Consider the following 115,343-nt stretch of genomic DNA (forward strand, 5'->3'; position numbering starts at 1 on the left):
GTGCCTTATACGCTAAAAGAAAATGATTTCTACGTCACGGCAAGTATTGGGGTCGCGATGTTCCCTGAACATGGAGAAGATCGTGAAGAACTCATCAAAAACGCCGATTCTGCGATGTATGAAGTCAAACGTGGCGGCAAAAACGGATATCGCTTCTATTCACCGGATTTGGACGAAGAATTGTTGTTCAAGATCGAGATTGAAGGCGATCTGCGTAAAGCGATTGAACGTGAAGAATTAACGGTGCATTATCAGCCGCAATACCGGATGCCGGATCGCGAACTGATCGGAATGGAAGCGTTACTGCGCTGGAATCATCCTGTACGCGGAATGATTCCGCCAAGCCGATTTATTCCGATCGCTGAAGAAACCGGGCTGATTACACAGATCGGAAGCTGGGTGTTGCAAGAAGCTTGCAAACAAACGAAGCAGTGGCATGACGAAGGCAAAACGAAAGTGCCGATTTCAGTGAACTTATCGACGCAACAATTCCACCAACCCGATCTGGAATTTGAAGTTGAACGGATTCTGGTCGAAACGGGTCTGGAACCGAAATATTTAGAACTTGAAATCACGGAAAGTATGATGATGGAACCGGCGATTTCGATCGAAATTATGAATCGACTCAAACGATTGGGTATCCGTCTAAGCCTGGATGATTTCGGAACCGGCTATAGTTCGCTGAGTTATTTGAGCGTTCTTCCGATCAGTCGTCTCAAGATCGACCGATCGTTCGTTATGCGTATCGAAGAAAGCGACAACGAACGCGCGATTGTCAATACGATTATTGCGATGGCATACAGTCTTGGAATGGACGTTATCGCCGAAGGAATCGAAACGAAAGGTCAGTTAGAAATTTTGACCGACCAACGTTGTTTGGAATTTCAAGGCTATTATTTCAGCCGTCCTGTACCTGCTGTTGATCTGTTTGTTGATGAATCTCCTCGAAATAGTATTGCCTAATTGGACGCATAGCCTTCGGGCTGTGCGTTTTTGGGTTGTGCTTTTTGGTTTTATAGTAGAAGAAGAGATAATCAGCGATAACGAGATGAATAGGAAGGTGGATGTACAGAAATGAATCCTTATTCAGCGGAAGAAATCAAAAAAGGATTACAAAACAAAACCGTACAACTTGTAGACGGTACGACACTTCCTGCAATCGGGCAAGGCACTTGGTATATGGGAGAAGTCGCCAGCGAAGCGGAACGCGAAGCCGATGCGCTTCGGCTTGGTTTGGATTTAGGCATGAGTGTGATCGATACGGCAGAAATGTATGCCAATGGAGGCGCGGAAGAAGTTGTCGCCCGTGCGATCAAAGGCAGAAGAGACGATGCCTTTTTGGTAAGTAAAGCACTGCCTAATCATGCCGGACGTCAGTCGATTGTCAAAGCGTGCGAAGATAGTTTGCGTCGTTTGAATACGGATGTATTGGATTTATATCTGCTACACTGGCGAGGGCGTATCCCGCTTTCTGAGACGGCAGAAGCGATGGAAAAGCTCAAACAAGACGGGAAAATCAAACGTTGGGGCGTTTCGAATTTGGATCGAGGCGATATGGAAGAATTGTTATCCAAACCTATTGGTCGCGGATGCGAAAGTAATCAAGTGCTGTACCATCTCGGTTCGCGAGGAATCGAATACGACCTGTTGCCGTGGCAGCATCAAGCACGAATGCCGATTATGGCATACTGCCCGCTAGCACAAGGCGGATCGTTAAGACGGGAATTGATGGATCATCCCGAAGTTCGGGGAGTCGCGGAACGGTTGTCGGCTACGCCCGCGCAAGTGTTACTCGCTTGGGTGATTCGGAGCGGGGAAGTGATGGCGATTCCCAAAGCTTCCAGCCCTGATCACGTAACCGAAAATGCGGCAGCAGCTTTGCTGGATTTAAGCCAAGACGATCTACAACGTCTAAACGAAGCTTTCCCGGCACCTTCGCGTAAAGTTCCGTTAGAAATGGTATAACAGAAATATTAAAATTTTGACATACAAAAAGACCCGGCTTCCAAACGTTGTTTGGAGGTCAGGTCTTTTTTTCTTGCGGACTGGACGGCGTATTGTTCATAGGCTCATTACCCTTTGATACCGTCTTTATAGAATTTGCTCCAGTGCTTGTCTCCGCTGTGCAGCGAATCTTGAACGGTTTTTTCTAAAGTTTGCAGCAGTTCGGCTTTGATTTGCGATACAGTGTCGAAATAAACGCGCTCTTCGTTACCATTGATTCTTTCGCCGTAAATAGCAAGGGCTGCATTTTCACAACGGTGTTTTTCAACGAGTTGATCGATCGATTGAAGTGCATGTTCAACGTAGGCCGAAATACCCTTTTGGTCTTGTGGAAGCAGTTCTCTGAGTTCTTGTACGCGGTTTTGCATTGGCATAATAAGTCACCTCTTTATTGAATGTAAATTTACAATATCACACTTTCACAAAAAGTTCATTAATTTTTCCTTAAATCTATATTTACATATGAAATTTAATTGAAAAATCAATGAAAACAAGGATATCGGGACTTTTTTGGAAGAGAATAAGCGACGGAGAGGTTGGTTTTGTGTTTTAAGAAAGTGTCTAACTTGTGTCTAATAAATATTTCGGTTCTTCGTTTTCATTTTTTTATAGCATTTTGAGTGATTTTGAAAATAAATTTTCAAGGACTATAGAACCATGTGGAAGATCAATAGATTGAGTTTGAATATTCGAATAATTTGTAACTTTTTTTAACCGAAGTGTAAAGACATCCGCAAGGCATACTCTCTATACTTGGACACAGAAGTTAGAGGAGGTCGTCTTATGAAAAAATTGAATTTGCAAGGTAAAGGGAAACAAATCGGTAAAAAAAGCGCGGCATTCGCATTAACGGTCGTTTTGTTAAGCGCGATCTTGCCTCAAACGATCCATGCTTCTGGTGTTCGTGAATTTTCGCTTGGGTACAATGATGAATTAACGACGATCAAAGCTCAGATGAGCGATGGGGCTTTATATGTTCCGCTTCGAGAAGTATCGAAGCAATTGCATCTTCAAGTCAGTGGAACAAAAGATAAAGTGGTATTGACCGGCAGCAAACATAACGTCGTGATTATCCCGTCCAAACAAACCGCGCTCAGCGGGAAAAAGTCGATGCCGATCAAAACCTATATCAGTGCAGGACGCCTGATGATTCCAGCTTCGCTGCTGAAAGGTACTTTTAACTTCGGAGTTGCTTACGACGGCAATGTATCACTCGCTCGAATTACAAGCGGTAAGCAAAAGCTGAGCTTTTCTAATTTTGTCCAGCAGTCCAAGCCAGCTTTGAACCCGGCTCCGTCTCAACCAGTCACTCCGGCAAAGCCGCAAAATCCGGTTCATACCAAGCCAATCTATCTGACTTTCGATGATGGGCCAACCGCTCATACGAAGGAACTACTTGATATATTAGATCAATACAACGCCAAAGCGACCTTTTTCATGTTAGGGCCAAATATCAATTCGTATCCGAAAGTCGTCGAACGTTTAGTGAAATCAGGGAATACTGCGGGTCTGCACGGAATTACGCATGTAAAAAGTAAATTTTATGCGTCTCCGGCATCCGCATTAGCTGAAATGAACCAAGACAATGAAGATTTATATCGCGCTTCCGGCGTGAAAACGACACTCATTCGTACGCCTTATGGAAGCAAACCTTATTTTAAAGACAATTACCGGAATCAAGTATTAGCAGACGGGTTTCATTTATGGGATTGGAATGTCGATTCGGAAGATTGGAAATACAAAAAGGATCATGAAAAAGTGATTCAAAGCGTGTTACAACAGATCGCCACCGTCGAAAAGCAAGGGCATGTTCCTGTGGTATTGATGCACGACCAGCCCGCTACCCTACATGTATTACCCGAGGTATTAAAAACGCTCAGCAAAGAAGGATTTACGTTCGAAGCAATTGATCCGAGCATGAAACCCGTGAACTTTTGGCACGACGAACGTTGATTTTTGAACAAACATGCTCTTTTACTAAAAAGGGCATGTTTTCTTTTGATAAAGGGGTTCAAACTACCTTATTAATGTGGGATAATCGACTCAGGTTATGTCAAAATATGTGGTCTTTAACAGATGACAGGGGAGAGCGTCCATGAAACTGAATTTGGCAACGAAAATGGTAGCGGGGTTTGTGTTGATTTCGGGGGTTACGTATGCAACAAGTGCTTTTTGTATCTTCTTCTTGAAAAATTACGTAGCAAATTCGATGGCTGATGGGTTGTATACGACGATGATTTTGCTGATGGGGGTCTTTTGGAGCGGCGTTCTGGGTTGGCTGGTATCCAAACTTTTAACGAAGCCAATCGTACAGCTTTCTGAGAACGCGCGAGAAGTCGCAGCAGGTAATCTGACCGTAAACGTGCCAGAGCGTAACGGGCAAGACGAAATCGCTGTGCTTCATGATTCGTTTCGTCAAATGGTCGCAAACTTACGTGATATGGTTGAAGATATTGCTTCCGGCGCAGGTACGACTTCTGAAAATGTACGCTTGATGAGTACCGCCGTATCGGATGCTGCTGAACAGATCGAGGGGATCTCAGGCGGCGTAGATCGCATCTATGAAGGCGTCGAACGTCAACAAGAATCAACAGAGAATTCCAGACGCAATGCAGACGAAATGTTGGATGCTTTCCACGGTATGAAAAGCAGTTCGGAGCAAATGATTCAATTGTCTGGCGGAATGGAGAACTCGGTACAGACCACTCGCGATATTTTCGTGGCATTGCGTGAAGGGATGGGCGAATTGTCCGAATCCAGTGAAAAATCGCAAGAGATGGTGGGACGTCTGGAGCGCGAAGCCGCAGACATTGAAGTGATTAACCGTTCGATTCGAGATATTGCCGAGCAGACGCATCTACTTGCGCTTAATGCTTCTATAGAAGCGGCACGTGCAGGGGAACACGGATCGGGATTCGCAGTCGTGGCACATGAAATTCGTAAACTGTCCGAACAAAGTTCGAATTCAGTCGGTCAGATCGGAGATTTGATCCAGCGGATTCAAGACCAAGTACGCGATACGGTATCGCTGATCGAGCAACAAAGCGAACGCGTGACCCGCGAAGAACAACATACGATCGCGGTTGAAGAAAAGCTGGAGCACTTAGGTTCAGCAGTGAACGGTATGGTAGATTCGGTACGCAGTATCGAAACGATGATCTCGGAGCAGACCGGTCGGGTTGATCTTGCGCATAGTTATGCAGGTGAAATTAGTGAACGTGCGGTATTATTTGCCGAAGAAGCAAAACGTATCGCAAGTTCGGTTCACGAAGAATCAGAGATCATGCAAGAACTTTCGCATTCTTCCGAAGAATTAAATCGGATGACCGGGCGTTTGCTCGATAAAACGACAGCTTTTCGCATGTAACGAAAACGACTTCGGTTTTCCTGTACCTACAGGAGAATCGAAGTCGTTTTGGTTTCATAGCTTTTTACATATGACTGGCAATCGTAATCAGGATGGTCACCGTCACAATATTCAATATCGTAGATACAAGCACCGTTTGCGCAGCGAAATCCGGTTCATTGCGATATTCTTCAGCGAGGATGGCAGAGTTGACCCCGGTTGGCATGCCGGAAGCGATCAACAAAGCTTGTGCAGGTATTCCTTTTAAGCCAAGTAGCAAAATCAGCAAGTATCCGATAACCGGCGCAATAAGCAGACGCAAGATCATACTAAAGTAGATCGCAGGGCGTCCGAGGCGTAGCGGGTATTTGACAATCTGCGCACCTAACGTGAGCAACGCAATCGCGACCATCGAATGTTGGATATAACTTAGCGGCTGTGTCACAAAATTCGGCAAAGGTACGGCAAAGATATGAAATAAAAATCCAAGAACGAGCGCATACGGTACAGGAAGCTTGAGAAACCCGATAATAACGCTTCGATAATTGCCACTAAGCCTTGCGCCTTGAATCGAGATAACCCCGTAAGTAAACGTAAGCAGACTTTGAAAAGACATCAATAGCGCTTGGATCGAAGCGGCAAGCGGCGCACTAGCAAACACCAATTGATTGATCGGAAGCCCGTAGTTACCGGAGTTGTCGAGCAATACGCTATTGGTGAATGCGGCTTTCATACTGCTTGGATATTTGAGCGAACGAGTAATCCCGAAACAAAACACATACAATATTCCGACATATAGACTGTAAAAAAGAGCGACGCTACCGAGCAGCTCAAACGAAATGTTCGATTGATACAAACTCATAAAAACAACGGCAGGGGTTATGTAATAAAAATTAATTTTGGACAACGTATATAAATCCAACTGGAACAAACGCTGCATTAACGAACCGGCGACAATCAATACGAAAACAGGCAACACCACATCAAAAAGGATCTGAACGATCATAAAGGTTTCAGCTTCTTTCGGTCAGCTTTTCGTCAACATTAACGAATTGTGTTTTATTATACCATTGATCTGATACTTCTTACCTGCAATAAAGTTCGATATTTCACGAAAGAGGGTTTTTTTTGAGTCTCAGGCAGGAGTTCTTTCAATTAAGGCTAAATCTTTCTCCATATGGGGTAAGTAAATATTCGAAGCGATCTAAGATTTACATAAATTCTCATTGATGATTGATATAAAAGGAGGTACGGATATGGAACTATTTGAACGATCTGGAGAAGAGCGGATTCGCCGAGAGCGCCAAATACGGCCTGCTGCAGCGGGTCAGACTTTACTTGGATTCGTGCTGTTACGCGAAAAAGAATGCGATTTTCCTCGCTTTATCCGAAATTTAAAAAACGACTGGGATCTTGAAGCGAATGGATTGCCGGAAAACGGAGAATTATCGTTCGATATCGACGAGCTGCACGTGACATGTTCGCTTGTACGCGCTCCGCTTTCCGATCAAGTGGTCGAAGAATACTGCGGGGTTAATCCTTTGTGGCCGGAAGCGGGAGAATCGATCGAAGGGTATCAAGCCCATGTTAAAGTCGCCGTGTCGGGTGCTGCGGATCTGCTAGGCGAGCATATTTTGTTTACTCAAGTGGTATGCAGTATGTTGAAGCAAGATCAAGCACTGGCACTCTATATGTCTCCAATGATCATGTCTGCCGAAGCTTATGTACAAAATGCAATGTTACTTAAAGAAGGCGAGTTGCCGGTTCAACTCTGGGTGTTCGTTGGATTATATGAGGAGCAACAAGGCATTTCCTCGTATACATTAGGGCTTCGAAGGTTTGGGCACGACGAAATCGAAGTGCTGCGTTCGCATCAAGATTTAGTGGATGTATTTGAACTTACATTCAATATCGCAGGGTATATCGTGGATTGCGGCGCTAAGCTCCAAGATGGAGAAACGATCGGCTTTTCGGCAGAGCAGCAGCTTTCTCTTCAATTGTCCGACGGGATCGCGGTCGAAGGGCAATCGATTAAGATTGGATATTAACATCAATTGAAAAAGCCCGGTGTTTTCTAAAAAGAAAACACCGGGCTTTTTATTGTGTTTTTTAGTCGCATAAATATGACTCAACAGCGTGAAGTCGAAGATGGATTCAATGTCGGTCGAAAACTCCAAGCGACGGCTACGATCCATGCAAAAACCCAAAAAATGATCGCATAACCGATCATTTCGATAAGTTGCCCGGCAAGCCATGTTCCTAAAGTCTGACCCACACCAAGTGCGAGAAAGGCAAGGGCAATTTGCATCGCAGAAGCATGGGATATTCGGTTGCCCCACAAAATAAACAATCCGGTTATCATGATATAAGCAGCTCCGAATAAAAGCGCAGATGCAAAATTCGTTAGAGGCAAAGCAAATGGAACGATAGCAATCGAAAGGGTGATAGCGCCTATACTCAGCCGATAAGCGAGGCGAAGCCCGATCTGTTCAACGATACGTCCGCTAAACCCGCCTGCAATACCGCCTACTCCGATTACGATCCAATACCAGACCGCATTGGAGGATGGAATTCCTTGGTTTTGCTGAAGTTCGCTCATGAAGTAAGTCCAATATACGGCACTGCCGATTCCAACAAGCATAGCCGAAGCCAGCAAAGATCTGCCTTTGCGTATTTCTTGTAGCCTATTAGATGGAGGGGGAATCAATTTTGGGTTGGAATCTGGATGATGCTTATTTCCTTGATATAAAAATAGTACGACGCACAATCCGAATAATACAAAAAGGATATAAGCGCTTCTCCAATGCTCTGCAAGTAATACAGCCGACAAGCCCGATAGCGCAAGACCTATGCTCGTTCCGCTATTGATCCAAGTATTCGTCGTGTCTTGCTTGGTCGACTTCACCGTTTCGCTGACTTTTTGCACAAGAGCCGGAGATACACATCCTGTGCTAATGCCGCAACATAGTAACCCAAACGTTAAAATATACGGATTCCATGCGCAAGCAACGATCGCCAGACCTGCAATTGCCAGCCAAGCTGTACTTAACAACGTTCGCTGCGTACCGATTTTGTGCAAAATTTTCGAAGCCAAAAGAAGCCCCAGCGCATAAGCAGCGTAACTGACAGCTTGAATTAAACCGGATACGGAGTGCTCGAGTTCAAAGGTCTGCATGATATTGGGCAAAAACAAACCAAAAGCAAAACGAGAAAAAGAGTAACAAAGCGCAATTAAAGCGATCCCTGGAAAAAGAAGAGTTTTCAAAAGGTTTCCTCTTTTCAGTTTTTGATTTTAAAATAGATAGAACGTTCATTATATTTTTTGTCAAAAAAGCTTTGCGGTGTTTAGCCAAACAACCGCTCCGCCATTTTTATCGTTTGTTGCACAACCGTATCCGTATTTTCGCTTTCCGATAAAGCAGTAGCTCCTTCTAATAATAAGCATAACGAAATCACTTCTTCAGGAGAACGCGAGGTGTCGGAAGATTGAATAAATTGTTTGAGCCGGTATTTATGCTCGTTTACTTTAACGACAATCGGATGATCGGAGGTAGCTCCGTATTCTTCTTTGGCACGTAAAAAAAGACAGCCTTTCGACGCGTAATCGTTCAACCAACGGCAATGGGCAACTGCTATTCGCACGAAAGCTGAATGGGAAGTACCTTCATCAAGCAAATTCGTAAAAAAGTTCAAGTGATCCATATAACGGTCTTCTCTTCGCTGCAATACATTCATAATCAATTCTTCTTTGGAAGCGAAATGATTATATAAAGTCATCATCGCAATGCCGGATTCGGTCACGATCTTTTTTAATCCAATCGAATGAAATCCATGATCGTAAAATAAAATTTCTGACGTATGCAGTAGATCTTCTTTTTTTTTACTCAATTGCACCTCTCCTTTAGATAGAACGATCATTATAATTACACATCGATTTTAAAGATGAAACGTAGAAGCTGCCAAGCGATACCCGGCAGCTTCTAGCATTCATGTTTATTTTTTGATCGGATTACCGAAACTTTGGTCAAGTTGACCGCTGAACCAGCGACCATTCAATACTTTGGAAATCAGCTCTGATTTGTCGGCTTCGGAGATTGTATGGTCTGCACGCATCGCAGCAATGACTTGCTCTGTGGTGAACGCTGGCGAAGACGTATAAGCGAGAGCTTTACGGCGGTTAGCGTCCAGAACGAGCATCGATTCGCCATCTAGTGAAGACTGTGGTGTCCAAGTGTTCCATTCGGTCAGACCTGCGCCGTTTGGATCGCCATTATGAACGAAGTTCGAGATATAGCTTCGGAACATTTTGCCCAGATCGACGGCTCCTGGCAGATCGTAAGCGCTGCCGACGACCGCATCGTAATTCGTATTGTCTGGTGAGAGAAGAGGTACAAATACACCGTGGAACGCTCCAATCGGGCTCATTGCATTGCCAGCGACATAAGCGTCAGCGCCAAAGTCGATCTGCATCCCGTAAATATCTGAGCTGTAATGGCTGAACATTTTTTTTGCCGATTCTTGAACGTTGAACAAGCTGTACAGCTCGCCGCCGTATTTATTAATGAAGTTATATTTGGCGATGACATTCGGGTCGGTATTAATGGTATTGTCCGCGATATTTTTCGCAAAGTACAAATCGAAACGTCCGAACAACGAGAATTCATCAGCGCCTGTCAACATCAGCAACGGTACGTCATTATATTTTTTTGTAGCAAAGCCTTCTTTTGGAAGAACCGTTCCGTCCGTATAGAGATGTGGGAATACGCTCATCCGAATACCGGCATTTCCCATTAATTTCGCGAGTTTTTCGGCAGGAATCGAATATAGATAATCGCGTACATCCGAACCTGTCGTGAGCAACCAATCGTAAGCTTCTTTTTCCGTTGCTTTTTTGCCGTCGGCTACAGCAAGCGGTGCGATGGCTTTTGCGAATGTTGCGGCGCTTGTATCTTCATCGGCTACGGTCATACCGCCGCTCAAAGAGATCGCTTTATCGAATTTGCCTTCGAACAGCGGAGAGATCAGCATCGCCATCACATCGCGACCGCCGGCTGAAAACCCTGCCACAGTCACATTGTCAGCATCGCCGCCAAATTGTTCGATATTATTTTTGACCCAGTCCAGTGACTTGGCGATATCCAGTAAGGTATAGTTGCCGGAATTTTCTTCATCCGTTCCTGTTTTCAGAGCAGGCAAAGGGTTAAATCCGAGCGGTCCCAGACGGTAATTGACAGACACGAAGATCGCATGGGTATCGTTCACCATCGAATTTCCTGTGATTTCAGTTGATTTGCCCGTCTGGTTGTTGCCTCCGTGAATAAAGACGATAACCGGCAGTTTTTCTTTGGCGTTGTCTGGACGATAAATATCCAAATTCAGCGCATCTTCCGTACCGATCGTATTGGCACCGGAAGCTTGGATGGCTACGTTACCGGGCTTTGTCGTATCGAGTACGCCTGTCCACGGTTTGGGATCGGAAGGAGCTTTCCAGCGCTGAGCGCCCAATGTAGGAGCAGCATACGGAATCCCTTGCCAAACCAATGCTTTGTTGACGGTATCATGAGAACCTTGAACTTGACCGAATTGGGTTTGTTGCAGCGTTTGCGGAGTGAAAGCACCGGATTGTACAGTGTTTTGCGTAGTCGTATTCCGATTTGCTGCAAAAGTCACGTTTGGAGCAACATATGTAGTTAGCAGTGTTGCAGCAAGCGTAGAAGCCAGTAACAAAGAACCCCATTTTTTCGATTTCGTAACGTTCATAAAGAACCCTCCCCAAGATTGATTTGTGTATAGCAGATGGAGCGAAAAGAGCGTTAGGGCATAAAAAAAACCTAAACCGATGGATAGCCCATCAGCTTAGGTTACGCCCGAAAAAAGGTCACGTTCCTGTTCGCAGTCGTAGTCTAACACACAAATGTAAGCGTTTCAATTCCTTTTTTGCGAAATCAAGATTTGTAATATTTGCGGTATACGGCTGGCGTGATTTCTTCGTACTTTTTGAACGTTTTGATAAAGTATCCGGGTTCATTAAATCCCAATTCGCTACTGATTAACGAAATTGGCATATCTGTATTTTCAAGCAATGTTTTTGCCCACTCGATTTTGAGTCGTGCGGTGTATCCTGAATAACTTTCTCCAACTTCTTTGGCAAATAATCGACTGAAATAACTAGGGCTAATATGACAAAGATCCGCCATTTTTTTCAAAGGTACCGATTCGCTTTTATGTGTAAATAAATAGTCGAACGCAGGTTTGAGTACCGGATGAGTCAAGCGTTCGTTCTCGTTTTGGATCGAATCGGTATGGGAGTGTGTCAAAATATGTGTCATTTCTTTGCGGACATTTTCTAGATTTTGCAATGTATAGCCTGGCAGAATATCGGATAAAGAAGGCGTAGTTCCTTGAGCCGATGTTTTTTCGAACATTTCGACGATCAGGTTTTTGTTCAACGCTTCTTCGACAATATAACTGCATAGCAGCGATAGCATATCCGAAATCTTCACGATTTCTTGATACGACATCACCGGAAGATCGGCATAGTAGTCTTTGAGATCTTCCCATTTATCGCTGTATAACTTTTTGTTTTTGGAAGTCAAAATTTGTTCCAGATCAGCAGCGCCGGAAGGGTCGGACAGACGCACTTGACCCGCCATTACAGCACCGACATATTTGTCGTCGATAATGACAGGAACCGCAATATCGATAATGTTGTAATGACAAAGGTAAATATAAGGTTTATTCGAGCGGACAGCTTCCAAGCCTCCGCGAGAGTCGCATTTTTGACAATAAGGCAGTAAGTCTTCGTCTTGGCGCACCGCTTGGCAAAACGATTGACAACCGCTATGGCTGGTGACGGCGTTTCCTTTATAATCGACGGTCAAAATAGCAAGCTTGGTGACAGACGCCAATGAATCTTGAAGCCGCTCCCATTTTTGCAAATCGAAGATTTTTTGGATACTGAGATGTTCGCCGATCATCGTCATTCCTTCTTTCGGAAATGGGATTTTGGTCGTAAGTAATGACACAAAGGTACTATTTGATCAACAGAGTGCATAAAATTACGATTGCAAATTATAATATATTGCTTAAAAAGTCCAATGTAAACTTTAAATTTGTAGATTATGATAGAAGAAAGCGTATCCAACCCTAATTCTTTTATATAAACGGAGGTTTTTGAAAATGAGAAAAGCTTTTATTAGCCCGTCGAAATATGTGCAAGGCGAAAACGAATTGTTGAATCTTGGTTACTTCGTTAGCTCTTTTGGTACATCGGCTTTGCTGATTGCTCATCCTGACGATGCAGCACGCGTTAAAGACAAGCTGGATGCAACTTCGGAAAAGTTCGGAGTGAAGTTCGTTGAGAGCGGTTTCATGGGCGAATGTTCGCGCCAAGAAGTAGCACGTCTGGAGCAAATTGCAGCAGACAACAACTGTGACTGTATCGTAGGTCTTGGCGGCGGTAAAGCGATTGACGCGGCTAAATGCGTAGCTAAAGGCGAATCGTTGATCATCTGCCCAACGATTGCAGCAACAGACGCACCAACCAGTCACTCCGCTGTATTGTACACACCAGAAGGCGCATTCGATGATTACGCGTACTTCAAACAAAGCCCAAGCGTTGTATTGGTCGATACGACAGTAATCGCAAATGCGCCAACACGTTTCCTCGTATCCGGTATGGGCGATGCGCTTTCGACTTATTTTGAAGCACGTGCAACTTCCCGTTCTTACTCCCGCGTTAACGCAGGATTGCCAAGCGGTGTCCGTGAAGGCAAAACGTCTCCTGCTGTAGGAACAAACGCAGCAATGGCTCTTGCAACGCTCTGCTACGAAATGCTGCTTCGCGACGGCGTGAAAGCGAAAGCCGCTTCCGATGCAAACGTAGTTACGCAAGCGCTGGAAAATATCGTAGAAACCAATATCTTGCTGTCGGGTCTGGGCTTTGAAAGCGGCGGTCTTGCCGGAGCACACGCGATCCACGACGGATTGACGATTCTGGAAGGCGCTCACCACTACTTCCACGGCGAAAAAGTCGCATTCGGCACGATCGCTCAACTGGTTCTCGAAAATGCACCGACCGAAGAATTGAATCAAGTGATGGATTTCTGTCTGGCTGTAGGCTTGCCGGTCTGCTTGGCGGATATCGGCGTAGAATCGATCACTGCTGAAGAACTGCTTGAAGTTGCAGAAAAAGCTTGTATCCCGGAAGAATCGATTCACGCGATGCCTTTCCCGGTTACGGTACAAGAAGTGGCAGCAGCCGTTAAAGCCGCCGATCGTATCGGTAGCGCCTATAAAGCATCCAAAGGGCTGTAAAAGCTAACAAGAATCAAGGAGGGATTTTGTTTTGAAAAAAGTAATGAACAAACCGGAAGATCTAGTGATGGAAATGTGCAGCGGGCTCGCGCTGGCACACCCGGAACTGGAATTCATGCAAAAGTATAAAGTCGTGAAAAAGAAAGAATTGAATCCTAACAAAGTCACGTTAATCAGTGGCGGCGGTAGCGGTCACGAACCGGCGCACGCCGGATTTATCGGCAAAGGGATGTTGGATGCAGCGGTATGCGGCGACGTATTCGCTTCGCCGTCGCAGATCCAAATCTATCAAGCGATCACTTCGACCGCTAGCGAAAAAGGTACGCTGCTGATTATCAAAAACTACAGCGGCGATATGATGAACTTCAAAAACGCGGCGCATCTGGCAAGCGAAGACGGCATCGAAGTCGACTATGTTCGCGTTGACGACGATATCGCGGTTGAAGACAGTCTGTACACAGTAGGTCGCCGCGGCGTAGCGGGAACCGTATTGGTGCACAAGATTGCCGGCGCAGCAGCTGAAGAAGGCCGTAGCCTTGCCGAAGTGAAAGCCGCAGCAGAGAAAGCCGCTGCGAATGTTCGCAGTATCGGCTTCGCTCTGACTTCTTGCACCGTACCGGCAAAAGGTACGCCTACTTTCAAACTCGGCGAAGACGAGATTGAATACGGCGTGGGAATCCACGGCGAACCCGGTATTCGCCGCGAGAAGATGGTTAGCGCGGACGAATTAGCCGCGCATACCGTTAGCGACTTGATCCGCGATATGAAGCTGCAAGGCGGCGAAGAAGTCGCGCTTCTGATCAATGGCTTCGGCGCAACGCCGCTGCAAGAGCTGTATCTGTTCAATCACGCGGTAACTCGCGAAATGACAGAAAAAAATATCGTGATCAACCGTACATTCGTCGGCAACTATATGACGAGTATCGATATGGCAGGGATTTCGGTAACGTTCATGAAGCTTGATGACGAGCTGAAAACGCTGCTGTCGAGCGAAAGCGACACGCCGGCATTCAAAGTATCCGGCCCTGTGGTTCAACCGGCTTACGAAGAACTGCGCAGCGCCGATCAAGAAGAAGTTCCGGCTTCGTTCACGGTGGAAACGCCTGCGGAATACGCAACGGTGAGCGCGGATAAAATTACGCGTGACAATGTCGTGTATCTGATCGATAAAATGAGCGAAGTCATTATCGAAAACGAAGTTCCGTTCTGCGATCTGGATTCGCATGCAGGCGACGGCGATTTCGGGATGAGCGTAGCGAAAGGCTTCAAACAGCTGAAGCGCGAATGGAAAGAGATCTTATCGCACGACGATCAATCGATCGGCGGATTCTTGAACGAGTGCTCGCTCGTGATCATGGAATATTGCGGCGGGGCTTCGGGCCCGATCTGGGGCTCGGCATTCCGCGCAGCGGGACGTTCGGCAGGCGATAAAACAGAGCTTGACGTGAACGGGTTCGCGGAGTTGCTGCAAGCAGCCGTAGCGGGTATTCAATCGACTGGCGAGCGTTCCTTCGGACGCGGGGCAGTCGTGGGCGACAAGACGTTGATCGATGCGCTCGTACCGTGCGCAGATGCTTGGACGGCTAGCGCAGCAGCCGGAGACGACGTGAAAACGGCGTTTGCCAAAGGCGCGGAAGCGGCTGTGGCAGGAGCCAAAACAACGGCGGACATCGTTGCGCGCATGGGACGCGCAGGTACGGTGGGCGAACGCAGCATCGGGTATCCGGATGCGGGCGCTCATGCGCTCGGCGTAATCTTCACGGCTTTGTCGGATAGTCTGAAGTAAGATCATTTTTAAAAAATAGTTACGGAAGTCGGGTGGCGACTTCCGTAACTATAAAGATTTGTGCAAAGCAAACGGCAGTCCAAGATTTCGGCTTGTCGCTTCTTTGCCTGCGTAAAATCATCTAGAATTTACTCATTTTGATGCGACAGAAGTCGCGGGGAGACGCAAGCGTGAAAAACTTATCCAATTTGTTCAAAAAACCAGCTGGTTTGTTGGCATTGTCGCTAGTCTTGATCATTGTCGGCAGTTGGCTTGCCGGCATGTTCAATACTTCTTTTTACAAAGTCAGCGTCAAAGAAATTTCGTTCAAAGCCGATCACGGTACGCTGAATGGTCTGCTCTATATGCCGAAAGGCGCTGGCCCTGACGACCCGCGCCCGGTCATCGTGACCACACACGGTTATTTGAACACCAAAGAAATGCAAGATGCTCCTGCAATCGAAATGTCCAGACGCGGATATATCGTATTGGCACTTGATATGTACGATCATGGCGATTCGCGTTGGGACGGCGATATCAAAGTCGGCGAGCAATTCTCGACGTTCTGGATCTACTCGCAATTCGACGCGGCGAAATACATGTACGAACAGCCTTATACGAAAAAAGATGCGGACGGCAACGCGTATCTAGCTGTCGGCGGTCACTCGATGGGCGGCTTCTCGACGCTGCTCGCGATGTATATGGATGAAATGAATTCGCTTCAAGCGGGTCATCGCATGATCTATACAGGTATTTCGGTTGGCGCCGATTACTCATATGCGGCAGCGGTTGCTCCGCAAGATCAGCTGACGGCTGCTTACGGAAATCGCACAGTCGGCATGATTGCCGGGCACTACGACGAATTTTTCTTCAACAAATCGGATGAAGAAAAAACAGCCGAAGAAAAAGCAATCGTCGGAACGGTTATGCACAAAGACTTCGTGAAAACAGCATCGGGACGCGCGTTCCTCGGTCTTGGCGCCGACAATACGCAAGAGGCGGTGCAAGGTCAATATTACAAAGTCGATGCGGGAGATCTGAAAGTCGAAGATCAAGTCGTACGTCCGTCGCAAAACGGCGAACGCATCATCTACACGCCGAATCAGACGCATCCGTGGAATCACTTCTCCCCGGAAACAACAGGGTATCTGATCGACTTCTACACGCATGCTTTCCAAGGCGTAACAGCACCAAGCCAAGTGGATGCGAATCTTTCTTCCGGCAACCAAATCTGGTGGCTGAAAGAAGCCTTTAACTTTGTAGCGATGATCGGCTTCTTCTTGTTGATCGTACCTGTAGCGACATTGCTGCTGCGCGTACCGTTCTTGAAACAAGCGGTTACGACTGTAACAGCACCTCTTGCCAAACCTCTCGGTGGCGGGCAAAAAGCGGCATATTGGATCGCGGTTGTATTTAGCGCTCTGATTCCGGCTATCTTGTTCCCGACTCTGATGGACAAACAAGCTGGAGGTCTGCACGCGCTGACTATTATTGCGATTGTAGTATTGGCATTGTCGGTTGTCGTCGCTGTAATTGGCTTTGCTAAATCCGGTAATTCGCCAGCAATGCGCCATGTCGGAATCGGCGGAATCATTTTGGCAGTCGTTTCGGCTGTACTGTGGATTCTGTTCGCCAAAGCTGACGGTATCGTGCCGCTTAGCCCATTCTTCAACGAGCCGACAACGAACCAGATCGTTTACTGGGCATTAGTGTCCGCTTCGATCACAGCGTTGATTACATTTGGCTTCTACTACTTCAACAAAAAACGTACCGGTGCGCGTTTTGCCGACTATGGCATTAGCCTGAATCCGGTTACGATTATTGCAAGTCTGTGTACAGCGATTGTAGCTGTAGCAATCGGATACCTGCTGTTGTTCGGGGTTCAAGCGATCTTCGGTACAGACTTCCGAATTTGGACGTTTGCGGTACGTACGTTCACCTTCGAACACTTCATTACAGGTCTGCGTTATATGCCGTTCTTCTTGATCTACTACTTCGTGAGTGCAGTAGCATTGAATGCAGATACGCGTTCGCGCAAAGGCGGATATTGGCTGGCAATCTTCTTGAACGTCGGCGGTCTGATCTTGTGGCTGATCGCGCAATACGGATTCGATTTCGCACGCGGAGTCGCGCTGTATCCGGCTCAAGCTTTGAATGGCATCTTGCTGTTCGCTCTCGTTCCGGTACTTGTGATCGCAGCAATCTATGCACGTAAATTGTTCGAAAAAACAAACAATGTATGGTTGCCAGCGTTCGTCAATACGATTTTGTTCACTTTGGTTACGGTGGCAAATACGGTTATGTTCTGGAACCTCGTTTAATTAACTGCTTCTCTGTAAGCCGTCGGAATAAATATTCCGGCGGCTTTTTGCTGTCTGTATCCGCATTTGTATCATTCGATTATATTTTGCATAATTTAATACTAAAAGCTCTAACAAAAAAGTCGAAAATAACAGATAATAATAAAAGACTTATCAAAGACCTATAGATGAAAAGCCGTTATTGAAAAGGATATCTAGCGTATATTGAAAGCGCTATGCACCTGCCGATTCAGAAAGGCGTAAGGAGAACTTGGAATGAAACAGATCGTGAAAGACCTTTTTCAACGCAAAAAATTCGTAGGTTCCGGGCTAGTCAAAGCAAGTCTCAGTTTTATGATTGCTTTCATGTTGATTGTCGGGCTTGGATTTGGTTATATTTTACATTCGATTTTTGCTAACTACGAAGGAATTCGTCAAATCGCCGATTTGAATACGCAATTGGAATTGTTGGAAAGCTCGTTAATCAATCAAGAAACCGGTCAGCGTGGATATTTACTTAGCCGGCGTTCCGAGTTTTTAAGCCCTTTTGATCGAGGCGCGCTCAATTACAAAGACGCTTCCGAGACGCTATTTGAACAAATTTCAAAAATCGATATGGACTTGGCACTGGAGAATTCGATTGTCGATTTAGTTAAAATCGGCGATACGTGGAAAACCAAATTCGGCGATGTACAGATTGAAAAAACACAAGCTGGAGCAATAGTCAGTGAAAAAGAACTGGCTGATGCTAAGCGTCAATTAGATCTTTTTCGTTCTCAAAAAGATATTTTGACGCAAAAAGTCGAAGTGTTGAGAGCGGAACGCCGAACTGAAATGCTCAATCACTTATACATACTTTTTGCCACTATGGGTACGTTATTCGTTGTCGTTCAAGTGCTGATGTTAAATTATTTACAAAAAGGATTACTTCGGATCACACGTCCGATCATTCAATTAGACCGAGCCGTCGTTTCGTATGAAGACGGCAATATGCAAGAACGTTTGCCTGATTACCATGAAGATAACGAAATCGGACGCCTGGTAGATAGCTTCAGGCAGATGAACGAAGAAATGCAAAAAGAAAAGCAAGCGCTCGAAAATACGTACCGGATGATTAATACCTTGCATCAATCGCGTGATCTGGAAGAAGCTTATCGCAATGTGCTTCGATCTATCGAAATGTTGATGTCTTGCGATCGCATGTCGATTATTACGCAAAATCCTGACGGGAATTTTTCGATCAAAGCGGTTTGTTTTGATGGCATGGTCTCATTAGAAGAACAGCCTTTGACCGAAGAAGCGACCGATTTGGAGCAACTGGTTCAAGGCGGCGTATCCACGATTTACGAAGACTGGTCGGTTCATCGCGCAGAAGGAACGATTACGGAGTGGTTGTACGAAAAATTTAAAATTCGTTCGTCAATGCACATTTTGCTACGCAAAGACAATCGGATCATCGGGGTGTTAAGTCTGATGTCGCAAGAAGCGGGCTTTTTTAATACTCAGAAAAAAGACCGTCTGGAAGTATTGTCTCCGATGATTACGACAGCGATCGAAAATGCCAACGAAACGTACCGAATCCAAGATATGGCGATGCGAGACGGATTGACCGGCTTATGGAATCGTCGATATTTCGAACATGTTTTCGATACGCAATTCCATCAGGACAAATGGAATACCGAGTTTGAGTTGGGAAAAGATTCGCTCAGTATGATTTTGCTAGACATCGATCATTTCAAAAATTTCAACGATACTTGGGGTCATCCGGAAGGGGACTTGGTGCTCAAACACGTTGCCCAGATTCTTCAGCAGGAAAGACGGAAAGCCGATATTCCGGTACGTTTTGGCGGAGAAGAATTTACGATTTTACTGCCGAAAACATCGCTTGAAGAAGCCGCGCAAGTGGCAGAGCAGCTCCGAACAAGGTTGGAATCGCAGTCGCCTTCGCGCAAATACAAAATCACGGCAAGTTTCGGTGTAGCTTCGAGTTCGGGCGAACGAAGCAAAGCCGAGTTGATTGAAGCTGCCGACCGTGCGCTATACCGTGCCAAATACGAAGGACGTAATCGGGTATGCGTCGATCAAGATGCTGAGGTCGAATTATAAAATCGAAGATCCGAAAATGCTTAGAACTTTTCAGTTCTAGGCATTTTTTGTATCTATGTTTGATGGATATAGAAAACGTTTACGAAAGAGCAGGGATATACGTTTAAGGCGCGAATTTGTTTGGGAGAACAACGAATGAAATAAGATCGAAAAGTTGATTCAGAAAGGGGCATATAGATGACTAAAAGTGACTATACAAGTCTACGTATGGGTGTCGATTATTATCCGGAACATTGGGACAGATCGTTATGGGAACAAGATGCCCTTTTGATGAAACAGTCTGGCGTTGCTCTCGTTCGGATCGGTGAATTTGCATGGAGCCGGCTGGAACCGCGCGAAGGCGAATACGATTTTGCATGGATGGATGAAGCAATCGATTTGTTCGGCAGTCACGGAATCGACGTTGTCATCGGCACGCCTACACATACGCCGCCTAGATGGCTCACGACGAAGTATCCGGATGTTCTTCCGATTACGCCAAACGGCGGTGTTTTTCAACCCGGAGTCCGTGGACATCGGTGTTTCAATAGCCGATCGCTGCGAAGATTGGGCGAACGACTGATCGAACAATTGGCAGAACGTTATGCTCAGCATCCGGCTGTAATCGGTTGGCAGATCGACAATGAATTCAGTATGTTAGACAGTCAAAGTGAACAAGCTACCGAAGACTTCCGTGATTGGGTGTATCGGAAATATGGAACGCTGGAGCGTCTGAATCAAGAATGGGGAACCGTCGTATGGAGCGGAGAATATTCAGAGTGGAATCAGCTTACTCCGCCTCTTGGAGGTTCTCCTTATCAAAACCCATCGTTTTTATTAGACTTTGCTCGTTTTCAATGGGACAGCATTGTTGATTTTCAGCAAGGACAGATTTCAGCAATCCGTAGACATTGTCCTGATCATTTTATTACGCATAATTTTCATAGTTATCCGCAGCGGCTTGATCTATATGCGGTCGGCGAAGAACTGGATTTTGCCTCATTCGACTATTATCCCAATACTTCGCCGGAAAAAGCAGCCACGTCTCCTTATAGCGGGGCTTTATCTTTGGATATTACACGCGGAATCAAACGCCAAAACTTCTGGATCATGGAGCAGCTCAGCGGTTCGCCGGGAGGATGGATGCCGATGTGGAGAATGCCGCAGCCCGGTTATATCCGCGCTTACGTCTGGCAAGCGATTGCACGCGGCGCGGATACCCTTGTGCATTTTCGCTGGCGTAGCGCTACAGTCGGTGCGGAGCAATTTTGGCACGGGTTAATCGATCATAGCAATGTATCGGGACGCAGGTTGGCTGAATTTGTGCAAACAAGCGCCGAACTTCAGCGTTTGGCGCCGCTCCTTGGACAGACGTCTCCGAAAGCGCAAGTCGCGATCCTGATGTCGCCAGAGCAACTTGAAGCACTACGGATTCAGAAGCAGGCAGACTCCTTCGATTATTACGAAAATATCAAAACGTATCACCGGGTGCTGACTAAACTCGGTATCGACTGTGATGTGATCGACTGGCGGCAGCCGTTGGATGCTTATCAAGTGGTGATTGCGCCGCATCTGTATTTGCTGGACGATGAAGTGGCAGAGAGATTGTCTCATTTTGCCGCTGACGGGGGGACTCTGGTAACGACGGCTAGAACCGGGGTCAAAAATCTTCAAAACGTCTGCGAAATGAAGCTACTTCCGGGTCTTCTTGCCGATTGCACAGGCGTCACAGTACGTGACTATGATCCGCTTGGCAGTGATATTGTTCGTCTGGATGATCGCGAAGGCGAGCAGTTTGCATGCAGTCAATGGGCAGATATTCTCGAACCTGCGGACGGCGGACGTACCGAAGTGCTTGCGACGTACGGAGGTTCCGTCTTTTTTGCAGGCGAAGCGACGATCACCCGTCATGAGTTTGGACGCGGAGAAACCTATTATATCGGAACGCATCCCGAAGAATCGTATTTGCGCGGATTGCTTCTGGGTATCATGCAAAAAGTCGGTATTCCTTATATCGAAGGGCTGCCCGCGAGTGTCCAAGTATCGGTGCGAAGCGGAGAATCGGGGTCTTATCTATTCATACTGAATTTGGGGCGCGAACCGCGCCGGATTAAATCACTTGGCGCGTATTCTGATGTCATGCGCGGCGAAGGGCTATTGAGTGGCAAACTCTATAACGGTCATGAGATCGAGCTTGAACCTTACGGCGTAGAGATTTTTCGCTTAATTTTGTAAAGCTTCTAACTTTATTTTGTTTTTCCTCTTGAAAAATTAAAATGTAACGTAATAATAGAAAGAGAAGCGAATGTGTAACGTTGAATAAACGTCGCATTCTGCCATCTTGGTTGACATAAGAAAGGGGCTCGCCTAATTATGCTGCAAGTCTATCCGGCAAGTTCGCGTTTTGAATACGATAAAGGTTGGTTGAAAGGCGGACATAGTTTTTCTTTCGCCGATTATTATGATCCCGAAAATGTAAAATTTGGTCCTATGCGGGTCTGTAACGACGATGTGATTGCACCAGGCAAAGGATTTGGCGCACATCCGCATAGCGATATGGAGATCGTATCGATTATTTTGTCCGGTCAATTGCGTCATGAAGATAGCTTGGGGAATGTCGCGGTGACAGGCTTTGGCGGCGTGCAGCGTATGAGCGCGGGTAGCGGCGTTATTCATACCGAGCATAATCCTTCGGAACACGAACCGGTGCACATTTTGCAGCTTTGGTTCGAACCGACGGAGCGCGGCAAAACGCCTTCGTATACGACAGGAGAGTTCGATACGGCAGCACTTGACGGCGCGCTGGTTCCGGTAGCTTCCGGTCAAAATCTTGAAGGCGTCACCGATATGGGTCAAGATATGACGATCTACTTGAGTCGTCTGGAAGCAGGGCAAGCTCTGACGTTCAATCATGCAGAAGGTCGTCGCACATTCTTGTTCGTGATCGAAGGGCAACTGAAAGTCTCGGGCGCAGAGCACGAAGTTGTATTGGGACGCCGAGACACCGCTCGAATCACAGAGTCGCCGGAATTGGTATTAACCGGAGAATCGCCAGTGTTTTATATGCTGGTCGATCTGCCTTAAGCAAAGGAGGATACGAAATGGCTGCATCACAGCAAGATCATGAACGTATTTTAGTGAAACATGCGGTAACGGGTCGTATGTTAATCAATAGCGGTACAGACGATGTGACTTACGAATTGGAACGTTCCGGCGAAGGGGGCGGCGCTGTGCTAAGTATTCGCGGAGTTGCTCCGTGGCTTGCCGAAGAAATTCGCGGCATGCAGCGCGAACTGAACGTTTTTCATTTCGAAGAAACGCCGGGAGTTCCGCCTGTGAAGCACTGGTTTTATGTAGGGGAACACGACGTCACGTATGAAGCTTCGACATCGACGCTTACGATCCATACGGGATCTGAAATTACGTATAACCCTAGTGAATATTGGGCTTAATCATATAGGTTGTTCAATGAGCCGGCGCGATTTCGCGTCGGTTTTTTGGTGCGCTTTTTGGCTTTCAGCAAACATTCAGCCAAAACTCAGGTATCTCTAAAAAAGTCTCGTTAAGATTGTTCTTGTCACCACGTTGTTAGTCTTTAATTTCAAAAAGCGATTATTGAATGATCGTGAGGAGGAAACCTACCATGAATAAAAAAATCGTAACCACCATGTTGGCATTAGCTCTGACAACGGGAGGAGCCGCTGCTGCTTCACATAGTTACGCAGCTTCCTCAACATCTAACTCGTCTACAACTTCAAGTGTAAATACAGCACCGGCTGCGTCTACAGCCGATCAATCGCCGACGCTTCCATCCGGCAAGCCAACTCCCGGAGAACATGGTCCAATCGGTGGACCACATGCCGAACGCGAACAAATCGCCTCGCTTCTGAAATTAACGGAGGAGCAATTGAATACGCGTCTGGAAGCCGGAGAATCGCTCGCTAAAATTGCGACTGCACAAGGCGTGACGACTCAGTCGGTTGTGGATCTGCTGGTATCGACTCATGAGACGCATTTGAAGTCTGAACTTGAAGCAGGAACCATTACGCAAACTCAATACAATGAACGCCTTGCGGAAGCAAAAGAACGTGCGCAAGACGAAGTAAACCGCGTGTTCGACGGTTCTATGCCAGGGCCGGGTAAAGGCCCAAAGCAAGAAATGAAAGAAATCGCTTCGTTGCTTAAATTAACATCCGAGCAACTGAAAACACGCCAAGAAGCGGGAGAATCGCTCGCGGATATTGCCAAAGCACAAGGCGTATCGCAGCAATCGCTGATCGACCTGCTTGTATCGAAGCACGAGACTCGACTCAAAGCCGAGCTTGCAGACGGCAAAATTACGCAAACTCAATATAACGAACGTATTGCGGATGCGCGCGAACATGAAGCGGAACGTATCACCCATGTATTCGATCCTTCGAAAGCACCTGTACCGCCAGTTCCGGGCGAAGGAAAAGGCAAGGGGAAAGGCGGCAAGCTTCCGGGCGCTCCACGCGAAGCCCATGTAGGTCCAGCCGGAGATCTGCCTCCTGCTCCTAAAGATGTTGAAGTCTCGCCGGCACCTGTCGATCAAGTGCCACAAACCACAGTGACGCCACAAGCCGATACTTCGGGTAAATAAGCACCGAATTTTAATGAATGTTCATTTCATAAGTCAAAAAGAGGGGACTTGCACACGTAACGCGTGCGAGTCCCCTCTTTATCGTATACCGTTATTTCAACTAAACGGATTACACTTGAAAACGCTGGATGACTTGATTCAGTTCAACCGCCAGACTTTTCAACTCTTGCGACAAACCGGATACTTCTTGCATCAGCGCCAATTGTTCTTCCGAAGAAGAACGTGCTTTGTTCGCATTGGTCGAAGTGTTCGAAGCGACCGAACCGAGTTGGGTCAGCGAAGCGGCAATTTGATCGCTGCTTGCGGACATTTGCTCCGAAGCTGCCGAGACTTCGTATACTTGTCCCGATACTTGCTGAATCGCCGACACGATCTGGCGGAAAGTAGCGGCTGCGACATCGGAGGTCTCGGCGCCTTTTTTTGCCACATCGACCGATTCTTCAATCGAAGCGACGGCTTGCTCCGTATGTCCCAAAATACCTTGCAAAATGACGTCGATCTGATCAGACGACTCTTTTGAACGTCCAGCAAGCTTATGGATTTCTTGCGCGACGACCGCAAAGCCTTTGCCCGATTCTCCGGCTCTTGCCGCTTCGATCGAAGCGTTAAGTGCAAGCAGATTCGTTTGTTCCGCGATCTCGCGGATAAAGGACATGATCCCTTGGATACTTGTGTTCAGCTGTTGCAACTCGTGAAGCACGGTAACGGTGCCTGACATGTTATGCTCGATTTTTTGCATCTGCTCAACCATCGTCACAATCTCAACTTCGCCTTTGCTTGCACGGTTTGTCGCATCGGAAGCGAGTTCCGCGACGACTTGTGTCGATTCCGCGATGCGGCGAATGCCGACTGCCATTTCGTTAATCGAAATTTGCGATTCGGTGGTCGCTTGTTGCTGCGCTTCAGCGCCTGACGAGACTTCCAACATCGACTCCGTAATTTCTTGCGAGGCTTCCGTTGTTTTTTCGGCGCTCATTTGAAGATCGGAAGCCGAGCGGGTAACATTCGTCGAAGTCGACTGAATGCCTTGAATCAATTGCTGCAAGCTACCGATCATGTGGTTGAATGCTTGAGCCGTATGCCCGATTTCATTATTGCTTTTGACCGCTAAATTCACGGTCAGATCGCCATCGGCAGCAAGTTTTGATACCGAAGCCAAATTTTGCAGAGGTTTCAGTACGATTCGAGCCAAAATAATAAGTGCGGTGATGAGAATAGCCGCGATTAACAAGCCGATACCGATACTGGATAAAAGCATGCTCATCTGGTCTTTTTTGACCGTTGCAGCATCCAGATCAAGCCCGAAGACTGCAAGAGGTTGCCCGCTATCGCTTTTGATCAATGCCAGATACGTTACCCATGTTCCGGCTGCATCGGTATACGTCCCTGTCATTGCCGATCCGTTTTGGAAAACTTGATCGTAAGTCGCTTGAACATTCTCGGGAATCACATATTCGACACCCGGAACCATTTCATATTCGTGAAGAGCTTGGTTGGCTTGAAGTTCTTTTAACACTTTATTGCCGTCTTTTTCGACAATATCGGTATTGAACAAATAAGCGTTCGCAACGGATGCCGTACCGACCATCGCATCCAATTGAGTCTTCAGCAAGTCCAGTTCGCTCGAAGTCGGCGCATCGCTTTGCTTCAATTGTTCAAGCGATTTTTCGATCGTACTTACGTTTAATTTAAGCTGACCGGTCATCGCGATCCCGACTTGTTCAATTTGTTTGTAGTAGTCTTTTTGGCTTTGCTTGTAATTAAGGAAACTCATGGTGACGATCAAAGCGAGCAAGATGATTGCCATCAATGCTGAAGTGTTAAAAATTAAGCTTCTGTTCCGCAGGTATTTTGGCATAAGAGTGTGCTCCTTTTTATTGTGCATCATATAATGTCATATATCGGTTGCTTATGTATATTCGGTTAGCAGATAAATTCGGCGACTCAACTAAATTTTCCGTATACAAAAAAGAGCCTTCGCAGGCTCTTTTGGCGGTATGACTATTGTTTTTTCAAAACTGTAGGCTCTGACAAATTGCCGCTGTAATCTTCCATCACCACTTCAACTTCATCGGCAGTGGAGACGAAGCTTAAACTTGCTTTCGTGGTGCGCCCACGGATGATGCGATCACGTTCGCCCACATTATACGTGGTAGGGAAAGAACGCAATTTGCCGTCTTCGTACACGTACAGATAACGCCAGTCGCGCGTATTAGGCATCGGCAATTGAAGCGTATTGCCGTTCCATGACCACTGTTCGGCATAAGGCTCGGCAATCTTATCGACAAAAGTACCGGAGATCGAGACCGGAGTCAAGCTGTCTTTTTTTACCGTAACGATATACTCGTCGCCGTTGACCGGCATATTTTCGAAGATCGCTTTCGTTTGACCGTGCGGAATAATGAGCGTCTCATTGATAGGCTGCTGCGTAGTCGTCCAATTTACCGACCGGACGTTCACGGTTGTATCGCCTTTGACGCTGCGGGGAACGCTCCATTGTACCGTCAATTTGTTTTGTTCATCGCTGGTTGCACGCAGTTGCCGCGGCGCTGTATTCAAATTGAATGGAAGCTCTGCCGCTTGGCTTTCCGTACCGTCTGCTCCGACCGCTTTGAGCTTGATCACGCCGGATTTTGCCGGAAGGTTTTTGATATAGAAGGTTTCGTCGTATTTGCCGCCGACAAACGTATCGTTGATATATAGATTATACATCTGCACATCGTCGTAATTTTGGCTTTGGTTCCAATTGACGATCATTTCGTTGCTTTCCGGGTATACCGCTTCGATCGCAAGCCCGGTCGGAGCAGCAGGAGCCGCTTGAACGCTATCGAATAGACGCAATTCCCCAATATTCATGCGGTAATCGGCAATGGTGCTGTTTCCCGGATCGAACACCAGACCGAATGCGGCAATATCGCGACCTGCATAAGCACTCAAGTCTACTTCGGACGTGTTCCAACCTTGGGTTTTGCTTCCGCTACCCGGCACTTCGACTTGGATCACGTCATCCGGTGCGTCTGCGAAAATCAGACCGATGCTCATGCTTGAATTGTCGCTTTTGACCGTCTTGTTATACGTTACGGAAAGCTTGGATGTAGCCGCGACAGCCAGATCTGTTTTATACAAGCGTAAAAAAGTCTCTGCATCGAGTTTCCCGCGCAATGCAAGCGAACTTCCGCCTTCATACGCGCCGATCAGCGGGTGATCGAATCTTGTGCCGGTCTCGTATTGACGTCCGTAATCGAAAGTTACGTCAAGAGGAGTCCCCGACGTTTCTTGCCACCACTGCCAACTCGGTAAAATATTTTGCAAACTCATATTCGACCATTCTTCATCGTTGGATACTTTGCCATCGACATAATAATCTAAGCCATGCCCGGTATTAAAGTTGGTGTAAAACGTATCTCCGCCGACCACCGAACGTTCCGCGACGACAGACGCGATCCCTTCAAAATACCGATTGTCCGCGTATACGTCAGAAGCTGTATTTTGCGTAGCTAATGTCGTATTTGCCGGATTCAGATTCGGACCCGACCACCATAAGCGTTCGCGAATATCGGTCATCCATTGGGAGTCGTTTTCGTTGCGTTTGCGGCTTGGGTAGCTCTGGTTCATATCTTCATCCAGCCCGGCATGGACAAAATCGGCGCCGAGCGTCGCCAGACTGGTACGCATATTTCCTTCGGAGTCGAGCTTATTGTTCAGCGCCGAACCTTGTACGTTTTTGAAACGATCCCGTCCGGCTTCCAGCCCCGCATATCCATGTTCAAACAAATTGAAATCCGTACCGTACTTGGCATTCCAATTGCTCAAGAAAGCTTGCGCGGCATCGATCTGGCTTTTGCCCATTCCGTAATCGAAAAAGAACGAATCCGACACTTGTTGCCCGTCCTCGGTATCATGCAAAAACATTATATTATTGTCTCGGAACGTTCGCGCGAACGTATTGGAACCTGTGTCGGTATTGAGCGAATCGTACCATTGAATATAAAGACCTGCTTGTTTAAGCGTTTTCACAAATTCTTGGTAATCGGGAATATCGGCGACTTGGACGTTAGGCTGCAATTCTTCCTGATTGACAAAATAACCATCGTATCCGAAATATTCTGCCATCTCAATCAACTTTTCAGCGACGGGGAAATTGCCGTTTTCGTCCTTGACGATCATTTGTTTATACGTCTGTTGACCGCGATCGTTATTGGAGAAAAAGATGCCGGCAATCGATAATACGCCGTTTTTGTGCGCCGCATCGGTGTAAGTAGGGTTAGGAATATTGAGCATACCGAATTCGAACCATTTTTGTTGCCAATCTTTTTGCGCTAATTCGTCATAATATTGAGGTGGGGTGTAGGCGGTTGCGGTGCCATGCCAATACGAATAATAATCGGTATACTGCCAAAAGTTGAAATGGTATTGCGCGAATTTATTGGTATAAGGTGCATTTTCGATAAACGCGTTTCCGTAATCGCCCGCGACGTTCATCATCTGTACATCAGGGCTGATAGACGGGTTCGCCTGCGTGGCTGCAAAAGGAGCGATGCGAGGTTGAAGCGGCACACGCGAACGCAAAAGTTCGGAATCCCGGTCGCGTTCTGGCGTCCAGTCTAAAATATGCCCGCTCGTATAGCCGTGTACGCTAGGTTGATTGAGTCCCTGAGCGTTATCGCCGGTGAACGGCCAAGTATCTCCGGCTTGCGCTTGCAGCGGTAATGCGGTTAAAGTCAAAGAAACAGCGAGTACGGCAGTAGCGGCTTGGCGTGTAAACGTGAACTTTCTTGAAGATTTGATCTTTTTTCGAGAACTCATAACATGCCTCCGTTTCGATAAGTGGTGAACGACTTCTCTACTACGCTATAGGATGTAAGCCTTTACAAAAAGAGGAGAAACTAAAGATTGAAGGGTCAAACTAAAGAAAAAGCCTATCCGGTTAACGGATAGACTGATTAGGTTTATTTTTATTTGCCGAATGTGCGGGAGTGCTTGCCGTCGTCTAACTTCAACAAGAATCCATTATTCGAAAGTGTTGTATATCCGCTTCCCGTAACTTGAGTATCGTTTTTTGCCATTTTGATGATCTCAGGCGTTGGAACTTCGAAAGTTGGCGAATGGTACATCGCTTCACGCGGAGCCATAGTGACGGAACCGAGCGAGAAATTAATCTCTTGGCGACCTTCGCCGCTGCCTAAAATCATCGTACCTTGTTGTTCCAGAGTTAATTCGCGATTACTACGGTTGCTCAGCACAATCGAACAAGTCCCTGTCATATTTTCCGCATCATATTGGTACGTACAGTTCGTCTGGTCTTGCACTAAATTAACTGCGTACACATTGCCCGGAATCACCATTTGGTAGCCGGCAAGTACCGCTTTGCCGATCATCGGGGACAACCAGATCAACGCGATACTGAGAATTAGACGGTAACGGTTCAACGATTCCCAAATTAGAAATAATGTCCATAAAGCGAATCCTAGAAAAATTAGGCCGGGGTATGTAAATTGTCCGCCGCCCGGTAACGGAATTGAGGTTGGGATTCGCAAAGCTCGTATCGCTTCTTCATAAAGAGGTCGTGAACCCGGATATTGAATCGAAATCAAAATAAGAACGATTGTCATAATTGCGGCAAGTCGGAACTTTTTTTTGTCGCGAATCCAAGGTTTTTTTCCGGAATAATAATCGGTTGAAGTTGGGTTATACATGGATCAAATCTCCTTTTTACTATAATTCATACATTCTAATCTCTATAAGTTAAACGTTTCGGATCGAAAAAGGTTACACTTAAATTATAAATCGGGTAATAAGAAAGACAGCAGGAGAAGAAGTGAAAGAAAAAGAGCGGGGGGATTTTCGATGATTATACGTGAAACCAAAAACGCATTTGTTCTTGTCAAACAACACGATCATGCGAAGCTGTCAGGAGAACTTGCGGCACATTTTCAAGATCGTTTTTTTATGATGGAAAGAGTCGAAGAATCGCCCGGGATGCCTGAAGTAACGAAAGAGTCGATCGTATTTGGCGTGACCGAGCATGACCGCGGCTGGATTCGTCCCGACGACACGCCGATCTGGGACGATCATCTGCATGCGCCTTATTCGTTTAACGAATATCCGCTGCTGCCTAAAGTCACTTTTTATCAAATGGGCATCGACGAATTGGAGCAAATGCATCCATATGCCGCACTCCTCAGCAGTCTGTATTACAGTGTGTTCGAAGATTTGCAGACATCCGAGCGCGACGATTGCGTAGCGTTTATCCATAACGAAGAAGAACGCCAGCAGCGTATCAGTCAAAAATATACCGGAGTGCAGCAAGAGACGCTTGTACTGCATCGCCAGATTTTACAGACTTGCGACGGCTTATCGCTGTACGTCTGTCTCAATGCACCGGGCATCTCTAAAGACGAGGAACATGAATGGTTCAAAGACGGCGTGCCGGGCTCCGAGCCTTTCGGCGGCGGCGGGTTAGTCCAACTGAACTGGATCGACGAGAAGACGGTCAAAGCCGATCCTTCGCCGTTCGACGGTGAGTTCGTGACGACCCTTCGCGAGAAGCAGGTGTCGAAAGACCGGATCAAGGAGGTCGGAATTGCTCAAGCCTATGAGGAAACCGAGTGGACAGAGCAGGAGATTCGGTTTGTGTGAATGCACTATAGTGAAAGAGCTGTTCCTCATGAGGAACAGCTCTTTTTTATAAAAACTCCAACCTAACTAGAAGAGAGAAGACGGAGAGAGAAATTCAGTGAAGGTAAAGCATTTCGAAGAAATGCACTTCGGAAGCATATGCTGTTAGCGTTCGCCTTTGTGATGAAGATTTTCCGGTCATACACCGTCAAATTTGTATCGTTAATCGGGAAAACTCAAATAAAAATTTCAATCCATTTTCCCGATTTCAACACGCGACCGAAACGAATTTCTCTTGGAGTCTTCTCTCTTCCACCACACACACTAACTCTCGTCCGTTAACCAAGTATCTCCCCAGCTTCTTTCAGAGTCCCCATCGCTTAATATAAGACGGAAGTCGCCGTTTTTCAAAAGATTGTCTATACCAGAGTTCTCGTCGCTGGAGAAACCATCAGGTGCAGGTATCGTAAAATCTCGCTGGATCATCGACACTTCGCGGCTAGGGAAAAACATCGGATCAAGCTTCGTATCGACATAGAACTCTCTAATCGATCCGCCTTTGTAATAAATGCGAAGCGAAGCATCGGCTTGTAGATCTTCGCGGCTATAATTTTTGGCAATGATATTACATTCGCCAGTCATTTGGTCATTGTTCCAAGAGACATTGCACCACGATTGTTCAGTGTTCAGATCAACGGCGTACAAAGGCGAAGGAAAGATTGCCAAGTATATCATCAAAATCGCTTTTCGCAGCACGAGAACCGACACCACAACCGCAGCGTATATGACAATCCGATAACGTTTAAGAGAAGTTAGACATAAATAAGTCAGAGCGATCACGCCGAAGATCATAATGTAGCTTATATAATGGAATCTGCCACCGCTCGGAAACTCGAAAAAGATCGGTATGTTCAGGCGAAGCAATCCTTCATCGAACAAAGAACGAGTTCCCGGATAGGGGAGTGAGATCAGACCTAAAATTAACGCACCAATTATACTGATCACAAATCGTTTTTTGTTACTGATCCACGAATGGGGTTTGTTTTTCGCAAAAGCCTTCAATCAATCCCTCCGTTCCAAAATCTCTTTTTCAGAATGAATTGTCTGATCTTCTTCGGAATCTGTCTGATACAAAGCCAACGCTTTCCTCGCCGTTTCCCGCATCCGGTGTTTCAAATAATCCCCTTCCACCACACGTACACGTTTGCCAAGAAATCGGAGCTTTGTCAGAACGAATTGGCTTTCGCTAAACGTAAATGTCAGATGAATCCGGTACGTTCGACGTTCTTCGTCGTACTCCACCCGTTTATCGAAACAAGAAAAAGCATGGAGAATCCGCGTCAATTCAGGATTGAAGATTGGAAGGACCTCTACGGTGGCTTCATGTCTTGGAGCTTGAAGCAACTTTTGAGCGCGGTGCATCTGTTGGTCGTAATCTTCTTGCGAAACAGATGCAGCTTCCAGCGAAACGATATGGATCAATCGCGTATGGAGCAGCGAACGTGTCTGAGAATTATACCAATACAGATACCATTCACGCTTTACCATCGAATATTCCAGTTTGCACGGAATACCCGGCTGAGGATCGTTAAGTTTGCCTTTTTTCGTGCGACATTGAATGGTCATGCTTTGATGCTGACGCATAAGTTCGCGAATTGTAGGAAGCCACGGCTGAAAAACTTGAGTTTCGCGGCTGCCTGCTTTTTGCTCCAGTCGATCCAGTATATTCGGCATTTCTTCGTCGATCGTACATTCTTGCAGCTTGTCGATCGTCTCTGGCTGTAACGCTTCTTGCGCGGCAGGATGCTCCAACATCGATTTAAGCCAAGCTCGTTCTTGCGACGTCAGCGCGTATACGCCGGTTTCTTGAAGCCGCGACGATAACTGATAATTGAATATTTTTTCAAAAAGATGACTCATAGTAAGCTTCGATCTCCTTCCATTCGTCAATAAACGATTGCCGCAGATCGGGAGGGGATAATACTTCGCAGCTTGATCCAAAACTCCGTAACCACGGACGAATCTCTGTCACGCCGTTAACCTGAATTTCATAGATAAAAAAGTCGTCGTTACTTTCAACGATCTCTCCCCATTGCCCTTGCAGTTGAACGCGGTTTTTTATAAAGTCGGCTTGTTTTTTCGGACGATAAAATTTGGCGCGTACCGTAACGGTCTCGCCTGTATCGATCAGCCAACTATAACGCATCTGTTCGTCTAATTTACTGAGCTTATTTTCGAATTCAGCTTCGTCCGTATCTTGTTCTTCCGCAATATCGACGATGCCTTCCATCCGAAATTGGACAAAACGGCCTTTGCCCGCTTCGCCGATTAGATACCATCTGCCATATTGATGATCGTAGACGACTTTGAGCGGAAGCAGCTGCTGGCGGCGAGGTTGCGAATCTTGAACGAACAGCGGATTGGTTTCTTTGGCGGCATAGCTTTTACGTTTTTTAGGCGAAAAATATTGAAAAGAAATCTGTTTGCGCAAATGGATACTCCGCAGCAACGTGTACAGATGTGCTTCGTCCAAAATCCGTGCGTCAAAATGATATTTATACGAAAAAGGTTCTAGCCATTGTTCGTCCCATTCTTCTTTCGGCGTCGCGGATTTTAGCGCTTTTTTGAGATTGTCGCGAAGCAAATAACCTTGCACCGAAGGAATTTGCGTATTCGCCATAATGTCGACAAACTCATATAAATCCATCAATTCACGTTGCGATAAGCAATCGGTCAGTTGATTATTGAGGTTGTATTTAACCGGGCGCTGCGTAGATTCGCGGCTGACGACGCCGATGTCTTCCAAGTACCGCAAATCGGAACGAATCGTTTTTTCGTCGGGCATAGCGGCATCTAAAAGCAACTCTTCACTGCATAGCTCTAGCAGTTCGGCAACTGTCTGCGGGCTATTTTTGAGCGCAGTCAAAATCAGCGGTAGACGACGACTTTCCGATTCTTTCATCGATTTAGCACGGTATAGGAAAAGCAGAACGGGTTCGGCGGAATCGGCATAGCCGTAGCGGAACAAATCCGCAAAATCGGCGTCGCCGCTAACTTCTCGCAACCGTCGAACCGTTTTATCAAAAGTATGTACGGAGATGCCAAGACGTCCCGCAAATTGCTTGCGATCGTAACCGCCTCCGGTCAAAGCCAGCAATCTGAGAAATTGGATTTCTTTATCGAAGCTTTCTTTAGCCATATGGAATTCCTCGCCTTCTATTGTTTTCTATTGTATAGAGTATGAGAAGAATTGTAAAAATCTTAAAGATTAAGTATCTAAAATCAAGGTGGAAAATGTCCAAATAATGGTCGTTGACAAAAATTGAAGCGTTTTATAAAGTAGCAAATGAAGATGATAATCATTATCGCCTGTAGGCAAAAGGAGTACATATTATGTTTAAATCTTACCGCAAAGCAGCCGTGCTGTTTGGAGGTATTTTACTTTTGATTGCTTTGGCGGGTTGCAGCGGGAACGGGACGAATTCGACTTCTGCCGATCAAGCCGTTCAAGATGCCGCGTCCGCGAAAACGGTCACGATGTCTTGGCCGAGAGATATCGGTACGATGAACCCGCATACGTATAATCCATCGCAGCTTTTTGCGCAATCTATGATTTACGATCCGCTCGTAAGCTACGGAAAAGACGGCAAGTTGGAACCCGCATTGGCGGAATCGTGGGATATTTCGAAAGACGGCAAAACCTATACGTTTAAGCTGCGCCCGAATGTGAAATTTTCCGATGGTAGCGATCTTAACGCAGAGGTTGTCAAAAAGAATTTCGATGCGGTGTTGAAGCACCGGGATACGCACGGATGGCTAGGCGTCGTCAAACTGATTGAAGATACAGAAGTGGTCGATGATCTGACATTCCGCTTGAAGCTGACAGAATCTTATTATCCGGTTCTGCAAGATTTGGCTTTGGTTCGTCCGTTTCGTTTTCTTGGCGAAGCCGGATTCCCGGATAACGGAGATACTGCCGAAGGCGTCAAAAAATCTGTAGGCACAGGTCCGTGGATGCTGGACGAATACAAACAAGACGAATATGCCACGTTTAAACGCAATCCGAATTATTGGGGAACGCCGCCCGCTATCGACAAAGTCGTGGTCAAGATCATTCCCGATGCAGAGACGCGCGTAGCCGCTTTTGAAAAAGGCGATTTGGATCTGATCTATGGCGAAGGCATGATGAGTCTGGACGCGTTCAAGCAACTTCAGGCTGACGACAAGTATGTTTCGAAATTGTCTGACCCAGTTGGAACGCGCAATCTGCTTCTGAATTCGTCGAATCCAAAATTAGCAGATATTCGAGTACGCACGGCTTTGCATCAAGGCTTTAATAAAAAAGCGATGGTGGAAGGCATTACGTCAGGGCTTGAAGAACCGGCAGATACGATTTTGTCTAAAAACTTCCCGTACACGAACGTTGATTTAAAGCCGGTTGTATATGATGTAGCAAAAGCTCAAGCGCTGCTGGATGAAGCTGGTTGGAAAATGCCGGCAGGAGGAACGGTACGCGAAAAAGACGGGCAGCCTTTGGAATTTGAATTGATTTTCGACAAAACCGATCCGATTCAAAAAGCAATGGGCGAAACCCTTCAAGCCGAATGGATGCCGCTCGGGGTCAAAGTCAATCTGACAGGGCTTGAATTGACGGTACAGATCAAACGCCTCAAAGCCAACGATTTCGATCTGTATTTCTGGACCAACTACGGAGCGCCTTACGATCCGCATTCTTTCGTCAATGTCGTAGCGAATCCGGGCTTTGGCATTTCCGAGACGCTGAGCGCAATTCCGATGAAAGCCGAACTCGACGACAAGATTCATCAAGTGCTGTCTTCGACGGACGAAGGGAAGCGCCAAGAGCTTTACCGTTCTATTTTAGAAACGTTGCAGGACCAGTCTGCGATCGTACCGATTTCTTATTTGAAACGAACAGCAGTCTATCAGCCTAAAATTACCGAATTGCTGTTCCCGGGGAACCGCGATGAAAATCCGTTTGTCGGAATAAAGACGCAGACGCCTTAACAGCTAGAGACGGCATCGTTTTTCAAGGAGGAACTTCAAGTGATCGTCTATATTGCAAAACGGATGATCGCAATCATTCCGATACTTTTTGTCGCTACGCTTGTCACATTCGCACTGGTGCATATTTCTCCGGTCGATCCGGCGGAAGCTTATCTGACTGCTGCTCATATCTATCCGACGCCGGAAGTGTTAGAGCAAAAAAGAAAAGAGTTCGGGCTGGATCGTCCGCTGCATGTGCAATATTTGGATACGTTAAAACGAATGGTTCAGCTTGATTTTGGAACATCGTATTTAACGAACAAGCCCGTATGGGATGAAGTGAAAAGTAAATTGCCGGCGACGCTTGAGCTTGCGGTATGGAGCATCTTGTTTTCGGCTCTGGTCAGTATTCCGCTTGGCGTCGCGTCTGCGGTATACCGAAATAGTTGGATTGATTGGCTCAGTCGCGGCATTTCGTATTTCGGCGCTTCGATTCCGCAATTTTGGTTGGGGTATCTGCTTATTTTCTTTTTCTCCGTCAAGCTGGATTTGTTGCCTGTCGAAGGGCGGGGAGATTGGCAAAACGTGATCTTGCCGACGCTTACGCTTTCGGTTGTCCTGATTGCGGTATATACGCGGATGCTGCGAACGAGCGTGCTTGAACAACTTCAAGAATCGTACGTCGAATATGCGAAAGCCAGAGGGCTGCGGGAACGCTCGATTACGTTGAAGCATGTGCTGAAAATCGCGATTGCTCCTCTGATTACAGGAATGGGCATGAGCATGGGCAAGCTACTGACGGGAACGATTATTGTGGAACAAGTTTTTTCATGGCCGGGATTTGGACGTTATTTCGTTGAAGCGATCTTTAATCGGGATATTCCTGTTATTCAATGCTATATCTTTTTTGCGGCTTGCCTGTTCGTGATTTGTAACTTGGTTGTGGATCTGATTCAAACGGCGATCGATCCGAGGATTTTAGTAAAAGGACGGTCAAATCCATGATGAAGAAGATTCGTCAGAATACAAACGGAAGCTCATTGATCGTAGTGTGTTTGGTGCTGCTAAGTCTTTTTTTCTTAATCGCGCTACTCGCTCCGTGGATTGCTCCGTATGATCCGGTCAAAGTCGATTTGTTAAACAAATTAGCCGATCCCTCTACCCAGCACTGGCTCGGAACCGATCATCTGGGGCGGGATAACTTGTCTCGTCTGATCTACGGCGCTCGGATTTCGCTTGGATTCGCGGTATTGATTTTTCTTTCGGCACTACTGATCGGCGTGCTGGTCGGTTGTATATCAGGATACGCCGGAGGGTGGCTAGATACTGTACTGATGCGGATGTGTGACGGGATCATGGCTTTTCCGAATCTGATTCTCGTGTTGGGGATTGTCGGGATTTTCGGTCCGGGGCTGATGCAAATCTTGCTTGCGCTTATGTTAGTGCAGTGGGTCTACTACGCGCGAATTTGCCGGAATATGGTGATCTCGCTGAAAGAACGTTCGTTTATCGCCGCGGCTAAAATCAGCGGTTCATCTTCTTGGGCGATCATTCGCAGACATATTATTCCCAATGTTCAGCATCCGATTGTAGTGATCGGAACGCTTGAGATGGGATGGGCGATCATGGATATTTCGGCATTGTCGTTTCTAGGTTTAGGAATTCAACCGCCCAATGCGGAATGGGGTTCTATGATTCATGAAGGAACCGCCTATATTCGAAGCCAACCTGAACTGATGATCTATCCGGGCGTACTGATTATGCTCGTTGTGATTTTATTCAATTTGCTAGGAGAAGCTTTATCCGAACGGTATGGAGTGAGCAAGCGTGAGCTTTAGAATAGAGAGGAGAAAAAAGGATGATGACCGATTCCGTGCTTGAAGTATGCAATCTAAATATACACTGCCCAAAACCAAAAGGATCTTGTGACAAGCAGCGGGGTCTTTCTTTACTTGCTTCTGTCAATCTTGAGCTTAAACGCGGCAAAGTCCTCGGCTTGGTTGGCGAGAGCGGCAGTGGGAAATCGTTGACATGCGGAGCTATTCTTCAAATGCTTCAAGACCGAGGTTTGGATACGCAAGGAAGCATCAAGTTACATGGACAAGAGTTAAACGGGCTTCGCGGCGAAAAAATGCGACGTATTCGAGGGAAAGATATTGGTTATATCATGCAAAATCCAATGAATGCGTTCACGCCTGTGTATAGTATCGGTTCTCAATTTATCGAGACGTTGCGCAGCCATTTTAAGATATCGAAAAAAGAAGCAAAGATACAAGCGCATCAAGCTCTTGAAGAAATGAACTTACATCATCCGGATCAAGTGATGAAAAGTTATCCGCACGAACTCAGCGGAGGAATGCTTCAACGCGTGATGATCGCGATCTCGATGTGTCTGCGTCCTTCGATACTGATTGCCGACGAGCCGACCACGGCGCTGGATGCGGTTAACCAAATTAAGGTGCTTCGGGAATTGGAGCGGTTGAAGACGGAATGTGGGACATCCGTGCTTCTCGTCTCGCATGATCTCGGCGTGATCGCCCAGGCAGCGGACGAAGTCGCGGTAATGAGAAAAGGCGAGATCGTCGAATATGCCGATGTACACGAATTATTCGATAATCCTCGGCATGAATACACGCGGATGCTGCTGCAAGCCAGACCCGGCATCGGACAGGGTGCCTGATATGCTTCAGGTTCGGGAAGTCGGTTATCGCTACGGTCATCGTCGAAATTGGCTGAGACCGCGAAAAGAAAATTCATTCGTGCTGAATCAAGTCACTTTCGAGCTGAATCATAGCTCTTGTCTGAGTATTCTCGGAACAAGCGGCGCAGGGAAAAGCACGCTGGGGCGGGTGGTGCTGGGTCTGCAAAAGCCCCATCAAGGGCAAGTTTTGTTCGAGGGGCAAGATCTGTATGCAGCAAGCGGTCGGTTCCGCAAAAACCTGCGCCGGGATATACAGGTCGTATTTCAGGATTGTTATTCTTCTGTGAATCCGCTGATGACCGCAGATCAGATTATCGGCGAGCCGCTTCGTAATTACGAACGGCTATCGGCGCGGGAATTGAAGCGAAAGACCGGCGAGCTGTTAGAAAAAGTCGGTCTGTCCGTAGAGGACGGAAACAAAAGACCGGATCAATTCAGCGGCGGGCAGCTGCAACGGATCAATATTGCCCGCGCTATCGCGCTTCGTCCCAAACTGATCGTGCTCGACGAGCCGGTCAGTAGCTTGGATCGGGTACATCAGTCTTTGATTTTGGATTTGCTCGCCGAATTGAAAGCTTCGCTAGGTGTCTCGTACCTGTTCATCACGCACGATATTCAAGCCGCGATGACATTATGCGACCGCGTCGCTGTCATGGATCGGGGAGAGATCGTTCATCTGTCGGACTCGCCGGCTTCGCTATGGAATTCCCAGCAGACGGCAGTTAAGAATTTGATCGAATCTGTGCTGCCCGATCATCCGGGTGATCGTCTTACGTTATTTTGATTCTGGATTGCCTTCCTCTTCATTAGAGGAAGGTTTTTTGTTTTTTACGGAAACGATGATGATACCCTTGATAGGCGAAGTCTATCAGGCGATTTTGTTGGTCGCCATACTTACGCCCTGTTCCATGCTTTCGCATCATGCGAATATAGACACAGGCAAAGGGAAACGCCAAGGCGAAGCAGCCGAAAGCGAATCTCCTCGATTGTCCGAGGCGCCAGAGAGGGTTACTTCGACTTCTAATCGGCAGGTCGCCGGTTCGAATCCGGCTTCCGTCATCATGAGGCGGAATAGCTCAGTGGATAGAGCAGCAACGTACCTTCTCAACTTTTTTCCTCGGATAATTGTTTTATTACTGAATAAAAGGTTTACGTTCGTCTGAAACGAACACGCTTGAGATGCGATTCAGACATTCATTTACATATAAAAAAGGAGGCCGCCGATATGAGCCGAGCCGTTCAACGTTTCATCCCCACCATGCACAACCAAGAAGGATACCGCGCCAACCGGCGCAGCGTCGAAGAAGAATATCTTCAGATGTTGCTCACCAACACTTTGGGTCGTACATTCTATGCCAATGCGAACGAGCTGCTTGCTCAGGCGGCGGAAACCCATGAGATGATCGCCGAGCTGAACCCGGAATTTATGGCGCGGGCGCTAGTGTTCGCTCGTAAGCAAGGGTTTATGCGCTTGCAGCCGATCTACGGTCTGGCGGTATTATCGAAAGCCCGCCCCGACTTATTCGCTAAAGTTTTCGCGAAAGTGGTGTTGATCCCGTCCGATCTTGCCGATTTTCTGACGATTCTCAAAAGCCAAGGTCGTGGACAAGGCGGTCGCGCCGTTAAGCGGCAAGTTGCGAACTTCTTGCGCGGAACGACCGAATATTGGGCGATCAAATACGGCGGACGAGGACGCGGATACAATCTGGGCGACGCTGTCGCTACAGCGCATCCGGTTCCGGTCGACGAGCGTCAGCAGGCATTATTCCGCTATCTGCGCGGTCATGAGACAAGCCTTGCGCAGCTGCCGCAGATTGCCGCTATCGAGCAGCTTAAAAAAGCGAGCAAAGACAAAGAAAAAATCCGTCTGATCCGCGAAGGCAAATTGCCTTACGAAGCGGTTACGGGCGCGATCGCGACAGACAAAAAAATCTGGGAAGCGCTACTTTACCAGATGCCGATGTTTGCGCTACTGCGCCATCTAAACACGTTCGAACGCGAAGGGTTGTTTGAAAAACCACAGCATCTGCGTTATGTAATCGAACGTCTGACAGACGCCGAAGCGCTGCGCAAAAGCAAGATTTTGCCGATGCGTTTCGCAACGGCATACGATCAGGTGAAGCGCGCCGCTCTGAAAGAAGCATTGGCAGAAGCGGTCGAGCTGACATTTGCTAGTCTGCCGGAATTGCCGGGTCGCACAGCGATTCTGCTCGATATCTCCGGTTCGATGGAAGGCGAATATCTACGTACCGGTTCCGTGTTCGCGCTGGCGCTGCATAAGAAAACGGCGGGCAATTCCGTATTCCTGCTGTTCGACAACCAAGTACACGATCCTAAGCCGTCGAAGACGGCGAGCATCATGGGTCAAGCAGCGCGAATCAAAGCCAGAGGCGGAACCGATACCGGTCTGCCGGTACGTTATCTGACCGAACTGCGCGAGAACGTCGACCAAATCATTATGATCACGGACGAGCAGCAAAATCAGGGCAGCCCTTTTTATCGAGAGCTTCGCAATTATCGTCGTAAAATCAATCGTAACGCGCAGGCATTTATCGTCGATCTGGCTCCGTATCGCGGTTCGATGGTTCCGGTAGAAGACGAGAATACCTATTACGTGTACGGTTGGAGCGATCAAGTGTTGCCTTATATTTCGGCAGCTGCGCGAGGATTCGGACCAATGAGCGAACGCGTGACGAAGATCGATTTGGAACGCATGGGTAATGAACAATAAGCGATGATGGCGGTGGATGCGCGCAAGAAGCAAACGCCGCTTTTAGATCAAGAAAGGGATGGATAGCTATGAGTTATGCAACAGTCGGAGATGTACGCGTATGGGGCAAAGTGGACGAAAGTGCATGGAAACAAGCACAGACTTGTTCGGAGCACGGGAATGTGGTGCAAGCTCTGCTAATGGCGGATCATCATAAAGGATACAGCCAGCCGATCGGCGGCGTGATTGCCTATGACAGACAAATTTCGCCAAGCGGCGTAGGATACGATATTGCTTGCGGAAACAAAGCGGTTCGGACGAACTTGTCGATTGACGACGTAAAACCACAGATTCAGAAGATCATGAACGAGATTGCGCGAAACGTGGAGTTTGGCGTCGGACGAGTGAATCAACAGCCGGTCGATCACGACATGTTCGATGATCCGGATTGGTCGGTATTTCGCCACATACATCCCAAAGTACACGATACATTGAAAAAGCTGGCTCGTCAGCAATTGGGCACGGTCGGTAGCGGCAACCATTACGTCGATATTTTCGAAGAACAATCGACAGGAAAAGTATGGATCGGGAACCATTTCGGAAGTCGCGGTTTTGGACACAAAACGGCAAGCGGATTTCTGAATTTGGCGGCAGGACGCGATTTTCTTGCCAAAGCACCTGGTGAAAGTATGGATCAACCGCCGGTGTTGCTGGATCTGGACAGCGAACTGGGGGATCTGTATTACCGGGCGATGAAGCTTGCCGGACGTTATGCGTATGCAGGGCGTGATTATGTCATCGACCAAGTATTAAGTATTTTAGGCGCGACAAGTGACTTTGAAGTACACAACCATCATAACTTTGCGTGGAAAGAACAGCATGGCGGAAAAGAATGTATCGTCGTGCGCAAAGGAGCGACGCCTTCGGCGCCGGGGCAGCTCGGATTTATCGGCGGAAGCATGGCAGATATTTCGGTTATCGTACGCGGAAAAGACACAGCCGAAAACGAAGAATCTTTTTACAGTACCGTACACGGAGCAGGGCGTATTATGAGCCGAACGCAAGCCGCAGGCAAAATGAACTGGAAAAAGCGGATACGGATCGGCGGCGAAATTTCCGAAGAACGTATGATGAACGCGGTGAAGCAGTTCGATGTGGAGTTAAGAGGAGCGGGAACCGACGAAAGCCCATTCGTATATCGACAGCTGCAAGAAGTATTGGATGCTCATTCGAACACGATTGACGTCTTGCATGTGTTAAAACCGATCGGTGTCGCGATGGCGGGCGCCAACGAACATGATCCGTACAAAGATTAACCGGTATAAAGAAACAGCTTTGGCGAAACGGCCGGAGCTGTTTTTGCGTTTAATAAAAGGGGAAAGAAAGAGGTTATTCCGATCAAGGAGTGAATCCGTAGAAAGCAGGCGATAGGATGAAAAATCAATCGAATACTCATGCAAACGGCGATCGCGCCGAACAAGATAAAAAGGTAAGCCGATTAATGTCCAAAATGTTGCGGCACGCTCCCGAAGATTTCGGGTTGAAACTTGATCCGCAAGATGGGTCGTGTTCATTAAACGAAGTATTGAAAGCTATTCGAGGACGAACCGGATACGAAGAAACAACGGAAGAAGACATTAGAGGTATCGTGCGACGTTCGGACAAGCAGCGTTATGAATTGATCGAACCGCAACAGCAAGAGGGATATGAGGGTGAAAAAAGAACCGATACACGGATTCGTGCGCGTTATGGGCATAGCTTCGCGAAAGTGACGTATCCGCAAGGTATTCCTCCAAAAGTGTTGTATCACGGCACGGCGCGTCATGCGCTATCTTCGATCCAAGAACACGGGTTATTGCCGATGGGAAGAGAGTATGTGCATTTATCGGCTGAGACTTCTTTTGCCGCGCTGGCGGGTCGGCGCAAAGGCAAGCTGATGATGCTGCATATTGACTCGGTTGCGGCGATGGAAGCCGGTGTAACTTTTTACGATGCAGGGAGCGGTGTATGGTTAGCCGAGCGTGTTCCATCCCATGTATTGTCGCTGGATGAACAGTATGATCAGACATAGTTTTCGAAAAACCGAAGTCCTTCCAGACCTTTCTATGTTAAAATAAAGGAGAGTAAAGGTAATATGAAGGGGATGAAATAAGTTATGCGTAAACTGGTATTTTTCGTAGGGGGAGCCGGCAGTGGCAAAACAACCATCGCCAAAGGCATTACGATCAAAGAACATCCGGTTTTTTTGGATATGGATACAGCATCGCGTCCGGCGAGCGAAAAGATTATGGAACTGATGGGTCATGACCCGCACGACCGTGATTCCGCGGCTTACAAATTACTTTGCCGAGACTTGGGTTATCGCTTGACGATGGATTCGGCTTTGGAAAACCTGGAATTGGGTTCAGATGTTTTTGTCGTTGGACCTTTCACCAGTGAAATCCGTAATCCGAATTGGATCCATGAAGAACTGGCGAAGATCGGTGCGACGGTAGAAGATGTTGAAGTGAAAGTGATTTACGTTTATCTGGAAGATATGACTCAGTACAAAAAGCGTATCCAAGAACGCGGGCATAAAGCCGATGATTGGAAGCTGGCGAACTGGGAAGAGTTTTTACTGCGTATGCAGCGTACCGAAGTACAATGGCAATTACCGGATCGTTCGGTATTGTATTTCGATAATTCGCAAGGGACGTTGGAAGAAAATATCATCAGCGTCGAGCATTTTATCTATGGCGATCAGGAATCAAAAGAAAGCGAAATTCCTGTACAACTCGGTGAAGCTTGATTGCGAACTTTTTTTAAATAACAGTATATCGAAAAACCCTCAGCTCTTAGGTTGCGTCGTAGAGTTGAGGGTTTTTGCGTAGTATTAATCTTCTTTTTCCTGATTATATAAGCGGCTTTTCGGCTGATCTTGCTGAATTTCGCTAGATAAGCGCCGGAAGCGTCTGACGTTCATGATAAAGGTATAGGTACGCAGTGCCGCTAAGAGCAAAGGGAGTAAGATCCCAAGTGGTGTGAATAAATCGAAGTAAAAAATAGCGACAATCGCCAAAATCACGAATACAACGTCGAAAAACATTTTTTGCTGTAACCGAACTTGAAGTTTACGACGATCCATCGCGGCGCTCCTTCGACGTCTGCTTAACGGCAGATTCAATTTTTTCAAGATAGCTCATCAATTGATCTTCGCCCAAAATCTGAATACGGCTGCCTCCGGCTGCTAGTTTTTCCGCTAAAGTTATTTTGCTGCTGGAAAAGCTGCCGGATTGGTACTTGGCATAATCACTTCGTCCTACGAATAAATAATCTGTTTTCCAGTCTACGGCATTGCCGCATAAAGCGCCTAGATCGGTGGCTTGACGCTCCGCTTCTGTACGCTTGATGCTGCTGAGCCTTCCGCTGAATACGATCTTTTTTCCGTAAAGGGGATGGTTCGGATCGGCATCGCGATTAGGTAGAAGTACAGCCGGCTGTTGGGAGCGGATCGTTTTCTTTTTTTTCGTCGCTGCTGAAGCAAACGTCACATGATCGCCGCTTTGAAAAATTTGACCGATGCGGTAGCCGTAATGATCGGAAAGTGAGTCGCATCCTTGAATATCCGCTTCTTGGGAGCAGCGCAGCATGATTTTCGCCGAAGTCCGCGCATCTTCAATCGCATCGTGATGCTTGAAATCGCTAAGTCCCAATTGTTTGGCAACGGTGTTTAACTTATGATTCGGCATCGTAGGCCAGATTTTTCGAGAAAGCAAAAAGGAACACATATATTGAATATGCGGAAGTTCCAGCCCGTGCTGCTCCGCGCTACTTCTCAGTACACTCATATCGAAAGACGCATTGTGCGCCACAAGTACACGACCTTCAATACGGCGCTGCATTTCACTCCAAATATCGGCAAAAGACGGCGCATTTTCCACTTGATCCGGCGTAATGCCGTGCACTGCGATACAAAAATAATCGAAGTCGTCATACGGATTGACTAAGGTATAATATTCGTCCACGATTTTACCGCCGCGTACATCAACTAGCCCTACCGCACAGACGCTTGTACGTTTGGAATTGGCGGTCTCGAAATCGATCGCGACAAAATCCATAACTTCACTCCTTTCTTCTATCGTTAACTGCCGATAAACGGACAGCGGTGGATATATTCATCTTCCTCGATCTGATTCACTAAAAAACGTGCGACGTCTCCATTATAGATACGATTGCCTGGCATTTTATCTAGATTGGCTTTGATGCTACAGCCGCCTTGACCTTCTTTGACGACGGGAAGACGTACCAATGTCCATTCGATTGCGCTGGCTTGAAGCACTTTGAGTTCTTCCAAGCGATCTTGGGCAAATTGAGGATGCAGCGAGCGGAGCATCCGGGACATCACGCGGCCGCCGATTGACTTATGATCGCCTTGTAACTTCAAAGACAATCCGGTGACGCCAATATAACGTTTGATATCCGCGCGTTCCATTTCTTCGAGGACTTGCCGGGTGACTTTGCTATATAAAGGTTCTTCTTGCGGGGGACGTCCGAATGTATTGATGACTGCCGAACATCCTTGCATCAGATCGCGGAGCGAGTCGAATCGCAGTGCATCGCCTTCCACGATTGAAAGCTGGGCCGCCATTTCCGGTGGCAATTGCATACTTCGCACGCTGCGTGCCAACATGCGCACCTGGTAACCTTTTTGCAAAGCGTAACTCACGACATAACGGCCTACGCTACCGGTTCCCCCGATCACGGCAATAAGCTTGGATTGATTCATGTAACCCTCCATCTATATCGATCCTTTACTTTCTATAATCAGACTCATGATGCTCACAAAAAAAGAGTCTCTTTCCTATTATGCGATTCTGGCGCGGCGGTTTCAACTTTGGAAGAGAGTAACGAAATGCTTGCTTTTTAACTACATATCAATTATTTTAAAAGATATTCATATCTATTCGCGAAGCACGCGGACGTATTCTTTCCTAAACAAAGGGGAGATCCGTCCGCTTTTTTGCGTGGTTAAGTTGAGTTTTTTACTGGAATGCTCTTTGAAAACAAAAAATGGGTCTTTTCTAATTCAGGCAACCAAGCGACAATAGAGAAAGAAGGAAATATGCCGCAAGGTTGGTTTTTCTATCCAGAGATGCTTAACAGGTTAAGGGGGAAAAGAAAATGAATCGAAAATGGAACAAATGGTTGGTGAGTGCGTTACTTGTAGCGGTAATCGTAGGAGGAACTTCAGGGGGAGGTTCTTTGGCTTCGACGGCTCAAGCGGCAAGCGTGAAATTTTCGGATGTGAAGTCGAGTCATTGGGCATCGAGCAGTATCGCAGCCGGGGTGGCAAAAGGATACGTGACCGGATATACCAATGGGACGTTCAAACCGGATGCGAGCGTAACGCGGTCGGAGTATTTAAAAATGGTCGTGTCGGCGCTGGGATTGGAAGTGGAGAGCGGATCGGGGAAATGGTACGTTCCTTATGTGGCGTCAGCAACAAAAGCCGGGCTGTATACGACGGCTGACTTTGCGAATAATGAAGCATCATGGAGCAAGAAGATCAATCGTCAAGAAATGGCGCGGATTGCGGCGCGCGCGATTGGCGAGAAAAGTAGCGAAAGCGATAAATGGATGTATCTGGCGACAAAAAAAGGGCTGATTACGGGTGTGGGCAAAGGTCAGCTTGGACTGTACGAAGATAGCAGCCGGGCGCAAGCCGTAGTATTGATTGAACGTATCTTGTCGGCAAATGCGGGTAAAAAGCTTGCGGTCGATAAGTATGCGGTGGGAGCGGCTGAGATTGTTTGGCATGGGACGAATATTTTTACGGTGATGCCGGAGGTATGGCGTACGAATTCAGGAAAGTACGCGATGAAGCCGGATGAATCAGCGGAAGAGTTGTGGAAAGAAGAATTGATGACGATCACGTCGAAGAACGGGAAATATAAAGCAAAGTTGGATGCGGTTATTGCGATTGATCTGGAAGATCCGAATGATCCGAATTTGAAGTTGTTGCCAGCGGTTTCGAAGTTGAAGTGGTTTAATAACAATCCGAACATACAGCTAAAGTTAACGGAAGTTAAAAATTGGAACAAAAGTTATGTGATTTATTTTAAAAAACATACAATATTTAATAATGATCCTGATCATTTTGCTGATGACTTGACTGCTTATGCTACAGGGTTTGAAAGTGATCGAGACGCATTTTTTGACGAAAATGTACTGAATAATGTAGCTAAAATTTACTTGAATGAATGGAATGATTTCCCGGCACAAATTCTACCGAAAAAAGGTTGGACAAATGATTACGGTCTTAAGTTTTCTATAAATACTCCTGCTGGAAGCCAAGCTTTTTATTCAAACAATACAATCTTTAGTATCAAGGGAAGTAAAAGTCAATGAGAAAACGAATAGCTCTATTAAGCGCGATGCTGCTTTTCAGCAGCATCGTTTCTTTGTCTGGAATGGAAGCAGCTTCTGAGCCGCCTTTAAAACCAGTTTCGTACAACTCGACTGAACGAATGTGGAGTCCAGATGTTAAAAAGTACGAAAAGTTCAAGTTTAGTCGAAACCCAGAAGCTACAACGGCACAACTTCGTGAAGATGCTGGCGAAGGTAAAAAAATATCGAAAATCGTCTTTTATCAAAATGGAGAAGTCATAAAGACCGTACCGGTTAATAGTCAAAAATTTCAACGAGCAGTCGAATTTTCTGGAAAACCCATCAAAGTAGGTTCTGCCGAAAATGAAGGGAATGGTTCTTGGTTTGCTTGGCAACGCGATGCACTATGGGATATAGGAAATACTAAAAACACAGACTTTGCAGGGCGTTCATGGTGGGCGGGGAAAACAGGTAGCTGGGAATTTTTTCATGGATCGGTAGACGGACAAGCTTATCCCGATCCACCAGCAGGTGTTGAGACGATTAAAGGAAAAAAATACGATGAATTTCCAGGTCGAGCGGTTAAGCTGACGATCAAATACAAACGGGATAAACCATTTTATTCTGACACGTTTAAGACAGATTTTGAGTTTCCAGAATATGCGATTGATAACCGATCCAGCATAATTACAAAGCTCAATCCTTCAAAGCCGGATAAAGATCGAGTACGGGTTGTATATGATACTGAGACGAAAGATGAGACTAATGGTTTAGCTGGGAGCACGGAAAAGAGCACACGAATGTTGTCTTTTGTTTACGGTCAGTATTTAGATTCCAATGGTAAGCCAGATCCATCTAAATCAGATACTCGCGATCTAACCTATGCAGTTATTCAATTTGTACAACAACATGGAGATCGGGGTTACAAATACGAAATCGTACCAGGAGCCGATAAAAAAGGTGAAATTGGTGGACGTTACAACAGTAGCAGTAACAATACACAAGCCATGATCTTTTATTACGCAGCTTACAACTACACCGTCTACTCCTACAGCTACCAGTACCCAGATTCCTACCGGGTATACACAGAAGACGGTCCAACCCCAACAATACCTACAGAACCCGGCATGGAATGCACCATCACCGACGGTCGAACGATCACAGGATCACAAATGACGCCTTCCGCTACCGGAGTGATCAAAGCCGATCAACGAGGAAATGAATCTTTTGACGTCTTGCAAGGAATTCCGACGTCAGAAAGCTTATACGTAAACGTTCTGGCACAACATTATCTATATCAAGATAAATTCCAAGAAAAAATCGGTACGTGTACGTACAAACTGACCGTCGAACGTTCTTACGAATTAAAATGGGATCCTAAAAAAACGGTCGTCGATGACAAAGGGGTCGAACACGAAGAACCTGACCCTCAATCCGAAACAGAAACCAAACAGCACGAAGTCACGGTTGAACGAAAATTCTCTTATTGGGTGATCGATTCACTCGGTGTCTATGCGATCGACAAAGCGATTTTGAACAATTATGCCTTTGAAAATGAGCAGATCGAAATTCTGCCTGCCGATTACAAAATTCCGAAAGTGAGTACCGTTACGGACGGTCATTACGAACCGGAACCGAATCCAGAAAAGCTTCAAGCCGATCCGTGGTCGAATCCAGATTCCAATGCGAAAACGAAGCCTTCGCTCCCTCCGGATTCAGGCGAAATGAAGCAAGTCGCAGAAGATAAAATCGGCAAAGTCAAAGTGCAAAACGATACGTTGACGTTCAACAGCCAAACCATTATCGACGGCAAAACAGCCGAAGAAAAAGCGCCGGAACCGAAGCAAATTCCAACGTCCCAAGTGATTGGCAACCATGTGCTATACAGCAAAGACAATCAGATTCCGAATACCAAGATGAATCGCCAAAGCGCAAGCAGCAGCGGAGAAATTGAGTACGTCGCATTGGAACAAAATATCAATGCCGACGATGGCAGCACGTACCCGATCGGCGGTCTTCAGCCCGTCACGGTACATACGCCGGTCGTCAATTATTCTTCGGCTTCGGACGATCAAGCGCATAACCAGAAGACCAAGCCTAACTTTAGCCGAATGGCGTTTATCTTGGATCGTCCCTTCCGTGTGCAGATTCCAACAAGTGGGCAGCACACCAATTACCCGGGGTACGGCAACCGAGATTACGCGAAATATTTCCGAAGCAAGCAAGTCCGATTCCCGTTCGACGTCTACAGCGGCGATCGATCGACATTCTACGAAAAAAATACGTGGATCGACGTGCCGGTTCCTCAACTGGAAATGCCGTTCTTCTTGCCTGTCTGGGTCGATGAAGGCGATTATACGGTCGAATTTAGAAATATCGCCGAAAATGCCCCGGATGTAGAGCTAGCCCAGCAAGATGCAAACTTGGATCTGAACAATCACGTCGCATCCGATACGGTAAACGTTGAAGTCATTGGTCGACTATATGATTTTCATATCACGGATATCGCGGACTACAATTGGGAACTTGCGTTTCGCAAAGAAGAAGGAAGCGCCGAGCATACAGGCAACACGTATTGGAGCGGTCTGCAAAATATAGACGGCGCGACACGTGGCAACAAAGCCCCGTTTACGTTGCCGATCTTACCCGGGAGTCACCCACTGCCGGGCTACAAAAATATCACCGTCAAAACCGGCTACCCTATCAAGTTCGATCTCAAAACGAAAGGCAATATGTTTGGCAAAACCGACGGCATTCGAATCACGCCAAGCTTCACCTTCGTGAGTCGCGATGGGCAAATGAAAACGCCGGTCGACCTGTACTACAACGACGATCATCGTAGCTTTATCCAAGTCGGCTCACCCGAAGATACGCAAGAACGTTTTGTGATCCTGAACGATCGACTGCGCAACGTACCCGAGGAAGAACTGAACGATACCGCAAGGTACAAATACAATCACTACTATTCGTTCGCCGAAATGAATGGAATTAGTAGAGACGTGTTTATCCGCGATTATATCAATCGGTTCACTAAGCTACGAACGCCAGTGGGTGGTTTTGACCTGCTACTCCTTCCCGAGCAAGTCCGCACCTTAATCGGACCCAAGACGGACATTCCGAACACCGTCGATTACCCGAGAGTCAATGCAGCGGTGCAAAAATGGTATGGACAATACAGCTTGCCGGGCGATCCTTACGTTGTGGCAAAAGGAACGAATATTGCCGAATACGGACGCACGCATGGCGGCTTAACGCGGCGTTCTCCGATCTTTTTGCGCGACGGGTACATCATCTTGAACTTCAATATCGAAAGTATTCAAAACGGCAATTTAAAAGAACCGCATTTGCAATACATGAATGCACCGCTTATGAACCAATGGACGCTAGAAGGATTTAAGCGAACGGTTCAAGATTCGTGGAAACATCACTTTACGCTTCGAGACGGAGATCTTGTTTTCTACAACGCAGACAAATCCTACAAAAATGATTTCGAAGCTCAAGTGAATCGTTAGAGTCTCATTAAGATCGAAGCTCCCTTTATTCCAAAGGGGGCTTTTTTACATAAACAAACGTTAATTTTAATCTTGTTCGAATGCTAGATCCCTACACTGGTGAAGGTTCAGTAATCACGCAGAGGGAGTGAATGTAGATGCTTAACGTTCGATCTGTACGTGGAAAAAGCAAAACGAAAGCTTTAATGGCAGGGGTTCTTTCAACAGTGATGTTGCTTGGGGTAGGCGTTCAGTCATCATTTGCAGCAGAACAACCGAAGATTGAAGCGCAAAATGTGATCATTTTGATCCCTGACGGTATGGGAATGGACGGAACGACGCTAACCCGTTGGTATAACGGCGGCAAACCTTTGGCAATGGACGAGATGGCAAGCGGTCTGGTACGTACATACTCGGCAGATGCGGCAATCGCGGATTCGGCTCCGGCGGGTACGGCTTTTGCAACAGGGCATAAATCGCATACCGGCTATGTTGGCGTGTTGCCGGATCAAAATACGATGCCGGGACTCCAAAAAATCGCCGAAAGCGATCAGAAAAAGCCGGTAGCGAATATTTTGGAAGCGGCAAGACTGTCTGGTAAATCAACGGGGATTATTGCGACTTCCGAAATTATGCACGCGACTCCGGCGGCATTCAGCGCACATTACCCGGATCGCGGCAATTACGATGCGCTCAGCAAACAGCAAGTGTACGCAGGTATCGATGTCGTGCTTGGAGGCGGAGCTAAATATTTTACAGCCAAAGAACGTAAAGACGGCGAAAATCTACAAAGCATAATCCAAAATCTCGGTTATGATATCGTGCGTAACCCTGCCGAAATGAAAGCTTCTGCTTCCGACAAATTATGGGGAATGTTCGCGGAGGGCGCGATGAGTTACGATATGGATCGCGATCCCAAAAAGCAACCGAGCTTGGCAGAAATGACGTCGAAAGCGATTGATGTATTGGATCGTAACGAAAAAGGATTTTTCCTGATGGTTGAAGGAAGTAAAGTCGACTGGGCAGCACACGCGAACGATCCGATCGGGATCATCAGCGATGTGAATGCGTTTGACAAAGCGGTAGGCGAAGCGTTGGAATTTGCAAAAGCGGACGGTAATACGATGGTCATCGCGGTGACGGATCACGCCAACGGCGGAATCTCGATCGGCGACCGAGCGACGACAGGAACGTATGACACGGAGCCGCTCAGTACCTTCACCGCACCTTTGCTCAAAGCCAAACTGACAGCCGAAGGCGTAGAAGCCAAACTTATTACGCCGCGTACAAATGCAAATATCAAACAAGTTGTCGCGCAATATTACGGCATTAACAATTTGACGAATAAAGAAGTCGAAAGTATTCGCCGTGCGGAAAAAGGCAAGCTGAATAGTGTTCTTGGACCCATGATCAGCGAGCGAGCGCATATCGGCTGGACTTCTGGCGGTCATACAGGCGGCGATGTTGTATTGTACTCGTACGCACCGAATGGACAAAAATTAAGCGGTTTGCTGGAAAATACAGATATTGCCCGGGAAATGGCTTCTGCACTTGGTTTGGATCTGGATGCAGTGAGCAAGCAATTGTTTGTATCCGCAGAAGAAGCTTTTAAAATGAAAGGCGCTCAAATCAAGACAGATAATAGCGATGTAAAAAATCCAGTGCTCGTCGTGACTAAAGGTAGCAATACCCTGCGTTTACCGATGTTCAAAAGCATTGCGAGTCTAAATGGAAAAAGCGTACAGTTGAACGGAAATATCGTGTATAACGGTAAACAATTTTTCGTTCCTCAAGATGCAGTAGACCTATTTCCTTGATCAAAATCATATACGTACTTGTAAAAAATGGTTATCTATTATCCCGCCTCGGAATCTTGATTCCGGGGCTTTTTTTATTTCGAGTTTTATTTATTTAACGAAGTTTCGTGTTTTTGCGTTCAAGGTGATTACCAAGCATCCTAAACCGGGTATTGTATTGATTAGAAGAACAGTCAAAGGATTGAAACCACGACTTACATATGGGAGAAAACTATGATCTTATTCGAAAATGTTACCAAGACGTACAACGACGGCAGAACAGCTGTAAAAGGCTTATCTTTCGAAATCAAAAAAGGCGAGTTTTTTGTATTGATCGGTCCCAGCGGATGCGGCAAAACAACCGTGCTCAAAACGATCAATCGATTGATCGAAACGAGCAGTGGGCGTATTTCGATCGAAGATCGTCCGATCGACGATTACAAGTTAAATGAATTGCGTTGGAACATTGGATATGTCCTGCAACAGATCGCTTTGTTTCCTCATATGACAGTCGGTGAAAATGTCGCAGTCGTACCGGATTTGATGAAAAAATCACGTGCCGAGACGGAAAAGTCGGTTAATCATCTGCTTGGTATGGTCGGGCTGGATTCAGAAGTGTACCGAGACAAAATTCCGTCTGAACTTTCGGGCGGTCAGCAGCAGCGCGTCGGAGTCGTGCGAGCTTTGGCGGCAGATCCGGATATTTTGCTGATGGACGAACCGTTTAGCGCACTTGATCCGGTCACGCGCGAAAAATTGCAAAACGATCTACTCGAACTTCAACGCTCGATTCGCAAAACGATCGTTTTCGTGACGCATGATATGCGCGAAGCTTTGAAACTAGGCGATCGAATCTGTTTGATGAACAACGGTGAAATCGTACAGATCGGTACACCTGACGAAATTGTGCGACAACCGGCTAACGAATTCGTTCGACGCTTTTTAGGCGATGCGGTGGAATCTGTGCAGACTGTTTCTCCCGGTGCCTCGCTTACCGCAGAAGAATTGGCAGAGCCTTTAGCATCGGATTACCAGTTGTCTAATAACGGGGCGGTCACGATCGGTGCAGATACCGAAGTCGGCGAGCTTTTGCGACATTTTGCTGCGGAAGAAAGATTGCTCGTACGTCGCGGGGATACGGTTTTCGGACTACTGCAACGTGAACAGACATTGAAGCGAATCGCGCGCGAACTTGAAGAAAGGGGTGCAAAGTAAATGAACGCCTTTTTCGATGTACTTTCGCAGCGGCAAGATCAATTGTGGAACACGCTCGGTGAACATATTGCGTTATCGTTTGTTTCTTTGCTGATTGCGGCATTGATCGCCGTACCGCTTGGTTTATGGCTGGCAAGAAAACCGCGTATCGCGGAAGGCATTATTGGCGTAACCGCGGTATTACAGACGATTCCTTCATTGGCGCTACTTGGTCTGATGATTCCGCTGCTTGGGATTGGACGTTTTCCGGCGGTAGTCGCGCTTGTCATTTACGCACTGCTACCGATTTTGCGAAATACATATACCGGAGTGCGAGGCGTCGATGCGTCTTTGATTGAAGCAGCAGACGCAATGGGAATGAGTCGAAGCAAGCGTTTGTTTAAAGTCGAATTGCCGCTGGCGATGCCGGTTATCATGGCGGGTATTCGCACAGCGACAGTCCTGATTATCGGTACGGCAACACTTGCAGCCTTGATCGGCGGCGGCGGTCTGGGTGAATTGATTTTGCTGGGGATCGATCGAAATGATACGAATCTAATCTTGATCGGAGCGATTCCAGCTGCATTGCTTGCGATTATCTTCGATTTTGCTTTGCGCTTTTTGGAACGGTTGTCGCTCAAGCGTTCGCTTGCGGCATTGGGCGGATTTGCGGTTATTATCGCGGCATTCCTGATTATTCCGATTATCGAGCAAGCGAACAAAGCAGATATCGTCATCGCGGGAAAGCTTGGCGCCGAACCGGAAATTTTGATTAATATGTATAAAGAATTAATTGAACAGGATACCGATTTGACTGTCGAATTGAAGCCGGGTCTCGGTAAGACTTCGTTCGTATTCGCGGCTTTGCAAAACGGCGATGTCGATATTTATCCGGAGTTTACCGGAACCGCGATCAGCGAATTCCTCAAAACGACAGCGGTGAGTACCGACGCGACCGAAGTCTATAATCAAGCCCGCGACGGGATGAAAAGTGAGTTTAATATGGCGATGCTAGAGCCGATGGCGTACAACAATACTTATGCGATTGCGATGTCCAAACGCCTAGCCGATCAATACGAAGTCACGAAAATTTCCGAACTGAAGCCGCTTGAAAATAATCTCGAAGCCGGGTTTACGTTAGAGTTTTCGGATCGTGAAGACGGCTACCTCGGGATTCAAGAATTGTACGGCATTAAGTTCCATTCGGTATTCACGATGGAGCCGAAGCTGCGTTACCAAGCGATCGAGAGCGGCGATATCGATCTGCTCGACGCCTATTCAACGGACAGTGAATTGGCGCAATACGATCTGACGGTGCTTGATGACGATAAAGGCTTGTTCCCGCCGTATCAAGGCGCTCCGATGATGTTGCAGACAACGCTCGACGAACATCCTGAACTTGCTGATGTGCTGAATGTATTGGGCGGTCAGATTACGGATGATGAGATGCGTAAAATGAATTATGAAGTGAACGCGGAAGGACGCCCGGCGGAAGAAGTGGCTCAACAATTTTTGCAGGAAAAAGGATTGCTTAAAGCCGAATAATTAGACGACAAAAAGACCGCCGATCATCGGCGGTCTTTTTCTTTTTATCTACTACTTTTTAAGACTAGCTTACTTCGGAATATTGCCGCCGGCGATCCGATCGCCTGAATTTCCGGCTGGATCGGATTTCTGATCATCGGCAGCGGCGTGGATAATGATCGAACGTCCGGCAACAGACATCGGGCTATCTGGCTTGAGGTTCGCGCCTTCAAGGAAAAATTCTTGTACGGCTGTGCCTTTAGTAGTCGCCATCAGATTTTTTTCGAAATCTCCGATATGCGTTCCTTTTGGATTATGATGCCCGTGCTCGTCTCGGGTCGGATTGAAGTGACCGAGCGCGGTCGCGAAATCGTTATTTTTGATCGGCATCTGATGCACATGAATCCCGTGAGGACCCGGAGGAAGATTCATCAGACTGACTTTCACGCGAACGCCGCCTTTTTCTTCCATCAGGTCGATACTACCGTGTACGGTTCCGTCTGCACTTTTAACGATTGTTTTCGCGCTGCCTGTTGAAATGGAATTATTGCTCGCGTCCCAATACACCGGAACATCTAGCATATCGCCAATCGCACGCACGGGTACATAGGTCGTTCCGTTATACGTGAGCGCTGCGGGTGACTTGGCACCGTTGCTTCCTGTTACGGAAGGTGCGGCTTGCCGCTCTCCAAAAGCGAAAAACGTTGCTTTAGAGACCATCGCGGATATGGATGTATCGGCAGCGACAGCGGAAAGACCGGAAAATAATACAGCACCGCATACAAAGGACACCACGACATGTTTTTTACTTATCGGTTTTTTGTTCATCGTAAACCCCTCCTCATCAATCTGCTGCTTCTCTAACTTGTATTCGCTTACACAAATAAATAATTATGGAAATATCCTTCGTTGCACCTTACCCTTCAATGAAGAAGACGAAACGAAACAGTTAAACGCTTAGATCAACAAAAATGTAAAAAAATTCGATTTCCATCTATCCAGATTTCGAGTCATTTGCTACAGTAAACGAACCGCTAGATTGCCCGCAACGAACAAAATCACTTCCAATAAAATGGAATAAAATGTTATAATTTGATTATCGGTATAAAGGAGAGGAACCTTTTTTGCATAAAACGATCAGTTTGGCGTTAGGTTCGATCTGCGCCGTTTTTCTATTTTTTACAATGATCTCTGCAATACGCTTTGTGCAGTCCAGTTGGCAACCTCCGCAGCTTCAGACGACGCAAGACGAGGAGTATCGATTAGTGCTCGTAACCAAAGATCTCGGGACGCCGTTTTGGAACGAAGTCGGTGAAGGAGCCAAAGCAGAAGCGCAAAAATCAGGCGCAAACTTAGAGATTTGGGGCACATATGGCGAAGATCGCGAAGATTTTTTGAAGCAGCTTGAGATTGCAATCGATTCCAAAGTAGACGGGATTATCGTGCAAGGGATGGATCAAGATGCGTTCGATAATTTAACGAAGGTAAAAGCAGCTTTTTACGGCATTCCGATTATTACCGTTGCAAGCGATGTGCCGATGTCGGAAAGTATGCGCAAAACGTATGTGGGTTCGGATGCTTGGGAAGCTGGGAAAACGATCGGACAGCGACTAATTAGCGATATGGGCGATCAAGGGCAAGTTGTTTTAATGGGCGATGAAAGAAAAGAATATGACCAAAAGCAGCGAATTTCAGGTATCCAAAGTGTATTGAGCCAACATCCCGGAATTCAGATTGAATACGTGACCAGCTCAGACGAAGAAGAACAAATCTCGGCCGCCACGCAAAATGTAATGAACGTTTTTCCGGAAGTGAAAGCGTTTATATCGGTCGATGCGAATCTAACGCCTGTCATGGTGCAAGAGATTGAGCGTCGTTCGCAGGTCGAGCCGTATTACATTTATTCGTTTGACGATAATCCGAATATTCTGGCTTTGCTGCGAAGAGGCAAGATTGATGGGATGATCCAGCAGTCTCCAGTCGAGATGGGCGAAACCGGTGTGAAAATGATGCTCAGCTGGCTGACAGGGGAAACCGTTCCTCTGAACGCACAAGGGTATATGACCCAAATTCGGATGTTGTCGCCGGAGGATGTCCAATGATCGGAATCCAGCGAAAAATTTGGACATTAGCCGCAATCGTCATGTTTATTATGGCTTCAATCTGGATCACGCTTACGTATTACAATCAGAAAACGCAAGATCAATACGACGATATTCTGCAACGCTATCTACTGATGAACGAAGTCACAAGCGAAAGCAGTCAGACCGTTAACGCGCTCAATATTTATTTGCTGACCCCGACCGAAGGGAATTTGAGCAGCTTAAGACGCGTCGAACAACGACTGCAAGCGGCAAAAAGCTCAATCGTAACGCTGCGCAACGAAAAAAACGATTTTGTGCTGACAAGTTATATGAATCTGATTGATAGCTTAATGGAAACGACGAATCGATCCATTATGTTTAAATCCGAGCGCGAAAGCGAAGAATCGTCGAAAGCTTTTGCCGAAGCGACACGGATTTCGCGCTACATTTCGGAAATGACCTTGCAATTGATCGATATCGAACTCAACACGTACGAACAATTTTATCGCAGCATTATCGAACAAGCCGAAGAGTTAAAAAAGCTCGGGATTTGGATTTTGCTTGCGATTACTTTTGGGCTGCTGCTTTTTACGTATTGGTTTTCGCTCAGCATTACGCGCCCCGTGCAACAATTAACGAAAGCCGCGCAAGAATTGGCAAAAGGCAGATTCGAGCGGCAGATTGTCGTGAACTCATCGGATGAAATTTCGTTTTTGGCGACCACATTCGAACGGATGCGCGTCAATATCAACAATCTGATCGTCGAAATCCGGGAAAAAGCACGTCTGGAAAGCGAATTGCAACAAAGCCGTCTATTGCTAAAAGAAAGCCAATTACGCAGTCTGCAAAGTCAGATCAATCCGCATTTTCTGTTCAATATTTTGGATACGTTATCGAAAAAAGCGTTTCTGGAAGGCGCGGAAGAAACGAGCGATCTGCTCGTAAGTGTGGCGGGGCTGCTCAGATACAACCTCAAACGGTTGGATCGGCCTGTGACGTTGTACGATGAAGTGCGCGTTGTGCGGCAATATATGGAGATTCAATCCGCGCGTTTTACCGAACGACTCAAATTAGTGACGCAGATCGACGAACATTGCCTAGCCGTGCAGATGCCGGGTCTTACGCTGCAACCGATTATTGAGAACGCGGTTATTCACGGGATCGAACCTTTGGAAGAAGGCGGTATGATTACGGTCAAAATTACCGATGCTGACGACCATGTCCATATCGAGATTGCAGACAATGGGCCAGGCATGAACCCTGACAAGATCCAAGATATCCTCGAAGAACGTGTAGTCGAGCCGGAAGGTCATTCGACCGGAATCGGATTCGGCAATGTCGTCCGGCGACTGCGATTATTTTATGGCGTATCTGATGTGATTGAAATATGTAGCGAAGACGGGCAAGGCGTACATGTGTTACTCAAATTACCGAAAACAAGGAGAAGCGACACCTATGATAAAGCTATTGATCGTGGATGATGAACAGGTCGGTCGCGAAGGGTTGGAAGCGATTTTGCGCAAAGGGTTTCCGGATTTAGAAATTCAGCAAGCGAAAAACGGCAAAATGGCGCTGGAGATGACGGACTCTTTTGCACCTGACCTGATTTTAATGGATATCAAAATGCCGGGCATGGACGGGCTGGAAGCGACGGAGATTATTAGCGAAAAGTACCCCGATATTCATATTGTGATGGTAACGGCTTACGATACGTTCGATTATGCTCGCCGCGCGCTCAAACTTGGAGTGAAAGATTATTTGCTCAAACCAAGCAAAGCGCTGGAAATCAAAAAAACAGTCGGCAAAGTATTGGAACAAATCGAAGAAGAAAAGCGCAAGCGTGAACATAGTCGGTTGCGTGAAAACGCGCTGGAGCGAGTAATGCCCGTCATTGAGACGGATATCGTGACGCAGCTGCTATTTGACCATGTTCATGAAGTGCATTCCGATGAACTGGTGTCGTGGCTGGGTGCCGAAGCGAAAAACGAGACTTTTGCTTTGTCGGTCTTGATCTCGGAAGGTTCGGAAGGCGCTTACGCTGCGATTCGGGATCTTGTAAAACGAGAAGCCGCAGGTTGGGTAGGAGCGCTGTACGGTCGCCAAATTCCGATTATTGCGTTTCGTGATCCTGGACGTTCATTCCGCGTTCAAGCGACGGAACTTGCTCGCGCTTTGCTCGAAGTCGGCGGCGGTGCGATGCAAAGCGGTTGGTTTATCGGCGTAGGGAATGTCTACGAATCATTGTCGCAAGTGCGCCAATCGTACCGGGAAGCGATGCTCGCTACGCCCGATCCGATGCAGGCTGTGCGGTATCGGTTGTATATGAACAAGCCGGAGTCAGGAGCGATTACAGGTTCCGCTTCGCTTGCCGATCTGCCGGACAAGCGCTGGGAACAACATTTTTTCGAGCAAATCCGTATCGGGGATTGGGAAGGGATTCGTACAGAAGCTTTGGACTTTTTGCGTCTTTGCGAAAGTGAAGATGTCGACCGATTGCATGCTCAGCAACGAGTGTCTGAACGACTATGGGTCGCTTCTCGGGTATTGGCGGAGATGGGCGTCGAGATCGGTACGCCAACATTTTCGTTCCAAGCGCAAGATTATCGTCAGCTCCGCGCCGAAACCGGTATTATTTTGGACCGCATCAAGCAAGCGTATGCCGAACATTTGGAAAAAATCAAACCGGATACCGTACGCCGAATCAAACAATATATTGCCGAACATTCCCATCAAGATATTTCGTTGGAAGCGATCGGAGAAAAGTTCGAACTTAGCCCTTTTTACATCAGCAAATTATTCAAAGAGCAAGTCGGCGTCAATTATATCGACTTTTTGACGGAATGCCGGATCGAAAAAGCCAAAAAGCTCATGAGCGACCCAACGCGGAGTTTGAAAGAAATTACGTTCGAAGTAGGGTATCATGATCCGAATTATTTCAGTAAAGTATTCAAAAAAACGTGTGAAGTCTCGCCGACTGAATATCGCAAAGCGTTGTTGGGTGCTTCAGAATGAGTGACTTTACTCGCAAAAAGTTTCGATTTTTAATGATAGTTGTGGGGATTCTGCTGCTTGTGACCTTGGGACTAACTGCTTGTTCTAACGAAGAAACTTCTCAAACGCCACAACCTTCGGAATCCAACATCGATCAACCCAACGAAGCAGATCCTTCCGTGATTTCGGGCAGCGAAAAACCGATTGTGATTGGTTTTACGATGGATACGCTGCTTGAAGAACGATGGAAAAAAGACCGGGATTTGTTCGTAGCGGCAGCAGAAAAACAAGGTGCCACGGTGATCGTTAAATCCGCAAATGGCGATGATGCTAGGCAGATTGCTCAAGCAGAGACAATGATCAGTCAAGGCGTAGATGTGCTCGTGATCGTACCTCATAATGCCGAAGCAAGCGCAGCAATCGTTAGTAAAGCGCATAAAGCCGGGATCAAAGTGCTCTCTTACGATCGTCTTGTGACGAACGCGGACGTGGATCTCTATGTTTCTTTTGACAACTTTGAAGTCGGGCATCTGCAATCGCAGGCTATGATGAAGCTCGTACCGAAAGGCAATTACGTCTATATCGGAGGAGCCGATACGGATAACAATGCGCGTCAGTTTAAAAAAGGCGCTTTCGACGTGCTGCAATCTTCGATCGATCGCGGCGATATTCGCGTCGTGTACGATCAGTGGTCGAAAGATTGGAAACAAGTCTACGCGCTGAGCAATATGCGAGAAGCGCTTAGAGCCAATGGGAAAAAAGGCATTGATGCCGTGATCGCGGCGAACGATGCCACAGCGGGAAGTGTGATCGAAGTGCTGCAAGAGCAAGGTTTGGCAGGGGAAATTCCGGTAGCCGGTCAAGATGCCGATCTTGCCGCCATTCGGCGAATCGTCGCAGGAACGCAGACCATGACGGTCTATAAGCCGATTGGTCGCCTAGCCGAGCAGACCGCAGAACTTGCGATCAAGTTGGCAAAAGGAGAAAATCCCCAGACGACTCGTCGCGTCAACAACGGCAAGATCGAAGTCCCGTCCGTATTGCTTCAACCGATTGGGGTAAACGCTTCGAACATCGACGAGACGGTGATCGCGGACGGATTTCATACGCGAGAAGAAGTGTACGGAACAAGTAACCCGTAGATCTTATCTTCATACTCAAACTTCAATCAAAGCCGCTACTCTTTAAGCTCCGGCTAAAGAGTAGCGGCTTTTTGCTAAGATTTCCCCCAAGAAACGAAGACATCTGCACATTTTTGCAAGCGCTTTCTGTTTTGCCTTAAAAAAGTACAGACGGTAACAAAAGAGTGCTAATGATAAGCGCTTACAGTCTTTGTAAGCGGTGCTATAGTTGATCTTGCCAGAAGAAATCAAGCAGACATTCATTTACACAAACCGAAAGGGGATCATTCAGTTGAAAAAACAGTTTAAGGGGATTGCGCTCCTGATTGCAGTTATGGTGTTCTCGATCGTTGCAACCGCTTGCGGCAGCTCGAACGGAAGCGGCGGAGCTGGAGGTAGCGTCAGCGTAGGCGTGGTACTGCCAACGAAAGACGAACCAAGATGGGTACAAGACGAACAGCGTTTCAAAGACGCACTTGCAGGCACCAACTACAAAACAGAGATTTTGTTCAGCCAGGGTTCTTCCGCTAAAGAAAAAGAAAACGTGGAAACACTGCTTAACAAAGGAATCAAAGTTCTGATCATCTGCCCACAAGACGGCGATGCAGCAGCAGCAGCTGTTGAAGCAGCGAAAAAAGACGGCGTAACGGTAATCGCTTACGACCGCTTGATCACAAACACCGATGCAGTTGACTACTATGTAACATTCGACAGTCTTGCAGTAGGTGCGGCTCAAGGTCAATACCTGATCGACCACATGGAAGGAACTAGCGGTCAACCACTTTACCTGTATGCAGGTGCAGCGACAGACAACAACGCATTCTTGTTCTTCCAAGGCGCTTGGGAAGTTCTGCAACCTAAAATCGCAGACGGCACATTCAAAATCGCTAACTCTTCGGAAGCTGAAAAGCTGAAAGATACAAAAGATCTGTCCCGCGACCAAATGAGCAGCATCATCGGTCAAGTCACAACGAACTGGGATCCAAACGAAGCGAAAAACAAAGCTCAAACTCACCTGACAGCAGCAGCGGCTGATATGAAAGGTAACGTATCGATCTTGGCTCCAAACGATGGCACAGCACGTAACATCGCAGACGTATTCGGATCTGATAGCGAAATCACAAGCTATGTCATCACAGGTCAAGATGCGGAGCAAGCTTCGATTCAGTACATCATCGACGGCAAACAATCCATGACGGTCTTCAAAGACGTTCGTACTTTGGTAAAAGACGCAATGGGTATGGCAGTTGAAGTATTGGATGGCAAATCGCCAGAAACAACAGGTTCTTACAACAACGGAACTGCAGACATCAAAGCTAAACAAACCGACGTTATCGTAGTCGACAAAGACAACGTGAAAAAAGAACTGATCGATTCGGAATACTACAAAGCATCCGACTTCACAGGTCTGTAAGCACGAGTCAGAGATTTTAAGTAATCAAACAAGATCGTTAATAGCCGGCTAAACAAGCAGGGACGGGGACGCTCCCGTTCCTGTTTCTCAGTAAACCGGAAAGTAAGGGGTGCGATGAAAATGGGCGGAAATCTACTGGATAAAACGAACGATTCAACGTTCACAAGCTCAAATAAAAACATTTTGGAGATGCGGAATATTTCCAAAAACTTCACAGGCGTCAAAGCGTTATCCGATGTGAACTTTCAAGTTAAAGAAGGCGAAATTCATTTTCTCGTTGGAGAAAACGGTGCCGGTAAATCGACTTTAATGAAAGTGTTGAGCGGGGTTTATCCGTATGGAACCTACGAAGGCGACATTGTATACGAAGGTACGGTGCAGCAATTCGGTAAAATCAACGACAGCGTAAAAGCCGGTATTGCGATCATTTATCAGGAGTTGGCGTTGTTCCCGGATCTAAGCGTGTACGAGAATATTTTTGCCGGTAACGAAGTGAAGCGCGGCGGCGTGATCGACTGGAACGAGACGATCATCGAAGCGCGCAAAATGCTTCAAAAAGTCAAACTGAACGTGAATCCAGAGACGCTTATCCGCGATCTGGGTGTCGGAAAGCAGCAGCTTGTCGAAATCGCCAAAGCATTGAGCAAAAATGTAAAATTGCTGATTTTGGACGAGCCGACCGCGGCTCTGAACGAGAACGACAGTGAAAACTTGCTGAACTTGTTACGTGAGCTGAAAAGCCAAGGCATCACCTGCATTATGATCTCTCACAAGTTGAAAGAAGTGATCGCGATTGCGGATAAAGCCACAGTCATTCGCGACGGCAAAACGATCTGTACGTTAGATGCTTCCAAAGGCGAAATTACCGAAGCTTCGATCATCAAAAACATGGTTGGACGCGATATTGAAGATATCTATCCAAAACGTCCGGATAAAAAGTTCGGCGACCATATTCTCGAGGTCAAAAACTGGACGGCTTTCGATCTGGAACTAGGCAGAAATATCGTCAAAAATGTCGATCTTTATGTCAAAAAAGGCGAGATCGTCGGTATCGCAGGTCTGATGGGTTCGGGTCGTACGGAGTTCGCGCTCAGCGTTTTCGGAAATCCAAGAAATTATAAGTTGGACGGAGAGTTGTATGTAGACGGCAAGCGTTCGCGCTTTGCCCATACCAGCGACGCGATCAAAGCGGGCATTGCTTATGTGACCGAAGATCGCAAAGGCGACGGCTTATTCCTGATCCAAGATATCAAAAGCAATGTCAGTGCGGCGAATCTCAAAGGAATCGCACCGGGCGGCGTGATCAACGATAACGAAGAGGTCAAAATCGGCAACGAATACAAGTCGTCGATGAATATCAAAGCCCCTTCCGTCGAGCAGATCGTAGGTAACTTAAGCGGTGGCAATCAGCAAAAAGTATCGCTAGGTAAATGGTTGTTCGTCGGACCGAAACTGCTGATTTTAGATGAACCGACACGCGGAATCGACGTAGGCGCGAAGTTCGAAATCTATACCATTATGAACAAACTGATCGCGCAAGGCATGAGCATCATTATGATCTCGTCCGAACTTGGCGAAGTGCTCGGTATGAGCGATCGGATTTACGTTATGGCAGAAGGCAGAATCAAAGGCGAAATCGCAGCCGAAGACGCCGATCAAGAAAAAATTATGGAATTCGCAACGCAATAACATTTCGCTAGTATTCGTTTTCGTAGGAGGGAACTACCTTGAATTTCTTTCAAGAAGCTAAATCATTGCTCAAAGTAAATATTCGCGATTACGGGATGTATATTGCCTTATTCGTGATCATGCTCACCTTTACCATCTTAACGGACGGTCTATTCATGTCTTCGCGTAACATCAGTAACTTGCTCGACGCAACAGGTTATATCGCAGTTCTGGCAGTAGGCATGACGCTCGTTATCGTCATTCGACATATCGACTTGTCGGTCGGATTCGCTGCCGGATTTATGGGCGCGATCGCGGCAATTATGTTGTCGCAACTTGGCGTTCCTGTCTACTTCACGATTCCGATCATTTTGATTCTCGGTATCGTAATCGGGATGTTCAACGGCGTACTCGTTGCTTCGATCGGGATTCCGGCATTCGTATCGTCGCTCGCGGCGATGTTGATCTTCCGTGGCGCTCTGCTGCAAGTTACGGAAAAAACGGGTACGATCATCGTTCGTGACGATGTGTTCAACGCACTCGGTAACGGCTTCTTGCCTTCTCTTGGTCATATCGCAGGGCTGAACGTTCTGTCGTTGATCTTAGGCGGATTGGTGATTTTGTACTTCGTGTACGCTGAAATCTCCAAACGTAACCAAAAGATCAAATACAAATTCGAAGTGCCTTCCAACAAAATCTTTGCAATCAAATTGATCTTCGTATCGGCAATCATCGCTTACCTGACTTGGATTCTTGCTGGATACAACGGCTTCTCTTGGACGGTTGTAATTACGCTGCTCGTGGTAGCGATCTATCACTTCCTGACTACGAAAACCGTTCTTGGACGTCATATTTATGCAGTCGGTAGTAACCCGGAAGCCGCTCACCTGAGCGGGATCAATGTTAAAAAGATTACGTACATCGTATTCGGTTCGATGGGCATGTTGTCCGCGCTATCCGGTATTTTGTACACAGCTCGTCTGCAATCGGCAACGACAACAGCGGGAACTTTGTTCGAGCTTGACGCGATCGCAGCGGCTTATGTTGGCGGCGTATCCGCGGCAGGCGGCGTAGGTAAAGTTACCGGTTCGATCATCGGTGCGGTTGTTATGGCTTCGCTGTCTAGCGGGATGAACTTGCTGGGCGTCGGCATCTCGTATCAGTACATGATTCGTGGTGGCGTACTTGCGGCGGCGGTAATCTTCGACGTTATGACTCGTAGAAAACGCGGATAAATTTGGGTGGGTGGTTGAGAGGCGCTTCGAGAGAAATTCGTTAGCGTATGCTTACGATGTGTCTTTCTTCGAAAGCCTGTAGGTCGCTTGTTGAAATCGGGAAAACTTGATTGGAATTTTGATTTGGATTTTCCCGATTTCAAAGGCGAACATTTCATTCCTACACTGAATTTCTCTCTCCGCTTCTGTCAGCATGGTGGTAGATAGGATATTTAAGTGCATCGAAGCTTTCTGCGAAAACTTCTGTATAAATTAGATTTCCTTTTCACCTGCAAGTTTGGACTCGATTCTTGAGTAAAGCTTACAACCTCATATTCGTCTCCAAGTGCCAAAAGCCGCTTTCGCGTTTCTTCTCCCAAAAGAAGAAACAGCGAGGCGGCTTTTTAGGTAGGAGGTAAGAGTGCGAGGAAAAGTGGAGTGAGCGGAGGGAGAAATTCAGTGAAAGACGCCTTTGAACCGGAAAGCGACTCCCCGAATTTTCATCCTGCTTTCCGAGTGAAACAGCGGCTTGAACGAATTTCTCCCGAAGCGCCAACCCCCAACTTCCCGCCACGCTCCCTGCTCCAACCTCAAACAACTCCACCCGAGCTGTTTTTTCGCTGCCTAATCTGGTAGAGTAAGAAAGGAAAGGCTTACATAAGTCGAAAACGATTTCTATCTCAAGGAGGAGTCACGATGAGCGAGGCAACAAACGGGAACATCAAGTGGGGAATTCTAGGTACAGGCTGGATTGCTGAGCAGTTTGCTGCCGATCTAAAACATGCTTCGAACGGAGAATTATATGCAGTCGGTTCGCGTACGAAAGAAAGCGCGGATAAATTCGCAGCGAAATTCGGAGCGCCTGTCACACACGGAAGTTACGAAGAATTGGCGAACGATCCTGATGTGGATGCGATCTACGTCGCGACGCCGCATCCTTTTCATAAAGAAAACGTGCTGACTGCATTGTCCGGCGGCAAAGCCGTATTGTGCGAAAAGCCGTTTACCGTAAGCGCTGGCGAACTCGAAGAACTGATCGAATCCGCGCGCGAGAAAAAACTGTTCTTGATGGAAGGCATGTGGTCGCGCTTCTTGCCACCGCTGATCCAAGTCCGCGAATGGCTTGCCGAAGAAAAAATCGGCGATGTGAAAATCGTTAAAGCCGAATTTGGTTTCGACGCAGGTTGGAATCCGGAAGGACGTTTGTTGAATCCTGAACTTGGCGGCGGCGCGCTATTGGATGCAGGGATTTACCCGGTATCTTTTGCTTCGATGGTATTCGGTCCTAATCCGCAAAATGTCTGGACTACAGCTCATCTTGGCGAAACTGGCGTCGATGAGCATTTTACAATCCTGCTTGATTACGGCGACGGCAAAACAGCTTCGCTGCACGGCGGGATTCGCGTGAACTTCCCGAACGATGCGTTTATCCACGGAACCAAAGGATATATCCATATCCCGCAATTCCTGTTTGCCAAAGAAGCGACGCTGTACATCAATGGCGAAGAGCCGATTACCGTGACCGACGATCGGGAAGATCGCGGCATCAAAGGCTATGCTTACGAAGCGGAAGAAGTCGGTAAAGCGCTGCAAGAAGGTCGTCACGAAAGCCCTGTGATTTCGCTGGCGGAATCGATGGGAATCATGCGTTTGCTGGATAATGTGCGCGCACAATGGGGACTCAAATATCCTTTTGAATAAGTGATGTAAATAACGATACAAAGCTCGATTTTCCGTAGGGGAGATCGGGCTTTTTTTAATACTGGGATGATCCTGGATATTTCTTGGATCTAAGTGGGTAAATAACGATTGTACATAGACATCTCAAGCGTAGAGAGGGGAAAAAGTAGTGAACAAACGAACATCGATTTTGCTTGCGCTCGCGGTGACCGTATCGGTCGCTTCAGCACCTTTGGCATCGCCTCAACTTACATATGCAGCCGATTCGGCAACAACGATCGTGAACGGAACGGCAAAGCCCGTCAGTTATGAATCTTTAGGAAGTTTGAGCGAAGGATTGGCTTCTTTCTGGGATCGTTCGAGCACCTTATTTGGCTATACGAATACCAACGGAAAGACTGTCATCAAAGCTCAATATGAAGAAGTGAAGCCTTTTAGCGAAGGGCTCACTGCCGTGAAAAAAGGCAACCTATGGGGCTTTATCGACAAAACGGGCAAAGTCATTGTAAAGCCGAAATATCAACAAGTGGGTCAGGGATTCAGCGAAGGCTTAGCCGCGGTCAAAGTCTCTTCCGGCAAGTGGGCGTATATCAACAAAACAGGCAAAATCGTATTCACCGCCTCTTACGACGAAGCCCATGATTTTAACGACGGAATGGCGGCAGTATGGAAAAGAAAAGGCACTACTTATGTCGGCGGATTTATTGATCAAAAAGGAAAAGAAATCGTCAAACCCCAATACGCGATGCTGAATGTGTTTAGCGAAGGCTTGGCTCCTGTGATGAAAAACGGCAAATGGGGCTATATCGATAAAAAAGGCAAAATGATCATCAAGCCACAATTCGACGGCGCCGCACCGATGAGCGAAGGATTAGCTTTATTTTTGCAAAACGGTAAATACGGATACCTGAATGCCAAAGGCAAAGTGATCGTCAAAGCTCAATATACGGGTGGGCAATCGTTTAGCGAAGGTCGCGCCGCAGTTAAAGTTGGCGGCAGCTTAAGCGATCGCAGCGGCAAATGGGGTTATATCGGCGTAACCGGCAAACTCGTCATCCCTGCTCAATATAGCGACGAAAATGCCGAGATCGGTTCGTTCAAAGAAGGTCTGGCCTTTGTGCAACGTACCGACGGTAGTAAGCTGCTTATCGATCGCTCAGGCAAAGTCCGTGTCGATCTCAAAACTAACGACGCCTCCGTCGGCGAGTTTGATAACGGCGTCGCAATTGTTAAAACGCCGCTTGAAGAAGGCAACTATTACTTTATGAAGAATCCGCTCAAAACATCTAAGTAATGACTATCTCTGCTGTACAAAGAAAAAAGGCAGCCCTTTTGCGTTGACAACGTTACGTTAGAGGGCAGTGATAAGACTGCAAGAGAAATTCGTTTCGGTCGCTTGTTGAACTCGGGAAAGTGATTGGATTTTTAGTGGGATTTTCCCGATTTCAAAGGCGAACATTCCAAGCATATGCTTACGAAGTATCTTTTCTTCGAAAAGATTTGACTTCGCTGAATTTCTCTCTCCGTCTTCTCACTTGCAGCTACGTTGGATTTTCAAAGAAAAAAGACAGCCCTTGTAAAAAAGGGCTGTCTTTTTTTGAATTCAATTACTCTTCCAAGCTGCGATCTTCAGAATCTTCGCTTGCCTGCGAAGCCGGGATTTTCACAGCTCCTTCAACAACTTTAGGCGGCATCGGAAACTCTGGTAAAGCGTCGAAATAAGCATGTAATTCCTTCTCTTTGCGCGGATCTTCGAACGAAATTTTGCCGTCCAAATAATGTTCTTTCGCCAATTCCCAAGTCGGCACGATGCGGCGCGAAGCCAGCGATTTCGCGGCTGCTCGGACGATGCGGCGTTCTTTGGAATTGGAGAACATGTCTTTGTACTCTTTGGCGAGAGTCAGATCGAGTTTATCGTATACCGCACGGAAAATATCCGCAGTCATAATCGCGTCATCCAGCGCGCGGTGCGCCGCTCCCGAAGCTTCGATCTCAAGCAGTTCCAAAGCCCCTTCTACGCTCACATCGTTTTTCAACCCTTGCGTCAGCAAAAAGCCTTTGAGCAAATCCAGCGAAGGTGTTTTTACCCAATACGTTTCTTCCAGTTTGTGCATCCGCACGTCTTGAACGATGCGTTTGATATCTTCGCCGCCCCAGACGACGAAAGTCAGCGGTCCCGGAGTCTTGTCTAACCAATCTCGAAAATCGGCGATAACTGCCGGGAACCGTGCCGCGCTATCGATCGATTCTTGCGGAATTCCGGTTTTCTTTTTAATAAACGAATTGAGCTTCGAAAAATATACCGGTTTGATAAAAGCCGAATACGTATCGGTATTTTGCAACTGTTCGTCCAAACGCACAGCTCCGATCTCGATCACTTCCATCGGATGCGGGCTGGCAAACTTGCGACCGTTAAATTCAATGTCCAATACAATATAATTCAAAAATTTTGCCTCCATGCCGTATAGAAAATAAAAACAATCTCTGTGTACAGTGTAACAAAATTGGTAATCGGGATGTGTAATTATTTTGTCGAATAAGACCGATAAACGAAATATAAACATCGAGAGTGATCTGTAAGTGAAGAGAGGGGAAGTTAAAAGTGAAAAAAAAGAAACAAGAAAGTCTACCGTCAAATTCTGGAGGGAACAAACGATTATCGTTAAAAATCAAACTCCCCTTGCTTATTAGCGCACTAACCGTCGTTGTGCTTTTGGTTTGCAGCACGGTCATTTATATGACAGGCGCAGATTTGCTAACGAAAAAAAGTAAAGACGAAATGAATGCCAATGCTGACCGAATCGGAGAAAGCTTGGCGACAACCGTTAATTTGGAAAATCAGTTATCGCATATATTGTCGGTATCTCCGGCATTGCGCAATTTGTTAGAGCTTCGGGAATCGGGTACATTAACGGACGACCAATTTTTTGCTCCTAGCAATCGGCTTCTTCAAATCGCGAATACCCAATTCCAGCAAACCCTTGCGGGTACAAACGGTATTGAATCGATGATGGTAGCCGATTTGACGGGAACCGTAGTCGGCGCAGGAAAAGAAGAATCGCTCAAAGGCGATCGTTCGGACCGCGAATATTTCCAAAAAGTCATCGAGACAGGCGAGCCTTTCGTCAGCGATGCTATCTTGTCCAAAACAACGGGTAACTTGATCGTTGTATTTGCACAACCTGTAAAGTCGGAGGCTGGCAAAGTATTGGGCGTTTCGATCAACACAATTGCCGCAGATTTCTTTGTGAGTCAGCTTGAAGGTGTACAAATCAATGCTGAAGGATTTATTACGATTACAAGTCGCGGCGGTACGATCATTTACAATTCCAAAGACAGCAGCCTAGTCGGTAAGCCTTATGAAGATGCAGGATTCGAGAATTTGCTTGCGGCAGACACCAAAGGTCAAGTCCTTCACGGTAACGTGGATAGCAATGATTCGTATATTCGATACACGAAAGTTCCGGTTGCGGATTGGATCGTTATCGTCCAAGATTCGTACAGCGATATCGAACGTCCTCTCGGCGATCTGATGCAAAAAATGCTGATTACGTTGATTGCTTCGATCATTTTGGCAATCATCGTCGGTATTCTGATTTCGCGTAGTATTACGTCTCCGATTGTGCGTCTGACTGGGTTATTCAAACAATTGGCAGGCGGCGATCTAACCGTTCAAGCAGATGGAAAATACAAAAGCGAATTCGCGGATCTTGCGGACAGCTTCAACATCATGGTAGACAGCAACAAAAATCTGATCGGGCAAATGAACCATTCGATCGAAGTGCTCAATAGCAACACGACAGAGCTGGAACAGACCTCGCAAAACACAGCGCGTTCGATCGGCGAAACTTCCGTGACCACGATGGAAATCGCCAAAGCGATGGAATCGCAATCGCATGATACCGAACGAATCGTCGGCCGTTTCTACGAAATCGGGAATCGGATCGAATCGCTCGGTCGCAAAACAGACGTCATTCAAGGTAGCACGGACTCGATCAATCAAGTATTTGCTTCAAGCAGCAGCGTTGTGAACAGTCTGATCGATATCAATGCGAAAAACGAATTGGAAATCCAAAATATTTCGTCGACGACGGAAATGCTTGCGGAAAGCTCGCAGCGTATCGGACAAATCACCGATGCGATTAACCAGATTTCGACGCAAACGAACTTGCTTGCGCTCAACGCTTCGATCGAAGCGGCAAGAGCGGGCGAACACGGTCGCGGATTCGCGGTCGTTGCCGATGAGATTCGTAAATTGGCGCAACAATCGGCAGATCAAGCCAACGAGATTGGCGGAATCATCCGTCAGACGTTGGAGCAAGTCGATAAAAGCAACGAAAGCGTCGGCGCGATCCGTACCATTTCTTCGTCGCAAAACGAATACGTGGATCGCACACGCCAATCGTTCGAAGATATTTTGGATAGCGTAACGGCGATCACGGGTCAAATCCGCGATATGGCTTCGGAGTTCAAAGCGATGGAGCGCGATAAAGACGAAGTGCTGGAAGCTTCGCAAAGTTTGTCGGCTTCGGGTGAACAAGTTTCGGCATCCGTAGAAGAAGTAACCGCAACCGTACAAGAACAATCCGGCATGGTGAATCATTTGGCGGATATGGTACAAAGTATCGAACGTCTGACGCATCAACTCGGGGAGTCGGCAGCGAAGTTTAAAATTTAAGCGTGTAAAAATTGAAATACAGCTTCGGCTGTACGATAAAGCCGAAGCTCTACAGACAGGGGGAGTCTGTGATGCCTATCATGCCGATAGATTCTACCAACAACATCGCTCGAATCGATCCGGTGCAACGCGTTCAACGCGCGCAATCTGCGGCGCTTCGGTTCAAATTACCGGGAGAAGAACAACGTTTAATTCGAACGAAGGAACGCAAACCGTCGCCGGGCAAACGGATTGTCGTTCGCGAAAATGGCTGGGTACGCGAGTACGCGTTGTTGCCTGACGGAACACGCATTTTATTGCACGAAGAAGTCGATCATTCGATGACTAAGCTTTCACTGCCTCATGCCGCGCCGCCGATGTTTTCGACGATGGCGGAGCCGGATGTCCATGATCCCGAGAACAGTATGAAAAGCAGCGGGCGTAAGTTGCAATCGTTGTTGGATCAATCAGCAAGTGACGCTTAATTAGCACAAACCGACTGCCTGAAATCTCAGGTAGATCGGTTTTTTATTTTGCTCATTGATCGCTATATTCGCCGTTTGCATATCGCCGTGGAGCCATCCCTTTATAAGTGCGAAAGACACGCGCAAAATATCCAGCATTCGTATAGCCGACTAGCCTTGCAATTTCTTGCACCGTATATCGCTTGGCGCGCAGCAAGACTTCCGCTTCTTGAACGCGTAACATATTGACGTATTGCGTCAACGTGCGCCCGGTATAGCGTTTGAACACATAACAAAAATACGTCGGCGTTACGCAGCATAACTTCGCCGCTTCATCGACCGTAATCGGTTCACGAAACTTTTCGCTTAAATGAAGCAGTAGCGGATAGATCGTACTTTGAACCGGTTCTTGAGTAGAGAGATCGGCATGAGAATCGGTGGCGGTAGATCTCCTGATCGCAAGCCCTAACAGACTGAGTAGCCCGGCTTTGATCAAAAGTTCGTACCCGATCTCTTGACGACGATACTCATCGACAATTTCTAGCAGCTTATTGCAGAGCGTATTGTTTTGTCCATGTTCATAAAAAGAAAGCAAATTCAGACGGCCTTCCAAGATTGGCTGAATATAACGGGTTTCCGTATGATCCAGCGCATGATTTCGTAATAGCGTCTCGCCAAACACGAGTGCGTACAGTTCACTGCCCGTCTCTAGCGGAAAAGCAGAATGTAATTGCGCGCGGTTGACGAACATGCAGTCGCCGGCGCCAAGTTGCCTGAAAGTCGAGCCAACTTGCATATTAAAAGTTCCTTGGCACACGACAATCCATTCCAGATGTTCATGCCAATGCGGAGGAATACAAAACATCTCTGGATCGGTTTCTTGGATATGAAAAATGTTAAGCGGAAACGTGAGATCTGGAATGACCGTATGTTCGCGTCTCAAAGCGGCTTGCTCATGCTCTTGTTCAGGCATCGAAAGCCTCCTGTAAAAACGTAATTTTGTCCGTATATTGCGTATTCTACGCTCTCCTGAATATCCCTGCTTATCTTCTATAATTAGGATATAGATAAAGATCACAGGGTTGTAGAAGCGCTTTATATCGTAATTGTATCCGAGTTATAGGAGGAGAACTTGCAATGCTATATACAGAAGATCAAGCGTTAGTCTGGGAATATGACCATGAGGTGTTACGGATCGAACCGTGGGGAGAAAATTCCTTGCGGGTGCGTGCTTCCAAAGACGAACTGCGAGATGATGCGTGGGCGTTACTTACACCTGAAGAAGCTTCATCGGATGCTAGCGTAATCATTGCAGCAGATGGCAAAAGCGCTCATATCGTCAACGGCAAAATCCGCGCAGATGTCGAATCCAGTGGACGTATCACGTTTACGAACGATAAAGGCAAAGTCTTGCTGCGCGAAACGGAAAAAACGTACCAGCTTAAAACCGGTGGACGCGATATTATTCCGATTCCGGGTCGGAGCGACTATGCAGTGACGTTGCGTCTGGAATCCAATCCAAATGAAAAGCTGTACGGGATGGGGCAGTACCAGCAGTCGATCCTCAATCTGAAAGGCTGCCGCTTGGAACTCACGCATTGCAATAGCCAAACGAGCGTCCCTTTTTTACTGTCTAGCGCAGGTTATGGCATGTTGTGGCACAATCCGGCGATCGGAGAAGCAAGCTTTAATACCAATGTCTCGATCTGGAGCGCGCCTTCTACGAAACAATTGGATTATTGGATTACGGCAGGCGATACTCCGGCAGAGATTGAAGAAGCGTACGCCAATGCGACAGGCAAAGTGCCGATGATGCCGGAGTTCGGACTCGGATTTTGGCAATGTAAGCTTCGTTATCGGAACCAAGAAGAATTGCTCAGCGTGGCTCGCGAGTATGTAGCGCGTAAGTTGCCGATTTCCGTTATCGTGATCGACTTTTTCCATTGGACGAATCAAGGCGATTGGAAGTTCGACGAGAAGTATTGGCCCGATCCCGAAGGGATGGTACGCGAACTGCAAGCATTAGGCATCGAGCTTATGGTATCGGTATGGCCGACGGTGCAGACGGAGAGCGAGAATTACGAGGAAATGGTGGAAAAAGGGTACTTGATTCGTTCGGATCGCGGCGTGCGCACGCAGTTTCGTTTTCTTGGGGAAAACGAAATTTTCGACGCTACGAATCCGAAAGGGCGCAAGTACTTATGGAGCAAGATCAAACAAAACTATTACGACAAAGGCATACGTCTATTCTGGTTAGATGAAGCGGAACCGGAATTCACGGTCTACGATCACGATATTTACCGGTACCATGCGGGACCGGCTTTGCAAGTGGGCAACTGGTATCCGAGTCAGTATAGCCGCACGTTCTATGAAGGCATGGGCGGAGAAGGTCAGGAGAACGTGATCAATCTGGTGCGCAGCGCTTGGGCGGGAAGTCAGCGGTATGGAGCTTTGGCATGGTCGGGCGATATTGCGTCCACGTTCGAAGTGTTGGGCCGTCAGGTGCGGGCGGGACTCAATATGGCGATCGCGGGGATTCCGTGGTGGACAACCGATATTGGCGGTTTTCACGGCGGCAACCCGGACGATCCGAAGTTCCAAGAATGTATCGTGCGTTGGTTCCAGTACGGAACATTTTGCCCGGTAATGCGTCTGCACGGCGACCGTTCGCCTTACCGTGAACCGGATACCGGGCTTCCGGGCGGCGGTCTATGGGGGAGCGGCGCAGATAACGAAGTATGGAGTTACGGCGAAGAAGCGTATGAGATTTTCGCGGAACATATGCAGTTGCGAGAGCGTCTGCGTCCCTATATTACGAATCTGATGACCGCCGCGCATGAAAAAGGAACGCCGCCGATGCGCCCGCTGTTCTACGATTTCCCGCAAGATTCGGCAGCTTGGGAGATTGAAGATCAGTACATGTTTGGACCCGATCTGCTAGTTGCGCCGATTTTGCAAGCCGATCAACGCAGTCGAAGTGTGTATTTGCCGGCAGGCGCGCAGTGGCGCGAAGCGTATAGCGGAGAAGAATTTGCAGGTGGGCAGTGGGTGCAGGCGGATGCGCCGCTTGCGCATATACCGTTGTTCGTTAAGGATGGCGCGGAGTTGCCGATTGTTGTGAAAGAAGAGTAGAAGCTTCCAGTTAGATTAAAGGTTAGGTACTTAGAAGACGCAATCTTTGCGTCTTCTTTTTTTGAAGTCTAAATGACGCCAATCGGTACAAAAAAGATGTAGAGAGCCAGCGCGGGTGCCGTTACGAGTGTAGTGAGCAGGGTTGCCAGATGTCTGCGAGATTCGCGGATCAACCACCATTCCAGAAAAGCTTGGTAGCCACCGAATACAAGTATAAGGATCACGGCAACGAAAGGAAGATACGCAAGGTCGAATCCGGTGTAGCGCAGGATGAAAGGTACAGGTAAAACTAAGATACTGCCGAGCGTCGATAATAAATATCCTTTGGTCGTATGGTGAAGTTGTCTGGGGTCTTTTCGATTCACAACCCATTTACCAAAAAGTAGTCTTGCCCCGATTATAAAAGCGAGAATAGAAAACATTTGGATACCGAGTGTAGTCATAAGAAAACCTCCTTTTACATTTTAAAGATAGATTAGCCCTGCATACGCACTAAACCATATACAGTAAAACCCAAATATACATAGCGTAACGAGGTGACGGCGTGTATGAGGGAGGTACTTTTTCTCCAACCCCATGATGAATAATAAGAAAAGCAAAACGGTAGGTAAGCCGAACAGCTCGATATTTAGTTCGAAGATCGCGAGCAGTACCAAAAATACGCAGCATGCGAATATGATTAACATCATCAATCGGTGTATCTTTGGAAGGTCTTTGAGCTGACGTTGATCTTGTCCGGTGACCATAAATCGCGGCAATATCCAATGATAAAGAAGCATCGCGATTGCATTGCCAATAAGCAACATAGGGACAGTCATAGAAGGCATCAAACCCCTCCTTTTCGTAAAGTTTTATATGTATATAGGGTATACGTTTGAAAGTGGAGATAAGTTGGGTGATTTTTGAAAAATGATTGATTATTTTCCTTTATTATTTTTCGCAATTGATTGTAAAGGTATTGTTTAAAAGGATTGAGCGCTGATATAGTGAGTAAAGCTTGCATATGCAGGTTCATATTCGTTCAGTAATAAAATCAGGAGGAACACCATGACAGAAAAATTCAATATCGAAGTAGACCCTTCCCGGAAGTTGTTTGTCGTAGCGGTCGGCGGATCTTTTCAAATAAGCGACGCGGGCGGATTGGCGATGGCGTTCCTGATGGAAGGCAGCAAAATCCAGACGCAAACGAGCGAGTATACATTCGTGGCTGACATGTCCGAACTTCAGCACGTGGAGCAGCCGCTGCTGGATATGCTGGAGCAGGCGTTCAAAATGTACAGTTCAATCGGATTCAAAAAGTTATATGTCGTCGAATCGGCGTCAGCCGAGACCCGTCAACAAATTCGCGAAACGGCTGAAAAGATGAATTTCGGCGGTGAATTCGTGAGCAGCATGGACGAAGTCGTCTAAATCATCTTCGCAGATCGCAATCGCAAAAGGTTTCTTTGGGTGCATAAGACGCCTTGCGAAGCTGATTGACCTACGGAGGAAACGGCGACGGAGCAAAAAGCGGCGCTGTGCATCGAAGTCTCTATTCCCGGATTGATCTTAAATCAAAGCCTGTTATCCGATCATCGGACAATGGGCTTTTTGCCGTGCACAGAGCATTTGGTTCGATTGGACGATTCGACGTTGCTTTGCGAATGAATCTTTAGGAGGATTTTTCTTGAAACGGTTCATTTCACCAAGTAAAAAACAGATATAGTAAGAGGAAAGAAACAAGCAGGCTAAGCAGCCGCAAAGAACGGAAATTTCACGAATACCCGCAAGAAAAGGAGATTGCACAGAAATGAAAATGGGATTAAAAACGCTGCTGGCGCTCGCGCTGGTCGCAGGCACGATCACGACGAACTCGATGCCGGGAGCGCAGGTGTCGACGGCGACAGCCGCGGCTGCGTCCGTATCGCCCAAAATTTTCGGATACTCGGACCCGGCGGCAGGCCGGACTTATATTCCGATCCGCGTGCTGAGCACGTTCGCCGGGGCGAAGATCAACACGGGGAAAGATTCAAAGAAAATAGAGATCGTCAAAGGCAAACATAAAGTCGTGCTTCAAACCGGGAAAAAGAAAGCTGAAGTCAACGGGAAAAAAGTGAATCTCGACGCGGCGCCTTTTGCCTATGACGGAGTGACATACGTGCCGCTCGGCTTCGCCGCTCAGCATCTCGGACTTGCGGTCAAATGGCATGAATCGACTTCTTCGATGCGTATCACGAGTAGTGGGCAGTCGATGGACTTGCCGATCATCGCGCGCGGTTCCTTGACCAATCAGCCTGTAACGTATCGTCAGCAGGTGTTCTACTCCGGCGGCGCCGCGTTCCGGGCGAACATCGTGACAGTGCAGCTCATGAATTCCCGGGTATCGCTTGATGCGGCTTTTGCCCATAATCAAGCGGGAACGGTGCAAAATCTCAAATCGATCGCTTCGAAGAATTATGCGTATGCGGCGATCAATGCGACTTACTTCGACGCCTATAGTTCAGCGATCTATCGCGCGCCGTACGGGTATCTAGTCAGCAAAGGGAATATGAAATTTGTCAACGGCGGTTCCAATCTGACTGTGTTTGCGTACGATCGCAACCATATGACGCGCCTGATTCCGGGTCTGCAATTCGGCAAAGCATTCGATGCCGGGCAGGTGGAAGGCGCCGTGCAAGCGGGACCGCTGCTCGTGCAAAACGGCGTAGTTGCGGTGAACGCGCCAAGAGAAGGTTTCCGCGATCCGGCGATTTTGCGAGGTCAAGCGGCGCGCAGCGCGATCGGGATCACGCGTAACCACGAACTAATCATGGTTACGCTGCCTAAAGCCTCTATGCCGCAGCTCGCCCGGGTAATGAAGCAAGCCGGCGCGTATCAGGCGATGAATCTAGACGGTGGCGCTTCGAGCGGACTGTATATGAACGGAAAGTACATCACGAAGCCGGGGCGCCCGGTGAGCAACGCTTTGTTGGTGAAGGTGAGAAAGTAGAAAAGGGTTTTAAAAAAGCGGTACCGACTCTAAGGTCGGTACCGCTTTTTGTCATATCGAGTCATTCCAGCCGAATATTGACATCATAACCGCCAGTATCAGATAGATCGCAGTCATGACCAAAGATACGCGATGCTCCTTCGTTCCGCGCACATACTTGAACTCGACAACCGCGTTCGTCACGTAAATCACACCTACCATAGCGACCGCCGCAGGCAGCGCGCTTTGTTGCGGTAGCAGGTAGAACATCAGCAATGTTGGAATCAGCAGCAGCGCAGTCAGCCCGGTCTGCATCCAGGCGTAACGTCTTTTGAGCTTTTTGTCGAGGAATTCGGCTTTGCCTTCCACCATAAAGAGATTCAGCAGCATTTGGATAATAAAAAGCAGGCTGACCATAGGGAAAAACACATTTGTCATAGGGAATCGGGCTCCTTAAGCGAGTTGGGATAAAAAATCCTATACGTATGTAACGCATAAGGAATCAAGAAAGTTACGCCAGGTCGAAAATGGATTCCGTCACTCAAATTTACAGTTATTCACTCCAGTTTTATTCCTATTTCGCTCTAGAAGAAGTACAATGAGGTCAGCAAGCAAATAGATATGTTTTAATTTGATTTTATATTGTAATAATTAAGAATAAAGGTGGATGCGTTATGAAAACCTACAACAAACTAATCCGCAACAACATTCCAGCTATCATCGAGTCTACCGGCAAATCATCCACTACCCGCATCTTGGACGAAGCCGAGTACGTTACCGAACTCCGCACAAAGCTAAATGAGGAGTCCGAAGAATACTTCGCCGCTTCCTCCGACGCTGACGCGTTGGAAGAACTAGCCGACATGCTTGAAGTCATCCGTGCGCTCGCTGCCACTCACGGAGCAGATCCCGAGCAGTTAGAGCAAATTCGCGCCGACAAAGCTGCCAAGCGCGGCGGATTCGACCAGCGGATCTACCTGATCGATGTCCACGAATCTTAACGTCAAGCTCATCACCCGGAATCTGGGAGATGAGCTTATTGCGGGAATGCAGCATGCGACGGGCATTTATATTATGACCTCTTTCCTCATGCAATCGGGCGTGAATCTATTGGCTCCGCACTTGAAAAAAGCATTGGATCGTGGAGCCGAAGTCAAAATGATTGCCGGAGATTATTTGTATATCACTCAGCCCGAAGGGTTACGCAAACTGCTGAGTATCGACGATCGGCTGGAAGCACGTCTTTGGCGTAGCATGGGTACATCGTTTCATCCAAAAGCATACCTATTCGATTACGAAAACGGAGAAGGGCTGCTGATTGTAGGCTCGTCTAATTTCTCTTTTTCGGCGCTTAAGACTGGATATGAGTGGAATCTTGCGATGAATGCTCAAGCAGAACCGTATACTTTTCAAAATGCGATGGATCAATTTATGGAGAACCTGTACCATGCTTCGACGTTGCCTTTGAACGAAGATACGATTGCGCTTTACGAAGAAGAATATCTAATGAATCACCGCAAAAATCCTGAGTTGCAGCGTCAAGTCATCGAGATGGAAGAAGCGGAAGCCGATATTGGAGATGTAGAGATTGAGACAACGCCAAGTGATGAAGTCTCTCTTAATCCAATCATCCAGCCGAGAACGGCTCAAGCAATCGCGCTCGAAGCATTAGATACGACCATCGAAGAAGAATATGACCGTGCGATGGTCGTGATGGCGACAGGGCTTGGGAAAACGTATCTGGCTGCTTTTTTGGCGAAAAAGTACCGTAGAGTGCTATTCGTCGCTCATCGTGAAGAGATTCTTCAGCAAGCGGCGAATTCATTTCGGCATGTGCTTCCTGAGCGTAGTCATGGTCTATACAATGGACAGAGCAAAGACCGCGATAGCGACTGTATATTTGCTTCTATTTATACGCTTGGGATGAAAAAACATCGTGAAGCTTTTAACCCAGATACCTTCGATCTTATTGTCATCGACGAGTTCCATCATGCGGCGGCAAGATCGTATCGATCGGTGATGGAATATTTCCATCCTCAGTTTATGCTCGGTATTACTGCGACGCCGGATCGAATGGATGGGCAAGACGTGTACGCGCTATGCGGCGGTAATGTAGCGTACCGGATACATTTTATCGAAGCGATTCGGCGCGAGTGGTTATCTCCTTTTCAATATTACGGGGTGCATGACGATACTGATTATTCCGGTATACGCTGGATAGGCACGCATTATGACGAAGAACAATTGCTTGCGGTACAGCTTCGTGAAGAGTATGCGGAGCGCGTATATGAAGCTTGGGCAGCAAGGCGGCAGACGAGAACGATTGCTTTTTGCTCGTCGATTCAGCAAGCGGATTATTTGAACGACTATTTTCGTATACGAGGCAGTCAGACGCTAAGCTTGCATTCGAGAACAAAAGAAATGAGCCGCACTGAAGCGATTCGACGTTTGGATGCAGGTGAGATGGATGTCTTGTTTACTGTCGATCTATTCAATGAAGGTACGGATATTCCAAGCGTGGATACATTGCTATTCGTCCGACCTACGGAGTCTCTCACGGTATTTACTCAGCAAGTCGGGCGTGGGCTACGTATGGCGGAAGGAAAATCACACTGCGTGATTATCGACTTGATTGGTAATTACCGAAATGCTGATGTGAAATTGCGAGTATTTGGGGAGTACGAAGAAGATGGAAGCGAGGTACAAGGTACTCAATCTACGATAGCGCCAATACTTCCAGAAAGCTGCTCAATTCAACTGGATACCGCTGTTATTAATTTACTCGAACAATTGAGTCGTAAACGCGCACCGCGTAGAGAGAAATTGCACCGAGATTTTTTGGATCTGAAAAGCGAACTGGGTCGTATTCCGACTTATCTTGAACTTCATTTGCAAGGTCGGTCAGGGAGTAACGGTTATCGAGACGAGTTTGGTTCGTATGTTGGTTTTCTGTATTGGGCAGAGATGTTGGATGAAAAAGAGCTTCAGACGTATGAGCGATACGAGATTTGGCTGCGTGATGTAGAACGAACAGCGATGTCGAAAAGCTATAAAATGATCGTCTTAGCTTATATGCTGGATCGCGGTATCGAATCTTGGACAGAATCCGTAACGGCAGAAGAAGCAGCTAGCTTTTTCCATCATTACCTCACTGAAAAAGAATATCGCAAACGCATCGATTTCTCAGGCAAAGAAGCGAAAAAGATGTGGGCTTGGAATGAGCAGACTCGAATCAAAGTAGCCAAGCTGATTGCAGACATGCCAATGAGCAAGTGGGCAGGAGCAAAGGGCAGCCAGGTGTCTTATGCAGATGGGTATTTTGAATTAGCTTTTGATGTAGAGAAAGAAGACACAGCGTTGCTACATCGCTGGACGTCAGAAGTATGCGAATATCGGTTGCATTTGCATTTTGAGCGGCGCGATCAACACAAGTATACTTAATATCTCAAGAGTAAGGTGTCGCATTCTTTGCGTAGCCTTACTTTTTTTGTTTTATACGGATTTAGATAATCATTCATTTTCCTTCCTAATACTTATTAGTGTTTAAATATAAATAAGGAGTTTAAATAATAAAATACCAATTATAAGGAGGATTATTATGAAGAAGAAGATTATTCCTATGGTGATGGGTGTACTGTTGGCGGTACCGAGCTTGGCTGGAGCAGAAGCTGCTTCTACTGAAAGTAGTACAAGTAGAGCGCAACTAGAAGCAGAGGTCATTAGTAAATTAGGTATATCTAGCGAGTTTGCAACTGATTTGACGGATACGGATCTTAATAAATTTCTGAAGAAAGATCCTGTTAACGTTACCAACAAAGAGCAGTATTTCAGAGTCGTATCGACGAAGGAAAATCAAGAAAGTAATCCTCAAGCGCGTAGCTTCGCAAGCTCCGACAATTCGCCGATCGTAACTGAGATCACCAAAGAGCAAGCCGAGAAAGAAGTCGTGGCAGCAAAATCCGAATCCAGCGGTGGAGGGATTTCGACCCAAGCCGTTAACGATAGCGATACAACAAGTACTGATTGGATCAGACTAGAAACCAATATGACGATGTACAACACAAATGGTCAAGTATCATCTAGATTTACCTTTTTAAAAGAAGCTTCGTATAAAGGAACAGATGTATTAGGTATCGCTTTGAGTCAGGGTATGGCGCCTTTGAACAACACCGCGAGTTTTACTCATAAAACAGACTATTATAATCCAGCAACGATGAAATGGACTGAATATACGGAATCCGCGGCAAATGCAACGATCACCTATCATGCGGGCGGAGCGTCTGCTCAATTCAATCTATTTAAACCTGCTTATCAATATCGAGACGAGCGTGGTTATTTGACGTTTGAAGTTGCTCCTCGAACCAGCACAAATTGGGGATCGGGCATTTACGATATTCGCGGGACGCATGCTCATCAATCGAGAAGTTTCTCGGGTTCGGTAGGCGTATCGATTCCTTTAGGTGCATCGCTATCTGTAAGCCCAACTACAAGCTTTACGAACGTAGACACTTTTGTACAAATTCAGTATCCTTAATGGAATCGTAAGATCATCAATCTCTACGGATCTGATCTCGCAAAAGAAGGCAAAGTCGCTCTCTTTTCTGCGAAAGGAGACTGAACCATGAAGAATTTTCAAAAGCCGGCTCTGTATATCGTCTTATTTTTGATTGCATCTATTGTTCTTGCTTACACAACCTATCACTACGCAAAGCAAAATCAAGAACAAATGACCAGAATCCAAGAAAAAGCCGATACCGATTTTGATACGCAACTTGGCTTGTTGATTGATGAATTTCAAGCGGTCAAAGAACCCCCTGCCAGCAATAGTCAAGTTTGGCTAATGCAACGGGATGCCGCCAAATTATCAGCTTTATCGCGATTTACGTCGTATTACGCAAAAGAACCTTATGTGGAATCCATCACCAATCGTCTAGATCACTTTTTTGCGAATTATGGTTACGGAGCTATTACAGAAGAGTTTGATGAGAAAAGGATTCAAGAATGGACAGCTGCACTTCAAGCATTAAGTGAAGATCCGACTGACTTTGAGCGTTTGGACAAAATTTCTCTTTTAGTCTCGGACTTTGCAAAAAATTGATAGGAAGCGTTCTACTTGATGTAGAGCGCTTTTTTCATGAGCTTAAATACTAACGCTGTCTATTTGCCAGAGAAGCAATACAATACGGATTCTGCTAATGGTAAAATAAGGAGATGGTTATTAGCTTTTCACTCTGCTAAAAAGGCGGTGTCTATTAAATTGAACAAATATATCAAGTATAGTGTTGTCCTTTTTACATCGTTATTCATACTGGCAGCGGGCTACATTTATCACGGAATAAACTATACCGTAATGGGGATCATGGGGAAGGAAGGGATTTCTCCGGAACAGATCAAGTTGTCTTTTGAGCCGAATGAGGAGTTTCGTTATTATTTATATTATCCTGACGATGGACGGGGCGGGATTATTGCTCTACGGAAATCTTCGAATGGTCTAGGATGGTCTGTGTATAATAGAGTGGTTGAAAGTGAGACCATTGAATCGACTGACGAAGGGAATTGGATAAAAGCATCTTTACCCACGTATTCAGAGGATCGACTACATACTCTTGATGTGTACGGAGGCAGAGTGAAGCTTGATTCCGATCAACATCTTGAATTCAATTCTTCGGGTCAAAAATTTCGTCCAACGTTAACTACAACCATCGGCGAATACACGTATTTCTTTTTATCGGAACCTTCTATTTTGCTTGAGGATTCGGTGCAAGTGAAAGTTGTAGATCGATGGACGAGAACGAATTAGCATTTTATATAGAAGGAATCCATTATTTTTGACATATGCACGCACTTTGAATGGAAAAAGAAAAGAGGCACACCCATGAAAAAAATCATCGTCGTCGGTTCCGGCATCCTAGGAGCTTCCACGGCTTATCACTTAGCTACATCATCTCAATCCGAAATTGAAGTCACTCTAATCGACGCTAAACACCCCGGACGCGCGACCGACGCTGCTGCCGGAATTATCTGCCCATGGCTATCCCAGCGTCGCAATCAGTCATGGTACCGCTTAGCAAAAGCCGGAGCCAAATATTATGCCGAGCTGACCGAAAGTCTATCTCAGCAAGGCGAACACAATACCGGATATGCTAAAGTCGGCGCGCTCAGCCTACATCCCGATTCAGCGAAAATCGAGCAGATATACAAGCGCGCCGAGAAGCGCCGTGAAGATGCGCCGGAGATCGGCGATATTCAGATTCTCAATGCAGCAGAGGTGCAAGAACGTTTTCCTCTTTTAAATGAAGAATATCAGGCGGTATATGTAAGCGGAGCGGCTCGGGTAGACGGACGTGCGCTTCGTGATGCGATGGTCTCAGCGGCTGTGCGCAATGGCGTAATTGTGAAGGAAGGGCAAGCGAAGCTGGACACATCCGAAGGGCGCATCACCGGGGTAACTATAGACGGCGAGCATCTACCCGCAGATGAAGTCGTTGGTTGCACAGGAGCTTGGGCGAAAGCTTTATTTGAGCCGTTAGGTTTGGAATTTGACGTTACTTTTCAAAAAGGACAAATCCTGCATCTGCATACGCCAGCGTATCCAAGCAGCGGCAATTTGCCTGTCGTCATTCCGCCAACGGATCAATACCTGCTGTCGTTCGATGACGGGAAAATGGTGATTGGCGCAACGCACGAAAACGACAAAAGCTTAAGCGATATCCAAGTAACCGCAGGCGGGATGCAAGAAGTGTTGAGCAAAGGCTTGGCACTCGCACCGGGATTGGAAGAAGCGAAAGTCGAAGAAGTACGCGTCGGATTCCGCCCGTTTACGCCGGGATTTCTGCCGATCATCGGGCGCGTTCCGGGCTGGGATAACTTGATTACCGCTAACGGTCTTGGAGCTTCCGGCTTGACGATGGGACCTTTTCTCGGTCGTCAATTAGCGAGACTTGCTCTGGATCTGCAACCCGAGCTGCCGCTTGAAGATTATGCAGTCGAGAAAGCGTTAAACGCAAAATAAAAGGTTTTGTTCTATCTTAAAAGGTGTTCCCTGTAAAAACAGTGTACTTCCTATGATGGACACCAATTTTTGTTTTTGATAGCCAATAAAGCTCGATCTATCCAACAGATTGCTAAGTAAAAAAGCCCTTGCTGTTACGCAAGGGCTTTTTGCTGTTCATCTGCTTGAAAAGCTTATTGTACGAACAGAACAAACTTCACGACTTCCTTTCATCGCAACATACTCTTCGTTTAGAATCCTGCTTAAGTAACTTGTTATCTTTAAGCACATACAACATAAGTCACTGAAAACCTATGAATTTGAACTCTTTTTTCAAAAATTTAAGAGAGATGAATCGGGTTTCTTCTATATATAGGTTTCATAGACCTGACATCTTATTTCGTTCCTCGCATAAACACAGACTCTTTCCATATGCAAAATAAAATCTATAAGATAACCGCTAATTCAGGACGATTGTCCACCTATGGTGTACATACCACTAGTTTTCGTAATCTGACCTAGCTATAAATTGGATTCTTGAATACTCAATCTGAGATCAACACAAATAGAGATTTGCCCATCCTAAGCGTATTTTAAGCCTTTGAGTCCGTCTTTACCGCTTTACGTTATATTTTTTAAGCGATATTTATTCCTTATATTGGAATTTGATAAATCTTACTCTCACAGCCATGAACATGACTAATCTGATCCGGAGTCCTTATTTTACCCAAATAACGCGATCCTCGCGAAAAATTTTTACAGAAAATTCTAAACGTTTCGATTTATACTCGAATTCGCGCATATATATGAAGGAATAAATTCTTGCTTTAAACATTGAAAGTGATGAAACTTTACATGAAAAAAGATTTTGCGAAAAAAATATTGCGAATCGACCGTTGTTCATGTAATTTATACTCACTCGACTCAAAGCCGATGCTTAAGAAGTAGACCCATATACATAATCATTAATAAGTGTTGGGCTAGGGTGGCTGCGTGCGGGCAGAATGCGATCTTAGAGGGGAGCTTACTGTTCATGAGAAAAAGATTAGGATGGATGTTGACGTTAATGTTGTCGCTGGTGCTGATTTTGGCAGCGTGCGGCGGTGGAGGTCAAAGTGCGTCTGAGCCGAACACGTCTACCGAACCAGGGGCAACAGAACCAGCAGCGGAACCAAGTGGTGAAGCAGCTTCTGGCGGGACATTGATCGTAGGTCGTGGTGGCGACTCTGCGGCACTAGATCCCGCGATTGTAACAGACGGTGAATCGTTGAAAATCGCGCAGCAAGTGTTTGATCCGCTGCTTGCGTACAAGTCGGGAACAACAGAAGTTGAACCTGCACTTGCCGAAAGTTGGGAAATTTCCGATGACGGTCTGAAATACACGTTCAAATTGCGTCAAGGTGTAAAGTTTCATGACGGAACGGACTTCAATGCCGATGCCGTTGTATTCAACTTCACACGTTGGAGCGACCCCGATAGCAAATTCAAATTCGAAGGCGACTCGTTCGATTACTACGATTCGATGTTCGGCCCAGCTGAAGCTCGCGTGATCAAAAGCGTAACGGCTTCTGACGAATCGACAGTCGTATTCGAACTGAACCAGCCTCAAGCGCCTTTCTTGCAAAACTTGGCGATGCCTCCTTTCTCGATTGCCAGCCCAAAAGCGGTTGAAGAATCGGGAGCAGACTTCAAATCGAATCCAGTCGGTACAGGTCCTTTCACGTTCAAAGAGTGGAAACGTAGCGACTCCATCACTTTGGAAAAGAACCCGAACTACTGGCAAGAAGGTCTGCCAAAAGTGGATAGCGTAATCGTACGTTCGATCCCGGACAACACAGCACGCTTTAACGCTTTGCAAAACGGCGAGATCGACTTGATGGAAGACTTGAGCCCAGACGATCTGGCGACGCTGGAAAGCAACCCGGATTTGCAAAAGTTCAACCGTCCTCCGTTCAACGTAGCTTACCTTGGCTTTAACGTAACGAAAAAACCGTTTGATAATGCAAAAGTGCGTATCGCACTGAGCCACGCAGTAGACAAACAAGGAATCGTAGACGCGTTCTTCGCAGGTCAAGCTGAACCGGCGAAAAACCCGATCCCACCGTCCCTATGGGGCTATAACGACAGCATCGAAGATTACAAATACGATCTGGAAGAAGCGAAAAAGCTGCTTGCGGAAGCAGGCTTCCCGAACGGAATCGAAGAGCCGCTGACGTTCTACGCAATGCCGGTATCTCGTCCGTACATGCCAGATGGCCGTAAAGTCGCAGAAGTCATTCAAGCGAGCTTTGCCCAAATCGGCGTTACCGTAAATATCGAATCTCCAGAATGGGCAACCTATTTGGATGATCTGAGCAAAGGCGAAAAAGACGATCTATTCATCATCGGTTGGACAGGCGACAATGGCGACCCGGACAACTTCTTCTACCCGCTGCTTGATAAAGATTCCATCGGCGGTAATAACTACTCGCAATATGCGAGCGAGCCGCTGCATGAACTGTTGGTAAAAGCACAACAAGAAACCGATCAAGACGAGCGTGCAAAATTGTACGAAGAAGCACAAGTTGTCGTACACGAAGATGCACCGTGGGTACCGCTGGTACACTCGACGCCACTGCTGGCTGCTTCGAAAAATGTACAAGGGTATACGCCTTCGCCGACCGGCTCTGAGCCGTACGCAGACATTTCGATCACGCAATAAACGTAACTGTGCAGACTCGATCTTGTAGAACCTTGTATCGATTCTTGCACCTACTCACGGCCCGCGAGGTACGTCGCGATCAGCGGCGGACTTCCCGGGCTTTCCTTTTACCTATACCAATACTGACGGCGGGTGACAAAGCATGACTTCTTACATTTTCAAGCGATTAGCAGTATTGATTCCGGTCTTGCTCGGGATGACGATTATCGTATTTTCGATTATCCACGCGATTCCCGGTGATCCGGCAGATACCATTTTAGGTGAAAAAGCGACTGAACAATCGAAGCAAGCCTTGCGCGACCAACTTGGTCTCGATAAACCGTGGTTACAACAGTATTTCAGTTATCTAGGCGATTTGTTAACCGGTGATTTAGGCAACTCCATCCGTACGCGTGCACCGATCTCCGAAGAGATTGTGCCGTATCTTGCCGCGACTTTCGAATTGACTGTAGCCAGTATGTTGTTTGCCGTATTTTTCGGTGTAAATGCAGGGATTATTAGCGCTTGGAAACATAATTCGTGGTTTGACTACATTTGCATGTTAATCGCGCTGCTCGGCGTATCGATGCCCGTTTTCTGGCTCGGCTTGATGGAGCAGTGGATTTTTGCCAACGAGTTACATTGGTTACCTTCCAGCGGTCGAATGAATGCGCGTGATCCGATGGAAGCGGTAACGGGATTCTATGTACTCGATGCGATCATACAAGGGCAATTCGCGCAGCTCTGGACGGTATTTAAGCATTTGATTTTACCTGCGATAGCACTGGGCACGATCCCAATGGCGGTGATTGCTCGTATGACCAGATCCAGCATGCTTGAAGTGATGCAGCTTGATTACGTGCGTACCGCTCGCGCCAAAGGATTGTCTCAATTTGCGGTCGTGTACCGACATGCGCTCAAAAACTCGTTTATTCCGGTACTTACCGTAATCGGGATTCAGACAGGAGCTTTGCTAGGCGGTGCGGTACTGACCGAAACGATTTTCGCTTGGCCGGGTGTGGGGCGTTATATTTTCGAAGCAATCAGCAACCGCGATTATCCGGTCATTCAGTCTGGGATTTTGATCGTCGCGATCATCTTCGTACTTATCAATCTGCTGGTGGATCTGTTATACGTTGTATTCGATCCGCGTATCCAGTACAAATAGGGGGCACAACATGAGCGACGCATTTCTGAAGATGGAGACTCCGCCAACTGCCGATACGTCAAAAAAGAAGGTGCAGCATGGCCCCTGGCGAGACGCAGCGCGGTTGTTTGCTAAAAACAAAACGGCTTTGATCGGTCTCGGTCTGGTTATCTTTTTCGTCGTATTGGCGTTACTGGCACCTCTGATCGCGCCATTCGATTACAAAGCCCAAGTGTTGTCGGATCGACTGAAACCGCCGTCCGGCGCGCATTGGTTCGGAACGGACGACTTGGGACGGGATATTTTTAGCCGCGTGATCTACGGCGCACGGATTTCGCTCTGGGTCGGATTATTATCTGTAGTCGGCTCGATCATCATTGGTACGCTGCTTGGCATCATTGCAGGCTTTTACGGCAAATGGGTTGATATGATCATCTCGCGCTTTTTCGATATTTTGCTGGCGTTCCCGGGGATCTTGCTCGCGATTGCGATCGTTGCGATTCTCGGACCTTCGCTGCAAAATGCGTTATACGCGATCGCAATCGTCAATATTCCGACCTACGGCAGACTTGTGCGTTCCAAAGTCCTGTCGCTACGGCAAGAAGAATTTATTACGGCGGCTCGCGCACTCGGGGCAAAAGACGGACGGATTTTGTTCAAGCATATTTTGCCGAACAGTCTGACTCCGATTATCGTACAAGGTACACTCGGCGTCGCGACAGCGATTATCGAAGCGGCAGGTCTGGGTTTCCTCGGACTGGGTGCACAGCCGCCCGATCCCGAATGGGGCAAAATGTTGTCCGATTCGCGTCAATTTATTCAGACCGCGCCGTGGACGGTTATTTTCCCGGGTCTATGTATTTTGCTGACGTCGCTTGGCTTTAACTTGATGGGCGACGGCTTGCGGGATACGTTCGATCCGAAAATGAAAAGCAGATAAAAGCTTTTTATTCAACCCGTCATATCTCCTCGGCAATCAGCCTTTAACAAAAATCAACCTTCCTTCTATGTATAGAAGGAAGGTTGATTTTTTATCTCCTCTATCCCTTTTACCGGAAAGCTGAAAGCGAAGGGAGAAATTCAGCGAGAGACGCCTTTGAACGCGGAAAACCGAAGGTTTACTGCGTGAAACAGCGGCTCGAACGAATTTCTCCCGCAGCGACCCAAGCTTTCCCCTACCCCTTGCATAAAAAAGTCTTCTCCCGTACAATCTTTTATAACACAATTGTATTAAAAAGGAGGCATTATGCAAACTCAAAAGCAAAAACGCATCGAGCTGCTTGATATCCTGCGCGGCTTCGCGATTCTCGGCACTTTGGGCACGAACATCTGGTTATTCGCCACTTACTCCGATCTGAGCACCTTTCTCGACCTGAGCAATTGGAACGCGTCAGCCGAAGGCATCGTAACCGCGCTGCAATCGATTTTCGTCAACGGCAAAATGCTCGGACTGCTTACGATCTTGTTCGGCGTAGGTCTGGAAATGCGCTACCGCAAAGCCAAACGCACCGGGCTGCCTTGGAGACGCTTTATCTTATGGACGATGCTATTGCTTTTGCTCGACGGTCTGCTGCATTACGTGTTCGTATTCGAGTATGACGTACTGATGAGCTACGCCGTGACCGGCATGATCGTGGCGATGCTGATCGGATTGTCCGAGCGCAAACTCACCGTGATTATGATCGTCTGCCTATCGCTTCATGTGCTGCTTATGCTTCCGCTATCGCTGGGACTCGGCTGGATCATGCAAGATGCGGGTTTCAGGCGCGAACTGCTGGCTCTAGGTCAGGAAACCCAAACCCTTTATGCCAACGGCAGTTATATCGAACAAATCTTATACCGTCTGAATAATTTCTTTTCACTTCGGGTGGAAGGCGTGGTGATTGGGCTGATGAACATCGGTCTGTATATCGCGGGGATCAAGCTGCTGCGCGGCGAAGCTTTCCAAAACACGGATAAAGGGTGCCGGACGCGCGGCAAATTACTCAAATTCGTACTGCCGATTGCGCTTGTACTCAATATCATTCCTTTGCTTGCGAGCGGTTATCTGGATCTGGCATTGCGTTATATTTTCGCTCCTTTGCTGTCCGTCGGTTATATCGGCTTGCTGGGCTGGATCGCGGACAAAGACGCACTGCGCGGCATGACCAACCGTTTTGCGGATATCGGAAAAGCGGCGCTTAGCTGTTACGTGCTGCAAAATATTCTGGCGTCCGTCTTTTTCTACGGCTGGGGGTTTGGGCTTGGCGAATACTACAGCGTATGGCTGACGCTCGGCATGTTCGCCTTGATCGCCGTACTGATTGCGACCGCCGCTTATCTGTTTGTACGAAGGTGGCAGGCGGGTCCGTTGGAGTTGTTATGGCGAAAGCTGTCTTATGCGCCTTTCCGAAATTCGCGATCCTCTTGAGGTGAAGTTGATACGCCGTTGCCGTTTGGGTATAACTTCTATAATGCGTATGGCTTGTAGAGCTTTTGAACGCGGAATATGTATATAATACGGGTTATAGAAAAGACGTTCGGGTCTCGACCCGACAATTGGCGATGGAGGATTCTCATGATCAAACAACACGGCAGTTGGTGGAAAGATGGTCGAATCCCTGCTCTGATCGCACGTAAGCAAGTCGACGGATTCATGTTCGGACATGGCTTCGAAATTCCGCTCGAATTTCGCGCCGATTTTGCCGAACAAGACGGATCGCTGCTTGCAGTAGGTGAAAGTCGTCCTGTGCGATTGCTGCATCAAAGCGGCGATACCGTTGCCACTTATGAAGCGCGGCTGGAGCATTGGCGGATCGCAGTTCCAAGTGGCAAATCGTCGCTAGAGATCCGTTACGATTCGAACAAAGAACTGAAAACCTTTTTGCGATCGACTTTTTCATATACGTATACCGAAGTCCGGCAGTGGTTTGCAAGATTTATTCGGCAGCAAGGCGGAGAAGGGCAAGAAGCAGAAGCATCCGGTGATGGAAAAGCTAAGCAACCTGCGGAATCTTCATCTTCGGAGCGCACGTCAGGCAACCGGCGAATCCCGCCTAGAGGTTCGGTCGAACCGACGGCGGTACGGAATCCTTTTGATACTGCGGATGCGTATTTGCCGCGCGAAGAACAAGCCGAATATATCTATCTGTACCGCACAGATACTCCGTTCACGTACCGAATCGAGTTGCAGACCAAAAGCGAAGGGATTCGCACGCAGGCTCCTTTGTACCTAGCCGAAGCTGGAGCTGAATATGCGATAAATGCTACAGAAGCAGGGGATGATTCGGAAAAAGAGTCGGCGGCGATGAACATCCCTGCTATTCCCTCGTTACCGCATCTTGCTGATTCCGATATTCGCGCGGCGATTACCGAGATTTCGGCATATATTCGTCAGCGAGGATTTTCGTTTCCAGATGGATTAGTCGAACATTTTTATTTGTCGCTCAAAACGCGTCCGTTCGTCATTTTGGCAGGCATCTCGGGAACCGGGAAAACGCAGCTTGCGCGATTGTTCGCGGAAGCGCTAGGGTCAACGCCGGATAACGGTCGTTTTACGCTGATTCCGGTACGCCCGGATTGGAATGATCCTGCGGATCTAATTGGCTACAAAGACTTGTCTGGAGCGTTTAAACCCGGGCCTTTGACGTTGGCGTTAAAAGAAGCTTCGCGACCGGAACATGCGTATCATCCGTATTTTATCGTATTGGATGAAATGAACTTGGCGCGGGTCGAGCATTATTTTAGCGATGTGCTCAGTCTGATGGAAACGCGCAAACGTTTTGTCCCCCAAGAAGGTAATCAACCTAGCGAGTCTTCCAAAGTCGGAGACATCGTGACGCAGCCGCTGTTACCCGAATCTTCGCTGGAACGGGTGCAAGATCGTGCGCTTTACGGCAATCTATACATTCCTGGCAACGTGTATATGGTTGGCACGGTGAATATGGACGAGACGACGTATCCGTTTAGCAAAAAAGTATTGGATCGCGCGGGAACGATTGAGTTTAATCATATCGATCTCATGCGTCTGCCGGAGCTTTTTGCCGAAGTGCAGCAAGAAGCGGAGGTCGTGGCTGCGGATCGACATCTGCTCGGCAGTGAATATTTGCAATTGATCGATGCGATGGAGCATCACAGTCCGTTGATCCGGCGAACGAGCGAGGAACTTGCGACGATCAATACGTTACTTGAAGATATTCAAGCGCATATCGGGTTTCGGGTACGCGATTCGGTCTGCTTTTACCTGATCTACAACGAGCGATTCAATCTAATGAGCCGCGCCGAAGCGTTCGATGCTCAACTCATGCAAAAGATTTTACCTCGTATTCAAGGCAGTCGTTTTTCAGTCAAAAAGGTGCTGCTGGATCTACTGCGTCATTGTCTCGGGAGCGAAGCGGAAAAAGTGTTCGATTGGCGCGAGCTTGAAGATTCGGCGGAAAGTGTATACGCGGGGCGGCGCAGCAAAGAAGCGTTAGCGGCAGCGCGTTATCCGCAAAGCGCACGCAAAATCGCGTATATGCTACGTCGGCTGGATGAAGACGGATTCACTTCGTATTGGCTGAGTTAAAAGGTACGAAAGTCGCGTAATGGTTGGCAAGGTGCTCGGTAAAGCGATATAATACAACAAAGCAAATCATCGCTTTTACGTGATCTTACGCAAAGAAATAGGTGAATAAGATGCAGCAGCATCCGTCAAGCGAGCTTTTGAATAATTGGCTGGAAATGTCGAATCTACAAGCGAAAATCGAACAGCGATTGGAACAAGCTCTTGCCGAAGAAGCGAATTTGTCGCTGAATGAATTTTATGTTTTATACTTTTTGTCGTTGGGCGACGAAAAAAAGATGCGTTTGCAGCAGCTTCAAGAAGGCGTTGGGCTGAGCCAAAGCGCGATGTCGCGTCTCGTCGTTCGGATGGAAGCTCCGAAATGCGGAGCGCTCCAGCGGCATTTGTGCGAAGACGATCGGCGCGGCGTGTATACCGAGATGACCGAGATTGGCAAAGATAAGCTTCGGCGCGGAATCAAAGCCGTCGAGAATGTGCTTCATTCATTGTCGTTACCCGGCGAATTACCGAAAGAGTTATCTGCGTTGTTGGTGCGAAAATAGAACGGGACGAATGAGTTTCGTTCTATTTTTTTGTATGGATATTCGTTTGAGCGCACAAAAAAGCGTATACTAATATATGCAGACGCATACATTTAAAAATAAATCACAGAAATTGAGGCGAACTTTCGAATGAACAATCTGTTTACTCCTTATCGCTTGAAAAATTTAGAATTGAAAAATCGCGTGGTGATGCCACCGATGTGCCAGTATTCGGTCGTGGAAAAAGACGGGATCGCAACCGACTGGCATCATGTTCACTATGTCAGCCGCGCAGTCGGAGGTACAGGGCTGATCATCGTCGAAATGACCGACGTCGAACCAGACGGCCGTATTACAGATAACGATCTTGGATTATGGTCGGACGAACAAATTCCGGCATTGCAAAAAATCGTCGAAGCTTCGCATGTATATGGATCGAAGATCGGGATTCAGATCGCTCACGCCGGACGCAAAGCGCAAGACGCCGAAGTTCCGGTCGCTCCGTCCGCGATTCCTTTCAACGAAGGTTGGAAAACGCCGCGTGCGTTATCGACCGAAGAAGTGAAAGAAATGGTGGCTAAATTCGGAAGCGCCGTTGAACGCGCGGTTCGCGCAGGATTCGATACGATCGAATTGCACGGCGCACACGGCTATCTGATCCATCAATTCCATTCGCCACTCACGAATAAGCGTGAAGATCAATACGGTCAAGACCTGACTTTATTCGGACGCGAAGTGATTCGTGCTGCACGCGCAAATATGCCAGCCGATATGCCGCTGATCATGCGCGTATCTGCTAAAGAATACGTGGAAGGCGGCTACGACGTTCAAGGGAGCCTTGAGTTCATCAAAGCCTATGCCGAAGAAGGCGCCGATCTATTCCATATCTCTTCCGGCGGCGAAGGGCCGATCGGAGCAGGCGGCGCACCGGGTACGCATGCCGGCTACCAAGTCCCACTCGCTCGCGAAATCCGCGAAAAGTTAAATGTCCCAGTCATCGCAGTAGGCAAACTAGACGATGCGATCCTTGCAAATGCAGTGATCGGCAACGAAGACGCCGACCTCATCGCCGTAGGCAGAGGCATGCTTCGCAACCCTTATTGGGCGATTGAAGCCGAGTCTGCTTTGAAGCAACCTTCGACTGCGCCTAAACAATACAAGGGTGGGTTTTAAGGGGAGTTGAGGCGCTGCGAGAGAAATTCGTTAGCGTATGCTTACGATGTGTCTTTCTTCGAAAGCCTGTAGGTCGCTTGTTGAAATCGGAAAAAGTGATTAAATTTTTAGTGGAATTTTTCCGATTTCAAAGGCGAACATTCCATTCCTTCACTGAATTTCTCTCTCCGCCACGCACGCGATTGTGGATAGGGTACTTCTATAGATCAAAAGCCGATCTCCTTTAATAAGGAGATCGGCTTTTTTGATACCACCCAAAATTCGTAGCCTACTAAGACTTGCTCTTTATCAGCTAAAAGTTATTCTAATTCTTTTCCTTAAACTCTCCACACTCGACTTGAAAGTAGACGCCCCCAACACATCAGGAGAATCAACGATCTTCAAAAGTCTCATCCAACGCCGACGGTAACTGGGAAGCGAGAAGACGGAGAGGGAATTCAGTGAAGGAGCGTTAGCGTTCGCCTTTGAAATTGGGAAAATTCCTTTTTAAAATCCAATTCATTTCCCAATTTCAACACGCGACCGAAACGAATTCCCTTGCAGTCTTCTCGCTTCCCCCGCACCCACGAAAAAAAGACCTCAAAAGAGGTCTTCTCCTAAACACAACTTAGTCTACATTGACAGTCGAAATCCCCGGCATCCCGGACTTAGAAGGCGTAATCCAGATGTCGCCATCGTCGATCGAAGCGCCTTTCCAGTTGACCAGCAGCTCGTCGTAAGACGTCTCGGCGAGATTCTCGCGAACGTCTTCCGTGAAGATTTTATTATAATTGTTCATAAATTGCGCTTTAGTTTTGATGACCATCTTTTTGTTCGCTGCGTCGTCATCGTCGTTGTAGACCGTCAGCGGGAAGTGTACCCGAGCGGCTACAGCGGCTTTATCGCCTTTAGCCACGGCGCGTTGCAGGTTTTTGTAGAAAGCTTTAAAGTTCGAAGCGCTTTTGAATCCGGCAACCTTAACCAATTTGCTATCGTTACTTGAAGCCATCGAAGTCGAAGATGCCGTGATAGCACTCGCGGATGTTGTGGCTACGGAAGCTGGAGCAGCGGACACCGGTACGGCGATCGCGGCAGCCAGAAGGCTAGTCGTTGCCAAAGCAGTTGTCTTTTTTCTCCATGTGTTCTTCATCGTAAATCCCTCCATTGAGCGAATGTCGAATTTTATACATCGTTGTCGTGTAGATGTACCTTATGGTTTTAGACGTATTCCTAACATTTGAAACAAATCTGCTTTTCTATACGTGAATTGAATAAGACGATCATACCACGTTTTCGTTGGGTACCCTGCTCGGTTAATATAGAGAAAACTCTATCCATGTAGCCGGCGAAAGGGGACGACCTAACTTGAAATTATTCATTCATCGCAAAGACTTACGCACCGAGGATTTAGCCGCTTTCGACTATCTACAAGAAGCAGGTGATCCAGCACTGCATCTGTTGATTCTTGATCCTTTTTTATTGCAAAAAGGGCGAGATGAAGAGCATAGCGGCGTGAACTTTTTGCGTCATGTGACTCGTCTTCGTAAGTTATACGACAAAGCTGGACGCACCTTGCATATCGCGTACGGCGACCCTGCCGAAGTATTGGAATGGCTGCTCAAAAAGCTGCATGGGAGCGACGACGCGATTGACGAAGTGATCGTTCACCGCGACTTCACCCCGTATGCACGCGACCGCGATCGCAAGATGAAAAAAGTCGCGGACGACCACGACGTAGCGTTTACTCCGCTGATGGATATGTTGATGATCGATTTGGACGCTTTCGCTGAATTTACAGGCAAAAAGGGCTTTTATAAAGTAATGGCGGCGTTTCACAAAAAGTGGTTGGAGTACCTGGCACATTCTCCAAACGAACCTTCTTCCGTATCGCTCAAAGACTTGCCTGAAAACAAATTCAAATTAGAGCTTCCCAAAAAGTATCAGCCTTCGATTGATTTGGACAAGATCGAACCTGCTGACGAGTGGGAAGAAAAGTTAACCGACTTTTTGGAAAAAGATATTCGCGAATATGGCGACAAACGAGATTATTACCCGGAGCTTCCGGCGAGCGGAATCAATCCGTATGTGAATGCAGGCGCGGTATCGCTTCGCGAATTGTACGCCCGCGCGGTACGCCGCAAAAATCACGACGAATGGGTACGTCAATTGGCGTTCCGCGACTTTTACTACTACTTGGCGATCTATGATGAAGACTATTTTTCTTACGAGAAAAAGTATGATCTGTCGGCGCTAAGCGATCAGCATTTTGAAAAGTGGGCAAAAGGGGAAACCGGTATTCCGGTAATCGACGCAGCGATGCGGGAGTTGAACGAAACAGGGCTAATGCCGAACCGGTTGCGGATTTTGTGCGCGATGTTTTTGACGAAAAACTTGCAATGCTCGTTTACGCTGGGCGAAAATTATTTCCGCCGCAAACTGCTGGATTATGACAATATTCAAAATCGAGGCAATTGGCTCTGGTGCGCGTCGCTTGGAGCGAATTCGTCGCCTTACTTCCGCGTGGTCAATCCGGTTACGCAATCCGAAAAATACGATCCGAACGGCGAACATATTCGTCAATGGTTGCCTGAACTGAAAGACGAAGATGTCAAAACGATTCATAAACCGCGTAAAGACGCGCTGGTAGATCTGAAATCTTCGCGTGCCGATGCTATTGAGACGTACAAAAAAATCGTAAACAGTAAATAACTGAGCCATTATCGAATCGGTATAGAGTGAGAAAATACCATAAGGTAGCATGAAAACTGGGGGAATTGAATATTGAACATTATCGATTTACACTGCGATGCGCTGGCGAAGATCGAAGCGTCACAAGGCGTACTTTCGTTTGCCGATGCACCTGAGCTTGCCACTAATCTTCAACGACTGCGTTCGGGAGAAGTCGTTATTCAAGGTTTTGCGATCTTTGTCGATCCGGCGCTTCCGGGGGCGATGCGTTTTCAATCTTGTTTGGATCAAATTCATTATTTTTATGACGAAGTCTTAGACAAACATCCAGAGATGACATTGATTACGGAGTGGTCGCAAATCGGAAATCTTCCATCCGGGCAGATTGGAGCGCTACTTACGCTGGAAGGCGTCGATCCGATCGAAAATGATCTGAAACGGCTGCATCTACTATATCGGCTTGGCGTGCGTTCGGTAGGTCTGACTTGGAATTACGGAAATCAGGCGGCAGACGGCGTATTAGAGCCGCGTGGCGGCGGTCTGACGATGATCGGTCGAGATATCGTAGCGATGAATAACCGCTATGGGATGTTGACGGACGTTAGCCATCTGAACGAGCTTGGATTTTGGGAAGTGATGGAGCTTGCGAAGTACCCGATTGCGAGTCACTCCAATGCGAGAGCGTTATGCGATCATCCTCGCAATCTCACGGACGAACAACTGACCGCCATGTTCAAGCGAGGAGCGCAAGTCCATGCGGTATATTGCCCGCCTTTTATCGTGGAAAGTACTGGGCTTGAAGAAACGACTACCGTCACGATCAATGATCTGATTCGGCATATCGAGCATATGTGCGAACTAGGCGGGGAACGACATATCGGATTGGGTTCGGATTTTGACGGTATTACTTATACCGTTGAAGATTTAGGGCATGCGGGACAAAGTCAAAATTTGATCAATGAGCTATTGAAGCGGTATTCGGAAGATCAAGTGCGAGGATTTGCTTTCGATAACTTTGCACGGTATGTAGCGGAGATCGGAAAGGACTAAGCGTATGGCAAACGACACCTTCACTACGTTCGATTCAGGGACAGAACTCCTTCGCGTCGAAACCAATCTGTTCGAATTGTATATCGCAGGAGAGCCGCTGCACGAGACGGCGGAACGGTTAAAATTGCATCGAGATATCGAAACGGGAGAACGGCTGACCGCTGTATTTGATGCCGAAGTCCGATCTTTGCGCCTTACCGATTGCGAAGTTCGGTTGTTTGATCCAGAATCGCAGCAGACTCAACTTTGGAAGCCGGGCATGCCGGCTTTTCCTTGTTTTTACGAGACCAAATCGTATGAATTGACGGTCGTGAAATCCGATCCGTCTCTGAATCTGACTTTTCATCACGAGAATATCAATCTGCGCCGCCGAATCAAGCCAAGAGGAAGCCGGGTGCTGTCGGGTAATCTTGATTTTGGAAACGAGATCGGCGAAACGGAGCTGGAAATCCGGTTGAATGATCGTCCGCTACTGACGATTACGATCGAAATCTTTCCGGCAAAAATCGATTATCGGCGCGATTATATTCGTCTGATGGAAGAAGTGAGCGAAGAAAGCTACGATCTGACATTCGACTTTTTGCGTCGGACGTACCGACCTGCGGAAGAACAAGAAACGTCGCGTCAAAGTCTAAGCGAATTTCATACGATTTTGCGGCGCGTTTTTGAGCGGCTGGAACAAGCGATGATGCGGATCGAAGCCCATCCGCATCATCGGCTGGAAAACGAGCATCGCTTGGTCGATGCCGCCAAAGTGCGGCGTATCGATCGCCGGACGATCAACGATCTACGCCGCCACCCGCAGCGGCTACAACCGGTTCAGCCACAAGGACGAAGCAGCGAACCTTTAAGGCAAGGCAGCGACCTATCATCGCTCAGTCAATGGATGCCAAGCCAACTGCTAGAAGGACGTCGCGTGATTTCGAATGACACCGAAGAAAATCGGTTTCTTCGGTGGATGCTAGAGCGAATTTCTAGCCGCGTCGAGACTCTCCGGCTTGTAGTGAACGACAGCAGACCGGGTCGTGATCCACTGGTGAAGCGTGAACTAGATAAGATAAGCAAGCGACTGCATAGCATGTTGAATCAAAGTTTTCTCAAAGACGTTGGCAGTATGAAGCGCGTGAATATCAGCCTTATTTTTCAAATGGCACCAGGCTACCGCGAGATGTACAAGATTCATCTGCTCCTGCTTAAAGGCTTGTCGCTTCGCGAAGGGATGATGCGATTATCGCTCAAAGATATGGCGCAGCTCTATGAATACTGGTGCTTTCTTAAGCTGCATCGACTATTGGCGCGGCGTTGCCGAGTCACGCGCCGCGAAGGGGCTGCCATCGACCGCACAGGGTTGTTCCCTTCGCTGATACGCGGGCAAGCTTCACGCGTCGATTATGAGCATGTGGAGAGCGGAGCCACGCTATCGCTACTTTATAATCCATCGATGCAAGGTCGTAACCGTCCGACTACCGAACAAAAACCCGATTTGCTTTTGACGCTCTATACCCAGGGTGAGGAAGATTCTTATGTGCTCGATGCGAAATACCGGATCGATCCGGCGCTTCCCGGCAGTCGATATGCGTCGCTATATCAAGCGCCGGGACCGCTCGAAGAAGACATTAATGTGATGCACCGTTACCGCGATGCGATCGTTACCCCTAGCGAAGTCGGGTATCGGCGCCGCGTATCGTCAGCTTGCGTGCTATTTCCTTATGGAGACGAGACCGAATATACGCAGCATCATTTTTATCGGAGTATCCAAAAAGTCGGAGTTGGCGGTCTGCCGTTTTTGCCGGGAGCAACGCGGCTTGCAGAGCGGTGGATTGATCAGTTGTTGGAAAACGAAAAGGCATACGAAGAATAATCTTCGTATGCCTTTTTGGGCACTGTTCATCGAATGAATGAAGTTAACTTGCGTCTTGGAAGTGTAGATAATCAGCCGACGGCAGGGAACGGATTATGCTTCAAGCAGACTAATGTGACATAGCCATCGTGCACAGAGACAACAGCGCGAGTGGTACGGATTCCATACAAAATGTAAGAGCAGCCATTGTCGCGTCGACCTTCATACTTATCGATTCGACGCGGGGTACGGAGAAACTCACTTAGCATCTCGTCGTCGAAGTGGGCGCGTTCCATGTCCCGTTCTGCACGTTCAGTCAAGAGTAGACGGTTTTGATCCAACGCTGTTTTTAAATGGGCAGCAATGATTTCCGAGTCCAATTCGGGGGATTCGATCATACGTAAGCCTCCTTATACTTTTTTGCGTTTGTGCTTTTTAGCTGTTTCGCTTTACCGAGTGAATGAATTAGCTTAGTATCTATTTTGCACAAAAAGACTTGTTTCGTAAAGAAGTTTAATCAAACAGCGGTCAGATCTGGAGAAAATGAAATGCTTGGTTGTCTGGTTGACGTATAAGGATTTTTTGTTTAATCTAGGCAACGAGTTATGTAAAATTTTGAATTTTCGTGAACTTGTAAGCAAGGAGGTGTTCAAACTGAGCGGCATCGTATTTTTAAGTGCCTCGACGTTTATCGTCCTGATGAGTGCGTCATACTTGATTTATAAAAGATATCCCTATCAGCAACAATTGACCTATATTCCATCAGGAATTGCGTTACTTTTCAGCTTTCTGTTGATTTTTGCAAGCTTTGATATGAACGCTTTGGATGGGTTGACGATGAGTGCCACAAGTATCGCTGTAGGTGTAGCGAGCTTGGCGGCTTTTATGTGCGCGCCTTTGATCGATTATTTTTTGCGTTATCGGCAGCATTGACAATGTTTGGATATCCGGCTAGAGTAGACACGTAATCACGTTTATTTAATTTCATCATGTATTCCACTAGGGGTGCCGCGTTTGCGGCTGAGACAAGAATGATTCTTGGACCCTTAGAACCTGATCCGGCTCGTACCGGCGTAGGGAAGTGGAGTCGGTTCTTTTTTCAATACATATGCCCAGCTAGAGAGTGATTCTTTATTCGAAAGCCGCCTTTCTACAAATGTGTAGAAGATCGTGTACATTCGAAGTCGAGATAAACTTCCTGCGTTGGTTTGCCTATTGATCGAAGCCGCTCCATATCGGAGCGGTTTTTTTGCGTTCTTGTCTACGCCGAGCACGATTCGGAAATTTTATTCAAAATGCGGAGGTGCAAGTTAAGCATGTCTTTTACAACCGAACTCAGGCAAGGCGCAGATTCGATCTATAACGCGATTTTTGAACATCCATTCGTGCGGGGGATTGCAAATGGGACTTTGAGTAGCGAGCAGCTGATCCATTATGTGAAGCAAGATTTCGAGTATCTCAACGTCTACATGCGGATTTACGGGATTGCGATCTCCAAATGCGAAGAGCGAGAGCAGATCCAGATGTTTAACGAGCAGATTGCTTTTATTTTGAACAGCGAGATTCATCCGCATCAGAATTTTTGCGAGCGTGCGGGCGTCACGTATGAATCGCTGCAAGGCTACAGCCTGGCGCCATCGGCGCATCATTACACCCGGCATATGTTGAATGTGGCTCACGAAGGTTCGCTTGAAGATATTTTGGCGGCGCTGCTTCCTTGTCCGTGGACGTATCAGGAGATTGGGCAACGTCTGCTGGAAGAAGTAAAGCCGACGCCGGAGCATCCTTTTTACGAGTGGATTCATTTTTATGCGAACTTCGCAAGCGACGTGACGGAGAAAATGCGGTTATGGTTGGACGAATGGGCAGAGTCGCTCAGCGAAGCGCGGAAAAACAAGTTGCGGGAACATTTTGACAACAGCTGCCGATTGGAATATGAATTCTGGGATATGGCGTTCACGCTGGAAGAGTGGAAGGTATGATCTTTCCTCGCGCATTGACGATCGCCGGTTCGGATAGCGGAGGCGGAGCAGGGATACAAGCGGATCTCAAAACATTTCAAGAACTAGACGTATTCGGCATGTCGGCGATCACGGCAGTCACGGCGCAAAATACGACAGGAGTAAGCGGCGTCTATCCCATGAGCCCTGAAGCGGTAAAAGCGCAGATTGACGCGGTCGGCTCTGACTTAGGCGTAGATGCGCTCAAAACAGGCATGTTGTTCGACGCGGCGATTATTGCGGCAGTATCTGAGCGTATAACGGCATGGGGTTGGCGTAACGTCGTCGTCGATCCCGTGATGATTGCCAAAGGCGGCGCAAATCTGCTGCAACGCGATGCGATCCAAGCGCTGATTGCCGATCTGCTGCCGCTTGCTGCTGTGGTCACGCCGAATATCCCGGAAGCCGAAGCGCTTACAGGAATAAAGATTACAACGATGCAAGATCGACGAATCGCGGCAGAGCGCATCATGGAATTCGGGGCAAAAGCGGTCGTGATCAAAGGCGGGCATGCGGAAGGTAATGTGGTCGTGGATCTTTTTTATAACGGAAAAGAGTTCGAAGAAATGTCCGGTATTCGGATAGCGACGCGCCATACGCACGGAACAGGTTGTACGTATTCGGCGGCGATCACGGCAAAGCTTGCTACGGGCGCAACGCTGAGCGAAGCGGTACATACCGCGCGAGATTTTATCCAAGCGGCGATCGAAGAGTCTTCCACGCTGAATCTGGGCAAAGGGCATGGACCGACTTGTCACTGGGCATATCGTCGCCGCGTTGGCGTCTAGAAAATTTACGGCTTGCGCTTCAACTACTCGCTAAACATCACAAACGATACCGGCGAAGAATGTTGGGCAAGCGAAGCCGTCTCGTGACTCCATGTCCAAGCGCTGATCAAGATCAGCCCGGCAGCGAGTGCAAGCAGCCATTTGTTTTTATTACGATTTTGCATAGTGACCTCCTTTTTGAAAAAATACGAACGACGATGACTGAAGTTGATTCTATTCTAAAGCACGTTTTGGCGTAAAGCTACGATTTCCTTTTCTGCATGTGAAAATCTTGGACTGCCGCGTTACAATAGAAGAAAATGATTTTCGGTAGGAAAGGGAATGAGCATGAGCACAGGGCGGAAGCTATTTATCACAGATCTTCACGGCGAATATCAAGGCTTGATCGAATTGTTGCGCGAGATGGAATACGATGCTTTTACCGACCGATTGGTCGTTGGAGGCGATCTGATCGACCGGGGACCGGATAGCGCGCTGGTGGTGCGATATTTGCGGACGCTTCAGCAGATGCACCCGGATCGCGTGATCGTCTTGACCGGCAATCACGAAGAAATGCTCAATTGGTACAGACAAGACCGTTCCGATATGTGGCTGATCCACGGCGGAGCCGAGGCATTACATAGCTTTGAAAAAACATTCGAAGATCACAACGAAAGCCGGCTGCATATGGATTGGCTGTTAACGCTGCCTATGATTGCCGAAGATGACGAATATGTCTATGTACACGCAGGATTTATGCCGGATCAACCGCTGTACGAGCAAAGCCGAGACGTCTTATGGATGTCGGAAAAAGAGTTTTACGCCTATCCGGTGGACGAGATTTTGGAAGTCACCGGTGGAAAAGTAGTCGTACACGGTCATACGCCTTGCGAACGGATTTGCTTTGACGGAGCGCGATTGAACTGCGATCTCGGATCGCATACCTATGCGATTGCCGAATCTCGAAGTCTAGCGTTGGTCGATCTGACAGGCGAGGAGTACGCCGTATATAACTGCACAAGTCGCAAAATCACCCGCCAAAATTGGCGTCCGCGCGCTTCGGAATCCGCTCGGTAAAAAGTGCGAACCTCAAGTGAACATGAAAACCCCGGGAGGTTCGCACCCCGCGCTGCGTAAGGGATTCCACCATTTTTATTGTGTTTTCGTCCACTTTTCGTTAGTCTGAATTTGAGGTTCGCACTTTTTGCCTTTTGAAGCCTTGCGCAGCAAGGGCTGAAAGTGGGTGCAGTCGCTCCCCGCGCGGGAGCGTGGATTGAAACAAACATTGGAGCAATGTGCAAACACCAAGACTTTACCGTCGCTCCCCGCGCGGGAGCGTGGATTGAAACGGATAGGCGGGTAGTAGATCCAATTCGAGCGCTGGTCGCTCCCCGCGCGGGAGCGTGGATTGAAACACCTGAATAAATTTCCAACCTAATACTTTCACTTTGTCGCTCCCCGCGCGGGAGCGTGGATTGAAACCGTCATGTTCCAATTGCTCCTTTGTCAATGTGCGGGTCGCTCCCCGCGCGGGAGCGTGGATTGAAACCTCTAAAATAGGGGAATATCCATAGTCGCTATTGCGTCGCTCCCCGCGCGGGAGCGTGGATTGAAACACCTCTACCACCACTGTAGATAAGTGGATTTTTTAGTCGCTCCCCGCGCGGGAGCGTGGATTGAAACAATCCAAAGTGGTGTAGGTTCCTCAATCGGCGTTCGTCGCTCCCCGCGCGGGAGCGTGGATTGAAACATACGCAGCGAAAACTCTCCAATAAGCTGATCCGCGTCGCTCCCCGCGCGGGAGCGTGGATTGAAACTCGCTTAGTTTTGAAACCCCGCCGAGTCGTTGTTGTCGCTCCCCGCGCGGGAGCGTGGATTGAAACCTTAAAAGTTGATAGACCTCCGTGCGACCAAAACTGGTCGCTCCCCGTGCGGGAGCGTGGATTGAAACAGGTCTTGCATTCGTTGTTTGACGACAATAAGGGTCGCTCCCCGTGCGAGAGCAGTACCCGCACAACCCAAAAAGAGCTTATCGCCAAATCAAGGCGATAAGCTCTTTAACATTTCAACAACCGCCAAGCGTAACTAGAAGTGAGCCGACGGAGAGAGAAATTCAGTGCAGGAACGATAGTGTTCGCCTTTGAAATCGGGAAAATTCCAATCAAAATTCCAATTAACTTTTCCCGATTTCAACAAGCGACCGAAACGAATTTCTCTCGCAGTCGGCTCACTTCCTCCGTCTACGCCTCAGCACAACCACAACCACCCCAATCACCACAACCAACCCCACAACACCCGCAATCACAATCCGCTGAATATTCGGAATCGTCAATGCCATCTCAATCCGGTTTTCGCGAGTAGCCGCGAGGTTCCACGTCAACGTGCGACCATCTTCCGACACAACATCGGCGTTGTTTTCCCCCGGTTTAATCGGCAAAGTCAACTTGAAGCGGAAATCAAATTCCCGTTCGACAAAGCCGCCAAGTAACTTCGATCCGATAAATCCGGTCAACGAAGAACTTTCCCTCGGAATCAATTCAGGCGGATCGGCAACGACCAAAAAATGATGCGTCGTGGTGAACAACCCTTGATCTTGGCGATCTTCGACTGTAATCCCCTGCGGCAAATCTTTGAATTCGCCATCCCCTTTGAGTTCTACCGTATCCGAAGCGCTGATACCGGATTGCCCATCTTGTTGAATGGCTTCCGCTTGAAATCCTTTTTCGCGTAAGGTTTCTGCGATCTTCTCGGGCAGATCGGTCTGCCCGATCGTACTTAGTGCCGAATCGTCGATCGTAGCGTTCATTTTAATATCTGCGGTTCGGTCTGTATTCACCGCCACGTCGAGTTCGCCTTGCGCGCAAGCGCTGAGGGTCAGACCTAGCGTCACAAGCAGCAGAGCGATCGACCAACGGGAATGAAGTTTGTTTTTCCATCCAAAAGACTGCTTCATACGTATCGCCACGTTCCTTTCCGGTCCAGATTCACGTTTTAACTATACCCGATTTTGTTACACCCGTCACACTTCTATTCGGCATAGAAAAAGGGCGAGTCCGGAAGAACTGCCCCATGTATAACTATTATTTTTCTCCAAAAAGTCTTCTCTGTCTAAGCGCCGATCCGAGCAATCGTTTCTCTTAATTGCGCCGTGGCTCCGCCAAGCTTTGTCGCAATCTCGGCAGTTTCCCCGCTATATTGCAATTGACTTTCCGCATACACTTTGGCTTGTTCACAAGCTTCTACGAAATTTTCCGTAATACTTGCGATAGTGGCGATTGCACTCGAAGCTTCGTTAGAGTTCTCTAGTGCCAAGTCGCCGGAAGACAAGATCTGCTGAATCTGCTTATCGACTTCTGTAGCAAATCCCCAAATCTTGCGGAAAGACTCTTCGGTCTGCGTTGCCGCAGACATCCCGGTCGATAGTTCAGAAGTTACGCGCTGAATCGATTCGGAAGAACGCTGAGTGTCTTCGTTCATACGACTGAGGAAAGCACTGATACTTTCGGCAGAAGAATTCGATTGCTGGGCAAGTTTTTGAATTTCTGAAGCGACGATACTGAATCCTCTACCGGCTTCGCCTGCGCGCGAAGCTTCGATTGAAGCGTTTAACGCTAACATATTGGTTTGCGAAGCGATATTTCGGATCAATTCCGTCACTTTACTGATTTCTTGAGCATGCTCGTTGAGCATCTGCATCCGTTCGGACGAGTCGCGTACCGATACTTCTAATGCCGATAATTTTTGCATCAATTGTACGATATTGTGATTGCCTTGCTCCGCATGGCGCGAACTCTGATCCGACACTTCGGCAACGACAGAAGTTGCGCTAACGATCTGCTGGAGATCGACGCCAACCTTTTGTATCGCGGCGCGTGCCGTATTGGCTTCGGATTTTTGCTCTTGCGAACCTTCATAAATACCGGAAATCTGTTCCCGAATCATTCCGCTAGCTCCAGCTGATGATTGAGCTTGAGCGCTCAGTTCACCGGTTTGTCCATGCAATTGACCGGATGTGGTCGTCAACCGTTGCACAATATCGCCGACAGTCTGAGTACGCTCCAAATCCTTTTTTGCATTCAGATCCGCACGTGCGCGTTTCGTCGAAACGATCTGGAAAATGACAGCGAGCGAAGTAGCAACAAGGAAGAAAGCATGTGTTGCAACCATCGTAAACGAATAAGTAGAAACACCGAACACCATCTCAGGCGCGAAAAAGAATCCGATCAGATGCTGCACCGTGAAGATCAAAGTAGCAGCAATCATAAGAAGGGCGCTTTCATAAAAACATAAAATCGCAACGACCATAAAAATCGAAAAATGGAACTCGGTTCCGCCTCCGCTACCGGAGATCAAAGAAATACTGGAGAAGACCAATGCAAGCATAACGAAAGTTGGAAGAAGGTGGTGAGCTTTGCTTCGACTGAATAAAAAAGCGGATATGCCGAGGAAAAGGATAGGAGGAAGGGCGATCAAATTTAACCAGATCTCATCCGGTTTAGCCGGAATATGACCGTGCATCATCATGTTGTCAAACAAAGGTGAGTAGCGTCCTAACGCATGGATCAGAATCGAAAAAAGGACAACGCCAAGCGTGATCGATAACATGACTTTATTCTTGCTCTCAAGCATAAAGGCTCCCCTTTTAGTGAAAAAAATTTAGTTTATTTCATTTATTTTAAATTTAATGTATAGCCATGTAAATAACTGTTATGAATGATTATATAAAGGAAAAGATTCATTTCGACGGGTAAAAATACAGTTTCCCTTTTTTCTGCTCAAAACAAAAACCGCCCAGATTTGGACGGTTTTTAGTAGGAAGAAACAGGTTAAAAAGGAGACGTTTCGCGTTCCAACCATTCTAGATAAGCGAATGCTTCTTCCGTAGAGGCTCCGCACATTTCAAGCGAAGGCGGCAGACCTCCGCATACCGCAGGTCGTTCGGGGCTGCCAAACAACTTACAGCGCTTTTTCTCATTCAGCTGTACGCAAGGAACACCGGCAGGCTTGCCGCTTGGCATGCCTGGAATAGGCGAAGCGATTGAGACGGCAGTGCAACAAGCTCCGCATCCTTCGCGACATTCGAATGTTGTATCCATCTTACTGAATCTTTTCCGGTTCCGGATATTCTTTGCCAAAAGTATCGACTGTTACTTTTTTCATGACCGATCCTTCTGACGTCGTAGGTTTTCCTTGATCGTCTGTAGGCAAAGCTGCGATGGCGTTCACCACTTCCATGCCGCCGATCACTTTGCCGAATGCTGCATACTGGTTATCCAGACTTGGTTGATCCGCTAACATAATGAAAAATTGCGAGCCAGCGGAATCCGGTTCGCCTGTACGTGCCATCGACAATACGCCTTCGGTGTGTTTCAGATCGTTGGTGAATCCGTTGGATGTGAACTCGCCTTTGATGGAATAACCGGGACCGCCTGTACCTTTGCCGTCTGGATCGCCACCTTGAATGACGAAGCCTGGCACGATGCGGTGGAACGTAACTCCGTCATAAAAGCCGGATTTAACCAAAGAAACAAAGTTGTTCACCGTATTCGGCGCAATATCCTGATACAGTTCGAGCTTGATGGTTCCTCCGTTGTCCATCTCAATGGTAACGATCGGATTTTGCGTACCGTCAGCTGAAGTGCCGGGTGTAGCTGTTTCCGTATTGCTTGCTTCGTTTGAAGTCGACGGTGTCGGTTCCGAAGCCGCTGGCTGCGGAGCTGTTTTGTTCCCGCAAGCCGCGAGTACAAAAAGTGTCAGCATCAGAAGCATAATCCATGCAGATTTATGACCGAGTTTTGTGTTTTTAAACATAAATGTTGCCCCCTTGATCGAATAAATAATGGTGATGTTTTCCTTTTTGTTTTACCACTGCAACTGATTATAGCACAGCCGCGTATGAACTCCATTGCACAGTTCGTAAAATCTAATTAAGATGAAGAAAAAAGGAGGCAGTTCCCTATGAAATATCAAATTTTGTATCCAGGTGCTTTTCCACTGCTTCAAGTGCAACTTGAGAATGGCGAAAGTGTCAAAGCCGAATCCGGCGCGATGGTATCCATGTCGTCCAATATCGAGTTGAAAGGAACAACAGATGGTGGCATCATGCGAGGGCTAGGACGTATGCTCAGCGGAGAATCGTTCTTTTTCCAAGAATTGCTCTCCAGAGGCGGTCAAGGTCAAGCGACATTGGCGCCTTCAAGCCCGGGTGCGATCGAAGCGGTAGAGCTGGACGGTTCCTACAGTCTCCTCGTACAAAAAGACGGATTTTTGGCAGGAACAGAAGGAATCCAAGTGAACACCAAAATGCAAAATTTGAGCCGAGGTCTGATGTCGGGCGAAGGATTCTTCATTATCGAGATTAGCGGCAAAGGTACGGTATTCTTGTCTTCTTACGGCGGTATTCATGCGATTAACTTGAGCGCTGGAGAAGAAGTCGTCGTCGATAACGGGCACTTGGTCGCTTGGCCGAATTATATGCGTTACGATATCGAAAAAGCATCCAAAGGCTGGGTATCAAGCTTTACGAGTGGCGAAGGATTGGTATGCCGATTCCGTGGGGAAGGCGTCGTATTGATCCAGACCCGCAGCCCGAAATCATTCGGAGAATGGATCAGACCTTTTATTCCGGCTGGGCGCAGTTAAAAAAGAACATGCAAGTGCCGCATCTTCGGATGTGGCTTTTTTTGCGTTGTGATTCAAAACGATCAAAAATTCGAATTTGCTATCAAAAGTTGCGATTTGTCGAAAGTTTAAGTCTTTTTACTCAGAAGCAAGCGATATTGTACCTACCAAAGTCCTGAATTCGGCAATTAATCATTAACAGTGCACTGACATGAATAAGACTTTAGGACACTAAAAGGTAAAAGTTTTCTCACAAACACAAGTAGAACGGTCGGAATTTCGACAAATTTTTCGGATAGCTTCAAACGAAACGTTTTTACAGAAAAATTTGCAAGTGGTCAATTGTTAAACGTGATGCTAGGATAAGTGACAAGCTTTTTGACAAAATCGAAAAAGGAGGATCGTTTTTGAAATCGATGTTCATCTTTTTGTGAATATAGCTGACAAGACGCGAGGAACCACCTATTCATATTTGCGAGAGGGGAAGTTGCTTTGAATAAACCACAGAATGTATTCCGTAAATGGTCTGGAGTATCGTTAAGTCTCGCTTTAGTATTAGGTACGGCGCTGCCAACCGCAGCTTCTGCGCAATCGCCGAATCAATTAACTCCGTTCAAGTTGTCTACATCTTCGATTTCCGGTGGACAAGCAGACGGCGCGATGAGCGCTTTTGCGATTAAAGACCGCGATCCATCTTCAATCATTTCACCCAAGTTAAATACCCAATCTTTACATAGTGTACGTGCAATTGTGCAGCTTAGCCAAGAACCGGTTGCAGCTGCCGAGACGTCAGCAAACAAAGCGGGATTACGTAGTTTTTCCGCAGCATCGATCGAACAATCGGTTGATAACGAGCAAAATGATTTCTTAAGCCAAGCCGCAGCGCTGGGCGTCAATGTACAAGTCAATTATCAATATAATACCGTACTTAATGGACTCGAAGTTACGGTCGCTTCCAAAGATCTATTGAAACTCGCTTCGATTCCGAATGTAGTCGCAATTGATGAAAACCAGACCTATTACGAAATTCCGATTGATGCCAAAGAAGCTTCCGCCGGCGACAACTTCGAGATTCAACCGCTCAAACAAATGGGCGTAGACGAAGCTTGGGCAGACGGATTTACAGGCAAAGGATTAAAAGTAGGCGTGATCGATACTGGCGTCGATTATTTGCACCCGGATCTGAAAGACGCGTACAAAGGCGGTTATGATTCTTTCGAGCAAGACGATGATCCGTATGAAGAACCTCCTGTTGAAATTAACGGAACGTCTTATGCAGGAACCAGTCACGGAACGCACGTCTCCGGTACGATCGTAGGACGCGGAACGAACCCGACATCTGATCTGGTGCAAAAAGGCGTCGCTTATGAAGCCGATCTGTACGTATATAAAGTACTGGGTCGCAATATTGAGACGGGACGCGCTTCAGGTTCGTCCGCGCAAGTTATCGACGGGATCGAACATGCGGTAAAAGACGGCATGGACGTAATCAACTTGTCGCTCGGATCGGATTCGAACAAAGACCCGAATTCTCCAGATGCAGTCGCGATTAACAATGCGGTATTGGCTGGCGTAACGGCAGTGATCGCGAACGGTAATGCGGCTGATTCAGGTCCTTACTACTATTCGATGGGATCTCCGGCTTCGTCGCAACTTGCTATTTCGGTAGGCGCGACTACAAGCGAAAGCAACCATTATACGGGAACATTCTCGGCGCAAGTAGGCGAAGTACCCGCTGAAGAAGAACCGACACCGGAACTTCCGGAAGTAGAGCCAAATTCGGATGAAGAACAAGCTGCAAATTCGGAAGAAGCAGCTCCGACGACAGAAGAATCTCTGGCGGACGAATCGACCGTTGAAGAAAGCGTGGCAGTAGAAGAAGAAGCTGTGCCAACTGAAACAGCTGATAATGAAGCAGCATCGACGAATGAAGAATCGGAAGCTTCAGAGAGTGTGTCCGATGCGGTATATGGCAGTGAATATGGACCGTACACGAACGATATTCTCGCTTGGAAAATCGGGCAAGAAGATTTCGCAGGTATGTTCGGTACGCAGCCGAATGACGCGGTCTATGCGAATCTAGGTACCGATGCCGATTACGATCAATTGGCTGCTGACGGGATCGATGTGACAGGTAAAGTCGTAATGGTATCTCGCGGCAATCTGACGTTCGATGCGAAAGTTCGCGGAGCGGCAGCGCATGGTGCGAAAGCCATCGTGATTTTCAACGGTAACACGTTGCCAAACAACCCAAATCAAGCCGATCTATCAGAGTCGCTGCCGGGTAGAGACGAGCCGGTCGGTTCGCTCGCATTCTTGGGCGATAGCTTCGATTACGTGCCGTACTTCGATATGAGCGGTGTTGAAGGGCGCAAATTGGCAAAAGAATTGACAGAGAACAATACGGCTGAATTCGAAATTACATTCGGCAGCGAGTATCCGAAAACGGTAGTCGAAGGCGACCGTATGGCAAGCTTCAGCTCGCGTGGTCCGAATGGCGACGAAGATTTGAGTATCAAACCCGACGTTGTTGCACCGGGCGTGAACCTGTTGTCGACGTACCCGGAATACGGGAAGTTCGATAGCAACGTCAGTTACGACGAAGCCTATGCGCGTTCAAGCGGTACAAGTATGGCTTCTCCGCACGTAGCAGGCCTTGCTGTATTATTGAAGCAAAAATATCCGAACTGGACGCCGTTTGACGTGCGTGCGGCGCTTGCAAATACTGCCGACACGATTTCGGATGAAACGGGAACTCCTTACGATGTCTATTCGCAAGGAGCAGGACGGGCTTATGTAGCCGATGCACTGGATACACCGGCATTGCTGCAAGCGATCGAAGAAGTTCGCATTTTGAATACGGATCTGGTTGAAGTTCCGGTGACGAACTTTGCTTCTTCGACCTCATTTGGCGTATTAAGCCCAGGCAGTGATCCGGTTAGCCGCGATCTGCAATTGAAAAGCGTAAACGGAACACCGGTATCGTATTCGGCAAGTGTCGTTTGGCACGACAATGTGACGTCTGACCCGAACGGTCCGATCGCTACGCCGGATAGCAGCAAAATCTCGGCACAGCTTACCGGTCTTGGCGCAGGGAACACGATTGTGGCTTCCGCTGGAGCACCGGGAATGTTCAAACTGAATATTGATCCAGCTTCGGACGCGGCAAAAGGCGTATATGAAGGCGAAGTATTGCTGCAATCGGCAAACGGACCGGATCTGCATCTGCCATTTGCAGTGCATATTGGAGATGAAAAACCGGCAACAGGCTTTGGTATTCAAGATATCGAATTGTCGGAACGTATTATTACGCCGGACGGCGACGGTAAACGCGATACGACAGACGTATCCTTCACACTGTCGGCTGACGACGTGAACTATGTACAGATCGCCGTATACGGCGTGGACGACAAGTATATCGGTCTGCTGGATCAGATCTATGAAGAGGGTAAGATGTTGGCACCGGGACGTTATACGTTCGAAGATTTGGACGATTACTACTTGGATGAAAACACAGGTAAAGTCGGACAGCTTGCACCGGGAACGTATCAACTTGAACTGTTGGCAACGCAACTTGACGACGCTGGCTATGTGGTCGATCAAATTCAGTATTTGGCATATTCCAGCTACCGGATTGCGGATCGCAAAGAACTGGTGATCGACGAAGCGATCGCGGCGTTCGATAAACAAGCCGCAATCGTCAATACAACGAAAATCGGTCCGAATGTATTGAAATTGAAATCGACGAGCGAAGTGAAATTCGCAGTCACAGGCAGTGACCAACCGAAGCTCATTAATAGCAAAGGCGCACTTCGCGCGTTGCCAAAAGAGCCGACTGTAGTCAATCTGGAAGTGACCGCTTCGTACAAGAAAAATTCGAGAATCAACGAAACCTTCACGATCCCGGTTACATTGCTTCCGAAAAAGTAAGGTAACTCCATCCTAGATTGTTAGAGTCGGAGGATGGTTGGATCACACCCAAAAAGAGCCTTTACGGAACATTCCGTAAAGGCTCTTTTTTCGTATTCATTTCATTTAGACTATCCTATTCAGACTGTTCGAATAACGACTTTGCCACGCGTTTTGCCTGATTCCGCGAGTTCGAAAGCTTGACGTGTTTCTTCTAAAGA

At 47.3% G+C, this 115,343-nt stretch carries 93 protein-coding genes, 1 CRISPR repeat array and 1 riboswitch (2 of these 95 only partly in view); of the genes, 64 read left to right on the forward strand and 29 right to left on the reverse strand.

Features of this window, described 5'->3' with window-relative positions; translation table 11 throughout:
* A protein-coding gene (locus NOM90_RS06520) for a bifunctional diguanylate cyclase/phosphodiesterase (RefSeq protein WP_255940813.1) crosses the window boundary here: on the forward strand, positions 1-963 show its 3' end. It extends 1,464 nt beyond the left edge of the window; only the last 963 of its 2,427 coding nucleotides appear in the window; the start codon falls outside the window, past its left edge; it ends in the stop codon at positions 961-963.
* Between the two features lie 111 nt (positions 964-1,074).
* Complete coding sequence (locus NOM90_RS06525; protein ID WP_255940814.1) at positions 1,075-1,965, forward strand: aldo/keto reductase; 891 nt, start codon at positions 1,075-1,077, stop codon at positions 1,963-1,965.
* A gap of 107 nt (positions 1,966-2,072) precedes the next feature.
* On the opposite strand, the gene NOM90_RS06530 is transcribed toward NOM90_RS06525, so the two are convergent.
* Positions 2,073-2,378 carry a hypothetical protein gene (locus NOM90_RS06530; protein ID WP_255940815.1) on the reverse strand — a complete coding sequence of 102 codons (306 nt, stop codon included), beginning with the start codon at positions 2,376-2,378 and terminating at the stop codon, positions 2,073-2,075.
* Between the two features lie 409 nt (positions 2,379-2,787).
* Between NOM90_RS06530 and NOM90_RS06535 the strand changes: the two genes are divergently transcribed.
* The gene (locus tag NOM90_RS06535; RefSeq protein WP_255940816.1) at positions 2,788-3,957 is read left to right on the forward strand and encodes a polysaccharide deacetylase family protein; all 1,170 of its coding nucleotides are present in this window, start codon (positions 2,788-2,790) and stop codon (positions 3,955-3,957) included.
* A gap of 142 nt (positions 3,958-4,099) precedes the next feature.
* A complete protein-coding gene (locus NOM90_RS06540) occupies positions 4,100-5,371 on the forward strand; it encodes a methyl-accepting chemotaxis protein (RefSeq protein ID WP_255940817.1) in 1,272 nt (423 codons plus the stop codon).
* A 64-nt stretch (positions 5,372-5,435) separates the two neighbouring features.
* Here the strand turns inward: NOM90_RS06540 and NOM90_RS06545 are convergent, their stop codons facing one another.
* The gene (locus tag NOM90_RS06545; protein WP_255940818.1) at positions 5,436-6,356 is read right to left on the reverse strand and encodes an AEC family transporter; all 921 of its coding nucleotides are present in this window, start codon (positions 6,354-6,356) and stop codon (positions 5,436-5,438) included.
* A 250-nt stretch (positions 6,357-6,606) separates the two neighbouring features.
* Here NOM90_RS06545 and NOM90_RS06550 point away from each other — a divergent pair, with 250 nt between their 5' ends.
* Complete coding sequence (locus tag NOM90_RS06550; RefSeq protein WP_255940819.1) at positions 6,607-7,398, forward strand: DUF4261 domain-containing protein; 792 nt, start codon at positions 6,607-6,609, stop codon at positions 7,396-7,398.
* A gap of 80 nt (positions 7,399-7,478) precedes the next feature.
* On the opposite strand, the gene NOM90_RS06555 is transcribed toward NOM90_RS06550, so the two are convergent.
* The 4 genes from NOM90_RS06555 to NOM90_RS06570 all read right to left on the reverse strand — a co-directional run bounded on the left by NOM90_RS06555 (position 7,479) and on the right by NOM90_RS06570 (position 12,327).
* A complete protein-coding gene (locus NOM90_RS06555; RefSeq protein ID WP_255940820.1) occupies positions 7,479-8,615 on the reverse strand; it encodes an MFS transporter in 1,137 nt (378 codons plus the stop codon).
* Between the two features lie 80 nt (positions 8,616-8,695).
* Entirely contained in the window at positions 8,696-9,238 is a 543-nt protein-coding gene (locus tag NOM90_RS06560) for a TetR/AcrR family transcriptional regulator (protein WP_255940821.1), read from the reverse strand.
* A gap of 105 nt (positions 9,239-9,343) precedes the next feature.
* A complete protein-coding gene (locus NOM90_RS06565; protein WP_255940823.1) occupies positions 9,344-11,110 on the reverse strand; it encodes a carboxylesterase family protein in 1,767 nt (588 codons plus the stop codon).
* Between the two features lie 185 nt (positions 11,111-11,295).
* Positions 11,296-12,327: a PocR ligand-binding domain-containing protein gene (locus NOM90_RS06570; protein WP_255940825.1), complete on the reverse strand. Its 1,032-nt coding sequence runs from the start codon at positions 12,325-12,327 to the stop codon at positions 11,296-11,298.
* A 202-nt stretch (positions 12,328-12,529) separates the two neighbouring features.
* Here NOM90_RS06570 and NOM90_RS06575 point away from each other — a divergent pair, with 202 nt between their 5' ends.
* The 8 genes from NOM90_RS06575 (at position 12,530) to NOM90_RS06610 (ending at position 24,437) form a co-directional block, all read left to right on the forward strand.
* Complete coding sequence (locus NOM90_RS06575) at positions 12,530-13,666, forward strand: glycerol dehydrogenase (RefSeq protein WP_255940826.1); 1,137 nt, start codon at positions 12,530-12,532, stop codon at positions 13,664-13,666.
* Between the two features lie 31 nt (positions 13,667-13,697).
* Entirely contained in the window at positions 13,698-15,452 is a 1,755-nt protein-coding gene (gene dhaK, locus NOM90_RS06580; RefSeq protein ID WP_255940827.1) for a dihydroxyacetone kinase subunit DhaK, read from the forward strand.
* A gap of 170 nt (positions 15,453-15,622) precedes the next feature.
* The gene (locus tag NOM90_RS06585) at positions 15,623-17,752 is read left to right on the forward strand and encodes an alpha/beta hydrolase family protein (protein WP_255940828.1); all 2,130 of its coding nucleotides are present in this window, start codon (positions 15,623-15,625) and stop codon (positions 17,750-17,752) included.
* A 255-nt stretch (positions 17,753-18,007) separates the two neighbouring features.
* Positions 18,008-19,837 carry a diguanylate cyclase gene (locus tag NOM90_RS06590; protein ID WP_255940829.1) on the forward strand — a complete coding sequence of 610 codons (1,830 nt, stop codon included), beginning with the start codon at positions 18,008-18,010 and terminating at the stop codon, positions 19,835-19,837.
* A 177-nt stretch (positions 19,838-20,014) separates the two neighbouring features.
* Positions 20,015-22,051 carry a beta-galactosidase gene (locus tag NOM90_RS06595; RefSeq protein WP_255940830.1) on the forward strand — a complete coding sequence of 679 codons (2,037 nt, stop codon included), beginning with the start codon at positions 20,015-20,017 and terminating at the stop codon, positions 22,049-22,051.
* 138 nt (positions 22,052-22,189) lie between these two features.
* Complete coding sequence (locus NOM90_RS06600) at positions 22,190-22,900, forward strand: pirin family protein (protein ID WP_255940831.1); 711 nt, start codon at positions 22,190-22,192, stop codon at positions 22,898-22,900.
* A gap of 17 nt (positions 22,901-22,917) precedes the next feature.
* Complete coding sequence (locus NOM90_RS06605) at positions 22,918-23,268, forward strand: hypothetical protein (RefSeq protein ID WP_255940832.1); 351 nt, start codon at positions 22,918-22,920, stop codon at positions 23,266-23,268.
* A gap of 191 nt (positions 23,269-23,459) precedes the next feature.
* Complete coding sequence (locus tag NOM90_RS06610; RefSeq protein WP_255940834.1) at positions 23,460-24,437, forward strand: LysM peptidoglycan-binding domain-containing protein; 978 nt, start codon at positions 23,460-23,462, stop codon at positions 24,435-24,437.
* A gap of 109 nt (positions 24,438-24,546) precedes the next feature.
* Here the strand turns inward: NOM90_RS06610 and NOM90_RS06615 are convergent, their stop codons facing one another.
* From NOM90_RS06615 to NOM90_RS06625, 3 genes are all read right to left on the reverse strand, one after another.
* The gene (locus NOM90_RS06615; RefSeq protein ID WP_255940836.1) at positions 24,547-26,295 is read right to left on the reverse strand and encodes a methyl-accepting chemotaxis protein; all 1,749 of its coding nucleotides are present in this window, start codon (positions 26,293-26,295) and stop codon (positions 24,547-24,549) included.
* Between the two features lie 143 nt (positions 26,296-26,438).
* Entirely contained in the window at positions 26,439-29,243 is a 2,805-nt protein-coding gene (locus NOM90_RS06620) for an endo-beta-N-acetylglucosaminidase (RefSeq protein ID WP_255940838.1), read from the reverse strand.
* 149 nt (positions 29,244-29,392) lie between these two features.
* Positions 29,393-30,133, reverse strand: a complete 741-nt coding sequence (locus NOM90_RS06625; protein WP_255940839.1) for a hypothetical protein — start codon at positions 30,131-30,133, stop codon at positions 29,393-29,395.
* Positions 30,134-30,284: 151 nt separating this feature from the next.
* Here NOM90_RS06625 and NOM90_RS06630 point away from each other — a divergent pair, with 151 nt between their 5' ends.
* The gene (locus NOM90_RS06630; protein WP_255940841.1) at positions 30,285-31,076 is read left to right on the forward strand and encodes a DUF3891 family protein; all 792 of its coding nucleotides are present in this window, start codon (positions 30,285-30,287) and stop codon (positions 31,074-31,076) included.
* A 303-nt stretch (positions 31,077-31,379) separates the two neighbouring features.
* Here the strand turns inward: NOM90_RS06630 and NOM90_RS06635 are convergent, their stop codons facing one another.
* The 3 genes from NOM90_RS06635 to NOM90_RS06645 are packed head-to-tail and all read right to left on the reverse strand — an operon-like array spanning position 31,380 to position 34,254.
* Positions 31,380-32,117 carry a hypothetical protein gene (locus tag NOM90_RS06635; RefSeq protein ID WP_255940843.1) on the reverse strand — a complete coding sequence of 246 codons (738 nt, stop codon included), beginning with the start codon at positions 32,115-32,117 and terminating at the stop codon, positions 31,380-31,382.
* Positions 32,118-32,975 (reverse strand): WYL domain-containing protein, encoded by an 858-nt coding sequence (locus NOM90_RS06640; RefSeq protein WP_255940844.1) that lies wholly within the window; start codon positions 32,973-32,975, stop codon positions 32,118-32,120. It lies immediately after the preceding gene.
* Positions 32,959-34,254, reverse strand: coding sequence for a WYL domain-containing protein (locus tag NOM90_RS06645; RefSeq protein ID WP_255940845.1), 1,296 nt, complete (start codon positions 34,252-34,254; stop codon positions 32,959-32,961). Before NOM90_RS06645 ends, NOM90_RS06640 begins: the two co-directional genes overlap by 17 nt.
* A 194-nt stretch (positions 34,255-34,448) precedes the next feature.
* On the opposite strand from NOM90_RS06645, the gene nikA reads away from it, so the two are divergent.
* The 9 genes from nikA (at position 34,449) to NOM90_RS06690 (ending at position 44,258) form a co-directional block, all read left to right on the forward strand.
* Positions 34,449-36,080 carry a nickel ABC transporter substrate-binding protein gene (gene nikA / locus NOM90_RS06650; protein WP_255940847.1) on the forward strand — a complete coding sequence of 544 codons (1,632 nt, stop codon included), beginning with the start codon at positions 34,449-34,451 and terminating at the stop codon, positions 36,078-36,080.
* A 39-nt stretch (positions 36,081-36,119) separates the two neighbouring features.
* A complete protein-coding gene (gene nikB / locus NOM90_RS06655; protein ID WP_255940849.1) occupies positions 36,120-37,064 on the forward strand; it encodes a nickel ABC transporter permease in 945 nt (314 codons plus the stop codon).
* Positions 37,061-37,897, forward strand: coding sequence for a nickel ABC transporter permease subunit NikC (gene nikC / locus NOM90_RS06660; protein ID WP_255940851.1), 837 nt, complete (start codon positions 37,061-37,063; stop codon positions 37,895-37,897). The genes nikB and nikC (NOM90_RS06660) overlap by 4 nt, the downstream gene beginning before the upstream one ends.
* A 20-nt stretch (positions 37,898-37,917) precedes the next feature.
* Positions 37,918-38,739, forward strand: a complete 822-nt coding sequence (locus NOM90_RS06665) for an ABC transporter ATP-binding protein (protein ID WP_370866577.1) — start codon at positions 37,918-37,920, stop codon at positions 38,737-38,739.
* A 1-nt stretch (position 38,740) separates the two neighbouring features.
* Entirely contained in the window at positions 38,741-39,544 is an 804-nt protein-coding gene (locus NOM90_RS06670) for an ATP-binding cassette domain-containing protein (protein ID WP_255940852.1), read from the forward strand.
* A 441-nt stretch (positions 39,545-39,985) separates the two neighbouring features.
* A complete protein-coding gene (locus NOM90_RS06675) occupies positions 39,986-41,491 on the forward strand; it encodes a TROVE domain-containing protein (protein WP_255940853.1) in 1,506 nt (501 codons plus the stop codon).
* 68 nt (positions 41,492-41,559) lie between these two features.
* Positions 41,560-42,786, forward strand: coding sequence for an RtcB family protein (locus NOM90_RS06680; protein WP_255940854.1), 1,227 nt, complete (start codon positions 41,560-41,562; stop codon positions 42,784-42,786).
* Between the two features lie 116 nt (positions 42,787-42,902).
* Positions 42,903-43,541 carry an RNA 2'-phosphotransferase gene (locus tag NOM90_RS06685; protein WP_255940855.1) on the forward strand — a complete coding sequence of 213 codons (639 nt, stop codon included), beginning with the start codon at positions 42,903-42,905 and terminating at the stop codon, positions 43,539-43,541.
* Between the two features lie 84 nt (positions 43,542-43,625).
* A complete protein-coding gene (locus tag NOM90_RS06690; protein WP_255940856.1) occupies positions 43,626-44,258 on the forward strand; it encodes a P-loop nucleotide/nucleoside kinase family protein in 633 nt (210 codons plus the stop codon).
* Between the two features lie 84 nt (positions 44,259-44,342).
* Here the strand turns inward: NOM90_RS06690 and NOM90_RS06695 are convergent, their stop codons facing one another.
* The 3 genes from NOM90_RS06695 to NOM90_RS06705 are packed head-to-tail and all read right to left on the reverse strand — an operon-like array spanning position 44,343 to position 46,235.
* A complete protein-coding gene (locus NOM90_RS06695) occupies positions 44,343-44,594 on the reverse strand; it encodes a hypothetical protein (protein ID WP_255940857.1) in 252 nt (83 codons plus the stop codon).
* Positions 44,581-45,567, reverse strand: coding sequence for an exonuclease domain-containing protein (locus NOM90_RS06700; protein ID WP_255940858.1), 987 nt, complete (start codon positions 45,565-45,567; stop codon positions 44,581-44,583). The genes NOM90_RS06695 and NOM90_RS06700 overlap by 14 nt, the downstream gene beginning before the upstream one ends.
* Positions 45,568-45,590: 23 nt before the next feature.
* Positions 45,591-46,235 (reverse strand): NAD(P)-dependent oxidoreductase, encoded by a 645-nt coding sequence (locus NOM90_RS06705; protein ID WP_255940859.1) that lies wholly within the window; start codon positions 46,233-46,235, stop codon positions 45,591-45,593.
* A gap of 395 nt (positions 46,236-46,630) precedes the next feature.
* On the opposite strand from NOM90_RS06705, the gene NOM90_RS06710 reads away from it, so the two are divergent.
* The 5 genes from NOM90_RS06710 (at position 46,631) to NOM90_RS06730 (ending at position 55,862) form a co-directional block, all read left to right on the forward strand.
* Positions 46,631-47,857, forward strand: coding sequence for an S-layer homology domain-containing protein (locus NOM90_RS06710; RefSeq protein WP_255940860.1), 1,227 nt, complete (start codon positions 46,631-46,633; stop codon positions 47,855-47,857).
* Positions 47,854-51,348, forward strand: a complete 3,495-nt coding sequence (locus NOM90_RS06715; RefSeq protein WP_255940861.1) for a DUF5704 domain-containing protein — start codon at positions 47,854-47,856, stop codon at positions 51,346-51,348. Before NOM90_RS06710 ends, NOM90_RS06715 begins: the two co-directional genes overlap by 4 nt.
* A gap of 137 nt (positions 51,349-51,485) precedes the next feature.
* Positions 51,486-53,144: an alkaline phosphatase gene (locus NOM90_RS06720; protein ID WP_370866578.1), complete on the forward strand. Its 1,659-nt coding sequence runs from the start codon at positions 51,486-51,488 to the stop codon at positions 53,142-53,144.
* Positions 53,145-53,357: 213 nt separating this feature from the next.
* Positions 53,358-54,338 carry an ABC transporter ATP-binding protein gene (locus tag NOM90_RS06725; protein ID WP_255940862.1) on the forward strand — a complete coding sequence of 327 codons (981 nt, stop codon included), beginning with the start codon at positions 53,358-53,360 and terminating at the stop codon, positions 54,336-54,338.
* A complete protein-coding gene (locus NOM90_RS06730; RefSeq protein ID WP_255940863.1) occupies positions 54,339-55,862 on the forward strand; it encodes an ABC transporter permease/substrate-binding protein in 1,524 nt (507 codons plus the stop codon).
* Between the two features lie 69 nt (positions 55,863-55,931).
* Here the strand turns inward: NOM90_RS06730 and NOM90_RS06735 are convergent, their stop codons facing one another.
* Positions 55,932-56,669 (reverse strand): superoxide dismutase family protein, encoded by a 738-nt coding sequence (locus NOM90_RS06735; RefSeq protein ID WP_255940864.1) that lies wholly within the window; start codon positions 56,667-56,669, stop codon positions 55,932-55,934.
* A 296-nt stretch (positions 56,670-56,965) separates the two neighbouring features.
* Here NOM90_RS06735 and NOM90_RS06740 point away from each other — a divergent pair, with 296 nt between their 5' ends.
* The 9 genes from NOM90_RS06740 (at position 56,966) to NOM90_RS06780 (ending at position 69,307) form a co-directional block, all read left to right on the forward strand.
* A complete protein-coding gene (locus NOM90_RS06740; RefSeq protein ID WP_255940865.1) occupies positions 56,966-57,943 on the forward strand; it encodes a sugar ABC transporter substrate-binding protein in 978 nt (325 codons plus the stop codon).
* Positions 57,940-59,406, forward strand: coding sequence for a sensor histidine kinase (locus NOM90_RS06745; RefSeq protein ID WP_255940866.1), 1,467 nt, complete (start codon positions 57,940-57,942; stop codon positions 59,404-59,406). Before NOM90_RS06740 ends, NOM90_RS06745 begins: the two co-directional genes overlap by 4 nt.
* A complete protein-coding gene (locus NOM90_RS06750) occupies positions 59,381-60,937 on the forward strand; it encodes a response regulator (RefSeq protein WP_255940868.1) in 1,557 nt (518 codons plus the stop codon). The genes NOM90_RS06745 and NOM90_RS06750 overlap by 26 nt, the downstream gene beginning before the upstream one ends.
* On the forward strand, positions 60,934-62,058 hold the full coding sequence (xylF, locus tag NOM90_RS06755; protein ID WP_255940870.1) for a D-xylose ABC transporter substrate-binding protein: 1,125 nt from the start codon (positions 60,934-60,936) through the stop codon (positions 62,056-62,058). The genes NOM90_RS06750 and xylF overlap by 4 nt, the downstream gene beginning before the upstream one ends.
* A 271-nt stretch (positions 62,059-62,329) precedes the next feature.
* Positions 62,330-63,451, forward strand: a complete 1,122-nt coding sequence (locus NOM90_RS06760) for a sugar ABC transporter substrate-binding protein (RefSeq protein WP_255940872.1) — start codon at positions 62,330-62,332, stop codon at positions 63,449-63,451.
* Between the two features lie 120 nt (positions 63,452-63,571).
* Complete coding sequence (locus NOM90_RS06765; protein WP_255940874.1) at positions 63,572-65,140, forward strand: sugar ABC transporter ATP-binding protein; 1,569 nt, start codon at positions 63,572-63,574, stop codon at positions 65,138-65,140.
* A gap of 38 nt (positions 65,141-65,178) precedes the next feature.
* Positions 65,179-66,354, forward strand: a complete 1,176-nt coding sequence (locus NOM90_RS06770) for a sugar ABC transporter permease (RefSeq protein ID WP_255940875.1) — start codon at positions 65,179-65,181, stop codon at positions 66,352-66,354.
* Positions 66,355-67,029: 675 nt separating this feature from the next.
* On the forward strand, positions 67,030-68,034 hold the full coding sequence (locus NOM90_RS06775; protein WP_255940876.1) for a Gfo/Idh/MocA family protein: 1,005 nt from the start codon (positions 67,030-67,032) through the stop codon (positions 68,032-68,034).
* A gap of 148 nt (positions 68,035-68,182) precedes the next feature.
* Complete coding sequence (locus NOM90_RS06780) at positions 68,183-69,307, forward strand: WG repeat-containing protein (RefSeq protein WP_255940878.1); 1,125 nt, start codon at positions 68,183-68,185, stop codon at positions 69,305-69,307.
* A gap of 313 nt (positions 69,308-69,620) precedes the next feature.
* Here the strand turns inward: NOM90_RS06780 and NOM90_RS06785 are convergent, their stop codons facing one another.
* Entirely contained in the window at positions 69,621-70,457 is an 837-nt protein-coding gene (locus tag NOM90_RS06785) for a 3'-5' exonuclease (RefSeq protein WP_255940880.1), read from the reverse strand.
* Between the two features lie 158 nt (positions 70,458-70,615).
* Here NOM90_RS06785 and NOM90_RS06790 point away from each other — a divergent pair, with 158 nt between their 5' ends.
* Both NOM90_RS06790 and NOM90_RS06795 read left to right on the forward strand, forming a co-directional pair.
* Positions 70,616-72,691 carry a methyl-accepting chemotaxis protein gene (locus NOM90_RS06790; protein WP_255940882.1) on the forward strand — a complete coding sequence of 692 codons (2,076 nt, stop codon included), beginning with the start codon at positions 70,616-70,618 and terminating at the stop codon, positions 72,689-72,691.
* A 71-nt stretch (positions 72,692-72,762) separates the two neighbouring features.
* The gene (locus NOM90_RS06795; protein WP_255940884.1) at positions 72,763-73,155 is read left to right on the forward strand and encodes a hypothetical protein; all 393 of its coding nucleotides are present in this window, start codon (positions 72,763-72,765) and stop codon (positions 73,153-73,155) included.
* Positions 73,156-73,207: 52 nt separating this feature from the next.
* Here the strand turns inward: NOM90_RS06795 and NOM90_RS06800 are convergent, their stop codons facing one another.
* Entirely contained in the window at positions 73,208-74,107 is a 900-nt protein-coding gene (locus NOM90_RS06800; RefSeq protein ID WP_255940886.1) for a helix-turn-helix transcriptional regulator, read from the reverse strand.
* A 164-nt stretch (positions 74,108-74,271) separates the two neighbouring features.
* Between NOM90_RS06800 and NOM90_RS06805 the strand changes: the two genes are divergently transcribed.
* Positions 74,272-76,266 (forward strand): glycoside hydrolase family 31 protein, encoded by a 1,995-nt coding sequence (locus NOM90_RS06805; RefSeq protein WP_255940887.1) that lies wholly within the window; start codon positions 74,272-74,274, stop codon positions 76,264-76,266.
* Positions 76,267-76,334: 68 nt separating this feature from the next.
* On the opposite strand, the gene NOM90_RS06810 is transcribed toward NOM90_RS06805, so the two are convergent.
* Together NOM90_RS06810 and NOM90_RS06815 are read right to left on the reverse strand one after the other, a co-directional pair.
* The gene (locus NOM90_RS06810; protein ID WP_255940889.1) at positions 76,335-76,709 is read right to left on the reverse strand and encodes a DUF4181 domain-containing protein; all 375 of its coding nucleotides are present in this window, start codon (positions 76,707-76,709) and stop codon (positions 76,335-76,337) included.
* 21 nt (positions 76,710-76,730) lie between these two features.
* The gene (locus NOM90_RS06815) at positions 76,731-77,093 is read right to left on the reverse strand and encodes a hypothetical protein (RefSeq protein WP_255940891.1); all 363 of its coding nucleotides are present in this window, start codon (positions 77,091-77,093) and stop codon (positions 76,731-76,733) included.
* A gap of 220 nt (positions 77,094-77,313) precedes the next feature.
* On the opposite strand from NOM90_RS06815, the gene NOM90_RS06820 reads away from it, so the two are divergent.
* Together NOM90_RS06820 and NOM90_RS06825 are read left to right on the forward strand one after the other, a co-directional pair.
* Complete coding sequence (locus tag NOM90_RS06820; RefSeq protein ID WP_255940893.1) at positions 77,314-77,676, forward strand: hypothetical protein; 363 nt, start codon at positions 77,314-77,316, stop codon at positions 77,674-77,676.
* Positions 77,677-78,055: 379 nt separating this feature from the next.
* Positions 78,056-79,234 (forward strand): phosphodiester glycosidase family protein, encoded by a 1,179-nt coding sequence (locus NOM90_RS06825; protein ID WP_255940895.1) that lies wholly within the window; start codon positions 78,056-78,058, stop codon positions 79,232-79,234.
* 51 nt (positions 79,235-79,285) lie between these two features.
* Here the strand turns inward: NOM90_RS06825 and NOM90_RS06830 are convergent, their stop codons facing one another.
* Positions 79,286-79,651, reverse strand: coding sequence for a DUF4181 domain-containing protein (locus tag NOM90_RS06830; protein WP_255940897.1), 366 nt, complete (start codon positions 79,649-79,651; stop codon positions 79,286-79,288).
* 236 nt (positions 79,652-79,887) lie between these two features.
* Between NOM90_RS06830 and NOM90_RS06835 the strand changes: the two genes are divergently transcribed.
* The 13 genes from NOM90_RS06835 (at position 79,888) to NOM90_RS06895 (ending at position 96,268) form a co-directional block, all read left to right on the forward strand.
* Complete coding sequence (locus NOM90_RS06835; protein ID WP_255940899.1) at positions 79,888-80,214, forward strand: nucleoside triphosphate pyrophosphohydrolase; 327 nt, start codon at positions 79,888-79,890, stop codon at positions 80,212-80,214.
* The gene (locus NOM90_RS06840; RefSeq protein ID WP_255940900.1) at positions 80,198-82,654 is read left to right on the forward strand and encodes a DEAD/DEAH box helicase family protein; all 2,457 of its coding nucleotides are present in this window, start codon (positions 80,198-80,200) and stop codon (positions 82,652-82,654) included. Before NOM90_RS06835 ends, NOM90_RS06840 begins: the two co-directional genes overlap by 17 nt.
* Positions 82,655-82,811: 157 nt before the next feature.
* Positions 82,812-83,747 (forward strand): hypothetical protein, encoded by a 936-nt coding sequence (locus NOM90_RS06845; protein ID WP_255940902.1) that lies wholly within the window; start codon positions 82,812-82,814, stop codon positions 83,745-83,747.
* Between the two features lie 87 nt (positions 83,748-83,834).
* Positions 83,835-84,311, forward strand: a complete 477-nt coding sequence (locus tag NOM90_RS06850; protein WP_255940904.1) for a hypothetical protein — start codon at positions 83,835-83,837, stop codon at positions 84,309-84,311.
* A 159-nt stretch (positions 84,312-84,470) separates the two neighbouring features.
* Complete coding sequence (locus NOM90_RS06855) at positions 84,471-85,013, forward strand: hypothetical protein (protein WP_255940906.1); 543 nt, start codon at positions 84,471-84,473, stop codon at positions 85,011-85,013.
* Between the two features lie 75 nt (positions 85,014-85,088).
* Positions 85,089-86,225, forward strand: coding sequence for an NAD(P)/FAD-dependent oxidoreductase (locus tag NOM90_RS06860; protein ID WP_255940908.1), 1,137 nt, complete (start codon positions 85,089-85,091; stop codon positions 86,223-86,225).
* Positions 86,226-87,237: 1,012 nt separating this feature from the next.
* Entirely contained in the window at positions 87,238-88,905 is a 1,668-nt protein-coding gene (locus NOM90_RS06865; protein ID WP_255940910.1) for an ABC transporter substrate-binding protein, read from the forward strand.
* A gap of 142 nt (positions 88,906-89,047) precedes the next feature.
* The gene (locus NOM90_RS06870; RefSeq protein ID WP_255940911.1) at positions 89,048-90,052 is read left to right on the forward strand and encodes an ABC transporter permease; all 1,005 of its coding nucleotides are present in this window, start codon (positions 89,048-89,050) and stop codon (positions 90,050-90,052) included.
* A 31-nt stretch (positions 90,053-90,083) separates the two neighbouring features.
* On the forward strand, positions 90,084-90,971 hold the full coding sequence (gene nikC / locus NOM90_RS06875) for a nickel transporter permease (protein ID WP_255941833.1): 888 nt from the start codon (positions 90,084-90,086) through the stop codon (positions 90,969-90,971).
* Between the two features lie 306 nt (positions 90,972-91,277).
* Positions 91,278-92,441, forward strand: a complete 1,164-nt coding sequence (locus tag NOM90_RS06880; protein ID WP_255940912.1) for a DUF418 domain-containing protein — start codon at positions 91,278-91,280, stop codon at positions 92,439-92,441.
* A gap of 147 nt (positions 92,442-92,588) precedes the next feature.
* Positions 92,589-94,577, forward strand: a complete 1,989-nt coding sequence (locus NOM90_RS06885) for an McrB family protein (RefSeq protein WP_255940914.1) — start codon at positions 92,589-92,591, stop codon at positions 94,575-94,577.
* 110 nt (positions 94,578-94,687) lie between these two features.
* Positions 94,688-95,116, forward strand: coding sequence for a MarR family winged helix-turn-helix transcriptional regulator (locus tag NOM90_RS06890; protein WP_255940916.1), 429 nt, complete (start codon positions 94,688-94,690; stop codon positions 95,114-95,116).
* 129 nt (positions 95,117-95,245) lie between these two features.
* Entirely contained in the window at positions 95,246-96,268 is a 1,023-nt protein-coding gene (locus NOM90_RS06895) for an NADH:flavin oxidoreductase/NADH oxidase (RefSeq protein WP_255940918.1), read from the forward strand.
* 607 nt (positions 96,269-96,875) lie between these two features.
* Here NOM90_RS06895 and NOM90_RS06900 read toward each other — a convergent pair.
* Positions 96,876-97,397 carry a hypothetical protein gene (locus tag NOM90_RS06900; protein ID WP_255940920.1) on the reverse strand — a complete coding sequence of 174 codons (522 nt, stop codon included), beginning with the start codon at positions 97,395-97,397 and terminating at the stop codon, positions 96,876-96,878.
* 215 nt (positions 97,398-97,612) lie between these two features.
* Between NOM90_RS06900 and NOM90_RS06905 the strand changes: the two genes are divergently transcribed.
* From NOM90_RS06905 to NOM90_RS06915, 3 genes are all read left to right on the forward strand, one after another.
* Complete coding sequence (locus tag NOM90_RS06905; RefSeq protein ID WP_255940922.1) at positions 97,613-98,956, forward strand: cryptochrome/photolyase family protein; 1,344 nt, start codon at positions 97,613-97,615, stop codon at positions 98,954-98,956.
* Between the two features lie 72 nt (positions 98,957-99,028).
* Complete coding sequence (locus NOM90_RS06910) at positions 99,029-99,985, forward strand: dipeptidase (protein WP_255940924.1); 957 nt, start codon at positions 99,029-99,031, stop codon at positions 99,983-99,985.
* Between the two features lie 4 nt (positions 99,986-99,989).
* Positions 99,990-101,846, forward strand: coding sequence for a restriction endonuclease-like protein (locus NOM90_RS06915; RefSeq protein ID WP_255940926.1), 1,857 nt, complete (start codon positions 99,990-99,992; stop codon positions 101,844-101,846).
* A gap of 71 nt (positions 101,847-101,917) precedes the next feature.
* Here NOM90_RS06915 and NOM90_RS06920 read toward each other — a convergent pair whose 3' ends face one another.
* The gene (locus tag NOM90_RS06920; protein WP_255940928.1) at positions 101,918-102,223 is read right to left on the reverse strand and encodes a hypothetical protein; all 306 of its coding nucleotides are present in this window, start codon (positions 102,221-102,223) and stop codon (positions 101,918-101,920) included.
* 217 nt (positions 102,224-102,440) lie between these two features.
* On the opposite strand from NOM90_RS06920, the gene NOM90_RS06925 reads away from it, so the two are divergent.
* The 3 genes from NOM90_RS06925 to thiD all read left to right on the forward strand — a co-directional run bounded on the left by NOM90_RS06925 (position 102,441) and on the right by thiD (position 104,613).
* Complete coding sequence (locus tag NOM90_RS06925; RefSeq protein ID WP_255940930.1) at positions 102,441-102,758, forward strand: hypothetical protein; 318 nt, start codon at positions 102,441-102,443, stop codon at positions 102,756-102,758.
* Positions 102,759-102,816: 58 nt separating this feature from the next.
* A riboswitch (TPP riboswitch) is annotated at positions 102,817-102,922 on the forward strand.
* 219 nt (positions 102,923-103,141) lie between these two features.
* Positions 103,142-103,807: a thiaminase II gene (gene tenA / locus NOM90_RS06930; RefSeq protein ID WP_255940931.1), complete on the forward strand. Its 666-nt coding sequence runs from the start codon at positions 103,142-103,144 to the stop codon at positions 103,805-103,807.
* On the forward strand, positions 103,795-104,613 hold the full coding sequence (gene thiD / locus NOM90_RS06935) for a bifunctional hydroxymethylpyrimidine kinase/phosphomethylpyrimidine kinase (RefSeq protein WP_370866579.1): 819 nt from the start codon (positions 103,795-103,797) through the stop codon (positions 104,611-104,613). Before tenA ends, thiD begins: the two co-directional genes overlap by 13 nt.
* Before the next feature lie 23 nt (positions 104,614-104,636).
* On the opposite strand, the gene NOM90_RS06940 is transcribed toward thiD, so the two are convergent.
* On the reverse strand, positions 104,637-104,777 hold the full coding sequence (locus tag NOM90_RS06940; RefSeq protein WP_255940935.1) for a hypothetical protein: 141 nt from the start codon (positions 104,775-104,777) through the stop codon (positions 104,637-104,639).
* 163 nt (positions 104,778-104,940) lie between these two features.
* Here NOM90_RS06940 and NOM90_RS06945 point away from each other — a divergent pair, with 163 nt between their 5' ends.
* Positions 104,941-105,669, forward strand: coding sequence for a metallophosphoesterase family protein (locus NOM90_RS06945; protein WP_255940937.1), 729 nt, complete (start codon positions 104,941-104,943; stop codon positions 105,667-105,669).
* A gap of 171 nt (positions 105,670-105,840) precedes the next feature.
* A CRISPR array of direct repeats spans positions 105,841-106,543; the repeat unit is 32 nt; unit sequence GTCGCTCCCCGCGCGGGAGCGTGGATTGAAAC.
* Positions 106,544-106,819: 276 nt separating this feature from the next.
* Here NOM90_RS06945 and NOM90_RS06950 read toward each other — a convergent pair.
* The 4 genes from NOM90_RS06950 to NOM90_RS06965 all read right to left on the reverse strand — a co-directional run bounded on the left by NOM90_RS06950 (position 106,820) and on the right by NOM90_RS06965 (position 110,403).
* On the reverse strand, positions 106,820-107,545 hold the full coding sequence (locus NOM90_RS06950) for a hypothetical protein (RefSeq protein WP_255940939.1): 726 nt from the start codon (positions 107,543-107,545) through the stop codon (positions 106,820-106,822).
* A gap of 155 nt (positions 107,546-107,700) precedes the next feature.
* Positions 107,701-109,221 (reverse strand): methyl-accepting chemotaxis protein, encoded by a 1,521-nt coding sequence (locus NOM90_RS06955; protein ID WP_255940941.1) that lies wholly within the window; start codon positions 109,219-109,221, stop codon positions 107,701-107,703.
* A 197-nt stretch (positions 109,222-109,418) separates the two neighbouring features.
* A complete protein-coding gene (locus NOM90_RS06960) occupies positions 109,419-109,688 on the reverse strand; it encodes a YkgJ family cysteine cluster protein (protein WP_255940943.1) in 270 nt (89 codons plus the stop codon).
* A gap of 1 nt (position 109,689) precedes the next feature.
* Positions 109,690-110,403: a peptidylprolyl isomerase gene (locus NOM90_RS06965; protein WP_255940945.1), complete on the reverse strand. Its 714-nt coding sequence runs from the start codon at positions 110,401-110,403 to the stop codon at positions 109,690-109,692.
* Between the two features lie 147 nt (positions 110,404-110,550).
* On the opposite strand from NOM90_RS06965, the gene NOM90_RS06970 reads away from it, so the two are divergent.
* Both NOM90_RS06970 and NOM90_RS06975 read left to right on the forward strand, forming a co-directional pair.
* Positions 110,551-111,234 (forward strand): TIGR00266 family protein, encoded by a 684-nt coding sequence (locus NOM90_RS06970; RefSeq protein ID WP_255940947.1) that lies wholly within the window; start codon positions 110,551-110,553, stop codon positions 111,232-111,234.
* Positions 111,235-111,705: 471 nt separating this feature from the next.
* Positions 111,706-115,143: a S8 family serine peptidase gene (locus NOM90_RS06975; protein ID WP_305120944.1), complete on the forward strand. Its 3,438-nt coding sequence runs from the start codon at positions 111,706-111,708 to the stop codon at positions 115,141-115,143.
* A 119-nt stretch (positions 115,144-115,262) separates the two neighbouring features.
* Here NOM90_RS06975 and NOM90_RS06980 read toward each other — a convergent pair whose 3' ends face one another.
* On the reverse strand, positions 115,263-115,343 hold the final stretch of the coding sequence (locus tag NOM90_RS06980; protein WP_255940949.1) for an NAD(P)-dependent alcohol dehydrogenase. Its footprint extends 864 nt past the window's final position; only the last 81 of its 945 coding nucleotides appear in the window; its start codon lies off the right edge, out of view — the gene reads right to left on this strand; its stop codon occupies positions 115,263-115,265.

The organism is Saccharibacillus sp. JS10, assembly GCF_024436065.1.
In the GTDB taxonomy this organism is placed as follows: domain Bacteria; phylum Bacillota; class Bacilli; order Paenibacillales; family Paenibacillaceae; genus Saccharibacillus.

Excerpts from the sequence above, each read along its gene's own strand:
- NOM90_RS06605 (WP_255940832.1), top strand. The coding sequence starts at position 22,918 with ATGGCTGCATCACAGCAAGATCATGAACGTATTTTAGTGAAACATGCG.
- NOM90_RS06685 (WP_255940855.1), top strand. The coding sequence starts at position 42,903 with ATGAAAAATCAATCGAATACTCATGCAAACGGCGATCGCGCCGAACAA.
- NOM90_RS06865 (WP_255940910.1), top strand. The coding sequence starts at position 87,238 with ATGAGAAAAAGATTAGGATGGATGTTGACGTTAATGTTGTCGCTGGTG.
- NOM90_RS06815 (WP_255940891.1), bottom strand. The coding sequence starts at position 77,093 with ATGCCTTCTATGACTGTCCCTATGTTGCTTATTGGCAATGCAATCGCG.
- NOM90_RS06835 (WP_255940899.1), top strand. The coding sequence starts at position 79,888 with ATGAAAACCTACAACAAACTAATCCGCAACAACATTCCAGCTATCATC.
- NOM90_RS06710 (WP_255940860.1), top strand. The coding sequence starts at position 46,631 with ATGAATCGAAAATGGAACAAATGGTTGGTGAGTGCGTTACTTGTAGCG.
- NOM90_RS06895 (WP_255940918.1), top strand. The coding sequence starts at position 95,246 with ATGAACAATCTGTTTACTCCTTATCGCTTGAAAAATTTAGAATTGAAA.
- NOM90_RS06940 (WP_255940935.1), bottom strand. The coding sequence starts at position 104,777 with ATGCAAAATCGTAATAAAAACAAATGGCTGCTTGCACTCGCTGCCGGG.
- NOM90_RS06725 (WP_255940862.1), top strand. The coding sequence starts at position 53,358 with ATGATCTTATTCGAAAATGTTACCAAGACGTACAACGACGGCAGAACA.
- NOM90_RS06870 (WP_255940911.1), top strand. The coding sequence starts at position 89,048 with ATGACTTCTTACATTTTCAAGCGATTAGCAGTATTGATTCCGGTCTTG.
- NOM90_RS06885 (WP_255940914.1), top strand. The coding sequence starts at position 92,589 with ATGATCAAACAACACGGCAGTTGGTGGAAAGATGGTCGAATCCCTGCT.
- NOM90_RS06625 (WP_255940839.1), bottom strand. The coding sequence starts at position 30,133 with ATGTATAACCCAACTTCAACCGATTATTATTCCGGAAAAAAACCTTGG.
- NOM90_RS06800 (WP_255940886.1), bottom strand. The coding sequence starts at position 74,107 with ATGCCTGAACAAGAGCATGAGCAAGCCGCTTTGAGACGCGAACATACG.
- NOM90_RS06600 (WP_255940831.1), top strand. The coding sequence starts at position 22,190 with ATGCTGCAAGTCTATCCGGCAAGTTCGCGTTTTGAATACGATAAAGGT.
- NOM90_RS06695 (WP_255940857.1), bottom strand. The coding sequence starts at position 44,594 with ATGGATCGTCGTAAACTTCAAGTTCGGTTACAGCAAAAAATGTTTTTC.
- NOM90_RS06670 (WP_255940852.1), top strand. The coding sequence starts at position 38,741 with ATGCTTCAGGTTCGGGAAGTCGGTTATCGCTACGGTCATCGTCGAAAT.
- NOM90_RS06845 (WP_255940902.1), top strand. The coding sequence starts at position 82,812 with ATGAAGAAGAAGATTATTCCTATGGTGATGGGTGTACTGTTGGCGGTA.
- tenA (WP_255940931.1), top strand. The coding sequence starts at position 103,142 with ATGTCTTTTACAACCGAACTCAGGCAAGGCGCAGATTCGATCTATAAC.
- nikC (WP_255940851.1), top strand. The coding sequence starts at position 37,061 with ATGATGAAGAAGATTCGTCAGAATACAAACGGAAGCTCATTGATCGTA.
- NOM90_RS06745 (WP_255940866.1), top strand. The coding sequence starts at position 57,940 with ATGATCGGAATCCAGCGAAAAATTTGGACATTAGCCGCAATCGTCATG.
- NOM90_RS06735 (WP_255940864.1), bottom strand. The coding sequence starts at position 56,669 with ATGAACAAAAAACCGATAAGTAAAAAACATGTCGTGGTGTCCTTTGTA.
- NOM90_RS06730 (WP_255940863.1), top strand. The coding sequence starts at position 54,339 with ATGAACGCCTTTTTCGATGTACTTTCGCAGCGGCAAGATCAATTGTGG.
- NOM90_RS06820 (WP_255940893.1), top strand. The coding sequence starts at position 77,314 with ATGACAGAAAAATTCAATATCGAAGTAGACCCTTCCCGGAAGTTGTTT.
- NOM90_RS06950 (WP_255940939.1), bottom strand. The coding sequence starts at position 107,545 with ATGAAGCAGTCTTTTGGATGGAAAAACAAACTTCATTCCCGTTGGTCG.
- NOM90_RS06690 (WP_255940856.1), top strand. The coding sequence starts at position 43,626 with ATGCGTAAACTGGTATTTTTCGTAGGGGGAGCCGGCAGTGGCAAAACA.
- NOM90_RS06810 (WP_255940889.1), bottom strand. The coding sequence starts at position 76,709 with ATGACTACACTCGGTATCCAAATGTTTTCTATTCTCGCTTTTATAATC.
- NOM90_RS06540 (WP_255940817.1), top strand. The coding sequence starts at position 4,100 with ATGAAACTGAATTTGGCAACGAAAATGGTAGCGGGGTTTGTGTTGATT.
- NOM90_RS06715 (WP_255940861.1), top strand. The coding sequence starts at position 47,854 with ATGAGAAAACGAATAGCTCTATTAAGCGCGATGCTGCTTTTCAGCAGC.
- NOM90_RS06595 (WP_255940830.1), top strand. The coding sequence starts at position 20,015 with ATGACTAAAAGTGACTATACAAGTCTACGTATGGGTGTCGATTATTAT.
- NOM90_RS06825 (WP_255940895.1), top strand. The coding sequence starts at position 78,056 with ATGAAAATGGGATTAAAAACGCTGCTGGCGCTCGCGCTGGTCGCAGGC.
- NOM90_RS06720 (WP_370866578.1), top strand. The coding sequence starts at position 51,486 with ATGCTTAACGTTCGATCTGTACGTGGAAAAAGCAAAACGAAAGCTTTA.
- NOM90_RS06705 (WP_255940859.1), bottom strand. The coding sequence starts at position 46,235 with ATGAATCAATCCAAGCTTATTGCCGTGATCGGGGGAACCGGTAGCGTA.
- NOM90_RS06665 (WP_370866577.1), top strand. The coding sequence starts at position 37,918 with ATGATGACCGATTCCGTGCTTGAAGTATGCAATCTAAATATACACTGC.
- NOM90_RS06700 (WP_255940858.1), bottom strand. The coding sequence starts at position 45,567 with ATGGATTTTGTCGCGATCGATTTCGAGACCGCCAATTCCAAACGTACA.
- NOM90_RS06645 (WP_255940845.1), bottom strand. The coding sequence starts at position 34,254 with ATGGCTAAAGAAAGCTTCGATAAAGAAATCCAATTTCTCAGATTGCTG.
- NOM90_RS06890 (WP_255940916.1), top strand. The coding sequence starts at position 94,688 with ATGCAGCAGCATCCGTCAAGCGAGCTTTTGAATAATTGGCTGGAAATG.
- xylF (WP_255940870.1), top strand. The coding sequence starts at position 60,934 with ATGAGTGACTTTACTCGCAAAAAGTTTCGATTTTTAATGATAGTTGTG.
- NOM90_RS06565 (WP_255940823.1), bottom strand. The coding sequence starts at position 11,110 with ATGAACGTTACGAAATCGAAAAAATGGGGTTCTTTGTTACTGGCTTCT.
- NOM90_RS06640 (WP_255940844.1), bottom strand. The coding sequence starts at position 32,975 with ATGAGTCATCTTTTTGAAAAAATATTCAATTATCAGTTATCGTCGCGG.
- NOM90_RS06680 (WP_255940854.1), top strand. The coding sequence starts at position 41,560 with ATGAGTTATGCAACAGTCGGAGATGTACGCGTATGGGGCAAAGTGGAC.
- NOM90_RS06675 (WP_255940853.1), top strand. The coding sequence starts at position 39,986 with ATGAGCCGAGCCGTTCAACGTTTCATCCCCACCATGCACAACCAAGAA.
- NOM90_RS06795 (WP_255940884.1), top strand. The coding sequence starts at position 72,763 with ATGCCTATCATGCCGATAGATTCTACCAACAACATCGCTCGAATCGAT.
- NOM90_RS06525 (WP_255940814.1), top strand. The coding sequence starts at position 1,075 with ATGAATCCTTATTCAGCGGAAGAAATCAAAAAAGGATTACAAAACAAA.
- NOM90_RS06840 (WP_255940900.1), top strand. The coding sequence starts at position 80,198 with ATGTCCACGAATCTTAACGTCAAGCTCATCACCCGGAATCTGGGAGAT.
- NOM90_RS06535 (WP_255940816.1), top strand. The coding sequence starts at position 2,788 with ATGAAAAAATTGAATTTGCAAGGTAAAGGGAAACAAATCGGTAAAAAA.
- NOM90_RS06590 (WP_255940829.1), top strand. The coding sequence starts at position 18,008 with ATGAAACAGATCGTGAAAGACCTTTTTCAACGCAAAAAATTCGTAGGT.
- NOM90_RS06955 (WP_255940941.1), bottom strand. The coding sequence starts at position 109,221 with ATGCTTGAGAGCAAGAATAAAGTCATGTTATCGATCACGCTTGGCGTT.
- NOM90_RS06960 (WP_255940943.1), bottom strand. The coding sequence starts at position 109,688 with ATGGATACAACATTCGAATGTCGCGAAGGATGCGGAGCTTGTTGCACT.
- NOM90_RS06900 (WP_255940920.1), bottom strand. The coding sequence starts at position 97,397 with ATGAAGAACACATGGAGAAAAAAGACAACTGCTTTGGCAACGACTAGC.
- NOM90_RS06830 (WP_255940897.1), bottom strand. The coding sequence starts at position 79,651 with ATGACAAATGTGTTTTTCCCTATGGTCAGCCTGCTTTTTATTATCCAA.
- NOM90_RS06850 (WP_255940904.1), top strand. The coding sequence starts at position 83,835 with ATGAAGAATTTTCAAAAGCCGGCTCTGTATATCGTCTTATTTTTGATT.
- NOM90_RS06610 (WP_255940834.1), top strand. The coding sequence starts at position 23,460 with ATGAATAAAAAAATCGTAACCACCATGTTGGCATTAGCTCTGACAACG.
- NOM90_RS06920 (WP_255940928.1), bottom strand. The coding sequence starts at position 102,223 with ATGATCGAATCCCCCGAATTGGACTCGGAAATCATTGCTGCCCATTTA.
- NOM90_RS06545 (WP_255940818.1), bottom strand. The coding sequence starts at position 6,356 with ATGATCGTTCAGATCCTTTTTGATGTGGTGTTGCCTGTTTTCGTATTG.
- NOM90_RS06765 (WP_255940874.1), top strand. The coding sequence starts at position 63,572 with ATGGGCGGAAATCTACTGGATAAAACGAACGATTCAACGTTCACAAGC.
- NOM90_RS06750 (WP_255940868.1), top strand. The coding sequence starts at position 59,381 with ATGATAAAGCTATTGATCGTGGATGATGAACAGGTCGGTCGCGAAGGG.
- nikC (WP_255941833.1), top strand. The coding sequence starts at position 90,084 with ATGGAGACTCCGCCAACTGCCGATACGTCAAAAAAGAAGGTGCAGCAT.
- NOM90_RS06880 (WP_255940912.1), top strand. The coding sequence starts at position 91,278 with ATGCAAACTCAAAAGCAAAAACGCATCGAGCTGCTTGATATCCTGCGC.
- NOM90_RS06570 (WP_255940825.1), bottom strand. The coding sequence starts at position 12,327 with ATGATCGGCGAACATCTCAGTATCCAAAAAATCTTCGATTTGCAAAAA.
- nikA (WP_255940847.1), top strand. The coding sequence starts at position 34,449 with ATGTTTAAATCTTACCGCAAAGCAGCCGTGCTGTTTGGAGGTATTTTA.
- NOM90_RS06615 (WP_255940836.1), bottom strand. The coding sequence starts at position 26,295 with ATGCCAAAATACCTGCGGAACAGAAGCTTAATTTTTAACACTTCAGCA.
- NOM90_RS06530 (WP_255940815.1), bottom strand. The coding sequence starts at position 2,378 with ATGCCAATGCAAAACCGCGTACAAGAACTCAGAGAACTGCTTCCACAA.
- NOM90_RS06970 (WP_255940947.1), top strand. The coding sequence starts at position 110,551 with ATGAAATATCAAATTTTGTATCCAGGTGCTTTTCCACTGCTTCAAGTG.
- NOM90_RS06550 (WP_255940819.1), top strand. The coding sequence starts at position 6,607 with ATGGAACTATTTGAACGATCTGGAGAAGAGCGGATTCGCCGAGAGCGC.
- NOM90_RS06575 (WP_255940826.1), top strand. The coding sequence starts at position 12,530 with ATGAGAAAAGCTTTTATTAGCCCGTCGAAATATGTGCAAGGCGAAAAC.
- NOM90_RS06620 (WP_255940838.1), bottom strand. The coding sequence starts at position 29,243 with ATGAGTTCTCGAAAAAAGATCAAATCTTCAAGAAAGTTCACGTTTACA.
- NOM90_RS06915 (WP_255940926.1), top strand. The coding sequence starts at position 99,990 with ATGGCAAACGACACCTTCACTACGTTCGATTCAGGGACAGAACTCCTT.
- NOM90_RS06945 (WP_255940937.1), top strand. The coding sequence starts at position 104,941 with ATGAGCACAGGGCGGAAGCTATTTATCACAGATCTTCACGGCGAATAT.
- NOM90_RS06630 (WP_255940841.1), top strand. The coding sequence starts at position 30,285 with ATGATTATACGTGAAACCAAAAACGCATTTGTTCTTGTCAAACAACAC.
- NOM90_RS06860 (WP_255940908.1), top strand. The coding sequence starts at position 85,089 with ATGAAAAAAATCATCGTCGTCGGTTCCGGCATCCTAGGAGCTTCCACG.
- NOM90_RS06805 (WP_255940887.1), top strand. The coding sequence starts at position 74,272 with ATGCTATATACAGAAGATCAAGCGTTAGTCTGGGAATATGACCATGAG.
- NOM90_RS06775 (WP_255940876.1), top strand. The coding sequence starts at position 67,030 with ATGAGCGAGGCAACAAACGGGAACATCAAGTGGGGAATTCTAGGTACA.
- NOM90_RS06965 (WP_255940945.1), bottom strand. The coding sequence starts at position 110,403 with ATGTTTAAAAACACAAAACTCGGTCATAAATCTGCATGGATTATGCTT.